Annotated in this window: 82 protein-coding genes, 8 tRNA genes, 3 rRNA genes and 8 pseudogenes (2 of these 101 cut by a window edge); 77 read left to right on the top strand and 24 right to left on the bottom strand. The window is 38.8% G+C overall.

The features are described from left to right. The 3 genes and pseudogenes from feoB to AACL31_RS01645 all read right to left on the bottom strand — a co-directional run. A pseudogene (gene feoB, locus AACL31_RS01635) lies at positions 1–1,118 on the bottom strand (Fe(2+) transporter permease subunit FeoB) (it extends 1,196 nt beyond the left edge of the window). A gap of 59 nt (positions 1,119–1,177) precedes the next feature. Then, positions 1,178–1,414 (bottom strand): ferrous iron transporter A, encoded by a 237-nt coding sequence (gene feoA / locus AACL31_RS01640; protein WP_310512054.1) that lies wholly within the window; start codon positions 1,412–1,414, stop codon positions 1,178–1,180. Between the two features lie 317 nt (positions 1,415–1,731). Next, positions 1,732–4,059: a Tex family protein gene (locus tag AACL31_RS01645; RefSeq protein WP_339053708.1), complete on the bottom strand. Its 2,328-nt coding sequence runs from the start codon at positions 4,057–4,059 to the stop codon at positions 1,732–1,734. Between the two features lie 185 nt (positions 4,060–4,244). On the opposite strand from AACL31_RS01645, the gene greB reads away from it, so the two are divergent. The 14 genes from greB (at position 4,245) to hemN (ending at position 18,117) form a co-directional block, all read left to right on the top strand. Then, positions 4,245–4,730 carry a transcription elongation factor GreB gene (gene greB, locus AACL31_RS01650; RefSeq protein ID WP_032115823.1) on the top strand — a complete coding sequence of 162 codons (486 nt, stop codon included), beginning with the start codon at positions 4,245–4,247 and terminating at the stop codon, positions 4,728–4,730. A 140-nt stretch (positions 4,731–4,870) separates the two neighbouring features. Beyond that, entirely contained in the window at positions 4,871–5,590 is a 720-nt protein-coding gene (gene ompR, locus AACL31_RS01655; RefSeq protein WP_310512055.1) for a two-component system response regulator OmpR, read from the top strand. Further along, positions 5,587–6,942 carry a two-component system sensor histidine kinase EnvZ gene (gene envZ, locus AACL31_RS01660; protein ID WP_310512056.1) on the top strand — a complete coding sequence of 452 codons (1,356 nt, stop codon included), beginning with the start codon at positions 5,587–5,589 and terminating at the stop codon, positions 6,940–6,942. Before ompR ends, envZ begins: the two co-directional genes overlap by 4 nt. A gap of 234 nt (positions 6,943–7,176) precedes the next feature. Beyond that, the gene (gene pstS, locus AACL31_RS01665; protein ID WP_339053709.1) at positions 7,177–8,214 is read left to right on the top strand and encodes a phosphate ABC transporter substrate-binding protein PstS; all 1,038 of its coding nucleotides are present in this window, start codon (positions 7,177–7,179) and stop codon (positions 8,212–8,214) included. Positions 8,215–8,310: 96 nt separating this feature from the next. Continuing rightward, complete coding sequence (gene pstC / locus AACL31_RS01670) at positions 8,311–9,267, top strand: phosphate ABC transporter permease PstC (RefSeq protein WP_310512058.1); 957 nt, start codon at positions 8,311–8,313, stop codon at positions 9,265–9,267. A 1-nt stretch (position 9,268) separates the two neighbouring features. After that, the gene (gene pstA, locus AACL31_RS01675; RefSeq protein ID WP_310512059.1) at positions 9,269–10,153 is read left to right on the top strand and encodes a phosphate ABC transporter permease PstA; all 885 of its coding nucleotides are present in this window, start codon (positions 9,269–9,271) and stop codon (positions 10,151–10,153) included. A 38-nt stretch (positions 10,154–10,191) separates the two neighbouring features. Further along, positions 10,192–10,968: a phosphate ABC transporter ATP-binding protein PstB gene (pstB, locus tag AACL31_RS01680; RefSeq protein WP_310512060.1), complete on the top strand. Its 777-nt coding sequence runs from the start codon at positions 10,192–10,194 to the stop codon at positions 10,966–10,968. A gap of 14 nt (positions 10,969–10,982) precedes the next feature. Next, positions 10,983–11,702 carry a phosphate signaling complex protein PhoU gene (gene phoU / locus AACL31_RS01685; RefSeq protein WP_310512061.1) on the top strand — a complete coding sequence of 240 codons (720 nt, stop codon included), beginning with the start codon at positions 10,983–10,985 and terminating at the stop codon, positions 11,700–11,702. A gap of 164 nt (positions 11,703–11,866) precedes the next feature. Next, positions 11,867–12,691 carry an ABC transporter substrate-binding protein gene (locus AACL31_RS01690; RefSeq protein ID WP_310512062.1) on the top strand — a complete coding sequence of 275 codons (825 nt, stop codon included), beginning with the start codon at positions 11,867–11,869 and terminating at the stop codon, positions 12,689–12,691. A 61-nt stretch (positions 12,692–12,752) separates the two neighbouring features. Continuing rightward, positions 12,753–13,490 carry an amino acid ABC transporter permease gene (locus tag AACL31_RS01695; protein WP_310512063.1) on the top strand — a complete coding sequence of 246 codons (738 nt, stop codon included), beginning with the start codon at positions 12,753–12,755 and terminating at the stop codon, positions 13,488–13,490. A gap of 1 nt (position 13,491) precedes the next feature. Further along, positions 13,492–14,283: an amino acid ABC transporter permease gene (locus tag AACL31_RS01700; protein ID WP_310512064.1), complete on the top strand. Its 792-nt coding sequence runs from the start codon at positions 13,492–13,494 to the stop codon at positions 14,281–14,283. A gap of 194 nt (positions 14,284–14,477) precedes the next feature. Further along, positions 14,478–15,806 carry an NCS2 family permease gene (locus tag AACL31_RS01705; protein ID WP_310512065.1) on the top strand — a complete coding sequence of 443 codons (1,329 nt, stop codon included), beginning with the start codon at positions 14,478–14,480 and terminating at the stop codon, positions 15,804–15,806. 196 nt (positions 15,807–16,002) lie between these two features. Then, the gene (gene yihI, locus AACL31_RS01710) at positions 16,003–16,473 is read left to right on the top strand and encodes a Der GTPase-activating protein YihI (protein ID WP_339053711.1); all 471 of its coding nucleotides are present in this window, start codon (positions 16,003–16,005) and stop codon (positions 16,471–16,473) included. A 270-nt stretch (positions 16,474–16,743) separates the two neighbouring features. Then, entirely contained in the window at positions 16,744–18,117 is a 1,374-nt protein-coding gene (gene hemN / locus AACL31_RS01715; RefSeq protein ID WP_310512067.1) for an oxygen-independent coproporphyrinogen III oxidase, read from the top strand. Positions 18,118–18,162: 45 nt separating this feature from the next. Here hemN and glnG read toward each other — a convergent pair whose 3' ends face one another. The 4 genes and pseudogenes from glnG to argE form a co-directional block, all read right to left on the bottom strand. Further along, complete coding sequence (gene glnG, locus AACL31_RS01720) at positions 18,163–19,590, bottom strand: nitrogen regulation protein NR(I) (RefSeq protein ID WP_310512068.1); 1,428 nt, start codon at positions 19,588–19,590, stop codon at positions 18,163–18,165. 9 nt (positions 19,591–19,599) lie between these two features. Beyond that, a pseudogene (glnL, locus tag AACL31_RS01725) lies at positions 19,600–20,630 on the bottom strand (nitrogen regulation protein NR(II)). Positions 20,631–20,779: 149 nt separating this feature from the next. Next, complete coding sequence (gene glnA / locus AACL31_RS01730; protein ID WP_310512069.1) at positions 20,780–22,189, bottom strand: glutamate--ammonia ligase; 1,410 nt, start codon at positions 22,187–22,189, stop codon at positions 20,780–20,782. Between the two features lie 259 nt (positions 22,190–22,448). Then, entirely contained in the window at positions 22,449–23,603 is a 1,155-nt protein-coding gene (gene argE / locus AACL31_RS01735) for an acetylornithine deacetylase (protein ID WP_310512070.1), read from the bottom strand. 625 nt (positions 23,604–24,228) lie between these two features. Between argE and oxyR the strand changes: the two genes are divergently transcribed. Further along, complete coding sequence (oxyR, locus tag AACL31_RS01740) at positions 24,229–25,131, top strand: DNA-binding transcriptional regulator OxyR (protein WP_032115839.1); 903 nt, start codon at positions 24,229–24,231, stop codon at positions 25,129–25,131. Positions 25,132–25,166: 35 nt separating this feature from the next. On the opposite strand, the pseudogene sthA reads toward oxyR, so the two are convergent. Next, a pseudogene (gene sthA, locus AACL31_RS01745) lies at positions 25,167–26,564 on the bottom strand (Si-specific NAD(P)(+) transhydrogenase). Positions 26,565–26,775: 211 nt separating this feature from the next. On the opposite strand from sthA, the gene fabR reads away from it, so the two are divergent. Continuing rightward, complete coding sequence (gene fabR / locus AACL31_RS01750; protein ID WP_180816194.1) at positions 26,776–27,417, top strand: HTH-type transcriptional repressor FabR; 642 nt, start codon at positions 26,776–26,778, stop codon at positions 27,415–27,417. 226 nt (positions 27,418–27,643) lie between these two features. On the opposite strand, the gene trmA is transcribed toward fabR, so the two are convergent. Then, on the bottom strand, positions 27,644–28,747 hold the full coding sequence (gene trmA / locus AACL31_RS01755) for a tRNA (uridine(54)-C5)-methyltransferase TrmA (RefSeq protein WP_310512071.1): 1,104 nt from the start codon (positions 28,745–28,747) through the stop codon (positions 27,644–27,646). A gap of 339 nt (positions 28,748–29,086) precedes the next feature. Between trmA and murI the strand changes: the two genes are divergently transcribed. The 7 genes from murI (at position 29,087) to AACL31_RS01790 (ending at position 35,818) form a co-directional block, all read left to right on the top strand. Further along, positions 29,087–29,926, top strand: a complete 840-nt coding sequence (gene murI / locus AACL31_RS01760; RefSeq protein WP_339053712.1) for a glutamate racemase — start codon at positions 29,087–29,089, stop codon at positions 29,924–29,926. A gap of 432 nt (positions 29,927–30,358) precedes the next feature. Then, a 16S ribosomal RNA gene (locus AACL31_RS01765) occupies positions 30,359–31,902 on the top strand. Positions 31,903–31,989: 87 nt separating this feature from the next. Then, positions 31,990–32,065, top strand: a tRNA-Glu gene (locus AACL31_RS01770). A 373-nt stretch (positions 32,066–32,438) separates the two neighbouring features. Beyond that, positions 32,439–35,342 (top strand): 23S ribosomal RNA (locus AACL31_RS01775). Between the two features lie 154 nt (positions 35,343–35,496). Next, a 5S ribosomal RNA gene (rrf, locus tag AACL31_RS01780) occupies positions 35,497–35,612 on the top strand. The 16S, 23S and 5S rRNA genes sit together here with 3 tRNA genes alongside, the layout of an rRNA operon. A gap of 47 nt (positions 35,613–35,659) precedes the next feature. Continuing rightward, positions 35,660–35,736, top strand: a tRNA-Asp gene (locus tag AACL31_RS01785). 6 nt (positions 35,737–35,742) lie between these two features. Beyond that, a tRNA-Trp gene (locus AACL31_RS01790) sits at positions 35,743–35,818 on the top strand. Positions 35,819–36,069: 251 nt separating this feature from the next. On the opposite strand, the gene hdfR is transcribed toward AACL31_RS01790, so the two are convergent. Beyond that, positions 36,070–36,888, bottom strand: coding sequence for an HTH-type transcriptional regulator HdfR (hdfR, locus tag AACL31_RS01795; protein ID WP_310510055.1), 819 nt, complete (start codon positions 36,886–36,888; stop codon positions 36,070–36,072). Between the two features lie 118 nt (positions 36,889–37,006). Here hdfR and AACL31_RS01800 point away from each other — a divergent pair, with 118 nt between their 5' ends. Continuing rightward, positions 37,007–37,345 carry a DUF413 domain-containing protein gene (locus AACL31_RS01800; protein WP_032114311.1) on the top strand — a complete coding sequence of 113 codons (339 nt, stop codon included), beginning with the start codon at positions 37,007–37,009 and terminating at the stop codon, positions 37,343–37,345. Positions 37,346–37,387: 42 nt separating this feature from the next. Here the strand turns inward: AACL31_RS01800 and AACL31_RS01805 are convergent, their stop codons facing one another. Continuing rightward, the gene (locus AACL31_RS01805) at positions 37,388–38,914 is read right to left on the bottom strand and encodes a YifB family Mg chelatase-like AAA ATPase (protein WP_310511564.1); all 1,527 of its coding nucleotides are present in this window, start codon (positions 38,912–38,914) and stop codon (positions 37,388–37,390) included. Between the two features lie 443 nt (positions 38,915–39,357). On the opposite strand from AACL31_RS01805, the gene AACL31_RS01810 reads away from it, so the two are divergent. The 6 genes and pseudogenes from AACL31_RS01810 to ilvA all read left to right on the top strand — a co-directional run bounded on the left by AACL31_RS01810 (position 39,358) and on the right by ilvA (position 45,938). Next, a complete protein-coding gene (locus tag AACL31_RS01810) occupies positions 39,358–39,459 on the top strand; it encodes an IlvGEDA operon leader peptide (RefSeq protein ID WP_310511563.1) in 102 nt (33 codons plus the stop codon). Between the two features lie 121 nt (positions 39,460–39,580). Continuing rightward, a pseudogene (gene ilvG / locus AACL31_RS01815) lies at positions 39,581–41,223 on the top strand (acetolactate synthase 2 catalytic subunit). Next, a complete protein-coding gene (ilvM, locus tag AACL31_RS01820) occupies positions 41,223–41,483 on the top strand; it encodes an acetolactate synthase 2 small subunit (protein ID WP_310511562.1) in 261 nt (86 codons plus the stop codon). Before ilvG ends, ilvM begins: the two are co-directional and overlap by 1 nt. Before the next feature lie 9 nt (positions 41,484–41,492). Continuing rightward, a complete protein-coding gene (locus tag AACL31_RS01825) occupies positions 41,493–42,419 on the top strand; it encodes a branched-chain amino acid transaminase (protein ID WP_310511561.1) in 927 nt (308 codons plus the stop codon). 63 nt (positions 42,420–42,482) lie between these two features. Continuing rightward, positions 42,483–44,331 (top strand): annotated as a pseudogene (ilvD, locus tag AACL31_RS01830) (dihydroxy-acid dehydratase). A gap of 1 nt (position 44,332) precedes the next feature. Continuing rightward, a pseudogene (ilvA, locus tag AACL31_RS01835) lies at positions 44,333–45,938 on the top strand (threonine ammonia-lyase, biosynthetic). Here ilvA and ilvY read toward each other — a convergent pair. Continuing rightward, positions 45,885–46,790: pseudogene (gene ilvY / locus AACL31_RS01840) on the bottom strand (HTH-type transcriptional activator IlvY). The pseudogenes ilvA and ilvY sit on opposite strands and share 54 nt — an antisense overlap. A gap of 191 nt (positions 46,791–46,981) precedes the next feature. Here ilvY and ilvC point away from each other — a divergent pair. Further along, positions 46,982–48,456: pseudogene (gene ilvC / locus AACL31_RS01845) on the top strand (ketol-acid reductoisomerase). A gap of 422 nt (positions 48,457–48,878) precedes the next feature. Here the strand turns inward: ilvC and AACL31_RS01850 are convergent. Beyond that, positions 48,879–49,466 carry a M10 family metallopeptidase C-terminal domain-containing protein gene (locus AACL31_RS01850; protein WP_310511560.1) on the bottom strand — a complete coding sequence of 196 codons (588 nt, stop codon included), beginning with the start codon at positions 49,464–49,466 and terminating at the stop codon, positions 48,879–48,881. A 470-nt stretch (positions 49,467–49,936) separates the two neighbouring features. On the opposite strand from AACL31_RS01850, the gene rep reads away from it, so the two are divergent. Beyond that, complete coding sequence (gene rep / locus AACL31_RS01855) at positions 49,937–51,955, top strand: DNA helicase Rep (protein WP_310511559.1); 2,019 nt, start codon at positions 49,937–49,939, stop codon at positions 51,953–51,955. A gap of 26 nt (positions 51,956–51,981) precedes the next feature. On the opposite strand, the gene gppA is transcribed toward rep, so the two are convergent. Next, positions 51,982–53,487, bottom strand: coding sequence for a guanosine-5'-triphosphate,3'-diphosphate diphosphatase (gppA, locus tag AACL31_RS01860; protein WP_310511558.1), 1,506 nt, complete (start codon positions 53,485–53,487; stop codon positions 51,982–51,984). Positions 53,488–53,495: 8 nt separating this feature from the next. After that, positions 53,496–54,782 carry an ATP-dependent RNA helicase RhlB gene (gene rhlB / locus AACL31_RS01865; RefSeq protein ID WP_310511557.1) on the bottom strand — a complete coding sequence of 429 codons (1,287 nt, stop codon included), beginning with the start codon at positions 54,780–54,782 and terminating at the stop codon, positions 53,496–53,498. A gap of 121 nt (positions 54,783–54,903) precedes the next feature. On the opposite strand from rhlB, the gene trxA reads away from it, so the two are divergent. From trxA to AACL31_RS01960, 19 genes are all read left to right on the top strand, one after another. Then, positions 54,904–55,230, top strand: coding sequence for a thioredoxin TrxA (gene trxA, locus AACL31_RS01870; protein ID WP_310511556.1), 327 nt, complete (start codon positions 54,904–54,906; stop codon positions 55,228–55,230). Between the two features lie 580 nt (positions 55,231–55,810). Further along, the gene (gene rho, locus AACL31_RS01875; protein WP_026822640.1) at positions 55,811–57,070 is read left to right on the top strand and encodes a transcription termination factor Rho; all 1,260 of its coding nucleotides are present in this window, start codon (positions 55,811–55,813) and stop codon (positions 57,068–57,070) included. Between the two features lie 241 nt (positions 57,071–57,311). After that, entirely contained in the window at positions 57,312–58,394 is a 1,083-nt protein-coding gene (gene wecA / locus AACL31_RS01880) for a UDP-N-acetylglucosamine--undecaprenyl-phosphate N-acetylglucosaminephosphotransferase (RefSeq protein WP_339053713.1), read from the top strand. A 31-nt stretch (positions 58,395–58,425) separates the two neighbouring features. Further along, entirely contained in the window at positions 58,426–59,484 is a 1,059-nt protein-coding gene (gene wzzE / locus AACL31_RS01885; RefSeq protein WP_310511554.1) for an ECA polysaccharide chain length modulation protein, read from the top strand. A 119-nt stretch (positions 59,485–59,603) separates the two neighbouring features. Then, on the top strand, positions 59,604–60,734 hold the full coding sequence (wecB, locus tag AACL31_RS01890; RefSeq protein WP_310511553.1) for a non-hydrolyzing UDP-N-acetylglucosamine 2-epimerase: 1,131 nt from the start codon (positions 59,604–59,606) through the stop codon (positions 60,732–60,734). Further along, positions 60,731–61,993 carry a UDP-N-acetyl-D-mannosamine dehydrogenase gene (gene wecC, locus AACL31_RS01895; RefSeq protein WP_310511552.1) on the top strand — a complete coding sequence of 421 codons (1,263 nt, stop codon included), beginning with the start codon at positions 60,731–60,733 and terminating at the stop codon, positions 61,991–61,993. Before wecB ends, wecC begins: the two co-directional genes overlap by 4 nt. Further along, complete coding sequence (gene rfbB, locus AACL31_RS01900) at positions 61,990–63,060, top strand: dTDP-glucose 4,6-dehydratase (protein ID WP_310511551.1); 1,071 nt, start codon at positions 61,990–61,992, stop codon at positions 63,058–63,060. The genes wecC and rfbB overlap by 4 nt, the downstream gene beginning before the upstream one ends. A gap of 16 nt (positions 63,061–63,076) precedes the next feature. Then, positions 63,077–63,958: a glucose-1-phosphate thymidylyltransferase RfbA gene (gene rfbA, locus AACL31_RS01905; RefSeq protein WP_310511550.1), complete on the top strand. Its 882-nt coding sequence runs from the start codon at positions 63,077–63,079 to the stop codon at positions 63,956–63,958. Next, positions 63,936–64,658: a dTDP-4-amino-4,6-dideoxy-D-galactose acyltransferase gene (rffC, locus tag AACL31_RS01910; RefSeq protein ID WP_310511549.1), complete on the top strand. Its 723-nt coding sequence runs from the start codon at positions 63,936–63,938 to the stop codon at positions 64,656–64,658. Before rfbA ends, rffC begins: the two co-directional genes overlap by 23 nt. Beyond that, the gene (rffA, locus tag AACL31_RS01915; RefSeq protein ID WP_310511566.1) at positions 64,645–65,775 is read left to right on the top strand and encodes a dTDP-4-amino-4,6-dideoxygalactose transaminase; all 1,131 of its coding nucleotides are present in this window, start codon (positions 64,645–64,647) and stop codon (positions 65,773–65,775) included. Before rffC ends, rffA begins: the two co-directional genes overlap by 14 nt. Before the next feature lies 1 nt (position 65,776). After that, positions 65,777–67,027: a lipid III flippase WzxE gene (gene wzxE / locus AACL31_RS01920; protein WP_310511548.1), complete on the top strand. Its 1,251-nt coding sequence runs from the start codon at positions 65,777–65,779 to the stop codon at positions 67,025–67,027. Then, positions 67,024–68,106, top strand: coding sequence for a TDP-N-acetylfucosamine:lipid II N-acetylfucosaminyltransferase (locus AACL31_RS01925; RefSeq protein ID WP_310511547.1), 1,083 nt, complete (start codon positions 67,024–67,026; stop codon positions 68,104–68,106). Before wzxE ends, AACL31_RS01925 begins: the two co-directional genes overlap by 4 nt. Then, a complete protein-coding gene (gene wzyE, locus AACL31_RS01930; RefSeq protein WP_310511546.1) occupies positions 68,106–69,443 on the top strand; it encodes an ECA oligosaccharide polymerase in 1,338 nt (445 codons plus the stop codon). Before AACL31_RS01925 ends, wzyE begins: the two co-directional genes overlap by 1 nt. 28 nt (positions 69,444–69,471) lie before the next feature. After that, positions 69,472–70,209: a lipopolysaccharide N-acetylmannosaminouronosyltransferase gene (gene wecG, locus AACL31_RS01935; RefSeq protein ID WP_310511545.1), complete on the top strand. Its 738-nt coding sequence runs from the start codon at positions 69,472–69,474 to the stop codon at positions 70,207–70,209. A 266-nt stretch (positions 70,210–70,475) separates the two neighbouring features. Further along, positions 70,476–71,852 carry a bifunctional threonine/serine APC transporter ThrP gene (gene thrP / locus AACL31_RS01940; RefSeq protein ID WP_310511544.1) on the top strand — a complete coding sequence of 459 codons (1,377 nt, stop codon included), beginning with the start codon at positions 70,476–70,478 and terminating at the stop codon, positions 71,850–71,852. A gap of 154 nt (positions 71,853–72,006) precedes the next feature. Beyond that, positions 72,007–72,083, top strand: a tRNA-Arg gene (locus AACL31_RS01945). A 73-nt stretch (positions 72,084–72,156) separates the two neighbouring features. Further along, positions 72,157–72,232: transfer RNA gene (locus AACL31_RS01950), tRNA-His, on the top strand. 19 nt (positions 72,233–72,251) lie between these two features. Beyond that, a tRNA-Leu gene (locus AACL31_RS01955) sits at positions 72,252–72,338 on the top strand. A 57-nt stretch (positions 72,339–72,395) separates the two neighbouring features. Beyond that, positions 72,396–72,472: transfer RNA gene (locus AACL31_RS01960), tRNA-Pro, on the top strand. 1,188 nt (positions 72,473–73,660) lie between these two features. Here the strand turns inward: AACL31_RS01960 and hemY are convergent. Genes hemY through hemC form a run of 4 tightly spaced genes read right to left on the bottom strand, consistent with a single transcriptional unit; the run spans position 73,661 to position 77,792 of the window. Beyond that, the gene (gene hemY, locus AACL31_RS01965; RefSeq protein WP_310511543.1) at positions 73,661–74,854 is read right to left on the bottom strand and encodes a protoheme IX biogenesis protein HemY; all 1,194 of its coding nucleotides are present in this window, start codon (positions 74,852–74,854) and stop codon (positions 73,661–73,663) included. Beyond that, positions 74,851–76,095, bottom strand: coding sequence for a uroporphyrinogen-III C-methyltransferase (gene hemX, locus AACL31_RS01970; protein ID WP_339053714.1), 1,245 nt, complete (start codon positions 76,093–76,095; stop codon positions 74,851–74,853). Before hemX ends, hemY begins: the two co-directional genes overlap by 4 nt. A 21-nt stretch (positions 76,096–76,116) precedes the next feature. Beyond that, the gene (gene hemD / locus AACL31_RS01975) at positions 76,117–76,854 is read right to left on the bottom strand and encodes a uroporphyrinogen-III synthase (protein WP_310511541.1); all 738 of its coding nucleotides are present in this window, start codon (positions 76,852–76,854) and stop codon (positions 76,117–76,119) included. Then, on the bottom strand, positions 76,851–77,792 hold the full coding sequence (gene hemC, locus AACL31_RS01980; protein ID WP_310510030.1) for a hydroxymethylbilane synthase: 942 nt from the start codon (positions 77,790–77,792) through the stop codon (positions 76,851–76,853). Before hemC ends, hemD begins: the two co-directional genes overlap by 4 nt. A 554-nt stretch (positions 77,793–78,346) precedes the next feature. Between hemC and AACL31_RS01985 the strand changes: the two genes are divergently transcribed. Beyond that, complete coding sequence (locus tag AACL31_RS01985; protein ID WP_310511540.1) at positions 78,347–80,914, top strand: class I adenylate cyclase; 2,568 nt, start codon at positions 78,347–78,349, stop codon at positions 80,912–80,914. 30 nt (positions 80,915–80,944) lie between these two features. On the opposite strand, the gene cyaY is transcribed toward AACL31_RS01985, so the two are convergent. Then, on the bottom strand, positions 80,945–81,268 hold the full coding sequence (gene cyaY / locus AACL31_RS01990; RefSeq protein ID WP_032114339.1) for an iron donor protein CyaY: 324 nt from the start codon (positions 81,266–81,268) through the stop codon (positions 80,945–80,947). 85 nt (positions 81,269–81,353) lie between these two features. Between cyaY and lptM the strand changes: the two genes are divergently transcribed. The 7 genes from lptM to corA all read left to right on the top strand — a co-directional run bounded on the left by lptM (position 81,354) and on the right by corA (position 87,983). Further along, on the top strand, positions 81,354–81,557 hold the full coding sequence (gene lptM, locus AACL31_RS01995) for an LPS translocon maturation chaperone LptM (RefSeq protein WP_180817215.1): 204 nt from the start codon (positions 81,354–81,356) through the stop codon (positions 81,555–81,557). A gap of 17 nt (positions 81,558–81,574) precedes the next feature. Next, a complete protein-coding gene (gene dapF / locus AACL31_RS02000; RefSeq protein WP_032114341.1) occupies positions 81,575–82,399 on the top strand; it encodes a diaminopimelate epimerase in 825 nt (274 codons plus the stop codon). A 28-nt stretch (positions 82,400–82,427) separates the two neighbouring features. Beyond that, complete coding sequence (locus AACL31_RS02005; RefSeq protein ID WP_310511539.1) at positions 82,428–83,132, top strand: DUF484 domain-containing protein; 705 nt, start codon at positions 82,428–82,430, stop codon at positions 83,130–83,132. Continuing rightward, positions 83,129–84,004: a tyrosine recombinase XerC gene (locus tag AACL31_RS02010; RefSeq protein ID WP_310511538.1), complete on the top strand. Its 876-nt coding sequence runs from the start codon at positions 83,129–83,131 to the stop codon at positions 84,002–84,004. Before AACL31_RS02005 ends, AACL31_RS02010 begins: the two co-directional genes overlap by 4 nt. After that, positions 84,005–84,721 (top strand): 5-amino-6-(5-phospho-D-ribitylamino)uracil phosphatase YigB, encoded by a 717-nt coding sequence (yigB, locus tag AACL31_RS02015; protein ID WP_310511537.1) that lies wholly within the window; start codon positions 84,005–84,007, stop codon positions 84,719–84,721. 55 nt (positions 84,722–84,776) lie between these two features. After that, positions 84,777–86,948 carry a DNA helicase II gene (gene uvrD / locus AACL31_RS02020; protein ID WP_310511536.1) on the top strand — a complete coding sequence of 724 codons (2,172 nt, stop codon included), beginning with the start codon at positions 84,777–84,779 and terminating at the stop codon, positions 86,946–86,948. Positions 86,949–87,032: 84 nt separating this feature from the next. Next, positions 87,033–87,983, top strand: a complete 951-nt coding sequence (gene corA / locus AACL31_RS02025; RefSeq protein ID WP_180558550.1) for a magnesium/cobalt transporter CorA — start codon at positions 87,033–87,035, stop codon at positions 87,981–87,983. A 120-nt stretch (positions 87,984–88,103) separates the two neighbouring features. On the opposite strand, the gene AACL31_RS02030 is transcribed toward corA, so the two are convergent. Next, a complete protein-coding gene (locus tag AACL31_RS02030; protein ID WP_310510024.1) occupies positions 88,104–88,571 on the bottom strand; it encodes a thioesterase family protein in 468 nt (155 codons plus the stop codon). A gap of 262 nt (positions 88,572–88,833) precedes the next feature. On the opposite strand from AACL31_RS02030, the gene recQ reads away from it, so the two are divergent. The 4 genes from recQ (at position 88,834) to AACL31_RS02050 (ending at position 93,561) form a co-directional block, all read left to right on the top strand. Further along, positions 88,834–90,660 carry an ATP-dependent DNA helicase RecQ gene (gene recQ / locus AACL31_RS02035; RefSeq protein WP_339053715.1) on the top strand — a complete coding sequence of 609 codons (1,827 nt, stop codon included), beginning with the start codon at positions 88,834–88,836 and terminating at the stop codon, positions 90,658–90,660. Positions 90,661–90,674: 14 nt separating this feature from the next. Beyond that, complete coding sequence (gene pldB / locus AACL31_RS02040) at positions 90,675–91,670, top strand: lysophospholipase L2 (RefSeq protein ID WP_310511534.1); 996 nt, start codon at positions 90,675–90,677, stop codon at positions 91,668–91,670. 17 nt (positions 91,671–91,687) lie between these two features. Further along, a complete protein-coding gene (yigL, locus tag AACL31_RS02045) occupies positions 91,688–92,494 on the top strand; it encodes a sugar/pyridoxal phosphate phosphatase YigL (protein WP_310511533.1) in 807 nt (268 codons plus the stop codon). A gap of 284 nt (positions 92,495–92,778) precedes the next feature. After that, on the top strand, positions 92,779–93,561 hold the full coding sequence (locus tag AACL31_RS02050; RefSeq protein ID WP_032114351.1) for a tetratricopeptide repeat protein: 783 nt from the start codon (positions 92,779–92,781) through the stop codon (positions 93,559–93,561). 140 nt (positions 93,562–93,701) lie between these two features. Here the strand turns inward: AACL31_RS02050 and mscM are convergent, their stop codons facing one another. The 3 genes from mscM to rsgA all read right to left on the bottom strand — a co-directional run bounded on the left by mscM (position 93,702) and on the right by rsgA (position 99,134). Then, positions 93,702–97,046 (bottom strand): miniconductance mechanosensitive channel MscM, encoded by a 3,345-nt coding sequence (mscM, locus tag AACL31_RS02055; protein WP_310511532.1) that lies wholly within the window; start codon positions 97,044–97,046, stop codon positions 93,702–93,704. A 22-nt stretch (positions 97,047–97,068) separates the two neighbouring features. Continuing rightward, on the bottom strand, positions 97,069–97,986 hold the full coding sequence (gene asd, locus AACL31_RS02060) for an archaetidylserine decarboxylase (RefSeq protein ID WP_310511531.1): 918 nt from the start codon (positions 97,984–97,986) through the stop codon (positions 97,069–97,071). 98 nt (positions 97,987–98,084) lie between these two features. Next, positions 98,085–99,134, bottom strand: a complete 1,050-nt coding sequence (gene rsgA, locus AACL31_RS02065; protein ID WP_339053716.1) for a small ribosomal subunit biogenesis GTPase RsgA — start codon at positions 99,132–99,134, stop codon at positions 98,085–98,087. Between the two features lie 130 nt (positions 99,135–99,264). Between rsgA and orn the strand changes: the two genes are divergently transcribed. The 14 genes from orn to rlmB all read left to right on the top strand — a co-directional run. Further along, a complete protein-coding gene (gene orn / locus AACL31_RS02070) occupies positions 99,265–99,810 on the top strand; it encodes an oligoribonuclease (RefSeq protein ID WP_032114354.1) in 546 nt (181 codons plus the stop codon). 156 nt (positions 99,811–99,966) lie between these two features. After that, positions 99,967–100,042 (top strand) — tRNA-Gly (locus AACL31_RS02075). Positions 100,043–101,346: 1,304 nt separating this feature from the next. Next, on the top strand, positions 101,347–101,805 hold the full coding sequence (gene tsaE / locus AACL31_RS02080; protein WP_310511530.1) for a tRNA (adenosine(37)-N6)-threonylcarbamoyltransferase complex ATPase subunit type 1 TsaE: 459 nt from the start codon (positions 101,347–101,349) through the stop codon (positions 101,803–101,805). A gap of 29 nt (positions 101,806–101,834) precedes the next feature. Beyond that, the gene (amiB, locus tag AACL31_RS02085; protein ID WP_339053717.1) at positions 101,835–103,109 is read left to right on the top strand and encodes an N-acetylmuramoyl-L-alanine amidase AmiB; all 1,275 of its coding nucleotides are present in this window, start codon (positions 101,835–101,837) and stop codon (positions 103,107–103,109) included. Between the two features lie 6 nt (positions 103,110–103,115). Next, a complete protein-coding gene (mutL, locus tag AACL31_RS02090) occupies positions 103,116–105,071 on the top strand; it encodes a DNA mismatch repair endonuclease MutL (protein ID WP_310511528.1) in 1,956 nt (651 codons plus the stop codon). Then, positions 105,064–106,005 (top strand): tRNA (adenosine(37)-N6)-dimethylallyltransferase MiaA, encoded by a 942-nt coding sequence (gene miaA, locus AACL31_RS02095; RefSeq protein WP_310511527.1) that lies wholly within the window; start codon positions 105,064–105,066, stop codon positions 106,003–106,005. Before mutL ends, miaA begins: the two co-directional genes overlap by 8 nt. A gap of 110 nt (positions 106,006–106,115) precedes the next feature. Next, positions 106,116–106,412 carry an RNA chaperone Hfq gene (hfq, locus tag AACL31_RS02100; RefSeq protein WP_026821863.1) on the top strand — a complete coding sequence of 99 codons (297 nt, stop codon included), beginning with the start codon at positions 106,116–106,118 and terminating at the stop codon, positions 106,410–106,412. 94 nt (positions 106,413–106,506) lie between these two features. After that, positions 106,507–107,799, top strand: a complete 1,293-nt coding sequence (gene hflX / locus AACL31_RS02105) for a ribosome rescue GTPase HflX (protein ID WP_310511526.1) — start codon at positions 106,507–106,509, stop codon at positions 107,797–107,799. 85 nt (positions 107,800–107,884) lie between these two features. Next, positions 107,885–109,102: an FtsH protease activity modulator HflK gene (hflK, locus tag AACL31_RS02110; protein ID WP_339053718.1), complete on the top strand. Its 1,218-nt coding sequence runs from the start codon at positions 107,885–107,887 to the stop codon at positions 109,100–109,102. Between the two features lie 2 nt (positions 109,103–109,104). Continuing rightward, positions 109,105–110,112 carry a protease modulator HflC gene (gene hflC, locus AACL31_RS02115; RefSeq protein WP_310511524.1) on the top strand — a complete coding sequence of 336 codons (1,008 nt, stop codon included), beginning with the start codon at positions 109,105–109,107 and terminating at the stop codon, positions 110,110–110,112. A gap of 171 nt (positions 110,113–110,283) precedes the next feature. After that, a complete protein-coding gene (locus AACL31_RS02120) occupies positions 110,284–111,582 on the top strand; it encodes an adenylosuccinate synthase (RefSeq protein WP_310511523.1) in 1,299 nt (432 codons plus the stop codon). A 194-nt stretch (positions 111,583–111,776) separates the two neighbouring features. Next, the gene (gene nsrR, locus AACL31_RS02125; RefSeq protein WP_310511522.1) at positions 111,777–112,199 is read left to right on the top strand and encodes a nitric oxide-sensing transcriptional repressor NsrR; all 423 of its coding nucleotides are present in this window, start codon (positions 111,777–111,779) and stop codon (positions 112,197–112,199) included. A gap of 58 nt (positions 112,200–112,257) precedes the next feature. After that, complete coding sequence (gene rnr, locus AACL31_RS02130) at positions 112,258–114,702, top strand: ribonuclease R (protein ID WP_310511521.1); 2,445 nt, start codon at positions 112,258–112,260, stop codon at positions 114,700–114,702. Positions 114,703–114,779: 77 nt separating this feature from the next. Then, positions 114,780–115,343, top strand: partial view of a 23S rRNA (guanosine(2251)-2'-O)-methyltransferase RlmB gene (gene rlmB / locus AACL31_RS02135; protein ID WP_310511520.1) — the 5' portion only. Its footprint extends 174 nt past the window's final position; only the first 564 of its 738 coding nucleotides appear in the window; its start codon is at positions 114,780–114,782; its stop codon lies beyond the right edge, outside the window.

The following is a 115,343-nucleotide window of genomic DNA, read 5'->3' on the forward strand; positions in this document are numbered from 1 at the left end:
CCTGAGTCTTCCAATACAGAAAGGAATAAATACATTAAACCAATTTGGGGAACTAATGGCAAAACAGTGTTGATACCACCACCTACCCCTTGGGCAAGGAAAACCGTCAACCATTGTGGAAAGTTAAAAGTATGGCCAATCCATTGAATTCCATGGATGAAAATGGCTTCTGAGCCACCTTCAAAGAGCGGTTGTAATGCACCACCAATATTGATAGCAAGTATGAACATCAAATACATGATAAAAAGAAATATCGGCACCCCAAACCAGCGATTAAGTACTATGTTATCAATAAATTGCGTTAAGGCATTCGGTTTTGCCGTTTCAGTATTAATCACTGCTTCGCAAAGGCTGGCAATAGTTTGATAGCGTGCATCAGCGATGATGAGCTCAGGCTCTTCTTGTTGTTGAGATTGTAAATGGGTTCTAATTTTATCTAATTTATCAGTGGAAATAGCGGCACGTTCCAGGCTATATATATCACCTTCTAAGATTTGTAGTGCTAGCCAACGGCGCTGTTGATGATTGAATTTATTATGGTCGATAATTTGAATTAAATTTTCCACTTCGGTGAGCAAAAAATCGGGATAGCGGATGAGGGTTGAAATAAGATTATTACTATGTTTATCAATAGCTTGTTTTAATTTGCTAATACCTTTTGCGCGAGTCGAAACTAGAGGGATAACAGGGCAGCCCAGGCGTGTTTGAAGTTCATCAATATTAATATGAATATTTTGGTTTTCGGCAATATCCAACATATTAAGCGCAACGATACAAGGCACACCTAATTCAATAAGTTGTAATGTTAGATAAAGATTACGCTCGAGGTTAGCGGCATCGATAACATTTATCAACATATCCGCTTCACCACTTAGGATGAAATGACAGGCAATTTGCTCATCGAGTGAGGTCTGTTCTGAAATAGTGGTTAGTGAATAGGTGCCAGGCAGGTCAACTAATTCAATATCATATTCCGAGGTTGCAAAGCGACCAGCCTTTCGCTCAACAGTGACACCAGACCAGTTGCCAACACGTTGGCGAGCGCCTGTTAATTGATTAAAGAGTGTCGTTTTACCGGCGTTAGGGTTGCCAATAAGGCCAATAGTTAATGGTTTCATAGTTTTGGTGTCAGATGAGTAATAAGCAATAGGCTATTTAGTTATCATAAAAAATATTTTTATACCGCTTGGTTGCCGGCATCGTCCAAATTTAATAACGCAAGATCTTTTTTTCTTAAGATCAAATTCATACGGCGAGTTTCGATTTGAATAGGATCACCAAGCGGCGCTATACGAATAACGTTAAAAAAAGATCCAGGTAACATACCTAAAGAAAGTAACTTTTGACGGTAATCTGGATTTATTTCTGCTGAAAATCCGACAATTTTGTATCGATGATTAGGAAGAATTGACATAGACACTTCCACTCTAGAGCCAAAAAAAAAACAAAGATACCGCAAATGGGTACCAGACGAATAGTAAAATTAATGAAAAATATTATCATTCTTACATTAATAATGATAATCATCATTATATGCTACTCGAATTAATTTAGCGCTTTTTTTAAATGACAGCAATTGATATTGATCAATAGTTCTCTAGAGAGTGAAGTATTGGCATCAAAATTAGTGTTAATTCATTAGTTTTTATTAAAAAAACCATTTTCTAAAATTGAATATGCTAATAGTCTGATGTTAGATCAGACTATTAACTATATAATATATATTAACAATTAACGCTTTTTATTGAGTGCCGCCGCCAGTGCATCACCCATTACACTATTAGCGAATAGCGTATTGTTGCGTTGGGATGTTTTAGTTGAACTGGCTGAGGAGGCATTTTTGCCTGTCTGTGGCTTATTACGATGTTGTTGTGGCGTATCTGCTGTTTTCTCATCCAGACGCATGCTTAATGCAATTCGTTTACGGTTTAAATCAATATCGATGACTTTAACGGTGATAATATCCCCTGTTTTGACTAGAGAATGAGGATCTTTAATAAATTTATCGGACAGAGAGGAAATGTGTACCAAACCATCCTGATGAACGCCAATATCGACAAACGCACCAAAATTGGTCACATTGGTCACCGAACCTTCTAATATCATGCCTACTTTAAGATCTTCCATGGTTTCAATGCCATCGATAAAAGTGGCTGTTTTAAATTCTGGCCGCGGATCTCGTCCAGGCTTTTCTAATTGTTTTAGAATATCATTTACCGTCGGAATACCAAATTTGTCTGTAGTAAACAATTCTGGTTTGAGATTATTAAGCACGCTGGTGTTACCCATAATCGTTTTTAAGGGTTGCTTAGTGGTTAATAAAATCTTTTCTACAATCGGATAAGCTTCAGGATGAACTGTTGAGGCATCGAGAGGATTATTCCCTGCCATAATGCGTAAAAAGCCCGCACACTGCTCAAAAGCTTTTGTACCAAGACGTGTAACTTCCAATAGTTGTTTGCGGTCATTAAAGCGCCCGTGTTCGTTACGCCAATTAACGACATTTTGCGCAATCGCTTCACTTAGTCCTGCAATATGTGAAAGAAGAGCAACAGAGGCGGTATTTAGATCAACACCGACTGAGTTTACACAATCTTCAACTACCGCTGTCAATTTTTTAGCTAGTAAAGTTTGGTTAACATCATGTTGGTATTGACCAACACCAATTGATTTGGGATCAATTTTTACTAATTCGGCTAGTGGATCTTGTAAACGGCGGGCAATAGAGACTGCGCCACGTAAAGAGACATCGAGTGCTGGAAATTCTTGAGCCGCTAACTCAGATGCCGAGTAAACTGAAGCACCAGATTCACTAACGATTACTTTCTGGGCGGTAATTTGCGGGTACTGTTTTTTAACTGCGGCAAAAAAGCGTTCAGTTTCACGTGAGGCAGTACCATTACCAATAGCGACCAAGGCAACTTTATATTTCTCACATAAGGATGCTATAGTCGTTGCAGATTTAGTTGCTTGTCCGGTGTGAGGATAAATCGTATCTGTGGTAATGAGTTTGCCTGTCGCATCAACAATAGCAACTTTGACCCCAGTGCGTAAACCAGGATCTAATCCCATGGTGGTATGCATACCAGCAGGCGCCGCCATCAAAAGGTCACGTAGATTACGGGCGAAAACATGAATCGCTTCTTCTTCTGCTTTTTCACGTAAGGTGCCCATCAATTCTGTTTCAAGATGTAACAGAATTTTAACTCGCCATGTCCAACTGATAACGGCTTTTCGCCATTTATCTGCTGGTGCATTATTTAAATGTAAGCCAAAGTGTTGGGTAATAATTTCTTCACAATAACTTTCTTTTGGTGGTGATTCAAATTGTGGATCGGCATTAAGTGATAATTGTAAAATACCCTCGTTACGGCCACGAAACATAGCAAGTGCACGGTGGGATGGGATATGCGAAATAAGCTCATGGTGATCAAAATAGTCGCTAAATTTTGCACCTGTGGTTTCTTTACCTTCAATAACTTTTGCCGTTAAATGGGCATTTTTCCACAAATAATTACGAATTTTGCTAAGTAAATTTGCATCTTCAGCGAAGCGTTCCATTAAAATATAACGAGCACCATCGAGCGCAGCTTTAGTGTCATTAATATTTTTTTGTGGATCAATAAAGGTTTCAGCTATCTGCTCTGGTATATGTTGGGGCTCATTCCATAACCGCTTTGCGAGTGGCTCTAAACCTGCTTCAATCACTACTTGGCCTCGTGTCCTACGTTTTGGTTTATAGGGTAAGTAGAGATCTTCGAGCTCAGTTTTATTAAAAGTGTTATTAATCGCCTGAGCAAGTTCAGCCGTAAGCTTTCCTTGTTCATTAATCGATTTTAGGATAGTTTGGCGGCGCTTGTTTAATTCACGTAAGTAACTTAAACGTGTTTCAAGTTTACGTAGCTGGTTATCATCGAGTCCTCCTGTGACTTCTTTACGATAACGGGCAATAAAAGGAACAGTATTTCCTTCATCGAGTAATGTAATGGCTGAAAGTATTTGCGCTGGCGTTGTATCTAATTCATGTGCAATAATTTTGCTTAAGGATTTATTCATCATTTTAGTTTCTTCAATACTTAAATAGGACGCAATTAACGACTTATGTGCGCATTTATACGTGTTGAAAACAATAATTTCCAGTTAACATTATATTTGGATATTAGAACTTGATGTAGTGAACGAAAACTTTTTTTGAATTATATATAGTAATTAGTTTAAATTAAGGTTAATCATACTGAGTTTTTATTGTGAAAAATAATTATATTACTCGTGAAGGGTGGGACAACCTCAAACAAGAGTTGAAGTTTCTTTGGCGTGAGGAGCGGCCGAAAGTCACTCAAGCTGTATCAGAGGCAGCGGCGCTTGGTGATCGTTCAGAGAATGCGGAGTATATTTATGGTAAAAAGCGATTACGAGAAATTGATCGACGTATTCGATTTTTATCTAAACGTCTTGAAGTATTGAAAATAGTTGATCCCGATCCTCGGCAGGAAGGTAGAGTTTATTTTGGGGCTTGGGTAAAACTACAAGATGAAAATGGTGGTATTAAAGTTTTTCGTTTAGTTGGACCAGATGAATTTAATCCGGCTAAAAAATGGATTTCTATTAATTCACCAGTGGCAAGGGAATTATTAGGTAAACAAATTGATGATGAAGTTACGGTGAATACGCCAAATGGTATTATTACTTATTGGATATTGGAAATTAATTATCAAGGAATTGAGTTGTAAATGATATAAAATTAAAAAAATCAATAAAATGTAAATATTAATCTAAAAAAGCCTAATAGGAATTAGTTATATTATTATTGTCTTATTTGTTATTAAGACACTATATATAGGGATCTTAAAAATATTTGTGGAGTCAAAAAATGCAAGAAAATTATAAAATTCTTGTTGTGGATGATGATATGCGTTTGCGCTCTTTACTGGAGCGTTATTTAACTGAACAGGGTTTTCAAGTTCGTAGTACCGCCAATGCGGAGCAAATGGATCGTATTTTGACGCGTGAATCTATTCATTTGATTGTACTGGATTTGATGTTACCTGGTGAAGATGGCTTATCTATTTGCCGTCGTTTAAGGAGTCAAAATAATCCTATCCCAATTATTATGGTAACAGCAAAAGGTGAAGAAGTAGATCGGATTGTTGGATTAGAAATTGGGGCGGATGATTATATACCTAAACCATTTAATCCTAGAGAGTTATTGGCTCGTATTCGCGCCGTATTACGACGTCAGGTAAATGAGCTGCCGGGTGCGCCGGCACAGGACGAGGCGGTGATTCGGTTTGGTAAATTCAAATTAAACCTAGGAACAAGGGAAATGTTTCAAGATGATGAGTCTATGCCATTAACCAGCGGTGAGTTTGCGGTTTTAAAAGTGCTGGTCTCATATCCACGTGAGCCTCTATCTCGTGATAAATTGATGAGTCTTGCTCGAGGGCGTGAATATAGTGTGATGGAGCGTTCGATAGACGTGCAGATTTCACGTCTTCGTCGAATGATTGAGGATGATCCTACTCATCCACGTTATATTCAAACGGTTTGGGGGTTGGGTTATGTATTTGTACCAGATGGTAGTAAAGCATGAAACGATTGCGTTTTTCCAGACGTAACACGTTTTCTCGTTCATTATTTGTTATTGTTACTTTACTGTTTGCTAGTTTAGTCACCAGCTATTTAGTTGTGCTTAATTTTGTTGTAATGCCGAGTCTTCAGCAGCTTAATAAAGCCTTAGCCTATGAAGTGCATACGTTATTAACAGAGAAAATTGAATTGCAAGATGGAAATGCAATTTTAATGCCGCCATCATTTAAGAAGAAAATCTATAAAGAACTGGGTATTAATTTTTATACCGAGTCGCGTGCTATGGCAAAAGGCTTACGTTGGGCAAGACATTATGAGGAATTAAGCCAGCAGATGGCGGAATATATGGGTGGCAAGGCGGATGTTCGTCTTGAAATTGCCAAAGAGCATCCTTTTTTATGGTTAAACTCTTATCTTGCCCCAAATGTTTGGATACGACTGCCTTTAACTGAAATAGGACAGAATCAGTTCGCCGTTGTATTTCGTTATACATTGGCTATTTTTTTAACCATTTTTGCTGTTACATGGCTTTATATTCGTTATCAGAGTAGACCATTATTTGTATTAGAAAGCTATGCCAAGCAAATGGGAAAAGGTGTCATGGTTCCAGCAATCAAGGAAGAAGGTTCATTAGAAATACGTTATGTCATCCGCGCTTTTAATCGTATGTCGTCAGGAATAAAAATGCTGGAAAATGATAGAACGATATTAATGGCAGGCGTGAGTCATGATTTGAGAACTCCGTTAACCCGGATCCGTTTAGCAACAGAAATGATGAATGAAAAGGATCAATATCTAGCAGAATCAATTAACAAAGATATTGAAGAGTGTAATGCCATCATTGGGCAGTTCATGGACTATATATGTACAGGCAGGGAAATGAACATGGAGTTTTGTGACTTGAACAAAGTCCTACTTGAAGCTGTTAATGCTGAGAGTAGTTTCCTGTCTAATATTGAGACGCAGATTAGTTCATCACCTATCATTATTAATGCTAATGTAATTGCCATAAAACGAGCAGTAACCAATATGCTGGTTAACGCCCTCCGCTATGGAAATGGTTGGGTAAAAGTCAGTAGTGGTGTGATAAAAGATCATGCCTGGTTTCAGGTTGAGGATGATGGAGCAGGAATTAAAAAAGAAAGTATTCAACATCTTTTTCAACCTTTTGTGCAAGGTGAAAGGGCAAGAAGTAATGGTGGTACAGGACTAGGATTAGCAATTATTCGCCGAATTATTGATGCTCATGATGGTGAAATTATTATAGATAAAAGTAAACGGGGAGGGTTATCTATACGGGCAACTTTACCATTATGGAAAAATAAAAATCTATATTTTTATTTAGCCGTAATTTAACGGAAATTTTATTATATTTTATGAAATCATATAATTCTTTGATTTTGAAAATTTATTATATCGATATATAAGGCTCTATTTTTAAATAAATTGATTATTTATTTAACAGTCATAAAACTGTCATAAATAATACATCTTTCTGTCATCTAACTAACCTATTTTTTCCTCGTATTTTTTAACTCGCTACAATTAACAGAGTAATTTGTTTCTCTTTCATCTCAAATAGGAGAGATTATGAAATTGATGCGTTCTATCATCGTTAATATCATAGCCATGTTTTCTTTGACCGCCATGTCAGCTTTTGCGGCAACAAGCCTTACTGGCGCTGGTGCCACATTTCCCGCGCCAGTTTATGCAAAATGGGCAGATAGTTACCAAAAACAGACCGGCGATCAGATTAACTACCAGGGGATTGGTTCATCCGGTGGGGTAAAACAGATTATAGCTAAAACGGTCGATTTCGGTGCTTCAGATGCGCCTTTAAGTGATGAAAAACTCAATCGAGAAGGACTCATTCAATTTCCAACTGTGATTGGTGGTGTTGTTCCAACAATCAATATTTCAGGTATTCAATCTGGGCAATTGATATTAGATGGCAAAACATTGGCTAACATTTATTTAGGTAACATTAAAAAATGGAATGACCCAAAAATTGTTGAATTAAATCCAGGTTTAGCATTGCCAGCACAAAATATTACCGTTGTTCGCCGTGCTGATGGTTCAGGAACGACTTTTGTTTTTACCAGTTATCTGGCTAAGGTGAATGCTGATTGGAAAAGTAAGATTGGCACGGGTTCTACGGTTAGATGGCCAACTGGCATTGCTGGAAAAGGTAATGAAGGCGTTGCTGCATTTGTTCAGCGTCTGCCTGGTGCTATTGGCTATGTAGAATATGCTTACGCTAAACAGAACAAATTAGCTTATACCAAATTAATTTCTGCCGATGGAGAAGCGGTGTCGCCAACAGCCAGTAGTTTTAGTGCCGCTGCTAAAAAAGCTGATTGGACTAAAACCTTTGCACAAGATCTGACTAATCAGGTAGGCCAAAATGTCTGGCCAATTACTTCTGCTACTTTTATTTTATTACATAAAGAACAAAAAAATATTGAGAAGGCGAAAGCAATATTAACCTTCTTTGACTGGGCATACGATAAAGGCGCTGAACAGGCTAAGGCTTTGGATTATGCTACCTTGCCGAACGAAGTTGTGGCCCATATTAGGGCGGCATGGAAAAGTAATATAAAAGACGCTAATGGTAATTCTGTATATTGAATTGAGCGTGGCATCAGCTGATAGCAAAAATCGCGCTCTATTATAAATGAACGATTATCCCCTTGTTATATAAGGGGATTAAAATGAGAAAAAACAATGGCTGAGAAGTTAACGACATATAAAGCACCGGGAAAAAAAGGTGATATTATTTTTGGTGCTCTCGTTAAACTAGCTGCACTAATTACACTGTTAATGTTAAGTGGAATTATTATTTCTTTGATTATTGCATCGTGGCCAAGTATTGAAAAATTTGGCTTTTCTTTTCTTTGGTCAAAGGATTGGGATGTTCCTGCCCAGGAATTTGGTGCGCTAGTGACCATTTATGGCACGGTAGTAACGTCGTTAATTGCATTGATCATTGCAGTGCCTGTCAGTTTTGGCATTGCTTTATTCTTAACAGAATTATCACCAAATTGGTTAAAGCGACCGTTAGGTATTGCGATTGAATTATTGGCGGCCATACCGAGTATTGTTTATGGCATGTGGGGATTGTTTGTTTTTGCGCCACTATTTGCCACTTATTTTCAAGAGCCGATTGGTAACGTTTTGGCAGGTATACCAATTATTGGTGAATTATTTTCAGGCCCGGCTTTAGGTATCGGCATCTTAGCTGCTGGCGTGATCCTGGCAATTATGATTATTCCTTATATTGCTTCAGTGATGCGGGATGTTTTTGAGCAGACCCCAGTTATGATGAAAGAATCTGCTTATGGTATTGGCTGCACGACTTGGGAAGTTATCTGGCATATCGTATTGCCCTATACGCGTAATGGTGTGATCGGCGGTGTGATGTTAGGGTTAGGGCGAGCTTTAGGGGAAACAATGGCAGTCACTTTCATTATTGGTAATACTTATCAGCTAGATAGCTTTTCACTTTTCATGCCAGGAAATAGTATTACCTCTGCGTTGGCAAATGAGTTTGCTGAAGCGGAAAGTGGATTACATACCGCTGCATTAATGGAGTTAGGCTTAATTTTATTTGTTATTATTTTTATCGTGCTTGCGTTTTCTAAATTGATGATTATGCGTTTAGCCAAAAATGAAGGGCGCTAACATGGTGACGGCAGATACAACAAAAACTATTAATATTAAACAACGTCAACGTCGTCAGGCATGGCGGAGACAAAAAAATCGGATTGCACTGTTGCTCTCGATGATCACCATGGCATTTGGTCTGTTTTGGTTAATTTGGATCTTATTTACAACGTTAACCAAAGGGGTTGAAGGCATGTCCTGGAGTTTATTTACTGAAATGACGCCACCACCAAATTCTACCGGTGGTGGATTAGCCAATGCGATTGTAGGTAGTGGTTTGCTGGTTTTGTGGGCTACGGTGTTAGGCACACCCCTTGGCATTATGGCGGGTATTTATTTGGCCGAATATGGACGTCGTTCTTGGCTGGCAGAAATAATTCGTTTTATTAATGATATTTTGCTGTCTGCGCCATCAATTGTGGTTGGATTATTCGTTTATATGATTATCGTTGCCAGAATGCAGCATTTTTCTGGTTGGGCAGGTGTTATTGCTCTGGCCTTGTTACAGATCCCGATTGTTATTCGAACAACGGAAAATATGCTAAAACTGGTGCTAGATAATTTACGTGAGGCAGCTTATGCTTTAGGTGCACCAAAATGGAAAATGATTTTATCAATTACCTTAAAAGCGTCTGTTTCAGGGATTATTACCGGAGTATTACTCGCCATTGCGAGAATTGCTGGTGAGACTGCGCCTTTGTTGTTTACTTCACTTTCCAATCAGTTCTGGAGTACAGATCTCAGTGAACCGATTGCTAATCTTCCAGTAACCATATTTAAATTTGCGATGAGTCCATTCTCAGAATGGCAGCAATTAGCTTGGGCAGGTGTTTTATTGATTACTTTATGTGTTTTGTTAATCAATATCTTAGCGCGTGTATTATTTGCCAAGAAAAAATATTAGTTCTTTAGTAACAGATGACAAACTTAAGAGACAAATTGATGATTAAAGTTAATGACATGGCAGAAGGTAAAATTCAAGTTCGTGACTTGAATTTCTACTATGGCAAATTCCATGCGCTAAAAAACATTTCATTAAATATTGCAGAGAATAAGGTAACGGCTTTTATTGGTCCTTCAGGCTGTGGTAAATCTACCCTGTTACGTACATTTAATAAGATGTTTGAGCTTTATACTGAGCAGTATGCTGAAGGTAAAATTTTGTTGGATGGCACTAATATTTTGACCGATGAACAAGATATTGCGTTATTGCGCGCCAGAGTAGGTATGGTTTTTCAAAAACCAACACCATTTCCGATGTCAATCTATGACAATATTGCTTTTGGGGTGCGTTTATTTGAAAAACTTTCTCGCGCTGAAATGGATGAACGTGTTCAATGGGCGTTAACTAAAGCTGCCCTTTGGGATGAAACGAAAGATAAACTTTTGCATAGTGGCTATAGTTTATCAGGCGGTCAGCAGCAACGGTTGTGCATTGCTCGTGGTATCGCGATCCGGCCAGAAATATTACTATTAGATGAGCCTTGTTCAGCACTTGACCCTATCTCAACAGGACGTATTGAAGAGTTGATAAGTGAACTGAAATTGGAATATACCGTGGTAATGGTCACACATAATATGCAGCAAGCCGCACGTTGCTCCGACTACACAGCATTTATGTATTTAGGTGAGCTGATTGAATTTAATGATACAGATACTTTGTTTACCACACCTACAGTAAAACAGACTGAGGATTATATTACTGGCCGCTACGGTTAATATAGGGTATTACCATGGATAATCTAAATTACAACAAACATATTTCTGGCCAGTTTAATGCTGAGTTGGAGCATATTCGCACTGAATTAATGAAAATGGGTGGGTTGGTAGAAGAACAACTTAAAAATGCCATTGAAGCTTTACATAACCGAGATCAGAATTTGGCAAAAAAAGTGATAGAGGATGATCAAAAAGTCAATATGATGGAAGTGGCGATTGATGAGGCTTGTGCGCGCATTATTGCTAAGCGGCAACCGACTGCAAGTGATTTACGTTTAATTATGGCGATTTCAAAAACCATTGCTGAGCTTGAACGTATTGGTGATGTGGCTGATAAGATTTGTGAGGTTGCGTTGGAAAAGTTTTCTGAGCAACATCAATCGTTACTTGTTAGTCTGGAAGCTTTAGGCGGGCATACTATTCAAATGTTACATAATGTGTTGGATGCATTTGCCCGTATGGATCTGGATGCGGCAATTGGCGTTTATCTGGAAGATAAAAAGGTTGATGAAGAGTATGAAGGTATTGTTCGCCAACTGATGACTTATATGATGGAAGATCCTCGCACTATTCCTAGTGTATTAACAGCGTTGTTTTGTGCGCGCTCTATTGAGCGAATAGGTGATCGTTGCCAAAACATTTGTGAATTTATTTTCTATTATTTAAAAGGGCAAGATTTCCGTCATTTAGGTGGGGATTTTGTAGAAAAAATGCTAACTAAGGGTGGTCATTAACACGCTTTTCAGCGATCATCGAATGTTTATTTTTTAGCTCATGGTTATTCCTTTTTGGAATAACCATAGATTTTTATATTATTTCATGTTCTAACTGTGAATTGATAATTTGACTCGAATAAACATAAATATACAAAAAATTGACAGTAAAAGGTAATAGTGAAATGAAATTCAATCTTATTGCAACTGTATTATCTGTCACATTAGCCTTGGTTACTGGGTTGGCAAAAGCAGATAAATTGGAAAGTATCAAAAAAGCCGGTGTGATCCGTATTGCTGTTTTTGATAGTAATCCTCCTTTTGGTTTTATTGATGCTAAAACTAAAAAATTGGTGGGTTATGATATTGATATTGCAGAAGCGATTGCTAAAGATTTTGGTGTTAAATTAGTATTGCGTCCAACTAATCCAGCGAATCGAATACCGCTATTGACAGCGGGTAAAGTGGATCTGATTGGGGCTAATTTTACCATCACCAACGAACGTGCTAAACAAGTTGAGTTTTCAATTCCTGATTTTGCTACTGGGCAGAAATTTATCGCACGTATTGGGGTATTAAAAACGGCTGATGATATTATTTCTTTGCGTATCGGTGCAGATAAAGGAACCGTGCAGGAAATTACTCTACGTGAACGCTATCCTAATACTAAAGTAATATCTTACGATGACACCCCGCTTGCTTTTGCTGCATTACAAAATGGCAATGTACAAGCTATTACGCAAGATGATGCCAAACTGATTGGTTTATTGGGGAACTTACCGGTAAAAATTAAAGCAGATTATGAGATCTCACCTTTTAGTCTTACACGTGAATATCAGGCATTAGCAGCAGCTAAAGGTGAAACGAATTTGATTAAAGCAGTAAATAATACTTTATTGAAATTAGAAAAAAATGGTCAGGCAGAAATAATTTATAATCGTTGGTTTGGTCCAGAAACTAAAGTAGCACTACCTCGTGGTGATTTTAAATTTGCACCATTAGAAAAGTAAAAAAATATTATTTTTAATAAAAATACCTAAATGAGTGCTTCATCATAAATAGGTTGCATAAATGTTTGAACATTTTTTCTCTAGCCAGCTATTAGCCCCTGAATATCTTGATTGGATTTGGCAGGGCTTACTCATTACTATTTGGATCTCATTTTGTGCCATAGTCGCCTCAACCTTGCTAGGGTTTGTTGTCGTTGCTGCTAGAGATAGCCATACCGTATTTTTGCGTTGGTTAGCAATTAGTTATATTTCACTATTTCGTAATACGCCATTATTAATACAGCTTTTTTTTTGGTACTTTGCTGCTGGAACGATATTACCAGAATCAGTTATGCAATGGCTAAATACACCCCATCAGCTGGCTATTCTCGATATTAAGCTCGCATGGCCATCATTTGAATTTTTGGTAGGTGTGATTGGCTTAACTCTCTACTCTACGCCTTTTATTGCTGAAGAATTAAGAGCCGGTATTTATGGTGTAAAGCAAGGACAAAAATTTGCTGCATTAGCATTAGGTTTATCTGGCTGGCAAGCCATGCGTTATGTGGTTTTACCCCAAGCGCTAAAAATCGCAATGCCGCCTTTATTGGGGCAGTATATGAATATTGTAAAAAATTCTTCCCTAACTATGGCAATTGGTGTTGCTGAGCTTTCTTATGTTGCTCGTCAGATTGAAAGTCAAAGTTTACAAACCTTTACGGCGTTTGGTGTGGCGACAATTCTTTATATTGCCATTATTGCCTTGATGGAAGCTTGGGGACAATGGCGTCAGCAGCGTCTATTAATAAAGGGATATTAACATGGATTTTACAGTGATTGCTGAAAATTGGCGCTATCTGTTATTTGGTACATTTCCTGATGGCCCTTTAGAAGGTGCAGCACTGACTCTGTTAATAAGTTTATTAGCAGGAAGTATCTCTATTTTTCTCGGTATTGCTGGTGGAATTGCATTGGCGATGTTAAATGGTTGGTGGGCAAATTTACTGGCAGCTGTGTTAGGTTTTTTTCGGGCTATACCTGTCATCATGTTAATTTTCTGGAGTTACTTTTTATTACCTGTTTTACTAGGTACGGATATTCCTGAATTGACGACCGTAATTTGTGCTTTAGCTTTGATCACATCAGCTTATTTAGCGCACGGAGTAAAAGCAGGTATTTTGGCTATAGGTCAAGGGCAATGGCAAGCGGGGATGTCGCTAGGTTTTACCCGTTGGGCGGTATTGTGGAATATTATATTGCCGCAAGCGTTACGGATGATGATCCCATCTTTTATTAATCAGTGGATTGCATTAATTAAAGATACTTCATTGGCTTATATTGTGGGAGTGGCAGAATTATCATTTTTAGCCACTCAAATAAATAATCGAGAAATGATTTATCCAATGGAAATTTTTCTATTTGTTGCTTTAATCTATTTCATTATGTGTTTTTCACTTGAGCTGATAGCAAATCAAATCTTACGTCGTTTAGAAAAAAATCGCGGTCGTCACAGGCTCTATTATCAGGCAAGCAACCAAATCAGTTGGTTTGTTTCTAGTGTCCGTTATTCTTTCTTTTGCCTTTTAGAGGTAAGTGAAAGATTGGTAACATGAGTGGTTGATCCGTTGGTATTTATATCACTCTCTTTTTGATTCCACGAAGCCTTATTTCAACGTAATGACTGTGTTGAATATTCATTCGCATCATTATGTCAGATATTGTTTTCCTTTTTCTGTTTTATAATTAACTATTTGAATTAATTTTATTGTAGGATAGAGCAAAAAAACTTTTTTATTAGGCTAAATATATGAACAAAACAGATCCGATCAGACGACAGAGCCTGCTTCAGCGCATGTTTAAATTACATGAACATGGCACGACAGTTCGAACAGAAATCATTGCCGGATTGACGACGTTTTTGACAATGGTTTATATCGTTTTTGTTAACCCACAAATTCTATCAATGGCGGGAATGGATATTAAAGCTGTTTTTGTCACTACCTGCTTGGTTGCAGCGTTAGGTAGTATTATGATGGGGCTCGTCGCCAATTTACCGGTTGCTGTTGCTCCTGCGATGGGATTAAATGCCTTTTTTGCTTTTGTCGTTGTTGGTGCTATGGGCTATTCCTGGCAAGTGGCGATGGGAGCAATTTTCTGGGGAGCAGTTGGTTTATTTCTTTTAACGCTTTTTCATATTCGCTACTGGATCATTGCGCATATCCCTTTAAGCTTACGGGTTGGTATTACCAGTGGTATTGGTTTATTTATTGCCATGATGGGATTGAAAAATGCTGGCATTATTGTTGCTAATCCAGATACCTTGGTGGCGATTGGTAATTTTTCCCAATCGAATGTGTTATTGGGAATCTTGGGATTTTTTATCATTGTCGTGTTAGCGGCGCGCAATATTCATGCTGCGGTGCTTGTTTCTATTGTGATCACCACGCTGATTGGGATGATTATCGGTGATGTCCAATATAATGGTGTTTTTGCGCTACCACCTAGCATCATGACGGTTGTTGGACATGTTGATATGATTGGCTCACTAGATATTGCTTTGTCTGGCATTATTTTCTCTTTTATGCTGATTAACCTGTTTGATTCTTCAGGAACCTTAATTGGTGTTACCGATAAAGCGGGTTTGGCTGATAAGACAGGTAAATTTCCGCAGATGAAACAGGCGCTTTATGTTGATAGTTTAAGTTCGGTCGCAGGCAGCGCAATGGGAACATCTTCAGTAACTGCCTATATTGAAAGTAGTTCTGGGGTTGCGATAGGTGGACGTACTGGATTAACCGCAATTGTGGTTGGCGCGCTATTTTTATTAACAATTTTTATTTCACCGCTAGCTAGTATGGTACCCGCCTATGCAACAGCTGGCGCACTGATCTATGTTGGTGTCTTAATGACATCGAGTCTAACACGTGTTGCGTGGCATGATTTAACCGAGTCAGTACCCGCTTTTATCACAGTGGTTATGATGCCTTTTAGTTTTTCCATCACTGAAGGTATCGCGTTAGGTTTTATTGCTTACTGTGTCATGAAAATAGGAACAGGACGGTGGTGTGAAATTGGTTTGGCAGTCGTTATTGTTTCGCTGTTATTTATTGCAAAAATTATTTTGGTTGATGTGTAATAGCATTAATAAATAACTGAATAATTTATTTACATTACTTCGATAATTATTATATCGAAGTTTTCATTTATTCTAATTTTACCGTATCTAGTATAAGTCATCCACATATCATATTATTGTGTTAAATATAGAATTGAAAATCAGCAATGAGAGAAAACCCGTTATGTCGGAGCATAAGAAAAAAGCAGCTAATAAGATGAAAAAAAATCGTGAATCGCTAAATTTAGCCAGTCGTGAACGAAAAAAACAGAAAAAAAAGCGTGGCCATATAGCAGGTAGCCGTTATCAAGAAAGATCTAATGCACAAAATAACAATTATCCATCAATTGAAAAAGATCCGCGCATTGGTAGTAAGAAACCGATCCCTCTACTCATTGATGCTAAAGAAGAAAAAGCCTTAAATACCAACAAGCAAAAAATAAACAAGGTAGAAAAATCAATATTATCACCCGCAGAAGAGTTGGTATTATTGGAAAATGATGAACGTCTGGCCGCGTTATTAACTGATCTTGAAGAAGGTAAAAAATTGGCCAAAGATGAAATGACTTATGTTGATAGTAAATTGGATCGCATTGATACTTTGCTGAAAATAGTTGGTATTGAGCTTGATGACGAAGAAGATGATGATAAACCAGATGATATTATGCGGCTTTTAAAAGGGAAGTAAGCATTGTTTGTTTCATAACTATTTAATAGTAAAAATGGGTGTTACTGCCTAATAAAATAGTAATATTTATTACTGATTAATCATAAATAATTTATCAATAATTATCTTTGATTATCAATATTACTGATCTTAAATAGTTTGGTTAATTGGATTATTATTCCATTTACATCATCTTATGATAATCTCTCATCAGTTAAGATAGTGGCAGCAAATAAAGTAATGTGAGTCTGGCTATAAGATAGCAGATAGTTATTATTGAAGGATAAAAATATGTCAGAGCAGGGTATTATTTGGGATCTTTCCCTCATTCAAAAATATAACTATGCTGGGCCCAGATATACATCTTATCCTACTGCGTTAGAATTTAATCAACACTACAGTGATAGTGATTTTGCTATTGCTGCCAGTCGCTATACTGACAGACCGCTGTCTCTTTATGTACACATTCCGTTTTGTCATAAGCTGTGTTATTTCTGTGGCTGTAATAAGTTGGTGACTCGTCATAAACATAAAGTAGATAACTATCTGCTGGTTTTAGCAAAAGAGATCATAGAACAAGCGAAATTATTTACTAATCGTACTGTTACCCAAATGCACTGGGGTGGTGGGACACCAACCTATTTGAGTAAATCCCAGATCAGCCAACTATTGGCAATGTTGAAATCACATTTTCATTTTGCCACCGATGCCGAAATATCAATTGAAATTGATCCGCGAGAAATAGAATTGGATGTTATTGATCACTTGCGCTACGAGGGTTTTAACCGCTTGAGTATGGGCGTACAGGATTTTAATAAACAGGTACAGCATTTAGTTAACCGCCAGCAGGATGAAGATTTTATTTTCGCTTTGATTCAACGAGCCAGAGACACGGGGTTTATTTCTACCAGTATCGATTTGATTTATGGTTTACCGAAACAGACAGCGGAAACGTTTGCTTTTACTTTAGAGCGAGTATTAGCCCTTTCGCCTGATCGTTTAAGTGTGTTTAATTATGCCCATTTACCGGCTCTCTTTGCTGCACAACGCAAAATAAAACCGCAAGATTTACCGACAGCGGAACAAAAACTGGCTATTTTGCAGCAAACGATTTTCACCTTAACACAAAATGGTTATCAATTTATTGGTATGGATCATTTTGCTAAACCTAACGACGAACTGGCTATTGCACAACGTAATGGGGTTTTACATCGTAATTTTCAGGGCTATACCACTCAGCAAAACTGTGATCTACTCGGACTTGGCGTGTCAGCAATTAGCATGTTAGGCGATCATTACGCACAAAATCAAAAAGATTTAAGCGCCTACTATCAGGCCATTGAAAATCATCAACATGCATTGTGGAAAGGTTTATCTTTGACACAGGATGACTGTATTCGACGTGATGTCATCAAAACTTTGATCTGCAATTTTCATTTAGATTATGGTCAAATTGAAGATTGCTATCAGATTGATTTTAAAAATTATTTTTCTGCAGATTTACAGTTATTACAACCGATGATAGCAGATGGTTTGGTGATTGTTGGTCAAAGACAGTTACAAATTACCCCTAAAGGCCGATTATTAATTCGTAATATATGTATGTGTTTTGATATTTATTTGCGCAACCAAATGCGTCAACGTCAATTTTCACGTGTGATTTAGTTGGTTACAGAGGATAGTCTAGCTGTACACTTCAGCTCTTTTTTACTACTCGATACCAAATTCTTTCAATTTACGAGTAATAGTATTTCTCCCCCAGCCGAGTAAGCGAGCGGCTTCTTGTTTATGGCCTTTGGTATGGATTAAAGCGCATTCAAGCATTGTACGTTCAATCTGCGGTAAAACTTCCTGTAGTAAATTCTGTTTATTATTTTCGAGTGCGGTTTTTGTCCAATTGGCAAGTGGATCAAGCCATATTTCGTTATTTGCCGAAGGTTTCTTTTTAGGCGAATAGCGAAATTGTTGATTTTGTTGCAAATCGCTAGGCAGATCTTGCGGCAATATCACTAGGCTGGAAGACATCACTGTAAGCCAACGACAGACATTTTCTAACTGGCGTACATTACCCGTCCAAGGTAAAGACATTAAGATAGTTTCTGTCTGTGGCGCCAAAATTTTGCTCTCAACGCCAAGTTCTTGTGCTGTTTGGCGTAAAAAATGGCTGGCCAAATGTGGAATATCTGCAGTCCGTTCACGCAATGGTGGAAGCGGAATGCGGATCACATTGAGGCGATGAAAGAGATCTTCTCTAAATTTTCCTTCTTGTACTAGTTGCTCAAGGCATTGATGGGTTGCGGCGATAATACGGACATCAACTTTAATCGGTGTATAACCACCAACCCGATAAAACTGGCCTTCAGCCAATACGCGTAAAAGGCGAGTTTGAATATCAAGTGGCATGTCACCAATTTCATCGAGGAAAAGTGAACCACCATGCGCTTGCTCGAAGCGCCCTTGCCTGACCTGACTGGCGCCAGTAAAAGCGCCTTTTTCATGACCAAATAACTCAGATTCAATCAGATCTTTAGGGATAGCCGCCATATTTAACGCAATAAAAGGCCCTGCTGCTTTAGGACTATGGCGATGAAGTGCATCCGCAATTAACTCTTTACCAGTGCCTGACTCACCGTTAATAAGTACACTAATCGAGGAGCGGGATAAGCGACCGATAATTCGATAAACTTCCTGCATGGCTGGTGCTTCACCAATAATCTTGGTGACAGGAGCGGTCGGAAAAGAATTTGATCCACTACTCGGTTGTTGATTGCGATAATAATTAAGTGCGCGTTCAACCAACGATATCGTTTCGTCAATATCGAAAGGTTTTGGCAAATAATCAAAAGCACCTTGTTGATAGGCATTAACTGCGGTATTGAGATCTGAATGGGCAGTCATAATAATAATCGGTAATTTAGGATGACTTTGTTTAAGTCTTGTCAGTAATGATAATCCATCGTTTTCTGGCATATGGATATCAGAGATTAAAACATCCGGACAGGTTTTCTCTAATGCAGCCAGTACACTTTGAATATCTTCAAAACTGCGACATTCCATGCTGGCATTATTTAACGCTCGTTCTAAAACCCAACGAATGGCATTATCATCATCAACGATCCACACCGTACCTTTTTGCATATCAGTTACCTAATTCTTAATAGGAAGATAAATCGAAAATTGTGTCTGGCCAGGCCAACTGGAAAATTCGATCCTGCCAGCATGCTGGTCAATAATATTTTGTGCAATTGAGAGTCCTAAACCATTGCCACCTTTACGATGACTGACCCTTGGATAGAACAGCGTATCTTGTATCTGTGACGGGATGCCTGGACCATTATCTTCAATATCGATCCGGGCAGCAAGTCGATACGTTTTTCCATGTAATGTCACTTGAAATGCGGTGCGAGTCCGTATAGTCAAGGTTCCGCCGTTTTCTTCCATTGCTTGTATCGCGTTTTGGCTTAAATTGAGTAATACCTGTTCAATTTGTTCCGGATAGTGTGGAAACTCAGGTAAACTGGGATCATAGTCTTTTATTAGTTTAATATTTTCCGGTAGTGTCAGTGATATTAAATGGTAAGTACGCTCAACAACTTGATGAATATTCTGTTTTGTTTTTGCGCCAGGATGTTGGGGGCCAAGTAGACGATCAACTAAATTACGCAAGCGATCGGCTTGCTCAATAATTACTTGGGTATATTCCAACTGATTAGAATTATAAAGGGTTTTGGCTAACAGCTGAGCTGCTCCACGTAAACCACCTAATGGATTTTTTATCTCATGAGCTAAAGTACGGATTAACTCACGTGATGCGCTTTGTAATGATTGTTCTTGATCTAAACGGCGATGGTGATTGACTGGCGAAAATTCTAGCAAAATAAAGCATGGTGAAATGGGCTGCGCACTGATAGTCACGATATAAGAGTGATTATTAATAACCAGAGTAACGTCATTATCGGTAAAGCTTAGATTTTTTTTTGCATTAAATCCATATTAAGCGAACAATAATCAAACAGTACTGGTAGCGGTGTACCTAGTAATTTTCTTGGGCTAGCTAAAAAAAATTGGCGGCTAGCATGATTAGCGTAATGGATAATGAGTTCATTATTGAGTAATAGAATATTATGCAATAAACAATCTAAAATATGATCGCCAATTGGTAAATTATCAATTTTCACTTGGTCTTACTCCTGCACCTTTTTAGTGCATATTAACATATTTGAGTATAAACCAAGAGTTTTTGTTCAATTTTTATGCAGAAAAAACCTCATCAAAAGATGAGGTAAATATTACAATACAACAAAAATACTCAGCGGAGAATGGCTTATCAAACGCTGTAGTATATTTCGAACTCTAATGGGTGAGGTGCCATCCGAATACGTTGAACATCATCTTTTAATAAATTGATATAAGCATCGATCGTTTCATCAGTAAATACTTCACCCCGTTTCAAAAACTCCCGATCAGCATCCAATGCCTGTAGTGCTTCTTCCAGTGAACTGGCAACGGTTGGGATCTCTTGTGCTTCTTCTGCGGGTAAATCATATAAATTTTTGTCCATTGCTTCACCCGGATGAATTTTATTAATAATTCCATCGAGACCTGCCATCAATTGTGCCGCAAAGGCTAAGTACGGATTGGCAGCCGGGTCTGGGAAACGAACCTCAATACGCGATGCTCTAGGATTAGTAACGATTGGAATGCGAATAGAAGCTGAACGATTACGTGCGGAGTAAGCCAACATTACAGGTGTTTCAAAACCTGGCACCAGACGTTTATAAGAGTTGGTGGTTGGATTAGTAAAGGCATTTAAAGCTCGCGCATGTTTAATAATACCGCCAATATAATAAAGTGCCATTTCAGATAACCCGCCATATTTATCACCGGCAAACAAGTTGCTGCCATTTTTTTCCAGTGACATATGACAGTGCATACCAGAGCCATTATCACCCACTAGTGGTTTTGGCATAAATGTTGCTGTTTTACCAAAAGAATGGGCAATATTGTGCACCACGTATTTGTATATTTGTGTTTCATCGGCCTTTTTAGTCATGGTATTAAAACGGGTAGCAACCTCGTTTTGGCCTGCGGTGGCAACTTCATGGTGGTGTGCTTCAACAATTAATCCCATTTTCTCCATGGTGGAACACATAGCGGAGCGCATATTTTGTGAAGAGTCAACGGGAGGGACAGGAAAATAACCACCTTTAACGCTTGGCCGATGGCCTTTATTACCATCTTCATAATGTGCGCCAGAATTCCAGGCTGCTTCAACATCATCGATATGATAATAAGCACCAGAAATATTGTTACCAAAGCGAATATCGTCAAACACAAAGAATTCAGGTTCAGGTCCAAATAATATCGTATCTGCAATACCGCTACTACGTAAGAAATTTTCGGCGCGTTTAGAAATTGAACGTGGATCTCGTTCGTAGCCCTGATGAGTGTGGGGCTCTAGGATATCACAGCGAATAATTAGGGTTGAATCACTAAAAAAAGGATCTAATACTGCCGTCTCAGGATCAGGCATAAGCATCATATCTGACTCATTAATTCCTTTCCAACCGGCAATTGACGAACCGTCAAACATTTTACCTTCTTCAAAGAAATTTTGGTTAATTTGGTGAGCAGGAATAGTGATATGTTGTTCTTTACCTCTGGTATCGGTAAAGCGTAGATCAATATATTTAACATAGTGCTCTTTGATCATGGATAAAACATGCTCAACAGACATAAAGATTCTCCTGATTGGATCCTATTTTGAACATAGCGCCAAAAAGTTTTACTATAGTTAATTATTCACTATGCGAAAATCATGCCAAATTTTTATAACTGATAATAGATGCTTTTTTAATGATTTATTAGTAAATAATCATAAATTGAATAATAAATCGCACCATTCTTGTGCAAATCGGATGCTATTAAAGCACAATCATGGTGCGGTAGTCGAAAAAAAGATAGAGCTGGTCTTATTTTATTCCCAATTTAGTAGTTTATTTTTTCAAGCAAAAATAGGATATCATTTGTGAAAGTAATTCAATTGTCGGTTTTATATATTTAAGTTCAATAAATTCATCAGGTTGGTGAGCCTGCTCTATCGAACCTGGCCCTAATATTAATGTTGGACATCGCGTTTGAATAAAGGGCGCTTCGGTGCAGTAATTAACGGTTTGAGCTTTTTTATCTAATAAATTTTCAATTATTTTCACCATGTTATGATTTATTGGGTATTCAAAACCGGGAATAGGCGGATGAAGTTCCTCGATAGTTAAGCGATCAGGCCAACGATGTTTAATCGGTTTAAGTGCGGCATGTAACAATTCATCCAAATTTTTTAGTGACAGACCGGGTAGTGGACGAATATCGATATGTAATTCACAACACCCACAAATTCGATTTACGGCATCACCCCCATGAATATGTCCAAAATTCATTGTTGGGTAGGGAATATCAAATGCCTTGTTGTGGTAATCGGTTTTTAGTCTATTTCTAAGCAAAATTAACTGACTAATGGTTTCATGCATTAACTCAATCGCATTGATACCCTGTTCCGGATCACTTGAATGGCCAGATTGACCGGTAATACGAATGGCATTGGCAATATGCCCCTTATGAGCGCGAATCGGTCGCAATGAAGTTGGTTCACCAATAATTGCTAATTCAGGCTGAATTTCTGCAGTTGTAGCAAAATAACGTGCTCCGGCCATGGTGGTTTCTTCATCAGCGGTTGCCAGAATATAGATGGGATGCTGTAACTGATCAATATCGACATTGCGTAAAGTATCAATGATAAAAGCGAAAAAACCTTTCATATCCGCGCTACCTAAACCATATAATTTGTCTTTATATTCCGTTAATTGGAAAGGATCTTTTGTCCAGCGCCCGTCATCAAAAGGAACCGTATCAGTATGCCCACAAAGTAGTAATCCAGCCTCTCCTTGGCCAAAAGTAGCCAGTAAATTGAATTTATGGCGGCTATCTGGTACAGGTTGAATGGTTATTTTACCACCTAGTGTCGTAAGCCATTCTGCCAGTAGATTAATTAATGTTTCATTACTTAGATCGCGTCTTGCATCGACAGAACTAATTGATGGTATGGCAACTAATTGACGGTATAACTCAATAAATGTGGGCAGTTTGTTTTTCACTGTTGTCAGCCTTAATGACTAAAATTTCAGTACTCATGCATTTCATTGAATAAAAATACAACAATTAATGTTAGTTCAGTGTACAAGATTTATTAATGAGAGGGTTGATGATACAAATTTTTTCTTTTAATTGATAACAACAATATATACAGGATAAAGGAAAATTAATGGCGTATAGGATCGTCGATTAATATATTTCGATATAAAGATTTTATTTAAGAATTAAAAAAATATTTGCTTTAACATAATAATATTATTGATAAAATAATTATTTCAATATATCGATTTAAATTCAGCAATGACCATTAATTTGTTCATAAAAGTTTAGTGAAGTCTTTATTGGTGATGTGTTCAATCGATGCTTAGTGAATCTGAATTTCAATAAATAGGGTGTTGAAGCATTGATTTATGGTCGCAACTTAGTTGTGAAATATTAGCTGCTTAGTAGAATCAGTTATTGGCGCTAAACAACTCACCGCGAAAGCGTTTAATTTATTCGTTTTTGTCTATAAATTATGAAGATAAATTTTTTTTGCCGAATTTTTTCGTTGATAGGAAAACTGGATCCATTATGATGAATAGATAGGTTGATTCTATCAAATTTGTATTTAGGGAAGGAGTAGGCATGAATATTCGTGATTTGGAGTACCTTGTTGCATTAGCTGAGCATAAACATTTTCGGCGTGCTGCAGATGCCTGCCATGTTAGTCAACCGACCCTCAGCGGTCAAATTCGTAAATTGGAAGACGATTTAGGTGTTATGTTATTAGAGCGGACAAGCCGAAAGGTTCTGTTTACTCAGCAGGGGTTATTATTAGTTGAACAAGCCAGAACAGTATTGCGAGAAGTTAAAATACTGCAGGAAATGGCTTCCTTACAAGGTGAAAGCATGTCAGGCCCGTTACACATAGGATTAATTCCTACTATCGGTCCTTATCTTTTACCTCACATCATTCCAGAATTACACCGTTTATTTCCTAAATTGGAGATGTATTTACATGAAGCACAAACACACCATCTGTTAGCGCAATTAAATAATGGCAAACTAGATTGTGCAATATTAGCGCAAGTGAAGGAGACCGAAGCTTTTATTGAAATACCTCTGTATGAGGAACCTATGCGATTAGCTATTTATGAAGGACATCCATGGTTCAATCGTAAGGAAATTGAAATGCGTGAGCTTGTTGGACAGAAATTACTTATGTTGGAAGATGGACACTGTTTACGTGATCAAGCGATGGGATATTGTTTTCAGGTTGGGGCAAAAGATGATACCCACTTTCGTGCCACCAGTTTAGAGACATTACGTAACATGGTGGCAGCCGGAAGTGGTATAACGCTATTGCCAGATTTATCTGTACCGAAAGAGATAAAACGTGATGGTGTTTATTATCTTGATTGTATTAACCCTGTTCCTTCACGTTCGGTTGTTTTAATTTACCGTCCTGGCTCACCGCTTAGAAGTTGTCATGAGCAGTTTGCTGAGGCAATTCGTAAACAAATGTATCGATACTATAGTAAAAATTAATTGTTTACTTACTACTAATATTGAGCTTTATTGGGTTAAAACAGACGGTTTAACCCATTCAGTGCGGCAACCCGAAATGCTTCTGCCATAGTTGGATAATTGAAGGTAGTATTAACAAAATATTCAATAGTATTACCTTCACCTTTTTGCTCCATAATTGCCTGGCCAATATGAATAATTTCTGCTGCACGCTCACCGAAGCAGTGAATACCTAGAATTTTTAATGTTTCGCGATGAAATAGGATCTTTAAACTGCCTACATTCATCCCTGCAATTTGTGCTCTGGCTAAATGTTTAAATTGAGCACGCCCGACTTCATAAGGAATTTTCATGGCAGTCAATTGTTGTTCTGTTTTACCGACAGAACTGATTTCTGGAATGGTGTAGATCCCGATAGGAATATCCTCAATTAAATGGGTATCGCTGTGGCCCGTTGTTATCGCGCGGGCAGCGAGACGACCTTGATCATAAGCGGCTTAAGCTAAACTGGGATAGCCAATAACATCGCCGACCGCATAGATATTTTTATTATGAGTACGATAGGTAGCATCAACTTTAATCAAACCTCGATTATCAATAGGAATAGCGATATTTTCTAAATTTAGATTATCGGTATTTCCCGTACGGCCATTAGCATATAATAGACAATCGGCTTTAACCTTTTTACCTGACTTCAGATGAATAATTACGCCATCATCTGTTCCTTCGATTTTTTCATATTCTTCATTATGGCGAATGACAACACCACTATTCCAAAAATGGTATGATAAAGCGTCTGACATTTCTTGGTCTAAAAACGACAGAAGGTGATCACGGGTATTAATAAGATCAACTTTTACCCCTAATCCTCTAAATATTGAAGCATATTCACAGCCAATTACCCCTGCACCATAAATAATAACATGGTGGGGTTCATGATTGAGAGTTAAAATTGAATCACTATTGTAAATGCGTGAATGCAGAAAATCGACATCGGGAGGACAGTATGGACGAGAGCCGGTTGCGATAATGATTTTTTCAGCATATAGAGTATCGTAGGTACCATCATTATAAAGAACTTTTAAAGTATGTTGGTCAATGAAAGAGGCTTCACCGGCAAACATTTTGCAACCATTTCGTTCGTAAAATCCTTGCCGCATATGTGTTTGTTGATTAATTACGGTCTCGGCTTGTTTAAGAATGTCGGAGAAAGAAGAGCGTAAAAGCCGGGATTTATCGCTGTATAATGGATTTTGATTAAATTCGATAATTCGGCTGACCGCGTGCCGAAGCGCTTTAGAAGGAATGGTTCCCCAGTGGGTACAACCACCACCAATTTTATTATAACGTTCAATGACTGCGACTTTTTTCCCTTGTTTTACCAACCCCATTGCTGCACCTTCTCCCCCGGGGCCGGAACCAATAACGATAGTATCAAATTGAATCTGTGGCATTCGGTATAACCTATTATTATGTAAATACGAATAGACAACTCAGATTAACATTATCTTCTTTAATCAAGCTTAAATATAAGATTCAGGCTTTACATTTTAATAAATAACAGAAATTCCTTATATACTAGTTAAACTTAAGGACACTGCAAATCTGTTAAAATTTGGTATAGTAGCCTAGTTACATTATTATCGAAGAGGTATATTAATTACTGTGAGTAATATTACAGGCGTCAGAGCAAAGCAGAAAGAAAAAACGCGTCGTTCTCTGATAGAAGCGGCGTTTAGTCAATTGAGTGCTGAGCGTAGCTTTACTAGTCTCAGCTTACGTGAGGTTGCCCGAGAAGCGGGTATTGCACCGACTTCTTTTTATCGACATTTTCGTGATGTTGATGAATTAGGATTGACCATGGTGGATGAAAGCGGTCTTATGCTCCGTCAATTAATGCGTCAAGCACGACAGCGTATTGCAAAAGGTGGCAGTGTTATTCGAACATCTGTTGCTACTTTTATGGAATTTATTGGTAATAATCCGAATGCCTTTCGATTATTGCTGCGTGAACGTTCAGGTACATCGGCTGAATTTCGTGCGGCAGTTGCCAGAGAAATCCAGCATTTTATTGCTGAATTGGCCGACTACTTGCAACAGGAAAGTAATATGCCTCGGTATTTTACTGAAATTGAAGCCGAAGCCATGGTTACTATAGTATTTAGTGCGGGGGCAGAAGCATTAGATATTGATCAGGAAAAAAGGCAGCTTTTGGAAGAACGATTAGTTTTACAGCTTAGAATGATCGCCCGCGGAGCCTATTATTGGTATCGTCGTGAACAGGAAAAACATAATATTAAATTATAAATAATTTTTTGCAGTAAACCAAAAATTGCAATTATTTATTGGTGTTTTCTATATTAGTTTTTTAAATGACTTTTAATATTATGAATGTTAGAGAAATATTGTCTATATCAATATTATTTAATATATTCTTAAAATAAAAATAATATTAGCTATCATTAGATAGATTTTTTGCTGTTATGACTTATAAAATAAAACGCCATATTTTTTAATGGCGTTTTTATTTCATTCAAATATGTTTTTTCTCAAGTAAAACACCGCATTCAATATGGTGGGTATAAGGAAATTGATCGAATAACGCTAATCGATCAATTTTATGAGTTTTATTGAGTATATTTAAATTGTGACAAAGTGTATTAGGATTACAGGATATATAAAGAATACGTGGATATTTTTGTACTAATTCAAGCGTTTTTTCATCTAAACCACAGCGAGGCGGATCGATTAAAATAGTCTCACATTTATAACTTGTTAAATCAACACCTTCAAGGCGTTTAAACTGACGTTCACCTCGTATTGCTTGGGTAAAATCTTCTGCTGACATTCGAATAATTTTTACATTATTAATTTTATTAGCTTCAATATTATATTGAGCCGCTGCTACTGATGGTTTTGCAATCTCGGTTGCCAGAACACGATTAAAATTTTGTGCTAGTGCGATAGAAAAATTACCGTTTCCACAATAAAGCTCCAGTAAATCACCTTTTGTGTTTTTAGTAATATTAATCGCCCATTCTAACATTTTGATATTTATTCCGGCATTGGGCTGGGTAAAACTATTTTCAATTTGGCGATAGATAATTGACTTACCTGAAATAGGTAATACCTCATCAATATGATCCTGTTCTAATATAATTTTTGTTTTTGCTGCGCGGCCAATAAGTTGTATATCAAAACCTTGATTAATTAGAGCGCTACGTAATTGTTTAGCTTGTTCAATCCATTCTTGTTCCAATTTTTTATGATAAATTAATGAAACAATAATCTTATTACTTAATGTTGATAAATAATCTACTTGGAAGAGTTTATACCGTAAAAGCGGTTTAGTTTTAATTAATGGAATTAAAGCAAGCATCATTTGATTAATTAATTTACTAGCGCTAGGTAATTGATCAACTCTTATACGTTGTTTAGTCGTTTGATCAAACATTATATGAAATAAATCTGGTCCTTCATGCCAGAGGCGAAATTCAGCGCGCATTCTATAATGGGAAAAATCAGAACGAAAAATTTCTGGCTCAGGTGCATTAAAAGGCAGCATAATACTGTTTAAATATTTGATTTTTTCAGCTAACTGCAAGTTGTATTGTGTAATTGACAAATTATTTAGCATGTATTCAGATTCATCTTGATAAAAAATTTTCTATCGTGAGATTGTAGGGAAAGAGAAAGAGAAGTCTAGCTTTGGTGCACGATTTATAGATAGTAATTACAAAGGTTTTTCTAAAGCTTATTTTTTGAATATTGATAGTAAGAGTCGTAAAGTTTTAGTTCTTCGATATTGGACGGTAATGCAAAAATAAAAATAGGTTATAATATTGTCTTAAAACCAGCGGACAATTATTACAACAGCACAGGATTCATTCAATCTATTATTACTGTATAATTACTCATGACTATTTTTACTAACAATTCTCTTATCAGCATATTGTTCATTATTGTGATGAAATGAATGAAAAATGAAATAAAAAAAGTAACCTCTGCTCAGTCGAAAACGGCTCGGCCAACTATTCTAATTTTTGATTCTGGTGTTGGTGGGTTATCTGTTTATCGTGAAGTCAGACAGCTATTGCCAGATTTACACTATATTTATGCTTTTGATAATGATGCTTTTCCTTATGGAGAGAAAAGTGCAGAATTTATTATTGAACGTATTATTCGCTTCATCGATCAAATTCAACAAAAACATGCGTTAGCAATAGCAATTATTGCTTGTAATACGGCAAGTACGGTCAGTTTGCCTGTTTTAAGAGCGCATTTCCAATTTCCAATTATTGGGGTTGTTCCCGCAATAAAACCAGCAACTAAATTAACACGTAATGGTGTTATTGGATTATTAGCAACTAAGGTAACGGTTAGTGGAAACTATACTAGAGAACTGATCGATCGATTTGCCGTTGATTGTAAAGTTGAGATGATCGCTTCATCAGAATTAGTCGAATTAGCAGAAAAAAAACTTCATGGTCAGGTAATCTCAAAAGAAGCGTTAGTGCGCATTGTAAAACCGTGGTTAAAAATGAAAGAACCCCCTGACACCATTGTGCTCGGTTGTACACACTTTCCGTTATTATCGGCAGAACTAAAAGAAGTGCTGCTTGACGGAACCAGACTCATTGATTCAGGCGCTGCAATTGCCAGACGAGCGGTTTGGTTAATCAATAACCATCAAAATTTGATTTTGACAAAAAGTAAAAATATCGCCTATTGCACTAAAATGGATGTTGAAGCTGAAAAGCTTATTCCTGTACTGATAAATGAAAGTTTTAATCGGTTAAAAAAAATTTCTATTTAAGCCGATTTGTTGAAATATAAACCAATTAGACAAATTTTTTTTAAATAACGGTTGCCAGCGGCTTAAAAGCGCCTATAATGCGCTCCCACTGGTTGAGAATAAATAATTGGATTTTTAGTCAGTGAAGTGAAAAGAAAAGTAGAAATAACTACTTGACTTTATAGGTGAAAAGCGTAATATACGCCACCTCGCGGCCTGGGTCGCACGCTCTTTAACAATTAATCAGACAATCTGTGTGGGCACTCGCAAGACATCATCAAAAAATATTTGATTTTAAAGTCTTGAAGAGTGACAAAACAGTTAATTCATATATGAACTAATATGCAGTAACGTTATTTTGGTCGGCAGCGGCGAAGGTGGTCAAACATCGGCAAAGCGAGTTGAACAAAAGGGCGTTACGGTCAGTAAAACATTCTTTGAGCATCAAGCTTTTAATTGAAGAGTTTGATCATGGCTCAGATTGAACGCTGGTGGCAGGCCTAACACATGCAAGTCGAGCGGCAGCGGAAGGAAGCTTGCTTCCTTGCCGGCGAGCGGCGGACGGGTGAGTAAGGTATGGGGATCTGGCCGAAGGCGGGGGATAACCACTGGAAACGGTGGCTAATACCGCATAATCTCTAAGGAGCAAAGTGGGGGACCGTTCTGGCCTCACACCTTCGGATGAACCCATATGAGATTAGCTAGTAGGTGGGGTAAGGGCTCACCTAGGCGACGATCTCTAGCTGGTCTGAGAGGATGATCAGCCACACTGGGACTGAGACACGGCCCAGACTCCTACGGGAGGCAGCAGTGGGGAATATTGCACAATGGGCGCATGCCTGATGCAGCCATGCCGCGTGTATGAAGAAGGCCTTCGGGTTGTAAAGTACTTTCAGTCGTGAGGAAGGTGTTAGGGTTAATAACCTTAGCAATTGACGTTAGCGACAGAAGAAGCACCGGCTAACTCCGTGCCAGCAGCCGCGGTAATACGGAGGGTGCGAGCGTTAATCGGAATTACTGGGCGTAAAGGGCACGCAGGCGGTTAATTAAGTTGGATGTGAAATCCCCGGGCTTAACCTGGGAATGGCATTCAAGACTGGTTAGCTAGAGTCTTGTAGAGGGGGGTAGAATTCCATGTGTAGCGGTGAAATGCGTAGAGATGTGGAGGAATACCGGTGGCGAAGGCGGCCCCCTGGACAAAGACTGACGCTCATGTGCGAAAGCGTGGGGAGCAAACAGGATTAGATACCCTGGTAGTCCACGCTGTAAACGATGTCGATTTGGAGGTTGTGGTCATGAACTGTGGCCTCCGGAGCTAACGCGTTAAATCGACCGCCTGGGGAGTACGGCCGCAAGGTTAAAACTCAAATGAATTGACGGGGGCCCGCACAAGCGGTGGAGCATGTGGTTTAATTCGATGCAACGCGAAGAACCTTACCTACTCTTGACATCCAGCGAATCCTTTAGAGATAGAGGAGTGCCTTCGGGAGCGCTGAGACAGGTGCTGCATGGCTGTCGTCAGCTCGTGTTGTGAAATGTTGGGTTAAGTCCCGCAACGAGCGCAACCCTTATCCTTTGTTGCCAGCGAGTAGAGTCGGGAACTCAAAGGAGACTGCCGGTGATAAACCGGAGGAAGGTGGGGATGACGTCAAGTCATCATGGCCCTTACGAGTAGGGCTACACACGTGCTACAATGGCGTATACAGAGAGAGGCGAGCCAGCGATGGGAAGCGGAACTCAGAAAGTACGTCGAAGTCCGGATTGGAGTCTGCAACTCGACTCCATGAAGTCGGAATCGCTAGTAATCGCGGATCAGCATGTCGCGGTGAATACGTTCCCGGGCCTTGTACACACCGCCCGTCACACCATGGGAGTGGGTTGCAAAAGAAGTAGGTAGCTTAACCTTTTGGATGGCGCTTACCACTTTGTGATTCATGACTGGGGTGAAGTCGTAACAAGGTAACCGTAGGGGAACCTGCGGTTGGATCACCTCCTTACCTAGATAGATGGAATGTGAGTGTTCACACAGATTGTCTGATGAAATAGCGCGTAAAGCCAATCTAAGATTGACTAAAGAGCTTGAAGTCCCCTTCGTCTAGAGGCCTAGGACATCGCCCTTTCACGGCGGTAACAGGGGTTCAAATCCCCTAGGGGACGCCACTTTAGTGATTTAGAAAGGCGGTGCATCACGCTTTTAGTGTTGTGCACTGTTTGTGCTTTACGCAATAATGATTAAACCAATTTAGTGAGTTGGTTTACCAATTATGCTCTTTAACAATCTGGAACAAGCTGAAAATTGAAACACACATTATTGAAAAAATAGTGTGGAGAACTCTCAAAACTCCAATCAGTTGGGTTTTTGTTGTCATGATGAAGCGTTATGAGCGAGCAGTCAGCAATTCGAGGCGGCCAGCGCACAGCAAGCGCAGCGTACTAAAGTACGTGAGCATTGCGCGCACTGCCCAACAAAGAATTGGTGGACGCGCAGCCATAACCCAACAAAAAGACAGTAGAAGACACCTTCGGGTTGTGAGGTTAAGCGAATGAAGCGTACACGGTGGATGCCTAGGCAGTCAGAGGCGATGAAGGACGTGCTAATCTGCGAAAAGCGTCGGTAAGCTGATATGAAGCGTACTAGCCGGCGATGTCCGAATGGGGAAACCCAGTGCATTAATGCACTATCGTTTGATGAATTCATAGTCAAACGAGGCGAACCGGGGGAACTGAAACATCTCAGTACCCCGAGGAAAAGAAATCAACCGAGATTCCCCCAGTAGCGGCGAGCGAACGGGGAGCAGCCCAGAGTCAACATCAATATTTACCGCAGGAGAAGGGTCTGGAAAGGCCGGCAATAAAGGGTGATAGCCCCGTATCTGAAACGGTAAGTGTTGTGAACTCGAAGAGTAGGGCGGGACACGTGTTATCCTGTCTGAATATGGGGGGACCATCCTCCAAGGCTAAATACTCCTGACTGACCGATAGTGAACCAGTACCGTGAGGGAAAGGCGAAAAGAACCCCGGCGAGGGGAGTGAAATAGAACCTGAAATCGTGTACGTACAAGCAGTGGGAGCACCCGAAAGGGTGTGACTGCGTACCTTTTGTATAATGGGTCAGCGACTTATATTCTGTAGCAAGGTTAACCGCATAGGGGAGCCGTAGGGAAACCGAGTCTTAACTAGGCGTTAAGTTGCAGGGTATAGACCCGAAACCCGGTGATCTAGCCATGGGCAGGTTGAAGGTTGGGTAACACTAACTGGAGGACCGAACCGACTAATGTTGAAAAATTAGCGGATGACTTGTGGCTGGGGGTGAAAGGCCAATCAAACCGGGAGATAGCTGGTTCTCCCCGAAAGCTATTTAGGTAGCGCCTCGTGAATTCATCTTCGGGGGTAGAGCACTGTTTCGGCTAGGGGGTCATCCCGACTTACCAACCCGATGCAAACTACGAATACCGAAGAATGTTATCACGGGAGACACACGGCGGGTGCTAACGTCCGTCGTGAAGAGGGAAACAACCCAGACCGCCAGCTAAGGTCCCCAAGTCATGGTTAAGTGGGAAACGAAGTGGGAAGGCTTAGACAGCCAGGATGTTGGCTTAGAAGCAGCCATCATTTAAAGAAAGCGTAATAGCTCACTGGTCGAGTCGGCCTGCGCGGAAGATGTAACGGGGCTAAACCATGCACCGAAGCTGCGGCAGCGACATTTAGATGTTGTTGGGTAGGGGAGCGTTCTGTAAGCCGTAGAAGGTGGACTGAGAGGTCTGCTGGAGGTATCAGAAGTGCGAATGCTGACATAAGTAACGATAAAGCGGGTGAAAAACCCGCTCGCCGAAAGACCAAGGTTTCCTGTCCAACGTTAATCGGGGCAGGGTAAGTCGACCCCTAAGGCGAGGCTGAAAAGCGTAGTCGATGGGAAACGGGTTAATATTCCCGTACTAAGGGTTACTGCGAAGGGGGGACGGAGAAGGCTAGGCTATCCGGGCGACGGTTGTCCCGGTTTAAGCGAGTAGGTGGGTAGTGCAGGCAAATCCGCACTGCTACAACACTGAGACGTGATGACGAGCCACCAAGGTGGTGAAGTAGTTGATGCCCAGCTTCCAGGAAAAGCCTCTAAGCGATAGGTAATCATTAATCGTACCCCAAACCGACACAGGTGGTTAGGTAGAGAATACTCAGGCGCTTGAGAGAACTCGGGTGAAGGAACTAGGCAAAATGGTGCCGTAACTTCGGGAGAAGGCACGCTGGCATTAGGTGAAGGGTCTTGCATCCGGAGCTGAAGCCAGTCGAAGATACCAGCTGGCTGCAACTGTTTATTAAAAACACAGCACTGTGCAAACACGAAAGTGGACGTATACGGTGTGACGCCTGCCCGGTGCTGGAAGGTTAATTGATGGGGTAAGCCGTAAGGCGAAGCTCTTGATCGAAGCCCCAGTAAACGGCGGCCGTAACTATAACGGTCCTAAGGTAGCGAAATTCCTTGTCGGGTAAGTTCCGACCTGCACGAATGGCGTAATGATGGCCAGGCTGTCTCCACCCGAGACTCAGTGAAATTGAACTCGCTGTGAAGATGCAGTGTACCCGCGGCAAGACGGAAAGACCCCGTGAACCTTTACTATAGCTTGACACTGAACATTGAGCCTTGATGTGTAGGATAGGTGGGAGGCTTTGAAGTGTGGACGCCAGTCTGCATGGAGCCAACGTTGAAATACCACCCTTTAATGTTTGATGTTCTAACTTAGGCCCGTAATCCGGGCTGAGGACAGTGTCTGGTGGGTAGTTTGACTGGGGCGGTCTCCTCCCAAAGCGTAACGGAGGAGCACGAAGGTTGGCTAATCACGGTCGGACATCGTGAGGTTAGTGCAAAGGCATAAGCCAGCTTGACTGCGAGCGTGACGGCGCGAGCAGGTACGAAAGTAGGTCTTAGTGATCCGGTGGTTCTGAATGGAAGGGCCATCGCTCAACGGATAAAAGGTACTCCGGGGATAACAGGCTGATACCGCCCAAGAGTTCATATCGACGGCGGTGTTTGGCACCTCGATGTCGGCTCATCACATCCTGGGGCTGAAGTAGGTCCCAAGGGTATGGCTGTTCGCCATTTAAAGTGGTACGCGAGCTGGGTTTAGAACGTCGTGAGACAGTTCGGTCCCTATCTGTCGTGGGCGAAGGAAGATTGAGGGGGGCTGCTCCTAGTACGAGAGGACCGGAGTGGACGCACCACTGGTGTACAGGTTGTCATGCCAATGGCATCGCCTGGTAGCTAAGTGCGGAAGAGATAACCGCTGAAAGCATCTAAGCGGGAAACTTGCCTCAAGATGAGTCTTCCCTGACAGTAATGTCCTATAAGGGGTGTTCGAGACGAGGACGTAGATAGGCTGGGTGTGTAAGCGTAGCGATACGTTGAGCTAACCAGTACTAATGACCCGAGAGGCTTAACCTGACAACACCGAAGGTGTTTTGAGAGAGAGAATTTTAGCTTGTTTTGAGATTGAATCTGGTCGAATTTTACTGAAGGCCGAGGTGTGTTCGCTACTGAGGTAGGTGAGCAGACTGTAAGGCAGCGAAATAAGACGGGATAAATAGAAAAGAATTTGTTTGGCGGTAATAGCGCGGTGGTCCCACCTGACCCCATGCCGAACTCAGAAGTGAAATGCCGTAGCGCCGATGGTAGTGTGGGGTCTCCCCATGTGAGAGTAGGGAGCTGCCAGACTTTAATTTAAGGCTAATGGGAAAGACCATTAGTGAAATAAATCGGGTGGTGCGGTAGTTCAGTTGGTTAGAATACCGGCCTGTCACGCCGGGGCTCGCGGGTTCGAGCCCCGTCCGCACCGCCACCTATTAGGGGCGTAGTTCAATTGGTAGAGCACCGGTCTCCAAAACCGGGTGTTGGGAGTTCGAGTCTCTCCGCCCCTGCCATTTACGGCTTTATAGATAATGTTATTAAATATTAAAAACCCAGTTTAACAGACTGGGTTTTTTTATGAGCCACCCAAAGCCATTTTAATTTCTAGTTATTAAAATTGATGTATTTCTGTCCTATCATATTATTTTTGGTAAATATTAGATACAAAAAGACTAGGATCGTTTTTTGTACTTTTAGCCATAATAGATATTTTTTGTTAATGATAGGTCATGTAACTAAAAGTTTATATTTTACTTATTCATAATTAGTTATTCTTAATAGGTATTTTTGCTAATTTATCAATAAACGTCTCTTGTCCATTATTTTGTAACCAAATAGCATAAATTGGTTTGCTATAGACAACTTTCGATAGTGTTTTTAATTCATGATATTGATTAAGCCAATGAATTGGTAAAACAGAGGCAGATTTTGTGGGATATAATAGCTCCCGCGCAAGATTAGCCGATGTTGTAAGTAGTGTCGGCGAATTTTCAACTAAAGATGATTTTTCAGTGGTATTGAAATCAGGACTCCATTCAAGTTTGATGTAATTGAATCTCGACAGAGTTAAATTTTTTTTATTTGTCATTAATTGTAATTTTATTTCACCAATAATGGCGCTTTCAAATTCATCCATTTTTGGCGGTTCGATTGCAATAAGTAAATCAAGTTCGCGTGAATGAAGCTGTTTTACTAAAGATTGTCGCGTGGATATTCTGCATTCAAGATGAAGCTCTTTGTGTTTTTGATAGATAAGTTGTATCCAATTTGTTAAGCATCCTTCCCATAGTGATATTGTTGAGCCTATTGAAAATTCTGTGTGTAATGATTGATGAGAAATTTCTTTTTTAGCTTGTAGCCAGGTATTTATTAACGATTCAGCGTAGGGAATCAAACGTTCGCCTGCGGCAGTTAAACGAATATTATTGCGATGACGGGCAAATAAAATAGTACCTAATTGCGTTTCTAATTGACGTATTCGAAAACTTACCGCTGATTGTGTTAGGTATAATGATTCGGCTGCTCGACCAAAATGTCGGGTTTTACTAACTTCTAAAAAAGTTTTTAATAATTCAGTATCCACAGCAATCTCCAAAATTTTTAATCTTAACGATTTAAATGTTTTGTTTTACAGAATGCAATTGCTAACTAATACTCCGCGCCATAATGAGTGTGACATTAGAGAGGTAGGAGTGTGTTAGATGGCAGAAAGCTTTATCACGACTAATCGTTTTTTTGATAATAAAAATTATCCTCGAGGTTTTTCTCGTCATGGTGATTTCACCATTAAAGAAGCTCAGTTGTTAGAATGTTGCGGTCAAGCTTTCAATGAACTTGATTTAGGTAAGCGTCAACCTCAGACAGAAGAAGAAAAACTTTTTGTTGCTATGTGTCGCGGTGAACGCGAACCTGTGACACCAGAAGAAAAAGTATGGTCTAAGTATATGACTCGTATTAGCCGACCTAAGCGTTTTCATACCTTATCTGGAGGTAAACCACAACTGGATCCCTCAGAAGACTATACCGATACTGATGATTAATATCATCATAGTTCTAAAAAAAGGGGTTTTAATACCCCTTAATTATTCAATTTGTTTTTGTAATTGAATAAGTAGCTTATCCATACTGCGATAGCTAATTGCTTCAATAATATCAATTTTTTCAATTTGTTGTTGCTGTTTTAAATCGGCAATGGTCCGTGAGACTTTCAGTATACGATTCCAAGCTCTGATTGAGAGGCCAAGTTTATTTAATGTTGTTTCTAAAAAAAGGGCGTCATTTGGTTTTAGTTTACAAAAAAGTGCGGCTTCTTTGCTATTTAGTTTTGCATTAATTTTACCTGAACGTTCAATTTGTTGCTTTCTTGCCTGTATTACACGTTTTTTTATATCGAAACTGCTTTCATTTGTAGGTGTAGAGTGGCTTAAAGTACCTAGCGGTAACAGAGGTACCTCTATAGAGAGATCAAAACGATCTAAGAATGGTCCAGATATCTTTGCTAAATAACGGAGGATCTGTTTTGGGCTGGCTCGGTTATATATGCCTTTATAGTGGCCCATAGCGCTGGGATTTAAAGCGGCAATAAGTTGAATATTGGCTGGGAAATTAACTTTAGCTTTTGCACGTGAAATTATTATTTCTCCAGACTCTAGCGGTTCCCTAAGTGCGTCGAGTACTTTTCGTTCAAATTCGGCGAGTTCATCAAGAAATAAAATGCCATTATGGGCTAAGGATATTTCTCCCGGTTTGGGTAAGCTTCCTCCACCAATTAATGCTGCCATAGAAGCACTGTGATGAGGTGCTCTAAATGGCCGTGTAAGCCATTTTTCGTTATCAAATGAGATATCACATAAACTTTTTATTGACGCTACCTCTAGCGCTTCTTGATTGGTTAGATCAGGCAGGATAGTAATAAGGCGGTTGGCAAGCATGGTTTTACCTGTGCCTGGTGGGCCAAGTAGTAAAAGGTTATGTTCTCCTGCGGCGGTTATCTCTAATGCGCGCTTGGCATGTTGTTGGCCAATAATATCATTGATATCTGTTATATTAGAGTGCTTATGGTTGGTGATAGGTGTTTCTTGATTGTGAGATAAAGTATTTTGATCATGTAAGAAATGACAAACAGCTAATAGATGTTCACAAAAATAGACACTTTCTGTTGGTAACAAATTTAATTCATTTGTGTTTTCTAGGGAAGTGATCAATTTACGCTGATTTTTTAATGCTGCTTGTGCCGCTGTTATTACCCCTGTTATTCGACGAATTTGACCAGAAAGAGCTAATTCGCCAAGGAATTCGAATTGATTTAATTTTATTGATGTAATTTGTTCCGATGCCGCTAAGATGGCGAGTGCGATAGCTAGATCATAACGTCCGCCTTCTTTTGGCAAATCGGCAGGCGCTAAATTAATAGTTATTCTTTTAGATGGATACTGAAAACCACTATTAATTAAAGCACTTCTGACACGATCACGAGCTTCTTTGACGGCTGTTTCTGGTAACCCTACTAGGGTGAGTCCAGGTAGCCCATTACTAATATGTGCCTCAACTGTTACCCGTGGGGCATTCATACCGATTGAAGCTCTGGTGTAAATAACCGCTAGTGCCATATTTCCTCCCTAAAATGTCATGTCACTATTTTCTTAGTTAGTAAATTAGGTACAACTAGCTTTTGGTGAATATGGGAAGGTTGTTAGAGAAGTGGCCGAAATTTTTACTTTTGTGGTAATTTTTTAGGACAGCGCTGCCATTTTTGATGATGAAAATTGGCCATTAATTGTCTGTATTACAATTTCTGACATTAATTAATAAGCTGTGGTTTATCATTTTATAATCAAATGGCTTTTTGGTTAAATTTTTTTGCATTAACTGCATTTAATAGTTTTTTATTTCAATTATTTTCTGTTTTTAATAGAATTATTTTATGCTGAGATTTACTTATTGATTTTAGTCGTAATTTTTTATTTTTCGATAAAAAAATAAAATAAGTATTGTCAAATAAGTGTCAACGTGTTAACTCTAAATAAATTATCAAGATCAAAGAACGGATATTATGACGAAGGTGTTTGCCCTAATAATTAACCTAATTATTGTGAGCGTGGTGGTGATTATCCCACCGCGCGGGGCAGCACTTGGAAGAAGAAAGGCAGAATAACTAGCCAGATTTCACAAGAACCCCGCACCGAAAGGCGCGGGGTTTTTTTTAGCTTTAAATTTTAGTTGTCGGTGAGAGTTTAGAAAAATAAACTAATAAATTAGGTTGCTGGAGTAGAACAATGAATGGAGCACAATGGTTAGTTCAGGCATTAATTACCCAAGGGGTTGAACAGATTTTTGGTTATCCAGGGGGGCCATTATGCCTGTTTATGACGCTTTGTATGATAGTGATTTAGAACATCTCTTATGTCGCCATGAGCAAGGTGCTGTTATGGCTGCTATTGGTTATGCAAGAGCAACGAATAAACCAGGAGTTTGTATTGCAACATCAGGGCCAGGAGCAACCAATTTGATCACTGGTTTAGCCGATGCATTATTAGATTCAGTGCCTATCGTTGCCATAACAGGACAGGTTGCTTTGGAGCTTATTGGCACAGATGCCTTTCAGGAAGTTGATGTTTTAAGTCTTTCTTTAGCTTGTACAAAACACAGTTTCTTAGTGGATTCTGTTGATATGTTGCCACAGGTTATTACTGAGGCTTTCAGTATTGCAACAACGGGTCGTCCAGGCCCAGTTTTAATTGATATTCCCAAAGATATACAGTTGCAGACAACTCATTCGCTGCCCTATTTGATGCCAGTTGAACAAAAACCATTTTATTCTGCCTATCAATTAGCTACTGCATGTGAAATTATGGAGCAGGCGAAACAACCTATTTTGTATGTGGGTGGCGGTGTTGGTATGTCAGGGGCGGTCGCTGAGTTGAGGGATTTTATTGCTATCTCAGGATTACCTACAGTTTCTACATTAAAGGGGCTCGGTGCTGTCACAGCAGATGATCCGCATTATTTGGGAATGTTGAGTATGCATGGCAGTAAAGCGGCAAATTTTGCTGTGCAGGAATGTGATCTATTGTTGGCGGTTGGCGCCAGGTTTGATGATCGTGTGACCGGTAAATTGAATACATTTGCCCCTAATGCCAAAGTCATCCATTTAGATATAGATCATGCTGAATTGAATAAATTGAGTCAGGCGCATGTTTGCTTGCTCGGTGATGCAAAACTATTATTACCACGATTAGCTAGACCATTAAATATTGCTTCATGGCAAGCCAAAGTCAGCGCGTTGAAAAAAGAGTATGAATGGAATTATAACCATACAGGGGATGCTATCGATGCCCCTGCTATGTTAAAACAAATCTCAGAACGTATGCATGTTGACACCATTGTTACAACAGATGTTGGGCAACATCAGATGTGGACGGCACAGCATATGGCATTTCGAGCTCCAGAGAATTTTATTACCTCAAGTGGATTAGGTTCAATGGGATTTGGTATTCCAGCTGCAATCGGCGCTCAGTTAGCCCGCCCTAATGCAGCGGTTATTTGTATTTCAGGTGATGGTTCTTTTATGATGAATATTCAGGAATTAGCCACCATAAAACGCAAACAATTACCGATCAAAATTGTGCTTATCGATAACCAACGTTTGGGCATGGTACGTTAGTGGCAAGAGTTATTTTTTCAACAACGCTACAGTGAAACTCAGTTAACGGATAATCCAGATTTTATCGCATTAGCCGCATCATTCGATATTGCCGGTCAGCGTATTACGCATACTTTAGAAATTAATGACGCACTTGATAGATTATTCAGTCATGCAGGCCCCTATTTGCTACAGGTATCTGTTGATGAATTAGAAAATGTTTGGCCATTGGTTCCTCCTGGTGCCAGCAATGAAAAAATGATGGAGAAACCCTGATGAGAGAATATCAATTAAATATTGAAACGCGCTTTCGGCCAGAGGTCTTAGAGCGCATTTTGCGGGTGACCCGTCATCGCGGTTTTCAGGTTAACGCAATAAGCATGAGTCAGGTATTAGGTGGAAATAACGTTAGCATTGAAATAACGGTTAATAGTCAGCGTCCACTAAACCTACTTTGTTCCCAGTTAATTAAATTGGCAGATGTTTTTGATATTGAAATCAAGCAACAAGCTGCCAAACAATCAATCGTAATGTAAGGTAAAAAAATGACAAAAAAAGCAGATTATATTTGGTTTAATGGAGAAATGGTGCCCTGGGCGGAGGCAAAGATACATGTTATGTCTCACTCTTTACATTATGGTACTTCGGTTTTTGAAGGTATTCGCTGTTATCACTCTCATCAAGGGCCAGTAATTTTTCGCCATCGTGAGCATATGCAGCGTTTACATGATTCAGCCAAAATTTATCGCATGCCTTTAAGCCAAAGTGTTGATGAGTTGATGACAGCTTGTCGCGAAACGATTGGTAAAAATAAGTTGGTTAGTGCCTATATTAGACCACTTGTTTTTATTGGTGATGTTGGTATGGGAGTTAATCCGCCACCAGGTTACAAAACGGATGTCATTATTGCGGCTTTTCCTTGGGGAACTTATCTCGGTGAAAAAGCACTCGAACAAGGTATTGATGCGATGGTTTCGTCCTGGCATCGCGCCGCACCCAATACCATCCCGACTGCGGCTAAAGCCGGTGGTAATTATCTATCCTCTTTACTGGTAGGTAGTGAAGCTCGACGCCATGGTTATCAGGAAGGAATAGAGTTAGATGTTAGTGGTTATATTTCCGAAGGGGCGGGTGAGAACCTATTTGAAGTTAAAGATAACGTACTTTTTACACCGCCATTTACCTCATCGGCACTACCCGGCATCACACGTGATGCGATTATTAAGTTGGCCACTGAATTGGGATTTGAAGTCCGTGAACAGATGTTATCACGTGAATCGTTGTATCTGGCTGATGAAATTTTTATGACCGGCACAGCGGCTGAGATTACGCCAGTTCGTAGCGTTGATGAAATACAAGTCGGAGCCGGTCATTGTGGCCCAGTAACCAAGCGTATCCAGCAGGCTTTTTTCGGTTTATTTGATGGTTCGACAAAAGACAAATGGGATTGGTTAGATCCTGTCAATAGTTAGTTCAAATTAATAGATGTTTATTGGCGACTAGTTATCGTCAATTTTTATACCAAGGGAGCAAAAATTCCAGAATATCGTTCTGCTACAACGGTCAATGGTCGTAATATGGCTGGTGCAAGGGCACTTTGGCGGGCAACAGGAATGACTGACGCTGATTTTGGTAAGCCAATTATTGCTGTTGTCAATTCATTTACTCAATTTGTCCCTGGTCATGTGCATCTGCGTGATCTTGGTCAGTTAGTGGCTAAACAAATAGAAGCCGTTGGTGGTGTGGCAAAAGAGTTTAATACCATTGCTGTTGATGATGGTATTGCTATGGGGCATGGCGGTATGTTGTATTCGTTGCCCTCCCGCGAGCTTATTGCTGATTCCGTTGAATATATGGTTAATGCTCATTGTGCCGATGCGATGGTTTGTATTTCTAATTGTGACAAAATCACACCAGGAATGCTGATGGCCGCGTTGCGTTTAAATATTCCGGTTGTTTTTGTATCGGGTGGTCCGATGGAGGCAGGCAAAACCAAACTTTCTGATCAAATTATTAAACTAGATTTGGTCGATGCTATGATCAAAAGTGCAGATCCGGCTGTCAGTGATAAAGAAAGCGAACAAATTGAACGTTCAGCCTGCCCGACTTGCGGTTCATGTTCAGGCATGTTTACCGCTAATTCAATGAACTGTTTGACGGAGGTATTAGGATTATCTTTGCCTGGCAATGGTTCTTTACTGACAACGCATCGCGATCGTAAACAGTTATTCTTGGCCGCGGGTAAACGTATTGTTGAGATCACGAAAAAATATTATGAACAGGATGATGACAGTGTTTTACCACGCAATATTGCCAGCAAAGCTGCATTTGAAAATGCGATGACCCTCGATATTGCCATGGGCGGATCGACTAATACGGTATTACATCTATTAGCAGCAGCGCAGGAAGCCGAGGTTGATTTTACTATGGCAGACATTGATCGGTTATCACGTAAAGTACCGCATTTGTGTAAAGTAGCACCGAGCATTGCCAAATATCATATGGAAGATGTTCATCGAGCCGGTGGGGTGATCGCTATTTTAGGTGAATTAGATCGCGCAATTACTTAATCGTCAGGTAAAAAATATTCTTGGTTTGAACGTCACTCAAATGTTAGCGCAGTATGATGTCATATTGACGCAAGATGATGCGGTGAAACAGATGTATGCCGCAGGGCCGGCTGGTATTCGCACTACTCAAGCATTTTCACAAACATGTCGTTGGCCATCTTTAGATCTCGATCGTCAAACAGGCTGCATTCGCAATTTAGCCCATGCATATAGTCAGGATGGAGGTCTGGCGGTTTTATTTGGCAACCTGGCTGAAGATGGCTGTATTGTCAAAACTGCAGGTGTTGATGAAAATTGTCTGACATTTCGTGGTCTGGCCAAGGTATTTGATAGTCAAGAAGAGGCGGTAGCAGCAATATTGAGTGGTAAGATCGTGGCTGGTGACATAGTGGTAATTCGTTATGAAGGACCAAGAGGAGGGCCAGGCATGCAGGAAATGCTTTATCCAACTTCTTATCTTAAATCAATGGGATTAGCGAGTAGCTGTGCATTAATTACTGATGGGCGCTTTTCTGGTGGTAGCTCTGGATTATTAGTTGGCCATATTTCTCCAGAAGCGGCAAGTGGCGGTTTGATTGCCTTGATTGAAGATGGCGATCTTATTGATATTGATATTCCTGCTCGCAAGATTGCCTTAAATATCGATAGGGAAATATTGCATCAACGTAAGCAATCTGAATTACAGCGTGGTGAAAAAGCATGGACGCCACGCAAGCGTGAACGTAAAGTTTCTTTTGTTCTACGCGCTTATGCTGCATTAGCAACAAGTGCAGATAAGGGGGCGGTGCGTGATAAAGCGAAGCTGGAGGAATAAAATGGCGCTTTCTTCTTTGCAAAGTTCACCATCGGCAGAGGATTATTTAACCGCGGCGTTAAAAGCGCCAGTTTATCAAGTAGCACAAATCACCCCATTACAGGAGATGAAAAAAATCTCCGAACGGTTTGATAATGTCATTTTGGTTAAGCGTGAAGATCTTCAATTAATGCATAGTTTTAAGCTACGTGGTGCTTATAACATGATTGCTGGTTTGTCAGCACAGCAGCGAGCTAATGGTGTCATTACCGCTTCGGCCGATAATCATGCGCAAGGTGTTGCGTTATCGGCTAGTCGGATAGGGATCCCGGCATTGATTGTGATGCCATTAGCCACTGCTGATATTAAAGTTGATGCTGTTCGGCGGTTGCAGGCTGAAGTGCTTTTATATGGGGTAAATTTTGATGAGGCGAAAGCTAAAGCGATTGAAATTGCTCATCAGGAGGGATACACCTATGTGCCACCTTTTGATCATCCGGCAGTGATCGCGGGTCAAGCAACAATAGCGATGGAATTGCTACAACAAGCTCCTCACCTTGATCGTATTTTTGTGCCGGTTGGTGGTGGAGGATTGATTGCCGGTGTAGCGATCTTGATCAAACAATTAATGCCTGAAATTAAAATTATTGCTGTTGAGGCAGAAGATGCCGCTTGTCTTAAGGCCGCTTTAGCCGCCGGGTATCCGGTAGATTTACCCAGTGTTGTTATTTGCTGAGGGGGTGGCCGTTAAGCGTATTGGCGATGAAAGTTTTCGGCTGTGTCAAAAATATGTCGATGATATTATTACGGTCAATAGTGATAATATTTGTGCTGCGATTAAAGATTTATTCGAAGAGGTTCGTGCTATCGCCGAGCCAGCAGGGGCAGTGGCATTAGCCGGTTTAAAGAAATATGTTCAGCAGCATGACATAAAAGGTGAACGTTTAGCGCATATTTTAACGGGTGCTAATATCAATTTTCATGGTTTACGTTATGTTTCAGAGCGTTGTGAATTAGGCGAACAACGAGAAGCATTATTCGCTGTCACCATCCCTGAGCAACAAGGGAGTTTTTTGCGTTTCTGCCAAGTATTGGGTAAGCGTAGTGTTACTGAATTTAATTATCGCTATAGCGACATAAATTCAGAGCAAGCGCGTATTTTTGTTGGTGTCCGGTTGAGCTATGGGGTTGACGAATCTGCTGATATTGTTGCTGACTTACAACAAGCGGATTATGACGTTACCGATCTTTCCCATGATGAAATGGCTAGGCTCCATGTGCGTTATATGGTGGGTGGACGTCCGTCAAAGCCACTGAATGAACGGCTATTAAGTTTTGTCTTTCCAGAGTCACCTGGCGCGCTACTTAAGTTTTTGCAAACATTAGGTAGCTATTGGAATATTACCCTTTTCCATTATCGCAGTCATGGCACTGATTATGGGCGTGTTTTAGCGGCATTTGAACTATCCGGTTCTGAAGCCCTTTTTGAGCAACATCTCGCTGCATTGGGTTATGAATATTATGATGAAACCAATAATACTTCATTCCAATTCTTTTTAGCGCCGCATAGTCAGTTATTGACTGCGCATATTGGCAACAGTCAGCAACTGCCAGAATGCTCGAATTAATGGTTCATTAAGACGTTTATTTAAAACACAAACGCCAAGATCAAAAGGTTCAACGGGCGAAATAGGGTCAAGTTGTAGAATACGATGGCGGATCGATTCTGGGCTATTATCGACCACAACCTTTGGTATTAATGCAATACCACAACCGAGCGCAACCATTGATACAATAGCTTCATGGCCTGACACGGTAGCATAAATTAACGGATTATTAATAGCTTGGTGTTGAAACCAAAGTGCAATTCTTTGGCGGGCAGGTCCGTGCTCTGGCAGGATAAAGGGAATTTGTTGCCAGTTCGGTTGTGGTTGTGTAATTTGTTGACGGATCGTTCCAGCTAATGATGGGGCAATCAAAACCAACGGAATTTCACCTAATTTGTTAAATAAAATATTATCAGGTAGTTTTTTAGGTTTACCGGCAATCGCCAAATCGGCAGCTTGGCTGGCAACTTTATTGACCGCATCCGCTGCGTCGCCAGTGGTTAATTTAATTTCGATTAAAGGATTTTCTAATCTAAAGTTATCCAGGAGCTTAGGTAAGTGACTATAGGCGGCAGTGACTGAGCAAAATAGGCGTAATTCACCGGTCAATAAGGCACTCTGTTGGTTAAGTGAGTGACGAAGTTACTTATATTCAAACAGTGTTTGCTGGGCAAATTGTTTAAATTGTTTTCTTGCTTCGGTGAGGCGTACGGTTCTATTATCACGCATAAATAAAATGTGACCAAAACTTTCTTCCAGACGTTGTATTTGGCGAGATAATGTAGATGGACTGATATGCATTGCATTAGCAGTACGTCCGAAGTGACAGCTATCAGCTAGATGTAAAAATAACTTTAGATCGCGAATATTCATCACGCCTCCTGTGATAAAAAGTGACAAACTAATGTTGCAATTTTTGCAATATAATATTTTAAATATATCAATTTACGCAATATTTTTGATCGCATATAGTGATCATATAAACGCTTCTTTGTTAAATAATCTGAGAATAAAACAATAGAAAATGTACAATAAATTACTGAAATTATGAAGGAAATTAATCGATGGCTAATTATTTTAATACCTTAGATCTGCGCCAACAATTATTACAATTAAGTAAATGTCGTTTTATGGCCCGTGATGAATTTGTTGATGGAGCCAGTTATTTAAAAGATAAAAAAATTGTGATTGTTGGCTGTGGTGCGCAAGGTCTAAACCAGGGATTGAATATGCGTGATTCAGGTCTGGATATTGCCTATGCATTGCGCAAAGAAGCGATTGAAGAAAAGCGCCCTTCATGGTGTCAGGCGGTAGAAAATGGTTTTACTGTTGGTAGTTACGAAACATTAATTCCACAAGCGGATTTAGTCATTAATTTAACCCCAGATAAACAACATTCTGCTGTGATACAAGCCATTCAGCCATTAATGAAACCAGGTGCAGCATTAGGTTACTCACATGGTTTCAATATCGTTGAGGTAGGTGAACAGATCCGCCAGGATATTACCGTTATTATGGTTGCGCCGAAATGCCCGGGAACCGAAGTACGTGAAGAGTATCTGCGTGGTTTTGGCGTACCAACGTTGATTGCCGTTCATCCGGAAAATGATCCGCAAGGTGAAGGAATAGCCATTGCGAAAGCATGGGCTGCTGCTACAGGAGGTCATCGCGCGGGTGTGCTTGAATCCTCTTTTGTTGCCGAAGTAAAATCAGATCTGATGGGTGAACAAACCATCTTGTGTGGCATGCTTCAAGCTGGCTCCTTGCTTTGTTATGACAAAATGGTTGCAGACGGTATGAGCCGGGTTATGCAGGAAAATTATTACAATATGGTTGGGAAACGATCACCGAAGCCTTAAAGCACGGCGGTATTACACTGATGATGGATCGTTTATCTAATTCAGCTAAATTGCGGGCATTTGCATTATCTGAACAGCTAAAAGAAATCATGGCGCCATTATTTCAACTACATATGGACGACATTATGTCCGGCAAATTTTCATCTACGATGATGGCAGATTGGAATAATAATGATAAAAATTTACTGTCTTGGCGGGCAGAAACCAGGCAAACAGCGTTTGAAAATTATCCAGAATATAATGGGAAAATTTTAGAGCAGGATTATTTTGACCATGGTCTTTTATTAGTTGCGATGACCAAAGCCGGGGTTGAATTAGCCTATGAAACTATGCTGCAAGCCGGTATTATTGCGGAGTCTGCTTATTATGAATCATTACATGAATTACCATTGATTGCGAATACCATTGCGCGGAAACGTTTATATGAGATGAATGTCGTTATTTCCGATACTGCAGAATATGGTAATTATCTATTCTCTTTTGCTGCAATACCTTTACTCAAGGATTTTATGGCGACTTTACAGCCAGGTGACTTAGCGAAAAATATGGCCGCTAGCCACATTGATAATAGGCAATTGCGGGATATCAATGCAGCGATCCGTAGTCATCCCATTGAGGTCATAGGTAATAAACTGCGTAATTATATGACTGATATGAAAGGTATTGCTTCTGTTGCATAATGTAAACGGTAGATTTTATCTACCGCGCTATTGATAGGCTAAAAATATAGCTACGCAATTTTTAAGTTTCTCCATTATACGATTGAAGTTAGAGAGCACATACTAAGTTAGAGTGTAATTCAAACGGACACAGATTTTTCGCTTGCCATAATAATGCAAACCACTATCGGGTATTGCTATATACCCGTATTTGGTGGGAGTTTCAAACCGAAATATCTGCCGATAGAGTCAGTACTCGAGTGGAAAGGGAATATAAAGCGATATGATACAACATTCACTGCCTATGATTCATGCATTAATCATTAACACAATGAACAGTAAAAAAATAACGACATTAGCATTAACGATGGAGCAATAAATAGTAGAAAGTAAAAAAGAGAAGAACAAGATAGACAAACTTTTAGCTAGTGCCGGTAAATTATTTACATAAGTAATTTAATGTTAGTTATATCATTCATCTTTCCTATGATGTTGATTTGGAATTCACCGACTCCATCACCATCATGATCCAACATTAATTTTGTTAGATTTTTTTGTTCACTGTAACTAAATAACATTTCATTTTTTCTATGAGTAAAATGATCGACTAATTGAATAGCAACAAAATTATCATCAGAGTTTATGTTAAGTGTGGAAATATCAATTTTGTCTTTACCCATCTCAAAATCAGTAATGGTATCTGGCGATTCAGACAAAGAATCATCTAGTGACAAGTAGTTAAAAGTATCATTACCCTCACCACCAGTTAATCTATCAGCGCCTTTATCGCCGTATAAATTATCATTACCACTATCTCCAAATAGGTGATCGTTACCACTACCACCAAATAATTTGTCATCACCACTACCTCCGGATAGGTGATCATTGCCACAACCGCCGAATAAAATATCGTTCCCCTTACCACCGGATAATTTATCATCGCCGTTATTACCAAATAACGTATCGTTACTATCACTACCGTATAGATCATCGTTTTTGTCAGTACCATAGCGCATTGAATTATTTGTCATATAAGAATTTCCTTTATTTAGTTGTATCTGATTAGATTAGAAAATTAGGCTAAAAGTACTCATAGCTTTTACTGCATTTGTGCAGATTTTTTAAATTTTTGATTTTTTAAAAGAGGGTTAGTGGGTAGTTGTCATAAATACTCCCACTTTTAAGTAGTAACTACAATGATAGTTTTGCACTCATAGTTAGTTCAAATATACTAGAGAGTTTAGCCTAGAGTAAATCAACGACAATAAAACCCTAACTAATTGTTTTAAAGTTTTTTTATTAGCGGTATGAAATAGCTTTGGAAAAGTTGCCCTAATTCGTCATGATTCGAAGGTAGAACAACTTTATCTCTGATATGGGTTTTCAGCGATTATATTTTCATTACTCAATAGCGGGTTTTTTTATGACATTTTTTACTGATTTTCTTTCTGATACAATTTTAACTTATGATCAATAATGACAAATACTCAGTTAATACGCTATGCGATTAAATTACAATCAACAACAAGCGGTTGAATATGTTGACGGTCCCTGTTTAGTGCTGGCTGGGGCGGGCTCAGGAAAAACTCGCGTTATTACCAATAAAATAGCCTACTTAATTCGTCATCATGGATATTTACCACGTCAGGTGGTGGCAGTCACTTTTACCAATAAAGCCGCCAGAGAGATGAAAGAACGGGTAGGACAAACGCTAGGAAAAAAAGAAACCAGAGGATTAATTGTTTCAACTTTTCATACCCTAGGATTGGAAATTATTAAACGGGAACATAGTGCATTAGGCATAAAAGCCAATTTTTCATTGTTTGATGAACACGATCAAATGGCTTTGCTAAAAGAGCTAACCTTTGATTTATTGGCAGATGATAAAGATCTGTCACGCCAATTAGCGTCAACAATTTCTAACTGGAAAAGTGATTTATTAACTGCCAGACAAGTTATGGCGCAGGTAAAATCGGAAAAAGATCAGCTGTTTGCTGAATGTTATCGGCGCTATGAATTACATTTATCGAGCTGCAATGTGCTGGATTTTGATGATTTAATTACTAAACCAACTCGCTTGCTCGATGAGAATGAAGAGGTGTGTTCGCGTTGGCAGCAAAAGATCCGTTATCTGCTGGTGGATGAATATCAAGATACCAATACTAGCCAATATCAACTGGTTAAATTGTTAGTGGGTAAACGTGGACGTTTTACCGTTGTTGGTGATGATGATCAATCTATTTATTCCTGGCGTGGTGCTCAACCACAAAATTTAGCGTTACTAAAAAACGACTTCCCTCAGCTTAATGTGATCAAATTGGAGCAAAATTATCGTTCTTCTGGCCGGATTTTGAAAGCCGCTAATATATTGATTGCTAATAATCCACATGTTTTTGATAAAAAGTTATTTTCTGAATTGGGTTATGGTGAAGCGCTAAAAGTTATCACGGCTAACAATGAAGATCATGAAGCAGGACGTGTGATCGGCGAATTGGTTGCCCACCATTTTATCAATAAAACCCAATATAAAGATTATGCTATTTTATATCGTGGTAACCACCAATCACGACTATTTGAAAAATTATTGTTACAAAATCGTATTCCTTACCGTATTTCGGGTGGTACTTCATTTTTTTCACGGGCAGAAATTAAAGATATATTGGCTTATTTGCGGATCCTCACTAATCCAGATGATGATAGTGCATTTCTCCGTATTGTTAATACACCGAAACGTGAAATTGGGCCAAAAACCATCCAAAAATTAGGTGAATGGGCGATTTTGCGCCAAAAAAGCCTGTTTAATGCTAGCTTTGATGTCGGCCTTGAACAAACTTTAACCGGCCGTGGTTTGACAGCATTGCAACATTTCACCCATTGGTTAGCCAATATTGCCAAACGTGCTGAACGCGAGCCACTACTTGCCGTCAGAGATCTACTGCATGACATTGATTATGAAAGCTGGTTATACGAGACATCAACTAGTAGCAAAGCGGCTGAGATGCGGATGAAAAATGTTAATCAACTGTTTGGTTGGATGGATGAAATGGTTAATGGCAACGATATCGATGAGGCGATGACCTTATCGCAGGTTGTCTCGCGCTTTACATTGCGGGATATGATGGAGCGTGGAGAAACGACAGAAGATTTAGATCAGGTACAATTAATGACTCTGCATGCCTCAAAAGGACTAGAGTTTCCTTACGTTTTTTTAGTTGGTATGGAAGAGGGGTTGTTACCCCATCAAACCAGTATTGATGAAGATAATATCGATGAAGAACGCCGTCTTGCTTATGTAGGGATAACCCGTGCTCAACGAGCGTTATTTTTTACTCATTGTCGGGAGCGACGTCAATATGGTGAACTTATTCGACCAGAAATTAGTCGTTTTTTACATGAGTTACCTCAAGATGATTTGCTCTGGGAACAAAATAAAAAGATAGTTACTGCAGAACAGCGAATGGAAAAAGGACAGTCTGCGATTGCTGATATCAGAGCGAGATTGGGGTTAAATAAAAAATAAATTTTGCTAACTAAAAAAGATTGAGTTTACTGAGTTAATTCAGTTTGTCCTTCTAGTATCAAAGGCCAATTGATATTACTTTGCCATTGAATTTCTTGCTGTAAATTTTCATAACAAAGTGGATGTTCCAATAACCATTGATGAGGTAATGTTAGGATCAAGGTTTCTTTATTTGCTCTAAGCCGTAATAACGGTATGGTATTGTCACGACGAGGGAGAGTAAAAATAATCGCCAGTCTTAAAAGGCGACAAAGAAGAATAGCATGTTGGAGGGGGATCGCGTTTTGTTGAGTCAATTCCGCTAACTCAATTGGGCCAGTTTGATTTTTTAGCAAAGCCGCTAACAAGCCTTTTTGCGTAAGGGTATAACCTGGCATATCAAGATGGCTGATCAGATAATGGGCATGGTTAGTAGCATGACGAGCGTCAATACTTAAGCCAATTTCATGTAGAGCGCTGGCACCTTTTAATAGCTCATCAACTTGGTGATTATCACGATAAAAGCTTTTCTTTAATTGTGAATAAAAATATTCGGTTAGCCTTTTTACCCGATTAGCCTGCTCAATATCAACTTGAAAACGATGTTGAATATTAGCGAGTGTAACTGCGCGTATATTCTGTTTTGCAGGCAGATCAAGCATGTTATAGATTAATCCTTCACGCAATGCTCCACCTGCTAATATCATATGATCGATTTTTAATTCTACAAATATGGCGATTAGAATAGCTAAACCACTGGGAAAAACTAGCGCACTTTCTAGTGTTAACCCCTTGATTTCCAACTCTTCTAATTTTCCTGAGGTGATTGCCACTTTTTTTAATAATTGTAATTTATCTAGCGTAATACGTTCATCCATGCCAGCGGCCAGCATAATTTCTTGAATCGCCTGTATTGTACCTGAAGCGCCGACACAAATTTGCCAACTTTGCTCAATAAGTTGGTTCGCGATAGGTTTAATGATCTTATGCGCGGCAGTTTCAGCTTGCGCAAAATTTTCTTCGGTTAGATTACGATCTTTAAAATAGTGTTCAAGCCAGGTAACGCAACCCATATTAAGGCTAACAAGTTGATTATGTTTAACATTGGTACCGGTAATGATTTCAGTACTACCACCCCCAATATCTATCACTAGTCGTCTATCTGAACCGCCAGTGGTATATGCTACTCCCTGATAAATGAGTTGAGCTTCTTCTTCTCCAGTAATGATTCTGATGGGATGCCCTAGAATATTTTCTCCTTGCTTAATAAAGAGGTCGGCATTCTTAGCGAGACGAAGTGTTGCTGTAGCAACAATTTGTACTTGTTCAGTAGGAATATCTTGTAAATACTCGGAAAAAAGATGCAGACATTGCCAGCCACGATCCATGGCTTGTTGAGATAAATAGTTATTTTCATCGAGACCCGCGGCCAGTCTGACTTTACGCTTGATGCGAGCAAGGGTCTGTACATAACCAGAAATTTCTCGTACTACTAACATATGAAAGCTGTTAGAACCAAGATCGATTGCTGCATAAAGCGATGATTTTAACATAATATTTATTAGCTCGGACGTTTACGATTGTTGCGTGAATTATTCTGTCGGCTTTGGCTATTATTGTTACGACGTGTTCCATTAGTACGTGGACGACGACGTGGTTTTGGTGTAGGTAAATCTTGTAATAATGCTTCACTGTTGTATTTGTTGACAGGGATTTGATGCTGAATATACTCCTCAATAGCAGGTAAATTTAAAGAATACTCTTCACAAGCCAGACTAATTGAATGACCACTCTCACCGGCGCGGCCGGTACGACCAATACGATGAACATAATCTTCACAATCATCAGGTAGATCATAATTAAATACATGAGTGACAGATGGGATATGTAAACCTCTGGCGGCAACATCTGTTGCAACTAAGATATCTAAATGGCCTTGAGTAAACTGTTCAAGAATGCGTAGCCGTTTTTTTTGTGCTACATCGCCAGTTAATAAGCCAACGCGGTGACCATCAGCAGCAAGATGAGCCCAGATATCTTCACAGCGATGTTTGGTATTAGCAAAAATTATACATCTTTCAGGCCACTCTTCCTCGATTAACGTTTGTAACAGACGCATTTTTTCTTCGTTAGAAGGATAGAAAAGTTCTTCTTTAATGTGATGACCTGTTTTTTGTTGAGGTTCTAACTCAATATATTCGGGTTGATTCATTTGTTCAAATGCCAGTTCTTGAACACGATAAGAAAGTGTTGCGGAAAAGAGTAAATTCAAGCGTTGAGTGGCGAGTGGCATTCGACGAAATAGCCAGCGAATATCTTTAATAAAACCAAGATCATACATACGGTCAGCTTCATCAAGTACAACCACTTGAATGAGACCTAAATGAACGTGGCCTTGTTTGGTATAATCGATTAAACGCCCGGTCGTACCGATAAGAATATCTACACCCGACTGGAGCACATGCAGTTGTTCGTCGTAGCCATCACCACCATAAGCTAAACCCATTTTTAAGCCCGTTATAGCGGCTAATTCTTTTGCATCAGTATATATCTGAACCGCTAATTCTCGTGTAGGAGCCATAATTAGCGCTCTGGGTTGGTTAACTTGTCGTTCTGAATTTGTTGGATGTGTTAGTAAATAATGAAATGTTGAGATAAGAAAAACCAATGTCTTACCCGTTCCTGTTTGTGCCTGCCCCGCAACATCACGGCCTTCGACAGTAAAAGGCAATGTTGACGCTTGTATCGGCGTACAGTTATGAAAGCCATTTTTATTAAGGGCTTCAATAACTTTAGGGTGTAAGGCGAAGTCTATAAACTTCTTGTCTGTCAAATGTGTTTTACTCATAGTGTGTTAGAATATCAGTTAACGGTTGCTTTATGAAAGAAGATTGTTTGAAATAAAGCAAACATGGTTAAATTAATGTTAGACTGAAACGGCATAAAAATTTTATCCTTGGAGTATCGCAATGAGCGACAAAGTTATTCATCTATCTGATGGAGATTTTAATACAAAAGCCCTAGGGGCAGCAAAGCCAATATTAGTTGATTTTTGGGCAGAATGGTGTGGCCCTTGTAAAATGATTGCTCCCATTTTAGACGAAATTGCTGATGAATATGCAGCTAAATTGATTATTGGAAAATTGAATGTTGACGATAATCCTGAAACAGCGACTAAATATGGTATTCGTAGCATTCCTACTTTAGCACTTTTTAAAGACGGTGAGCTGATTAATAAGCAAGTTGGTCTTTTGTCTAAAACTCAATTAAAAGAATTTTTAGACAAAAACATCTAATTTCCCGTAAAATATTAACAAACAGACGTTTAGTAGGCTAATATTTTTCTCAATTTGCTATTAGACGTCTGCTTTTTATACAATTCATAGCTAGACGTCTGCTTTGAAGCATGGTAATTTAGCGTCACTACTTAATATGATACGCGTTTTTATCTTAATGTGTACATATTGAATATGTTATTGTATAGATATATTTGTTATCTCTGGATAATCTATATCCTACAATGGTTTGAATTCCATTGACTCTCATAGAAATAATTCTTTTAGACAGACATGTTCCATTTGTTATTTGCTTGGTGCTGTTGTGTAGGGCCTAAGAAGTAAAAAGTGAGATTTTCTCATCAACTTTGAGATGAATTCTTATAGTCTTATTCTGTCTTTGCTGTATAAAGAGTGTTATCTAAGGTAGTAAATTAACAAATTACTGCGACTACATGAATTTATATCCTAATGAAATTGATATATTCATCAAGAATCGTTAAGGTTTTTGTATTTTTATTTAAATAGGCACTTAGAGATTGCTATACTATTTATTGTTCATAGTTCAAAAAATATACCCCGAGTTTAAGAACCCACCATTATGAATCTTACCGAATTAAAAAATACGCCGGTATCTGAATTGATTACTCTTGGCGAAAGTATGGGGCTAGAGAACCTAGCCCGCATGAGAAAACAGGATATTATTTTCTCGATTTTGAAGCAGCATGCGAAAAGTGGAGAGGATATTTTTGGTGATGGCGTGCTAGAAATTTTGCAGGATGGATTTGGATTCCTTCGTTCTGCTGACAGCTCTTATCTAGCAGGTCCTGATGATATTTATGTTTCTCCTAGTCAGATTCGTCGCTTTAATCTACGAACAGGAGATACCATATCAGGAAAAATTCGTCCTCCTAAGGAAGGCGAACGCTATTTTGCCCTACTAAAAGTTAATGAAGTCAATTTTGATAAACCTGAAAACGCCCGTAGTAAAATCCTGTTTGAAAACCTGACACCGCTGCATGCTAATAACCGTCTACGTATGGAGCGTGGCAATGGTTCAACAGAAGATTTGACTGCTCGTGTTCTGGATTTGGCTGCACCGATTGGGCGTGGGCAGCGTGGTTTAATTGTTGCTCCACCAAAAGCAGGTAAAACCATGTTATTGCAGAATATTGCAGCTAATATTGCCAATAACTATCCAGACTGTGTTTTGATGGTGTTGCTAATTGATGAGCGACCAGAAGAAGTGACCGAAATGCAACGCCTGGTTAAAGGTGAGGTCATTGCATCAACCTTTGATGAACCTGCATCTCGTCATGTTCAGGTTGCTGAAATGGTAATAGAAAAAGCTAAGCGTTTAGTTGAACACAAAAAAGATGTCATCATTCTTTTAGATTCGATTACGCGTCTTGCTCGTGCTTACAACACAGTGGTTCCTTCCTCTGGAAAAGTATTGACTGGTGGGGTGGATGCAAATGCTTTGCACCGACCGAAACGTTTTTTTGGTGCTGCACGTAATGTAGAAGAAGGTGGAAGCCTAACGATAATTGCTACAGCATTAGTTGATACCGGTTCCAAAATGGATGAAGTAATCTACGAGGAGTTTAAAGGCACCGGCAATATGGAGCTACATTTGTCGCGGAAAATAGCGGAAAAACGTGTTTTCCCGGCGATTGATTATAATCGTTCTGGTACTCGTAAGGAAGAATTATTGACCTTACCGGATGAGTTACAGAAGATGTGGATATTGCGTAAAATTATTCATCCTATGGGTGAAATTGATGCAATGGAGTTTTTAATTAATAAATTGGCAATGACGAAAACGAACGATGAATTTTTCGATTTTATGAAGCGTTCTTAAATTGCTGTTTGTTTAATGAGTTATTGAAAAGCGCCACTTTTATGTGGCGTTTTATTTTGTTCGTTTTTGTTATCCAATAGCATCTGTTTTGGTATAGATTTTGCTTACTAATAAGCAGTGCAAGATGATAGAAATGTTTCGTTATTGTTACATATACGCTAACTTAAAGTACACTTATAGTCTATACATGGAAATGGGTGCAGTGGATGATTTCTAAAAAAATTATAAGAGAGTAAATATTGTGCACACACTAAATTTACTAATCGACGTTTTTTGGGTTTTCTTGTTTTCTCTGATTTTCATATTTATTGCGAGAAAAGTGGCAAAAAGATTTGGTCTAGTAGATGAACCTAATCATCGAAAAAAACACCAAGGAGAAATTCCTTTGGTTGGTGGTATTGCGGTTTTTTTTGGTATCGGTTTGGCATTCATGATTACGCCCGAATATATTCCTCATAAATGGTTGTATTTGATTTGTGCTGGGGTTTTGGTATTTGTTGGAGTATTGGATGATCGCTTTGATATTAGTGTTAAAATTCGAGCAACTATTCAAGCTATTGTTGCGTTGTTCATGATTTATTTTGCTGGTCTAACGTTAGATAACTTAGGTTATGCTTTTGGGCCATGGCATGTAACGTTGGGGCCTTTAAGCTATTTAATGACGTTATTTGCTGTTTGGGGTGCAGTCAATGCTTTTAACATGGTTGATGGTATTGATGGTCTGCTTGGTGGGCTTTCTTGTGTCTCCTTTGCTGCATTAGGCATTTTGCTTTATCAAAATGGCAATATGGCATTAGCTTTTTGGTGTTTTGCTGTTATTGCTGCCATTCTCCCTTATATATTCCTGAATTTAGGTTTATTAGGAAAGCGTTATAAAGTGTTTATGGGGGATGCGGGTAGTACATTAATTGGTTTTACTATTCTTTGGTTGCTGTTGATGTCGACACAAGGTGAGCAACCTTCGATTAAACCAGTGACTGCCCTTTGGATTATTGCTATTCCTCTGATGGATATGATTGCCATTATGTATCGGCGTCTACGTAAAAGAATGAGTCCTTTTTCACCAGATAGACAACATATTCATCATTTAATTATGCGTTCAGGTTTTACCTCAAGTCAGGCTTTTATCTTGATTACAGTGTCGGCAGCTATTTTAGCAGCGGTAGGTATGTTCGGTGAACGTTCAAATTTTATTCCTGAATGGGTGATGTTGGCATTATTTTTGCCTATATTTGCTATCTATGGCTACTGTATTAAACGTGCTTGGAAAGTGGCGCGTTTTGTGAAACGTGTTAAACGTCGGATGCAACGTATAGCAAAATAAATAAACAAATATTTAAAGGAGTTTCATACCAGTGACAAAATCAGAAACACAACCCAAACCTAATTCTCACTCACAGTCTCTTGAATATGAGTTAGATATTAGAAGTTTATTTTGTGCGCTATGGCAGGGAAAAATATGGATCATCTCTTTAGCATTTATTTTTGCAGCTGTTGCATTGATCGTTTCTTACATGATGCAACAAAAATGGAGTGCTAATGCTGTCACTGATTTACCTACAGTTAATAATTTAGGTGCATATTATTCCCAGCAGCAATTTTTGCGAAATTTGGATTCGCATATTAATGAAACACAGGATAATCAGTTGCCAACAATTTCGAATCAGGTTTATCAAGAATTTACTACTCAAGTAGGTTCTTATGATACCCGGCGAGAGTTTTGGTTAAATAGTGATTACTATAAAACCCGCATGGAAGGAAATGCTAAGGCTGATGCTGCATTACTTGATGAATTAATTGATGATATTCAATTCACTCCCCAAGATGATAATAAGATACTTCATGATAATGTAAAATTAGTTGCTGAAACGGCTACTGATGCAAACCGATTACTACGTGAATATATTTCTTTTGCCAACAAACGAGCTAGTTTTAATCTTAATGAACAGATTAAAGGCGCGTGGGCAGCAAAGGCACAGTCTTTAAAAGCATTAATTAAACGCCAGGAAATGGTCGCAAAGGCAAATTATGAACGGCGTTTAAATAACGTACAGCAATCGTTCAAAGTTGCGCAAAAGCAAGGTATTTCACGTAACAAAGTTGATGTCCCCATCGATCAGTTGCCTGATTCAGAAATGTTTCTATTAGGTACTTCATTATTACAAGCACAAATTGAGACATTACAGGCAACAGGGCCTAATTATGATGAAAGCTATGATCAAAATATAGCGATGTTAACGACATTAAATGTAGAACCCGCTCTCGAGAATAATTTTCAAACTTATCGCTATTTAAGAACACCAGAAGATCCCGTTAAACGTGATAGCCCTCGTCGAGCATTAATGATGGTCATTTGGGGAATGATTGGTGCCTTAAGTGGAATGGGTATTGTGTTGTTAAGGCGTAATACCTAATTATTTGCTAAACATATAGCAATAGAGGACTTCAACAAACTATTAATATGTTGAAGGTAAAATCATTATTGATGATACATCTCATTAGTAGATGAGGTTAAAATAAAAAGAGAGTCACTGTGAAAGTGTTGACTGTGTTTGGTACTCGTCCTGAAGCCATAAAAATGGCTCCACTGGTACATGCTTTGACAAACGATAAGGCTTTTGAGTCGAAAGTTTGCGTAACTGCTCAACATAGAGAAATGTTGGATCAGGTATTGCATCTTTTTGAGATAACACCTGATTATGATTTAGATATTATGACACCGGGACAAGATTTAACTGATATTACCTGTCGTATTCTTGAAGGAATGAAACCCGTATTGTTATCTTTTAAACCCGATGTGGTATTGGTTCATGGTGATACTGCTACCACGATGGCAACCAGCCTGGCTGCTTTTTATCAGCGTATTCTGGTTGGTCATGTTGAAGCAGGATTGCGTACTGGTAACTTATATTCTCCCTGGCCGGAAGAAGCCAATCGTAAAATTGCCAGCCATCTGGCAACGTATCACTTTGCGCCTACCGAGTATTCACGAAAAAATTTACAGCATGAATCGATCCCTGCTAATCGTATTTTTGTTACTGGTAACACTGTAATCGATGCGTTGTTTTGGGTGCGTGATAAGGTTATCAATGATGCCACAATACGAGCAAGCCTTGCCGCGCAATACCCTTTTCTTGACCAAAATAAAAAGATGCTACTGGTTACAGGGCATAGGCGGGAAAGTTTTGGTAGCGGATTTGAACGTATTTGTCATGCATTAGCTGAAATTGCCAAAAATCATGCTGATGTTCAAGTTGTCTATCCGGTTCATCTTAATCCTAATGTCAGTGAACCAGTGCAACGCATTTTGCAGGGTATTAATAATATAAACCTGATTGATCCACAGGATTATTTCCCTTTTATTTATTTAATGAATAACGCTTATTTGATCCTGACAGATTCAGGGGGTATTCAAGAAGAAGGGCCAGCTTTAGGTAAGCCAGTATTAGTGATGCGTGATACTACTGAGCGACCTGAAGCGGTTGAAGCTGGTACGGTACGTTTAGTGGGTACGCAAACAGAAAATATTGTTCAAGCGGTAACACAATTACTTACGGATGACCATGCATACCAGAAAATGAGCCGGGCGCATAATCCTTATGGTGATGGTAAAGCTTGCCAGCGAATTCTTGAAGCGTTGAAGACAAATCAGGTGACATTATGAGTTTTGAAACTATTTCTGTTATTGGTTTAGGTTATATCGGTTTACCGACTGCTGCCGCTTTCGCTGCTCGGCAGAAAAAAGTGATTGGGGTTGATGTTAATCAACATGCGGTTGATACGATTAATCAAGGTAAAATTCATATTGTTGAACCAGATTTAGATAAAACGGTAAAAACAGCCGTAGAAGCTGGCTATTTAAAAGCGTTTACTACACCGCAAAGGGCTGATGCGTTTTTAATTGCGGTTCCTACACCGTTTAAAGATGATCATCAGCCTGATCTCTCTTATGTCATGGCAGCGGCAGAATCAATAGCGCCATTATTGAAAAAAGGCGATTTGATTATTCTAGAGTCTACCTCGCCAACTGGAGCGACTGAGCAAATGGCACAGCGGCTAGCAGCTATGCGAGCTGATCTGACATTTCCACAGCAACAGGGTGAAAACTCAGATATTGATATTGCTTATTGCCCTGAGCGGGTTTTACCTGGCAAAGTCATGGTTGAGCTGATCAAAAATGATCGGGTAATTGGTGGTATGACGATGAAATCATCCCAGCGAGCCAGTGAGTTATATCGTATTTTCCTTACCGGTGAATGTGTGATCACCAATGCCAAAACGGCAGAAATGTGTAAATTGACAGAAAATAGTTTTCGCGATGTAAATATTGCTTTTGCCAATGAACTCTCTTTTATTTGCGCAGAACAAGGGATTAATGTTTGGGAGTTGATTAATTTGGCCAATCGTCACCCGCGGGTCAATATTTTACAGCCGGGTCCAGGTGTTGGAGGCCATTGTATTGCAGTCGATCCTTGGTTCATTGTTGCTCAGAATCCAAAGCAATCTCGTTTGATCCAGACAGCCCGTTTGGTTAATGACAGCAAGCCAATTTGGGTGGTCGATCAGGTCAAGACAGTATTAGCTGATTGTTTAACCGAAACAGGCAAACGGGCAAATGAAATTAAAATTGCCTGCTTCGGTTTAGCCTTTAAACCGGATATTGATGATTTACGAGAAAGCCCCGCTATGCAAATCACTAAAATGATTGCAGATTGGCATACTGGTACCACTTATGTAGTAGAACCTAATATTAATGAATTGCCAAATGCACTGAAAGGTCTTTGTCAATTGGTCTCTACTGAAGTTGCCGTTGCTAATGCAGATATTATTTTGTTACTGGTTGATCATAAACAATTTAAGGCGATTAAGGGTGAACAAATCCGACAAAAATGGGTAGTTGATACCAAAGGAGTTTGGCGTTGAAACGTATTTTAATTACTGGTGGGGCTGGATTTATTGGTTCGGCAGTTGTTCGTTATATCATTGAGCATACTAACGATAGTGTGCTAGTGGTTGATAATTTGACTTATGCTGGTAATCTGGAATCGTTAGCGTCAGTGAGAGAAAGTCCTCGCTATGCTTTTGCCCAAATAAATATTTGTGATCGACCGGCAATTGATGAAATTTTTCAGCGATATCAACCTGATGCTATTATGCATTTAGCGGCAGAAAGTCATGTTGATCGCTCGATCGATGGGCCAGCCGCCTTTATCGAAACCAATATTGTCGGTACTTATCTTTTATTGGAGGCTGCTCGCAATTATTGGAATCATTTGAACCCGCAGAAAAAACAGTCATTTCGTTTCCATCATATTTCTACCGATGAAGTTTATGGCGATCTGCATACCACTGAGGGGCTATTTACCGAAACAACCCCTTATGCACCGAGTAGCCCTTACTCAGCTTCGAAGGCTTCCAGTGACCATTTAATTAGAGCCTGGCAGCGTACTTATGGCTTACCGACCTTGGTGACCAATTGCTCAAATAATTATGGCCCTTATCACTTTCCTGAAAAATTAATTCCTTTGATGATCTTGAACGCCATAGCTGGTAAATCATTGCCTGTTTATGGTCAAGGTGAACAGATACGTGGTTGGCTGTATGTTGAAGATCATGCCCGTGCATTACACTTAGTCATTAGTCAAGCCGATGCAGGTAAAACTTATAATATTGGTGGCCATAATGAACGTAAAAATATTGATGTAGTAAAGACAATTTGCTGCTTGCTGGAAGAGTTACGTCCGCTTAAGCCTGAAGGCGTGGCTCACTATTGTGATTTAATTACCTATGTCGCGGATCGTCCAGGCCATGATGTCCGTTATGCCATTGATGCTAGCAAGATAGAACAAGAGTTAGGATGGAAGCCACAAGAGACCTTTGAATCGGGTATTCGTAAAACCGTTGAATGGTATTTGAACAATGAAACCTGGTGGCGCCATGTGCAAGACGGTTCATATGCAGGTGAACGTCTAGGCATCGCGACAAAATAGGAAACGAGGAGAGGTGATGAAAGGCATTGTTTTGGCTGGTGGCTCTGGAACCCGTTTGTACCCTATTACACGAGGAGTTTCTAAACAACTGTTACCTATTTATGATAAGCCGATGATTTACTATCCGCTTTCGGTACTGATGTTGGCAGGTATCCGAGAAATATTGATTATTTCCACGCCTGAAGATCTGCCTAATTATCAACGGTTACTTGGCGATGGTGATGCCTTCGGTGTTCATTTCAGTTATGCCGCACAACCTTCACCGGACGGATTAGCGCAGGCGTTTTTGATCGGTGAAAGTTTTATAGGTGATGATGCTTGCTGTTTGATATTAGGTGACAATATTTATTTTGGGCAGGCTTTTAGCGATAAATTGAAATCTGTGGTGGCTCGTCAGTCGGGAGCAACAATTTTTGCGTATCAGGTGATGGATCCTGAACGTTTTGGCGTAGTTGAATTTGATGAAAAGTTCAAAGTACTGTCTATTGAAGAAAAACCTCAGCAACCTAAATCTAACTGGGCGGTTACTGGCCTCTATTTTTATGATAATCAATTAATTGACTTTGCTAAAAAAATTAAACCTTCGCTACGTGGAGAACTTGAGATCACCTGTCTGAATCAAATGTATCTTGAGCGTGGAGAGCTAAATGTTGAGCTGTTAGGCCGCGGATTTGCCTGGTTAGATACCGGCACCCATGACAGTTTGATTGAAGCGAGTATGTTTGTGCAAACCGTTGAGAAAAGGCAGGGATTTAAAATCGCTTGTCTGGAAGAAATAGCATGGCGTAACGGTTGGTTGACGGATGAACAGGTTCGAAAATCAGCGGGAAAACTGGCGAAAACCGGTTATGGGCAATATTTACAGGATTTGCTGCATGTCTATCCACGCCAATATTGAAATACTCAGTTGGGAAAGTGATTTCTTTAAGCGTAAAACGGCCAAGTTACATTTTGCACCCGATGCGCCAATTGTCTCATTAGATCAACTAGCTGACTACGATATTGTGCAAGCTAAAATTGCTACCGCTGATACTAAACTGATTGATGCAATATTGGCGATGGGTTTTTGGCTGGTAGAAAGTGAAATCGATTTTTGTCTAAATATTGCAAGTAGGGCAAAAAATCATAGTTTAGATCTAGCTGTGGCGACGGAACAGGATATTGAAATATTGAAAAGTATTGCGGCTAAGGCTTTTTCATATAGTCGTTTTCGCCCGCCCTGGTATCGATTAACAGATAATGCCCGTTTTTATTCTGTTTGGCTTGAAAAAGCAGTTAAGGGTACTTTTGATGATCTTTGTTTATTAGTTAACGATAAGCAAGGAAATATTCAAGGCTTTGTCACCATAAGGAAACTGCCAACTGAAAAAGAGGCGCGTATTGGTTTATTAGCCACCGCTCCAGCCCATCAGGGCAAAGGGGTTGGTAAACAATTACTAGCAGCCGCCTGTCAATGGTGTGAGCAGCAAGGGGTAGAGCGATTAAGGATAGCGACTCAAATCAGCAATATTTTTGCTATACGTCTCTATTCACAAATGGGTGCACAAATTGAAAGCACAGCTTATTGGTTATATCGAGGACGACATGATCCCATTTAATAAACCACCGGTTATTGGTACTGAATTAAGTTACATGCAAGAAGCCATGCAGAGTGGCAAATTATGTGGTGATGGGCACTTTACTCAGCGTTGTGAAGAGTGGATGGAAAAGCATTTCCAGTGTCCGAAAGTGCTGTTGACACCTTCTTGTACCGCCTCTTTGGAAATGGCGGCGATTTTGCTTGATATTAAACCTGGCGATGAAGTCATTATGCCAAGTTTTACCTTTGTTTCTACTGCTAATGCTTTTGTGCTAAGGGGCGCAACGATTGTCTTTATCGATATACGTCCTGATACCATGAATATGGATGAGACTAAAATTGAAGCGGCGATCACGGCCAAAACTCGCGCTATTGTCCCTGTTCACTATGCTGGTGTGGCTTGTGAGATGGATACCATTATGGCATTGGCAGAAAAACACCATCTTTATGTTGTTGAAGACGCGGCTCAAGGTGTTATGTCCACTTATAAGGGGAAAGCGCTTGGAACGATAGGGCATATTGGTTGTTATAGTTTTCATGAAACAAAAAATTACTCTTCCGGTGGTGAAGGGGGAGCGATACTGATTAATGAACCGTCATTTATCGAGCGAGCAGAAATTGTGCGGGAAAAAGGCACGGATCGCAGTCAATTTTTCCGTGGCCAAGTTGATAAATATACTTGGCGAGACATTGGTTCTAGTTACTTAATGTCAGATCTACAAGCGGCTTATTTATGGGCGCAATTGGAGCAGGCGAATAAAATTAATCAGCGTAGGCTAGCGTTATGGAAAAACTATTATCAGGCGCTTAAACCTTTCGCTGAAGTAGGTAAATTAGATTTGGCGGTTATACCGGCAGATCTAGAACATAATGCCCATATGTTCTATATCAAATTAAAAGATATTGAACAAAGAACCGCGTTTAATAAGCATATGCAAGCAGCAAATATTTTGTCAGTATTTCATTATGTTGCTTTACACTCTAGTCCAGCAGGTCATAAATTTGGCCGTTTTCATGGTGATGATTGTTATACGACGAAGGAAAGTGATCGTTTAGTTCGTTTACCGATGTTTTATAATCTTACCGATGAAGAGCAGCAACAAGTGATCAATCAAATCCAATGTTTTTTTGCTTAATATGTCATTAGCTAAAGCGTCTGTTTGGACAGCTATTTCAACCTTAATAAAAATTGGGGCAGGGTTAGTTGTTATCAAATTATTGGCAGTCACTTTTGGTCCGAGCGGTGTTGGTCAGGCGGGAAATTTCCGTCAACTAATTACTGTACTTGGTGTTTTATCTGGTGCAGGGATCTTCAATGGCGTAACTAAATATGTCGCTGAATATCATCAGACACCAACAAAACTAGGTGCTGTATTAGGTACCTCATCATTAATTATTTTGGGTTTTTCAACCTTATTAGCGCTTATTTTTTTACTATTTAGCTCATTTATCAGTCTGGCGCTATTTGGTCATACCCATTATCAAATGGTTATTTGTGCCTTAGGATTGATACAAATGGGCATCGCTTATGCGAATTACTTTTTGGCGATACTAAAAGGTTACCGTGATGCGAAAGGTAATGCGCTATCGATTATCGTTGGTAGCTTAGCAGGCGTGATTGCTTACTATTTTTGTTTTAGATTAAGTGGTTATCAAGGGGCGCTAATAGGATTGGCTTTAGTTCCTGCATTAATTGTTGTACCAGCCGCGATCATGATCCTACGTCATAAACAGCTGAATTGGTCATATTTTAAACCAAGGTGGAATAGTACCATTGGTCATCACATAGCTAAATTCACCTTAATGGCGTTAATAACCTCAGTCACGTTGCCGGTTGCTTATATTATGATGAGAAATTTATTGGCTGAGCGTTATAGTTGGGATGAAGTGGGTATTTGGCAGGCAGTGAGTAGTATTTCAGATGCCTATTTACAGTTTATTACCGCATCTTTTACCGTTTATTTATTGCCAACTTTAGCTAAATTGCAGCATAGAGATGAGATTAGTGCAGAAATTTTTAAAGCTTTGAAGTTTGTTTTACCGGCGGTTGCGTTAGCCAGTTTTACCGTATGGCTATTACGAGATCTGGCAATTTGGCTGCTTTTTTCCGATAAGTTTATTGCAATGCGCGATCTCTTTGCTTGGCAGTTGATTGGTGATGTATTGAAAGTAGGCGCTTATGTATTTGGTTATTTAGTTATTGCTAAGGCCGCATTACGGTTTTACATTTTAACGGAGGTGACTCAATTTGCGCTGTTAACAGGGTTTGCTTATTGGTTAATACCAGCTTACGGCGCGTTAGGTGCTGCCCAGGCTTATATGGCAACTTATATTGTTTATTTTATGCTTTGTAGTGGCATATTCCATCTTTACCGCAGGCGCACATGAAAACCTTAATCCATGTATTAGGCTCTGATATCCCACACCATAACCAGACAGTGTTAGCATTTTTTAATGATGTATTATTTTCGTCAATACCATCACCAGAAAAAAGACAGTTTATGGTTGTTAGCCGTGACCTCACTCTAGCATCACGCTATCCACGACTACACATTAACCAATTTGATAATAAAAAAGCGATTGCTAAAGTTATCGCTATGCAAGCAAAAGCAGATAGAAATTGCCAATTCTTTTTTCATGGTCAATTTAATGTATCAATTTGGTTGGCATTATTGTTTGGCAAGATCCGTCGACAACAATTTTTATGGCATATTTGGGGAGCTGATCTCTATGAAGACTCAGCTGCATTGAAATTTAAATTATTTTATTATTTTCGGCGTCTGGCATTTAAACGGGTAGGGCATGTTTTTGCTACCCGAGGGGATTTAAATTATTTTTCTCAGTTAAATCCAGCTATACCAACATCACTACTCTATTTTCCAACCAAAATGGATCCAGCCTTAACCGTCTATGAAAAATCGATTAATCAAACGGATAAAGTGACAATTTTGGTTGGTAACTCAGGTGATAAATCCAATCGACATATTGAAGCGTTGCAGGCTATCAAAAAGCAGTTTGCTTTTCAGCCGGTCGAAATTTTTGTTCCTATGGGATATCCCGCTAATAATCAAGTATATATTGCCGAAGTTGCCCAAGCGGCCGAAAATTATTTTCCTAATGGAGAAGTGACAATTATTAAGGAAAAAATGGCTTTTGATGATTATCTCACTTTACTGCGTTGTTGTGATTTAGGTTACTTTATTTTCAAACGACAGCAAGGTATAGGCACATTGTGCTTATTAATTCAGTTTGGCATTCCTTTTATTATTAGCCGGCAAAATTACTTTTGGCAGGATCTTATTGAGCAGTCTGTACCTTTTCTATTTTATGATGATCAATTAGATGAACGGCAACTGGATACCCTGCGACAGAAAATGATGTTAACGGATAGAAGCCAAATAGCTTTTTTTAACCCTAATTTTATTAAAGGATGGCAAGCTGCATTAACATCGATAGGAGAGCAGTAATGACTATGATGGAATTTGGTGGCCTATCGATTGTCTATTTTATCTCTCTGATATTAATTTTGGCACTAACATATCGTGAATTTCGACGAGTACGCTTCAATTTTAATATCTTTTTCTCTCTACTTTATTTATTAACGTTCTACTTTGGTTTTCCATTAACGGGATTACTTGTTTTTCAATTTGATGTTAATGTGGTATCAACCAATGCATTATTGAATGCGCTGCTATCATCCATCAGTTTTTATATTGTTTATTATATCGCTTACAAAACCCGCTTGCGAACGGGTGTCCAACAATCTGAACAGTCGTTATTCACTATGAATGGGGTAGAAACGCGGCTAACTTGTCTCTTGTTGATGCTCATTGCTATAGTGACAGTAGCAATATTTTTCTTACAAAATGGCTTTTTACTGTTTCGTTTACAGTCTTATAGTCAGATTTTTTCTAGTGAAGTTTCAAGTGTAGCATTAAAACGTTTTTTTTATTTTTTCATTCCGGCAATGTTAATTGTCTATTTTTTAAAGCCGACCCAGTATCGCTGGTTATTTTTTCTCTTTAGCACAGTTGCTTTTGGGGTACTCACTTATCTGGTTGTCGGTGGAACACGGGCTAATATTATTATCGCCTTTGCGCTTTTCCTATTTATCGGTATCGTCCGTGGCTGGATTAATTTATGGATGCTAATTATCGCTGGTGTTATTAGCATTATTGGTATGTTTTGGTTAGCATTAAAGCGTTATGGATTAGATGTTAGTGGTGCGGAAGCTTTTTATACTTTTCTCTATTTAACGCGTGATACCTTTTCGCCATGGGAAAATTTGGCTCTGTTACTTGATAACTATGACAAAATCGAATTCCAAGGATTAGCTCCTATTGTACGTGATTTTTATGTTTTTATTCCCACTTGGTTATGGCCTGAACGACCTGATACGGTATTGAATTCAGCCAATTATTTTACCTGGCAAGTGCTTGATAATCACTCTGGTTTAGCTATATCGCCCACATTAATTGGTTCTTTAGTGGTTATGGGTGGGGTTATTTTTATTCCTATCGGTGCAATTGGCGTTGGCTTGATTATTAAATGGTTTGATTGGCTTTATGAAAAAAGTAAGATTGAAATTAATCATTATAAAGCCGTTATTCTGCAAGTTTTCTGTTTTGGCGCTATTTTTAATATTATTGTCCTGGTTCGTGAAGGGGTAGACTCTTTCGTATCGCGGGTGGTGTTTTTTGGCTTGGTATTTGTGCTTTTTTTGTTTGTTGCCAAACTGGTTTATTGGTTATTTGCCAAAGCCGGTTTAATTCGCATATATACCACGAATGATTGTAAAAAATAAGCTAAATAATAGCTTACTGGAGTAATGTATGAAGCAACAAGTGATCCCGAAATATGATATTCGAGGTCATCTTATTTGGGGTTTTCATGATATAACCCATTTCCTCAATTATCTAATTTCAGATCAAGAAGTTAAGCATGGAACATTGGTGGCTATCAATGCGGAAAAAGTCCTAACTGCAGAGCAAGACCGTGATTTAAATGCGTTGCTAGCTGAAGCAGAATATCTCTATGCTGATGGAATCAGTATTGTCAGAGCGATTCGTCGTAAATACCCACAAGCAAAGGTTTCACGTATTGCGGGTGCTGATTTGTGGGAAGCATTGATGGCAATTGCAGGTCAAAAAGCTGTACCTGTGTTTCTGCTTGGTGGAAAAGCGGAAATTCTTAAACAGACTGAAAATAAGCTTCGTACTCAGTGGCAGGTGAATATTGTCGGTAGCCAGGACGGTTACTTTAAGCCGGAACAACGTGAAATATTATTTGAGCGCATCAAGGCTAGTGGAGCAAAAATTGTTACGGTAGCAATGGGTTCACCAAGGCAAGAAATTTTTATCCGGGATTGCCGGCAAGTATATCCAGATGCACTTTATATGGGAATAGGTGGTACTTACGATGTTTTTACCGGACATGTAAAACGAGCACCTAAATTATGGCAACAATTAGGATTGGAATGGTTATATAGATTGCTTTCTCAACCGAGTCGTATCAAACGACAGATAAAATTATTACGTTTTCTGGGTTACTATTATAGTGGCAAACTGTAGTTTTTTATTTGTGTATTATTTCTATCGTAAAGGTTCGTTTTGACAGTAGTAAATTTCAATTCCATCTGCTATGTCTTCTTTTAAATAGGGTTTTTGGCTGACAACTGTTTTTTCATTGTTGAGCAATTAACACTATTTTGATTACATTTATAAATTTTTATTTCGTTATTATTAAAAACATGTTTTCATTACGGCACTATTATCTGTCATTTTGACCATGAAGGTCATATGGTATTAAGTGATTATTGAAAGGGCAGGAAATTGCTATGGGGAAACCGGAACAAGGTCTCAGTCGTGGCCTTGAAGCGAGGCATATTGAACTTATTGCATTAGGTGGAACAATTGGTGTTGGTTTATTTATGGGTTCTGCCAGTACGTTAAAGTGGGCAGGACCTTCTGTATTACTGGCTTATATTGTTGCTGGATTATTTGTTTTTTTTATTATGCGTTCAATGGGAGAAATGCTGTTTCTTGAACCTGTTACTGGCGCTTTTGCCTCGTTTGGTTATAAATATTTGAGCCCTTATTGGGGATGTTTAACAGCATGGGGTTATTGGTTCATGTGGGTCGCTGTTGGTATATCAGAGATCACAGCGATTGGTGTCTACGCGGAATTCTGGTTTCCTGAGGTTCCACAATGGTTTTTTGCGTTGATTGCAGTTGTACTTGTTGCATTAGCTAATCTGGCCGCAGTACGTTTGTACGGTGAATTGGAATTCTGGTTTGCTATGATTAAGGTTACCACGATTATTGTGATGATCTTGATTGGATTAGGGTTGATTTTTGTTGGTATTGGCAATAATTTTGAACCGATTGGTTTAGCCAATTTGACTGAGCATGGTGGTTTTTTTGCCGGTGGCTGGCAAGGCTTTTTATTTGCGCTTTGTATTGTAGTTGCCTCTTATCAAGGCGTTGAATTAGTTGGTATTACTGCGGGAGAAGCAAAAAATCCGCAGGTCACATTAAAGAAAGCTATTAATAATATTTTATGGCGAATTTTGGTTTTTTATGTCGGTGCTATTTTTATTGTTGTAACGTTATTTCCTTGGACAGAGATTGGTCAAAATGGTAGTCCATTTGTGCTAATGTTTGCCAAAGTAGGTATTGTATCGGCAGCTGCGGTAATTAATTTTGTGGTACTTACAGCGGCATTATCAGGCTGTAATAGTGGCATGTATAGTGGCGGGCGTATGATTTATGCTTTAGCACAGAATGGTCAACTGCCAAAATCTTTATTGAAAGTGACCGCAAATGGTGTGCCTGCACGGTGTATTATGCTAACAATTTTGTGCCTTATTGTTGGCTCAGGTCTCAACTATATTATCCCTGATCCACAAGCGGTTTTTGTATATGTTTATAGTGCAAGTGTATTGCCTGGAATGATACCCTGGTTTGTTATTTTAATGAGTCAATTGCGTTTTCGGCAAGTGCATCAACAGCAATTAGCCCAACATACTTTCAAATCAGTATTATTTCCTTACGTGAATTATTTGACCCTGCTTTTTTTGGCATGTGTACTTGTTGGCATGGCAATTAATCCAGATACGCGTTTATCATTAATTGTTGGCGGCGTGTTTTTATTGATTGTTTCTGTGATCTATTTTTTGAATCGTCTTTTCCGTCATAAAACAATGAAAAAATGATTAGCAATAACCTGTTTTACTGATTGAAAAATGATGGTAAGGTTAATTTTATGATTGAAATGGATAAAGCATAAGCAAATAATCTTTTTATTTAAAAAAATCACTGGACAGCATGCTATTAAATCCGTACTATCCTCACCCGCAACGGCGTTAAGCGCCCGTAGCTCAGCTGGATAGAGCGCTGCCCTCCGGAGGCAGAGGTCTCAGGTTCGAATCCTGTCGGGCGCGCCATTTAATGCGTGCTCTGCTACGGTGTAGTAGATTAATGTTGTATACAATGAATTGAATTTTTAAAGATTTTATGGTGGCTATAGCTCAGTTGGTAGAGCCCCGGATTGTGATTCCGGTTGTCGTGGGTTCGAATCCCATTAGTCACCCCATATTTGTTTTATGCAGTTTGCGAGGGTGGCGGAATTGGTAGACGCGCTAGCTTCAGGTGTTAGTATCCTTACGGATGTGGGGGTTCAAGTCCCCCCTTTCGCACCATAATATAAATAAGTTTTAAAAATTACATAAAAAACATCGTTAAATAGAGATTTTTTTCGGCGAGTAGCGCAGCCTGGTAGCGCAACTGGTTTGGGACCAGTGGGTCGGAGGTTCGAATCCTTTCTCGCCGACCAAATTTTAAAAAAACCCTGCAATTTATTGCAGGGTTTTTTCTTTTGTGTGCCCAGTATGGGCGCATTCCTGCGAGTGAAAGTTTTGTCATAAGCGTATCATAGCAAATTAAGTGAAGTGCAATTGCATGCCAGCGACCAAATATGGGAGTAAGCGTGTAGCGTAAGTCATGAGCTTATGCATAGCAGGCGCAGCCAAGCAAGCGGAATGGACTAAAAACTACAAGACTTTCATTATCAAGGCGAAATAGCATAAATGCGGTGATTGTGTGATGAAGAATAATGCGTTTTTACTTGGTAGAGATTTCACCTAACGCCTCAAAGGGTGGCGGTAAAAGTCGGAGTGAGAAGCCAGTAGAGAGCGTAATAAGCGGCTAATAAAGAGCTATGCTAATTATACCATTATATTTAGTTAAACAAATAAGTGTGAATAAGTTAGTTTATGCGCGTTATCTGTCAACATCGACTTCCCCATTTTTATAGCGAAAAAATTGCATAATTGTATTTAAAATGTTGTTTTTTATCTATTTTTAAAAGTTTGTCGTGTTTTAACAACAAAGCTAGTAATTGATGTCTCAATATAGAGACATTTTATTTCATGAAAAATAAAGAAAAAATATAAATATTGCTATAACGTCTCTAATAAGAGACAGTTTGATAATGTGTATCGTGAATTGTGGCAATTAAAGTAAATAAAATTATTTTGTTAAAAGGCAAACAATAGTTAATTGGTGAATATTTATTCAATAGTGGGCGCAAAAAGATTATCTTTGAGTAAAAAGTAATATTTGGCATGAATTATGCTCTAAGATAGAGTGTAGATGCTCATCCTGCTTCTTGTGATAGCTTTCAGCTTCATAAACTATTGGATGACGCAGAGCCAATTTGATGTGCCTATTGTCCACGTTATCGATGCATAATATCCATCACCAACCGGACGCAACGTTGAGTGAGGCACAATCCGTCTGTAGACCTGATTGTATTTTGACACCTATCTTTTGATAGGTGTTTTTTTATTTTGTTAATTATTTAGCAAAGCTAAAATTTTATTCAACAGGTAATTATTAAATAGTATTATTGATGCTATTTGATCCAAATGTTTTACGTTAAAAATGTCAAATCAATCGATAAAGGTAAAAAAAGCCTCCATAAGTTAGAGGCGGGATCAAAACAATAGAGAATAGGGAGTCATCAATTTTCATGCTTTAATGAAAAAAGTAAGCCATGTTGGCGAATTTGTGCTGCTTCTTCCACTTTATGTTGTTTATCTAAAGCATCAGCAAGCCAAGCAAAGTCGTGAGCATCAGGACGTTGTGCTAAAGCAGACTTAAAATATTTTTCCGCTTCTTGCCATTCGCCATGCTGTAATGCAAGTTGACCTAATGTACTATTTAGTAAGGGAGTGGCACCACCTGACTGTTTTATTAGATTGGTCAGGATTTTATTCATTGCTTTGCTGTCGCTAATTTGTAAACGAGGAACCAGCAATAAAAGATGCTCATCATATTGCTGTTTTAAACCTGTAATAATAATTTTTTCTGCTGCTTCGCTATCGTCGCATTCAATAAGGCGAGCAGCAACGATCGATTGTAGTACCGGATCATGACGTATTTTACGTCCTTGAGACTGCCACCAATCTTTTAAATTTTCGCTGCCACCTTCAGCCATATATTGATTAATCAAACCTTTATAGGCGTCTTTACGTAATTTATCGATCTCTTCTGCACTATATAACTTTTCTTTTTGCATAATAGGCAAAAGTTCAATAAGCGCTTGATAAGCTCCTGAACGTTGATAGGCTTGTTCTGCCATTCTTAAGACTTCAGGGTGCCGCGGTGCCTGATCCAGTAATTTATCAACACCGTGGCGTGCTGCATGAATTTTACCTTCAGCAAGTTGTATACGCACGCGTGTAATATCAACAGGAAGTTGATGGTTACCCGCGACTTCTGCTGCGCGCTCAAGATATTGATTGGTACGATACTCATCACCGCGTTGTTGAGCGGCTTCTGCTGCCAGCAGATAGTTAACAACCGGTTGTTCTGCATAGTCAGCATGACCTGTCAGTAGTTTTTCGACTTGTGAAAAATCACCTTCCGCTAATTTTAGTAATGCTTTTTGTGTTTGACTGTGCGCTTTATGATATTTACGGCCTTTTAGCCAATTATGGGTAAATGATGAGGTACCGCGAATACGACGATAGCACCAGCCAAGCAAATAAAAAATAAATTGTAAAATAATAAAACAGATGACTAAACCGGTTACACTGGTTTCAATATCGTAGTTGTTGGTTTGGATCAGTACATAACCTTGGTGTCCGGCGACAATGGGACCAATAATGATGCCAGCAATCAGTACAATAAAAAGGATCAGTACTTTTATCATGCAGTTCCCTCCTGGGCGGTTTTATTGCTAGGTTTTACCGCTTCTTCTGTTGGAGCAGGGGGAACTATTTTTATGTCATGATTTGTTCTCTTTTCGTTGGTTGGTTGCGTTTTTTGCGGTTTCGGTGTTGGAGAAGAAGGGATTTGCCCTTGAATACGTTTTTGCAACGCTTTATCGAGTAGTAATAAACTTTTTAACTCGCTGGGAATATCCATTGTAATCGGTTGTTCAATCAATTTATCGACTTCGGTAAGGAAGGCTTTTGTTGCCGCGTCATTGGTATTAAAGTAAATTCGAATCCAGGTTGAAACTTGCTCTAAAGATTGTTTATAAATTTGCTCTTGATGACGAGGTACGGCTTGGGCGGCAATAAGTAGTTGTGCTCGAATATTGGCGCGTAGGTAAATGTCCTGATTTGGTGCAAGTAAAGGAGTTTCATGAGAATCCCTACGACGAATAGTAATAAAATTTTTACTAAAACTTTTCCAACTTTGGCTAATATTTTGTTTCCAATCAGCAATATTATTGGAAAGTTCCGTGCTATCCTCATCCATGGGGTTACCATCTGGAGCACTATCATTTATGCGTAAATTATCGATATCACTGCTCAGTTGATTAAGCTTTAAAATAATTCCGTCATAATCAATTTGGGTAATGGCTGATAGCCCACTGATATCATTATTAAGCGTTTTTCGGATCTCAATTAAATTAGGATCATTCATTTCTGCTAGACTTTCATCAGCACTTTTTAATAAGGCAATCGCAGTAACGGGATCATAGTCATTCCAAAGTTTTCGGCCAGCCATTTTGGCTAAGAAATCAGCTTGGGCAAGTAACCAGCGTTTCACATCTGTACTTGAAAGTGTTGTGATTTGTGCTTGTAATTCTTCGACGCGTTGTTCAAGTTGTTGCTCATATTCTTTCTTATCTAACTGGCTAATACGCTGGGATTCAACCAATTGGTTAATTTGCTGTTTTTCTGTTTCTTGTTGACGTAGTAATTCATTTATTTGTTGTTGTAATTCACTGCTTTCATTGACTATTTGTTGATGTTTTAGATGAAGATAATAATAGAAGCCACCACCGAGTATGATAATAAGAACGATAGTAATTATACTACCAAACAGACCAGAACGCTTTTGCCTATGGGGGTTACCATTTTTGGCGGTAGATTGCGTTGCTGTTTTTGAGGCATTTGATGGGTTTTCACTTGCCTCATTAGGTTTATTCTGTTCCGTCATAATTAATATCTCAATATCGGTTTACATTAATGCCTGAATTAAAGCATCATTATTAGCACTTTTGGCTACTTTGACTGATTGCCATCCTAATTGGTAAGCAGTACTGGTCAAACGTTCACTGACAATAATCAAGTGGCGAGAAAGCAACCAAGGTTTAACATCATCTGTAATTAAGTTAAATAATAAATGTAACATTTCGCCACTGGTAACAATAATTGTTTTAATATTTGCCTGCCGCCATTGCAACTGGAAAGTTTGTCGATCATATTTTATTGGTTGACGTTGATAACACTCACAATAATCAATATGACTTCCGCGCGATTTTAACGTTGCGGCGAGTAGTTCACGTCCACCGTTACCCCGCAATAACAAAGATTTTTTGCCTAATATTGATTGTAAATCAGGTAATTCAATTAATGTCTCACTAGTTTCACCAGCTTGAGATAGTTGAATAGGCAAATTAGTTAATCGGTGAAAAGTCGATGCTGTTGAGTGCCCTATACCATAATAGGATAGCGTATCAGGCCATTTTCGTCCTGCTAAATAAAGTGCTGAATTAGCATGCCATACCGCATTTGGCGATAAGAAAAAAACCTGATCACCATTAGTTAGCCTGGCTAATTTAGTCGGCAGAAGGGCTAGTTCATTACCTGGCATAATTTCAATCAGTGGAGCATGAAATGCCATTTTTCCTAATGACCTAATACGTTGAACAAGTTTTTCACCGCTGGGGTTTGGTCTGGTGACCAATATACTCATCGAGAAAATGCTCCTGGCGAAATTTTGTTAAGAATTTGTTTGGCACCGTTATTGAGTAACTCCTCCGCAAGTTCAATACTCGCTTGTTGAGCGTCTTCAGGCTTAAAATATCTTTCTGCACGAATAATTTGACTACCATCGGGCGCACCAACTAGCGCTCTAAGCCAAATTTGTTTATTTTGCCAAATAGCATAACTACCTATTGGGACTTGGCAGCCACCTTCCAATCGATTGTTGACGGCTCGTTCTGCTTGAATACAGATAGCAGTATCATGATGATGTAATGACGCTAGAAAATGTTGTGTGTGATAGTCATCTAGACGGCATTCAATACCAATTGCGCCTTGCCCAACTGCTGGTAATGACTGCTCTGGTGGCAGTGGCATACGTATGCGTGTTTCTAAACTTAGACGTTTTAAGCCAGCTGCAGCAAGAATAATACCATCGTATTCACCATTATCTAATTTACTCAACCGTGTTCCGACATTACCACGCAGATCTCGAATAACCAAGTGGGGATAAGTATGACGTAGTTGGCATTGGCGGCGTAGGCTTGATGTTCCTATAATACTCCCAGCTGGAAGCGCATCAAGGGAATCGTACTGATTGGATACAAAAGCATCACGAGGATCTCCTCTCTGGCAAATAGCCATTAATCCTAAGTTATTAGGAAAAGTTGCGGGAATATCTTTTATAGAATGAACAGCAATATCAGCTCGGTTTTCTAGTAGTGCATTTTCTAATTCTTTGACAAAAAGTCCTTTGCCACCAATTTTAGCCAAGGGAGTATCAAGTAGGATATCACCTTGAGTACTCATGGGAATAAGTTCAATCGTTAGTGTTGGATGATGCTTTTCTAATTGTGTTTTTATGAAAATCGCTTGCCACATTGCTAATGGACTTTTCCTTGTTGCGATACGCAGTGTTTGTGTTGACATATTTTTATTTTTCTTAGGTAATTAGATTATGAGTGAATTATAAAGGAAAGGTAGACAGTTTTAACATTTTGGTAAGTTTTTTTCCAGTTGTAGCTGAACACTTAATAAATATAGCTAATGCATAGTTCAATTTGTAAACAGGAAAAAGTGGTTTACAACAGTTGCAACGTGATTTTTTGTTATTGGATTAAAGCAAATAAATACATATTCAATTAATTTTTTTATATTTATCTGAATATTTATTAATGGAGGTAATTATAAAAGTTTGATAAGAAAATTTAACCAATCGTTTCCTTTTTTTATACAGATCATCTATTTGAAATTCTTAGAAACGAAAAAGATTTTTTAGTAAAAGAACGGAAAGCATTTAGTGTGAAAAATAAACAGTTAATGTAGGTGTAATGTACTTTACCCTTTTGGTACAAAATGTTAAATTGATCACGTTTCTAGCAACCTATTCAAAAAGCTTATCGCTGTTATCGTTCCCCAATACCCAAGGAACCAATGGCTGAGTTAAGGTTATTTATTTTTTAAAGTTAATTCAGGCAAAACTTTTGTATCTTTATATTGAGACACTAAAGCAAAGATTGGATGCGATCAATCAATTACGACTGGAACGAGCATCATCTTCTATGAATGAAGCGTTCAAGCATGTATATGGATTGCTGCCAGTTTTATTAAATTATCATCATCCCATGTTACCTGGTTATATAGAAGGTAATGTACCTGCTGGTGTCTGTTTTTTTGCGCCTGATGCTCAGCAAATTAATTGGTTAAAGCAGTTTGAGGCATATCTTTTTTGTGAACTATCTTCACAACAAACCAATGGTGAATTACCTATTACAGGTATTTATTCCATGGGAAGTACATCATCAATCGGGCAAAGTGATGTTTCTGATTTAGATATTTGGGTATGTCATCAATCATGGTTAGATCAAGAAGAAAGACAACTGCTACAAAAAAAATGTACATTAATTGAGCAATGGGCGTCCTCGCTTGGTATAGATGTTACTTTCTTTTTAATTGATGAAAATCGTTTTCGCCATCATACGAGTGGTAGTTTGAGCGATGAAGATTGCGGAACAACACAACATATATTGCTATTGGATGAATTTTATCGTACAGCGGTTCGTATGGCTGGGAAATGTTTGCTATGGATGATGGTACCCGCAGAAGAAGAAGCCAATTATGATGAATATGTTTTATTTTTGTACGCGCGGGGAGTATTAACGCCAAATGAGTGGTTGGATTTAGGCGGCTTAGGTGAATTATCGGCTGAAGAGTATTTTGGTGCTAGCTTGTGGCAATTGTATAAAAGTGTTGATTCTCCTTATAAAGCGGTGCTGAAAAGTATTTTACTGGAAGCTTATTCCTGGAATTATCCGCATGGTATGTTGCTGGCAATGGAATTTAAGAAACGTTTGCATGCCGGGGAAATTGTTTCCTATGGTCTGGATGCCTATTGTTTAATGTTAGAACGCGTTACCCGTTATTTAATGGAAATCGGTGATTTTAAACGCCTTGATTTGATTCGTCGCTGTTTTTACCTCAAAGTTTGTGAAAAATTGTCTGATGAAAATAGTACCTTGGTGAGTGGTAGTTGGCGCAGGCAGGTGTTATCACAGCTTGTTACTTCATGGGAGTGGAATACAGAGCGATTAAGCGTCCTCGACAAACGAAATTATTGGAAAATAGCGCAGGTTCGAGATGCACATAATGAATTACTTGACACCATGATGCAAAGTTATCGTAATCTTATTCTCTTTGCCCGTCGTAATAATTTACGGATTAGTGCAAGCCCACAAGATATTGGTGTGTTGACGCGGAAATTGTATGCCGCCTTTGAAGTATTACCTGGCAAAGTCACTTTAGTTAATCCGCAAATTTCACCAGATCTATCTGAAAGTCATCTCACTTTTATTTATGTTCCTGCTGGGCGCGCCAATCGCAGTGGTTGGTATTTATATAATAAGGCGCCAACTATTGATTCTATCATTGGACACCAACCTTTAGAATATAACCGTTATCTTAGTAAATTAGTGGCATGGACTTACTTCAATGGTTTATTGACAGAACAATCCCATATTTATATTCATAATGGTGGTTCACAATGTGATGAGAATAAATTACATCAATTTATTAATGATATAACCACAAATTTTCCTATTCGATTACTAGCACCCACACCAAAAGCTTTATATAGTCCCTGTGAAATTCGCCATTTAGCCATTATTGTTAATTTAGAGAAAGATCCGACAGCGGTGTTTTCTGATCAAATTATTCATTTTGATTTACGTAAATTAGACATATTGAGTTTTGGTGATCCACCGCAATGCTTAGTGAGTAGTATTGATCTACTGTATCGTAATTCTTGGAATGAGGTAAGAACACTGCATTTCTCTGGTGAGCAATCTATGTTGGAAGCATTAAAAACGATCCTGGGCAAAATGCATCAAGATGCTGAACTGCCAGATGTAGTTGAAGTTTTCTGCTATAGCCAACATATGAGAGGGTTGATCGGTACACGTGTTCAACAGCTGGTTTCAGAATGTATTGAATTACGTCTATCAAGCAGTTGTAATGACTCAGGACGTTTTAAGGCACTACGTATTGCAGGTCAGACCTGGGGATTATTTTTTGAGCGTTTGAATGTTTCAGTGCAGAAATTGGAAAATGCAGTCGAATTTTATGGTGCAATCTCTAATAATAAATTACATGGTTTGCCGATAAAACTGGATATCAAAGAAACTTATCATTTACCTTTAGTTGTTGATGGTTATGCCAGTGAAGGGATTGTACAATTCTTCTTTGAGGATACAGAAGAGAATCATGGTTTTAATATCTATATTTTAGATGAAAAAAACCGGGTGGAAATTTATTCACACTGTGAAGGAAACAAAGAAGAACTTGTTAGGGATGTTAGCCGTTTTTACTCATCCTCACATTATCGTTCTACCTACCGTGCAAGTTTAGTCAATTTCAATTTACCGCAATTTTATCAGATAATAAAAGTAGAAGATAAAAATCAAGTCATTCCTTATTTGTCTGGCTCATTTTCAAACTCACCGTTCAATGAGAATGTCTGTCGAGAAGAATCAGGTATTAGTTTTTATATACATTAATAATAAAGAATGATATTTGTTTTTTCGCAGTTAGAGATCAAATGAAAATGGTTCACCACTTTGTTCACTTATAGCATAGGCTAATATTTGGATAAAATTTTTATTACTGCGAGTACAATACCAATTGTCTATTTTATAGTTAAAGTGGTAACCACCTGACCGTGTAGCTAGCCATATTTGATGGAGTGGTTCTTGGCGGTTGATAATAATTTTACTATCATTTTCGAAGGTTAGTGTCATAATACCGCCATGGGTTTCGCAATCGATATCATTATTACCATCATACTGATCAAGTTGTTCTTCTATTTTATTCATCACTTTATCAACCAGTTGATGAAATTCTGTGTCTGTCATCGTCAATTTCCTATTTGCTTTTCTACGCCTAACTGCGATTATAGATTATAAAGGATAATGATTTAAACATGCAGGCGTTAACATAATGAAAAAATTACTTTGGCTATTTATGACATCGATATTTTTAACCTTACTTTCTGCTTGTGGTTTGAAAGGGCCACTCTATTTCCCAGCAAAAGCAACAGCGGAGCAAAAGACTGAAAGTACGATATCGTCTAAAGAGACAGAACATCAATCGATACAGACCGAAACATTGCAAAAATCGAGTAATGACAAAATAGCCAATTGATTAAGATGGAATAGAAAATGCAATTCTCCAAAATGCATGGTTTGGGTAACGATTTTATGGTGGTAGATGCCGTTACTCAGAATGTTTATTTTTCTCCTGAACTTATTTGTCGTTTATCAGATCGACATAAGGGAATTGGATTTGATCAGCTTTTAGTTGTTGAAGCACCTTATGATCCCGATCTTGATTTTCATTATCGTATTTTTAATGCCGATGGTAGTGAAGTGGCTCAATGTGGTAATGGTGCCCGTTGTTTTGCTCGTTTTGTTCGCCTTAAAAAACTGACCAATAAACGCGATATCAAGGTAAGTACTCAATCTGGCAGGTTGACATTATCAGTAGCAGAAAATGAAGATGTTTGTGTCAATATGGGAGTTCCTGAGTTTGAGCCAAATAAAGTACCATTTAAAGCGCAAAAAGCTGAGAAAACTTATATAATTAGAACTCAGCAACAAACAATATTATGTGGCGTGGTTTCTATCGGCAACCCTCATTGTGTATTACAGGTTGAAAATATTGACACGGCTGAAGTTGCTTTATTAGGGTCGATGCTTGAAAAGCATGAACGTTTTCCTGAGCGAGCTAATATAGGATTTATGCAGGTTATTGATCATGAACACATTCGATTACGTGTACATGAACGTGGTGTAGGAGAAACACAGGCTTGTGGAAGCGGTGCCTGTGCTGCTGTTGCTATCGGTATTCAGCAAGGTTTATTAAAAAAAAATGTCCGTGTTGATTTACCTGGTGGCATGCTAAAAATTCGTTGGAATGGACTGGGTCATCCACTGTTTATGACAGGCCCTGCGACACATGTTTATGATGGTGTTATTCATTTCTAAGTTTTGTTTGGTTAAGAGGTCTTTTATTATGGATAAAAAAGAAGCAGCATTTGATCCTCAACCTCTGTTAGATGATCAGACAGTCGTAAAATATCTAAAAAGCAATCCTCATTTTTTTATTCGCAATGCAGCTGCTGTTGAACAGATACGGGTTCCTCATCCGGTTCATCATGCGGTTTCATTAGTTGAATGGTCAATGAAACGTCAACGAGTTTATATCCAAAATCTGGAACAGGATATGCAACTATTGGTTGAGCAGGCGCGCAATAATGAAATACTATTTAATCGACTGTTAAAATTGGTTATTCAGCTATCAACGGCAGATGATTTTGCCGATTTTCAGCGACGTTTATATGCCTGGTCAAGAAGTTTTGGTTTGAGCGGTGCTTATATTCGCTTGTTTAGTGATTGTTGGCAGCTAGGCATACCAATGGATGCGCAAAAAGTTATGATTTCTCGTCAGGCATTTGAGCCTGTTCGTATTCAGCGATTTGGTGAAAAAAATCATTATCTTGGTACGTTAAATAATCCAGAAATATTATTACTAATGCCAGACGCAAATCATGTCGGTTCGGTGGCTATTTCTTTATTAGGTCTTTATGGTAATTTAGGGATGGTGATCTTTAGTAGCCGCGATACTCAGCATTATCAAAAAGGGATGGGAACGACAATGCTTGACCACTTAGCCAAATTATTGCCCGATTTGCTGTTACGCTGGGTAACTCGTGCATGAATTCAACACGGCAAAGCTTGCAGCAGCGAATTGACGACTTTTTGCGTTACTTACGTGTAGAACGGCAGCTAAGCCCCGTGACGATTATTAATTATCAACGCCAATTAGTCATGTTAATGGACATGGCTATAAATATGAACATCAATGATTGGACGCAATTAGAAACATCACATGTTCGTATGATGGTTGCAAAATGTCGCCGACAAGGATCACAGGCAGCGACTCTCGCTTTGCGTCTTTCGTCATTAAGAAGTTTTTTAAATTGGTTAGTTGAGCAGGGCATATTAACCGCTAATCCAGCTAAAACCGTTAGAACGCCGAAAAATAAACGCCATTTACCAAAAAATATCGATGTAGATGAAGTCAATCAGTTGTTAAATATTGATTTAGCAGATCCGCTATCTGTACGTGATAGAACCATGTTGGAAGTGATGTATGGCGCAGGATTACGTTTATCGGAACTGGTTAATTTGAATTGCCAACATCTGGATTTACCTAATGGTGAAGTTTGGGTTATGGGAAAAGGTAGTAAAGAACGGAAGATACCATTAGGACGTATTGCGGTAGAATGGTTAATCCGTTGGCTTGAGATGCGCCAGCAATATGTTAAGCAAGACGAAGCTGTTTTTATCTCAATCCAAAGAGGAAAACGTATTTCCGCTCGGAATGTACAAAAGCGTTTTGCATTATGGGGAATTCGTCACTCTTTTGCCACTCATATCCTGGAATCAAGTGGCGATTTAAGGGCAGTTCAAGAGTTACTAGGACATGCTAATCTTTCTACCACTCAAGTTTATACTCACCTAGATTTTCAGCATTTAGCCAAGGTTTATGATGTGGCTCATCCAAGGGCAAAAAGGGAGAAACCTTGAATGCATGTTTATCGGCAATTAACTTCTATTGCAGCGATTACCTTTGATTTGGATGATACACTGTATGATAATCGCCCTGTTATTGCTAAAACTGAACAGGAATTATTAAATTTTATTCGTTGCTATGATGATCGCTTTAATAAACTTCAATTTGCCGATTTGAAAAACTATCAAATGTTAATTGTTAATCAATATCCTGAAATTTATCATGATGTTACACAGTGGCGTTGGTTAGCAGTCAAGGCGTTACTTTGTCAGTATGGTTACGATCGAGAAGGATCTGCTGGTGGTGCTGACGATATAATGGCATACTTTTCTTATTGGCGTAGTCAAATCGTAGTCCCAGACGTGACCCATAAAATCTTATCTACCTTAGCCGAAAAATTCCCACTAGCGGTTATTACTAATGGCAATGCAGAACCGTATGCTTGTGGATTAGGCGATTATTTTCAATTTGTTTTAAAAGCGGGGCCAGATGGACGCGCTAAACCGTTTAGTGATATGTATTATCTTGCTGCGCAGAAATTTAATATTGTAGTGGATAAAATTTTACATGTCGGTGATGATTTAACAACCGATATTCAAGGTGCTTTACACAGTGGCATGCAAGCTTGTTGGATCAATACTAACAGTAGCAACTTACTAGCCACCAATGAGAATGACATATTACCTCATATTGAGATCACCGGTTTAGCTTCACTCATTGCGCTGATATAATCTTCTCATCTGGTTAAAAACACAGTAGTGATTTATTGACTGCTCTCTTAATTTAATGGTAACCATGAACGCCTCATATTTACTTGAAAACTTAAATAATAAGCAACGCGAAGCTGTTGCTGCTCCTCGAACGAATATGTTAATACTTGCTGGCGCAGGTAGTGGTAAAACACGGGTACTGGTTCATCGAATTGCCTGGTTACTGACGGTTGATAAGGTTTCGCCTTTCTCGATTATGGCGGTGACATTTACCAATAAAGCAGCGGCTGAAATGCGTCATCGTATTAATGCGTTATTAGGTAGCGATCAAGGCGGTATGTGGGTAGGAACTTTTCATGGCCTGGCGCATCGTCTATTGCGGGCTCACTATTTGGATGCCAATTTACCGCAAGATTTCCAAATCTTAGATAGTGATGATCAATATCGTTTATTGCGTAGAATTATCAAGGCCATCAATCTGGATGAGAGTAAGTGGCCACCACGTCAGGCTATGTGGTACATCAATGCAAAAAAAGATGAAGGCTTGCGGCCACAGCATATTGAAAGTTATGGCAATCCAACAGAGGCGACGTGGCTGCGAGTTTATCAGGCTTATCAGGAAGCGTGTGATCGGGCCGGATTAGTTGATTTTGCTGAACTTTTATTGCGTGCCCATGAAATGTGGCTGAAGAAACCGCATATACTACAACATTATCGTGAACGTTTTACCAATATTCTGGTTGATGAATTTCAAGATACCAACAGTATCCAGTATGCCTGGATACGTATTTTGGCCGGTGATACTGGCAAGGTGATGATTGTTGGTGATGACGATCAGTCAATTTATGGTTGGCGTGGCGCACAGGTAGAAAATATTCAACGTTTCTTGCAAGATTTTCCGGCGGCGGAAACTATTCGGCTAGAACAAAATTATCGTTCGACTAACAATATCTTGAAGTCGGCTAATGCACTGATTGCCAATAATAATAACCGGTTAGGAAAAAATCTCTGGACAGAAGGGGCTGATGGTGAACCTATTTCGCTTTATTGTGGCTTCAACGAGTTAGATGAAGCGCGTTATGTTGTTAGTCGCATTAAACAATGGCATGAGAAAGGTGGCGCTTTAAAGCAGTGCGCAATTCTTTATCGCAGCAATGCACAATCACGAGTGCTTGAAGAGGCCTTGTTGCAGTCTTCAATGCCTTATCGTATTTATGGTGGTCAACGCTTTTTTGAGCGGCAGGAAATTAAAGATGCGCTCTCTTATTTACGTTTGGTTGCTAACCGTAATGATGATGCATCATTTGAGCGAGTTGTTAATACACCAACTCGAGGTATCGGCGAACGAACTTTAGACACTGTTCGTCAGGCCGCGCGTGAAAAACAACTCACGCTTTGGGAAAGTTGTGAATATTTATTAGCTGAAAAAGTCCTTGGAGGTCGGGCGGCCGGGGCGATTGAACGGTTTCTTGAGCTAATTGATGCATTAGCTAAAGAAACGACGGATATGCCGTTACATGTTCAAACTGATCGCGTGATCCGCGACTCAGGTCTGCGGTCGATGTACCAGCAAGAAAAAGGCGAAAAAGCGCAAGCGCGGATTGAAAACCTTGAGGAGTTAGTCACTGCTACTCGTCAATTTAGTTATCAAGAAGAAGATCAAGATTTAATGCCACTGCAAGCATTTTTGTCTCATGCTGCGTTGGAATCCGGTGAAGGGCAGGCGGAGTTACATCAAGATGCCGTTCAGTTAATGACGCTACATTCGGCAAAAGGTTTAGAATTTCCATTGGTTTTTATTGTTGGTATGGAAGAAGGTATGTTTCCAAGCCAAAGGAGTGCTGAAAAGAGCGGAGGGCTGGCAGAAGAAAGGCGATTGGCTTATGTTGGATTGACACGAGCGATGGAGAAATTGACGCTGACTTATGCGGAAAGCCGTCGATTATATGGTAAAGAAGTCTACCATCGTCCTTCGCGTTTTATTGCCGAATTACCGACTGAATGTATTGAAGAAGTCCGTTTGCGTGCAACGGTTTCTCGCCCTATTAGTCATCAGCGACTTGGTACCCCAATTAATCGAAATGATAGTGGCTATGCATTAGGCCAACGGGTTCGTCATCCTAAGTTTGGTGAAGGAACTATTATTAATTTGGAAGGGGATGGTGAGCGTTGCCGCTTGCAGATAGCTTTTCAGGGCGAAGGGATCAAATGGTTGGTTGCAGCTTATGCTAAATTAGAGTTGCAATAAAGAATGCTTGAAGTATGGGAATTTTTGTTACTAATTAACTGGCTATTATTTTGCTATTTGGGGTTCTGAAGGAGGCGCCATAATATGCTGCTGGCATTTAAATTAGACAACCACCGTTTGTCTCGCCTTGAGCTTGATGAAGGTGAAAAGCTAACCGATGCGGTATGGGTTGATTTAATGGAGCCTGATGAAAAAGAACGGCAAACAGTGCAAACTGAATTGAAACAATTATTAGTAACCCCATCTGAATTAACCGATATTGAAGCATCGGCTCGTTTTTTTGAGGATGAGGATGGTTTACATATTCATTCATTTTTTTATTATCAAGATAGTGATGAACATGTTAGTAATTCGACGGTTGCTTTCACTTTTCGTGATGGCCGTTTATATACCTTACGGGAGCGTGATCTGCCGGCTTTTCGTTTGTATCGTATGCGTTCAAGAAGTCAAAAGCTGATCGATGCTAATGCTTATGAATTATTTTTAGATTTATTTGAAACCAAAATTGAACAACTTGCTGATGTAATAGAAAATATTTATAGCGTATTGGAATCGTTAAGCCGGATTATTTTGGAAGGCAAACAAGGTGATGAACTCGATAGCGCACTTTCTAATTTAGCGGAACAAGAAGATATTGGCTGGAAAGTGCGGTTGTGTTTGATGGACAGTCAACGAGCATTAAATTTTTTGATCCGCCGAGCAAGATTGCCGGCAGGTCAATTAGAGCAAGCGAGAGATATTTTACGTGATATTGAATCACTGCTACCTCATAATGAATCACTATTTCAAAAAGTAAATTTTCTTATGCAAGCGGCAATGGGTTTTATTAATATTGAGCAGAGTCGAATTATTAAAATTTTCTCCGTTGTTTCTGTGGTCTTTTTACCGCCGACGCTGGTGGCGTCCAGTTACGGTATGAATTTTGAATTTATGCCTGAATTAGGCTGGCGTTTTGGCTATCCGGCAGCAATTATATTGATGATTATTGCCGGGCTGGCACCTTATCTTTATTTTAAACGTAAGAATTGGCTTTGAATTTATCAGATAAATAAAGATAACTTGAGTAAAGTAGAAAGGCCAGCTTAATAACATAAGCTTCATATAACGTTTATTTAAAATAGATTTTTATTATGGTCTTAGCTTGGTTATTTATATTTAACCCACGAAACAAGTGGCTATGCCTGTTGCGATATGTTTATTTTCGTTATTATGCAATTCGGCCCGGGCAACAGAAATCTTATTACCAGTGCGAATGATTTTTCCACTTGCAATAAATTTTTTACCACGACCTGGACGCAAGTAATTAATATTTAAATCGATGGTCGCAAAGGCTGATAAACGGTCTTTGAGCGCTTCTTTTGACAATGAAGTTATTCGACTTAATGCATTACAAAAGCAAATTACACTGCTAGCAACATCTAACACTGCAGCAATTACACCACCATGTAGGATTTGTTGTTCAAAGTTTCCTATCAATTGTGATTTGTTGTTAAAAATTAACTTGATCTGGGTGTTATCAAAGGATAACAACTCAAGACCTAATAATTGGTTGAATTGCATTTGAAGATATTTTCCAATTATAAGTTTCTGTGCATCGTCCAATGTAAGGGCAGGCGTATTCATAAATATTCTCTTAATTATTAGATATTATGTTAATCAACGATTGTTATTATGCAAAGGTTGGCAATTTTTCTATGATTATGCTTTATGAATAGGTAAAAATAAATGGTTATTTGGCATAATAAAGAGTGACTTTTTTTCTTCTAACCTCTTTATTTTATAGCGGAAATTAATAGGATGCTGTAATTCTTATCAGAGTCAGGTAGCATATATTTATTTACCGCTTTTTATCAAAATTGATTAGTCACGTTTATTAAGGATACCAGTGTCTACTGCGGAAATTATCAATATTACATCCCCGGCTCGGCAAGTGTTACAGCCGATTTTTGGTTATCAGCAATTTCGGCCAGGCCAAGAACAAATTATTAATACTATACTTACAAATCAAGATTGTTTGGTCGTCATGCCAACCGGCGGAGGAAAATCTCTCTGTTATCAAATACCCGCTTTAATTTTACCTGGCTTAACCATAGTAGTTTCTCCACTGATTTCATTAATGAAAGATCAAGTTGATCAGCTTTCTCAGTATGGTATTGAAGCCAGTTATCTTAATTCAAGCCAAACCGGGCAACAGCAAAAGCAGGTAATTGAGCATTGTCGGCAAGGCAACATAAAATTACTTTATATTGCCCCAGAGCGGTTGGTTATGGATAATTTTCTTGATCAATTGCCGAAATTAAATCCGGTTTTATTGGCTGTCGATGAAGCTCATTGTATTTCACAGTGGGGACATGATTTTCGCCCTGAATATCGAGCATTAGGGCAATTGCGGCGTCGTTTTCCACAGTTACCAGTTATTGCCTTAACGGCTACTGCCGATCAAACAACGCGTAATAATATTATTGACGGGCTTGAACTGTGTGAACCACTTGTCCATATCAGTAGCTTCGATCGACCTAATATTCGTTATACTTTAGTAGAAAAATACAAGCCTCTTGATCAGCTTTGGTTTTTTATTAAAGGACAAAAGGGTAACAGCGGTATTGTTTATTGCAATAACCGTAGTAAAGCTGAAGAGACAGCTGAACGATTGTATAAACGGGGTTTGAGTGCGGCGGCCTATCATGCAGGTCTTGATAGTACACAACGCGCAAAAGTACAGGATGCTTTTCAAAAAGATGACTTGCAAGTGGTGGTTGCAACGGTGGCATTTGGTATGGGAATTAATAAATCTAATGTCCGTTTTGTCGTCCATTTTGATATTGCCCGTAATATAGAATCTTATTATCAAGAAACCGGTAGAGCTGGACGCGATGGCTTAGCTGCAGAAGCTATTTTATTTTATGATCCCGCTGATTTATCTTGGTTGCGTCGTTGTTTGGCGGAAAAGCCTGCCGGACAATTACAAGAGATTGAGCGCCATAAACTAAATGCCATGAGTGCTTTTGCCGAGACACAAACCTGTCGCCGTCTAGTATTGTTAAATTATTTTGGTGAAAATCGGCCGCAACCTTGTGGTAACTGCGATATCTGTTTAGATCCACCGAAACGGTATGATGGCCTAATTGATGCTCAGAAAGTACTTTCTTGTATTTATCGGACAGGGCAGCGTTTTGGTATCGGCTATATTGTTGACATTTTGCGCGGCGCAAATCATCAACGTATACGTGAATTTGATCATAATAAGTTGCCAGTTTATGGCTTGGGTAAAGAACAGAGTCATGAGCATTGGGTGAGTGTGTGTCGGCAACTTATTCATATGGGTTTAGTGAACCAAAATATTGCTCATTTTTCAGCATTACAATTGACAGAAGCAGCTAGGCCGATATTGCGCGGCGAGGTACCATTACAATTGGCTGTTGCTAGAGTTTTATCGAAAAAAAGCCGTAATCAGCAAAATAAAAACTACCAAGGCCATTATGATAAAAAATTATTTGCTAAATTACGTCAATTAAGAAAAGTGATTGCTAATGAAGAAAATATTCCACCTTTTGTGGTTTTTAACGATGCCACTTTAATAGAGATGGCGGAGCGATGCCCTGTCGGACCGAATGAACTACTGTTGATTAATGGTGTAGGTCAAAGAAAATTAGCACGATTTGGTGAGGCATTTATGACATTGATTCGCGATCATCTGGCAGATTTTGAATGAGTTTAGGAGTAATTATGACGCCTGACATGCTAAAAGCGAGTTGGCTGACACGTGAATCTCAGTTTTTAGCGTTTGCTAATGGTCCGCTTTTAGATTTTTGGAAGATGCATGATGAAGCAGAATTTATTGGCGTTGATAATATTCCTATTCGTTATGTAAAAATTTGTTCTGCTCAGCATGATAAAGCGATTGTTGTTTTGCCCGGGCGTAGTGAAAGCTATGTAAAATATCCTGAAGTCGCTTATGATCTTTATCATCTTGGTTATGATATTTTTATCATAGATCATCGTGGACAAGGCCTTTCGGGAAGAATGTTGGCCGATCCGCAAAAGGGGCACGTCGAAAAATTTACTGATTATATTGATGATTTTGAATCTTTTATTTCTCTTGAGATCAAGTCACGACACTATTCACGTTGTTATGCACTCTCCCATTCAATGGGAGGGGCTATTCTTGCGGGTTATTTGCTGAGAGATAGTCTGACTTTTAATGCTGCGGTTTTATGTGCTCCAATGATAGGCATTAATTTACCGGTTTCACGTTGGTTGGCAAATTTTATCATTCAATGTGCTGAGGCGAGATCCAATACCCGTGATGATTATGCAGTATCAACCGGTAGATGGCAGCCATTACCCTTTATTATTAATGTGTTGACCCATAGTTATGAACGTTATCGGCGTTATTTACGTTATTATGCCGATTATCCTGAATTACGTCTTGGTGGTCCAACTTATCATTGGATTGGGGAGAGTCTGCAGTTTGGTGCTAGCTTAATTGAAAAAGCGGCAGAGATTGCGGTTCCGCTGATGGTATTAGAAGCGAGTGAAGATAAGGTCGTTAGTAATCGGGACATCCAGAGATTTTGTGTCGCTCGGCAAACAATGCAGATGGGAAGAGAGGAAAAGCTACCTTTAATTATTGAAGGGGCAGACCATGAAATATTATTTGAAAACGATGCATTACGTGCTATGGCACTTAATGCAATTTGTGATTTTTTTGATCAACATTGATTAACCAAGGAAAAACAATGACGTATTCTGTTGTTGCTTCAGATTTAGATGGTACTTTACTGTCTCCTGACCACACTTTACCCCTTTATACAAAAGAAACGTTAAAATTATTAGCAGAAAAAAATATTCATTTCATTTTTGCTACGGGTCGCCACTATATTGATGTTGATCAGATCCGTAATGGGTTAGGGATTAATGCTTATATGATCACATCTAATGGCGCTAGGGTACATAACACCAATGGAGAGCTGATTTTAACGCATAATCTTGATCCTGATATTGTTCATGAGCTCTGTTTAATGGAGTTTGATAATCCAAATATTCTGACCAACTACTATTCTAGCGATAATTGGTTAATTAATCGGGAGAGCCCGGAGCAAAAAGCATATTTTCAAGAGTCTGTTTTTCACTATCAACTTTTTGAGCGTGATAATTTTTCGACGACGGATGTGAGCAAAGTTTATTTTACTTGCGAAGATCACCAGCAGTTACTGCTATTGCAGGAACAAATAAGAAATCGTTGGAGTGATCGTGTCAACGTTAGTTTTTCATTACCATGTTGTCTAGAGGTTATGAATGGTAGTGTTTCCAAAGGAAATGCACTAAAGCAGGTAGCGGATTTATTAGGTTATATTTTGCAGGATTGTATCGCTTTTGGTGACGGAATGAATGATTATGAAATGTTAACCATGGCGGGAAAAGGCTGCATTATGAAAAACTCACATCAATTATTACGAGATAATTTACCCGATATGGAAATTATTGGTTCTAATGAAGAAGAAGCCGTTTCCTATTATTTACGTCGGCTTTATAGTGGTATTTAAATATTTGGCGTAGATAAAAACCATGTAAATTGAGGTTACGGAAGTTCACTTTAGAAAATAACAGGATAATTTATTATTAATTTGTTGCAGTGCTTTCGTTTTTAATTATATCAACAGGTTAATTAATAATGAATTTTCAAGATTTATTATGATTTATATTATGGAAAATAAATTGCTTAAATCTATTTTTGAGTTGTGATTTGTATAGTGTGAAATAAAGGGATACTAAGATTAGTATCTTAGTATAATTTTTGAAGCGTTAGTTATAAAAAGGAGCTGGCGATATGAGAAAATTAATTCTGGTATTTACGCTAGGAATAATAAGTTATGGTTCTTTAGTATCTGCTAATATAACAACTACAAAATCTAATGGAATAACGCAATTACAGCAATTAGCTGAACAAGGTAATGACAAAGCTCAGTATGAACTGGGGGAAAAATATTTCCGTGGACAAGGAATTTCTCAGGACTTCAAACAGGCTGTCGTTTGGTATTTGAAATCAGCTGAATTAGGTAATGCAGATGCGCAATTTAGACTCGCGACTATGTATGTTAATGGTTTTGGTGTTAGGCGTGATTATGATCGGGCAATAGAATGGTACCAAAGGGCAGCAATCCAGCAGCATGTTCGTGCGCAAAGCAATATGGCTACCATGTATGCTCATGGATTAGGTGTGAAACGAAATTTACCGGAAGCAGCATATTGGTATGAGCAAGCATCAAAAGGGGGCTATGCATTGGCACAGTTTAATTTGGGATTAATGTATAGTATTGGCAACGGTGTGATAAAAGATTATAAAAAAGCCGTCTATTGGTTTAAACACGCTGCAAAACAGGGATATGCTAAAGCTCAGGATCGTTTAGGTGTCATGTATGCAGAGGGACATGGTGTTAATAAAGATAATAAAATGGCCTATGCATGGTTAGCTACCGCAGCTTGTAATGGTAATAAAGAAAGTCAAAAATTTCATGATAGGATCGGTAAATTGTTTTCTGATAAAGAAATGAAGGCAGCGCAGGCGTTAGCTGAACGTTATATTAAAAAGTACCCCACCCAAATTGATTAAAAATAAATTAACTGATAACTAGATTAAATCCGTTATATATTAAAATAATATTATATTTATGTTAAAAATAAATATGATATATTTTGTTTGATTTTTATACAATTTTATCTGTTATTTAAACGGCCAAAGTTGATTGTAATTTATAATTCTCCGGCTTTTCTTGCCGGCTTTCGCCCAGATGTATTTTTTGTTGCACTTCGTAATAGATTATTACTGGCAATATCAACTCGGGCTTGAAAGGGCGGAAATGGTAGCGTGATCCCATGTTGTGCAAAACCGATTAATATATTTTGATGAACTTCATGGCGGGCAGGCATTCTGTGCCCCATTTCTGCCGCATAAATACGTAATTCAAAGATTTGAATACCTTGTTGTAAATCAACTAGATATACTTCAGGTGCCGGGTTAGTTAAAATCATCGGCGTTTTCTCGGCGGCATTTAATAATATCTGACTGATCTCGGTACTATCTACATCAGCGGGCGCTGGAATGGTTAAAACAATACGAGTGATAGTATCGGATAACGACCAGTTAATAAATTGCTCGGTAATAAAGGCTTTATTAGGAACAATAATTTCTTTGCGATCCCGATCTGTTAAGGTTGTTGCTCTAGTATTGATTTTGGTAATACTGCCTGTTAAATCACGAATAGTGACGGTATCGCCTATACGAATTGGTTTCTCAAATAAGATCATTAAACCAGAAATGATATTGGCAAAGATTTCTTGTAGCCCAAAGCCAAGTCCAACACCCATCGCGGCAATTAACCATTGTAGTTTTGACCACTCAATACCAAGCATGGAAAACCCGACTAAGCTACCTATAAGCGCAATAGTATATTTAGTCAAGGTGGTGATTGCATAGCCAGTTCCTGGAGTTAAATCAAGGTGTTGTAACAGGGCGAGTTCCAACAATGCCGGCAAATTTCTAATTAGTTGTGCTGTAATTATAATAATAAGAATAGTAATAAATAGTGAGCTGAGGGTGATCGGTTGAATGGTATCTACACCATTTACCGTAGTAGTGACATTCCAAAGCCGGATATTTTCCAGAAAAGAGAATGCTGAGTGTAGCTCAGACCAAATTAAAATCAGTGAGACTAACGCTACCATAGTGAGAATAGAGCGCACAAGTCCCAGAGATTGCGCACTGATTGTATCTAAGTCAATCGCACTTTCTTCGATATCGACTAAGCCTTCGCCACTACTATTATTGTCACCTTCATCTTTTGCTCGTTGAGCGAGAATGTCAGCACGACGCTGTTTTGCTCTTTCAAAAGCAATTTTACGCCGTTGGATAGACATCCAGCGGCGGATAATGTGATAAATGATCAGTAAGAAAAACCAGATTGCAACAGAGGTTTCCAGCCTGGCTAAAAGTTCTTGAGATGTTGAAAGGTAACCCAACAATGCGGCAACCGCAGAAAAAATTGGCGCTATAATCAATAATAACCACAATATATTGCTAATTGCATTCTCACCCGAGCCGTGGCGATCTAGATAAAGTGGTACGCCTACTCGTTTGAGGTTATGGGTAATCAAACTTAGCGCAATACACAGTAATAAGAAGCATAGTCTGCCTAAGCTTGGGGCAAATTCACGGTCGTTATAATATTCAAACGTAATCAAGGCCATCATCAATGGTACTATGACAAAAATTGATAATTTGTAGTAACGCATTGCCCTTTTTACGTTTTCTTCTGACCAGCCAAAATGAGAAATAAACAATCCGTTTGGTAGTGCAAAAGTAGCACTAATCATAAAAACCCATAAAACCGGTGTTGTTGCTCTCACCCCAGAGCCAATAGCAGTGGCCATAGGGAATTGCCAGGCGCTTTGAAGGCCGTAACCAATCGCTGACCATAAAATAGGTAAAGGGAGTGCTATCAGAATAGACCAAAATACGGTTCGTAAGGTTAGAGCAAAGCGATCCTGGGTTACTTTACCAATACGGGTACTAGCGCGAAGAAGAAAATTATTATAATGCTGATGGGTACTAATGCTAAAAATGACGATAGCAACAGCAGCGAGCAGGTATAACAAACTATCCTGACTGGCGAAGATAACTCTAATTGCGCCACTGAGTTGAGATAATGTATCTAATGATAGTAAGCGAGTCAGATTTTTTACTATGGTAATTGGATAGTTGAGACTTATAGGATCGGTATCCGCAATCCAGAACATATAGCGATGGGTCGCATCTTTGATATCTGTCAATGCATCGGTTAACTGGGTTGCCGCAACGTAAAGCTTGGTTAATTCCAATATTTCACTGTCATAACCAGAAATTATTGAGCTTAATAATTCTTTCCGGGTTTGGATGAGTGAATCATAAATTTGCGTTTGTTCTGGCGTCAAATTTTTTATTTCGGCTTGCTTTTCCTCGTTCTCTTTATTGTTGGAATCGAGATTTTCCAACATATCTTGATACTGAAGGCGATCAACTCGTTTGTTGATGATTTCCCTGTCAATTTGCTGATTTTTGGGAATTTCTGGCAAATGGTATAACTGCGCGCGTAATGCTTCACCTAAAGTAGTTGAACCGCTTAACCATTGGGCCTGTTCACGAATTGTCCCAAGCGCTTGACGAACGGTTAGTATATCACTGGAAGTCTGGCGTTGCCTTTGTTCAATATCATTTATTCTGTATGCTTGTTCATTAAGTCGTTGTGATAATTTACGATTTAGTTGCAATTGGGCTGTTAAAAATTTGGGAAGCTCTCCCCCTTGAGCAGCTAACATTTCAGTGTGTTTAAGTGCCAGTTGTGCTTTTTGTTGGCGCTGAAAGTTTAGATGATTTCGCAGTTGTTGAAGCTCTTGGTCGATTTGCTGATAACGTTTTTTAAAAAGCTCAATGCGTAAACGAGCAATTTCTTGGCGATTATTGGCTGAAAGCTGTGCTATTTCTAGTTCATTGGTTTTTGACTTTCTTGCCGTGACTTCTGTTTGTGCTAAGTTATATTGTGCTTCAGCTAAAGGGGAAACCGGAACATGCAGCGACTGTAGTCTTACGGTAGAGTCAGAAAGCAGCCGGCGAGCTTCTAATAATTGTTGAGGCAATGTTACAAGAGAATCGCTAATTTCACGATTTCTATCTTGTTCTTGCTGAATTTGTCTGCCTTGCTCAAGTAATTGACTACTAGCCTGAACAATACGTTGCTCAAGTTCGAGGATAGTTATATTGGTTGGGATAGTAATTGTTTTATTGCTTTCAATAAGAAATTGTTGCTGTAATTCTTTTATGATTTTGGGGAAATCATCAATTGCCTCTTGATAAGCGCGGGTTTTTTTCTCTGACTCTTGTGCCTCTGATAACCAATTTAGGGCAACTTGTAATGCCTGAATAATCTCTGCATTTTTTGAATTTTTATTTGCTTCAAGTTGCTTAATCTCTTTTTTAATTTGTATTTCATCAAGATTAATTGCTGCAAATGCAGGTATCGTGATGAAAAAGAGACTAAATAGAATGCCGACTATCAGGCGCACAATATGATTTCCTCAGATAAAATTATTCAGATCCATCAATTAAATTTTGTCGATGGGCCTGTTCCTCAGTATTTGGATAAATTGATTCTGCTAATAATTCACCTACTCGAGTGACGGATCCTTGCTCTAGAGCAGAATTAAGTTTGATATGGTTAGATTCAAACAAATTGATAACAGTTGAACCCAGTTTGAATTTTCCCATTTCTTCACCTTTTTTCAGATAAACTGCACCTGTTTTATCTTTTTCTGGGTAAGTCCAACGTTTGATAATTCCTTCCCGTTGATTATTGACGCAGCCACACCAGCTAGTATCTATGCTGCCAACAATTGTTGCGCCTATTAGAATTTGAGCCATTTTTCCAAATGTTGTTTCAAAAATACAGATGAGACGTTCATTACGGGCGAAAAGATTAGGGACGTTTGTTGCAGTCAGTTGATTAACAGAAAAGAGATCACCAGGGACATAAATCATTTCAGTTAGTAAGCCATCACAAGGCATATGGACACGATGATAGTCACGTGGAGATAAGTAAGTAGTTACAAACAAACCATTTCGAAACTGCTCGGCCAGTATATAATTACCTGCTAATAATGCCGCTAAACTGTAAGAATGACCTTTAGCTTGTAGGATCTGATCATCCATAATTAATCCTAATTGGCTTATTACACCATCGGCTGGTAGAGCAAGTTGATTACTACCTGCAACAATAGGACGAATATTTTGTTTTAATGGGCGAGTAAAAAATTCATTAAAGGTAGAATAAGCGGAAAACTCACTTTCTTTGGCTTCTGCCATATCAACTTTATAAAACTTGGCAAAAAGCTTGATCATTAATTGGGTAAACCCAGCCACTTTTTGATCCGCAAGCCAACCTGCTAATTGCGTTAGCCCTTGTTTTGGTAATAGATATTGTAATTTGATCTTTATTTTTTCCAGCACATTAACCTCTAATCTGATCCTAATGTTATTGGGTTGTAATCAAAAAAAGATAGTTATTGTACCTATGCTTTTTATGAATTCCAGAATTATGTTTATAACTATTTATTATCTGTAAAAGATCCACGTGGTTTTATTTGTTCCATGCTTGCTAAAATTCGATGGTAATTTTCGAAACGTGATTTTGCTATTTTTCTAGCGATTACCGCTTGTTGTAATGCACATCCAGGATCGTCTAAATGCTTGCAATCACGAAATTTGCAGTATCCCAAATATTGCCTGAATTCGACAAATCCTTTAGTTATTTGTTCCTTTGTCAGATGCCATAAGCCAAACTCACGGATGCCTGGTGAATCGATAAGATCACCTCCTTTGGCGAAGTGGTAAAGACGTGCCGTTGTTGTTGTATGTTGACCTAATCCTGAATTATCAGATACTTGGTTGATTAAGATTTTTTCTTCATTATCAGGTAATAAGTTATTAATCAAACTGGACTTACCGACACCAGATTGCCCGACAAAAATAGATATTTTTCCTATAAGGTTTTCAATAAGCGTATCTATTCCTTCATTAGTATGACTGGATACCTCTAAAACTACATAGCCAATGTTATGATAAAGTTTTATTGCTTTACTTATTTCTTTTCTGTTCTCTTTATTGAGTAGGTCAATTTTATTTAAAATAATCATTGGTGCAATATTAAGTGTTTCGCAGGCAACTAAATAACGATCAATAATATTTAATGATAATTGGGGTAAAATTGCTGAGACAATAATCGCTTGGTTGATATTAGCCGCGATAGGCTTGAGCCCGTCATAGTAATCGGGGCGAGTCAAGACCGATGTTCGTTCATAGACTGCTTCTATGACACCATTAACTTTTATATTAGATTGCTGATGTAGCGCAGGACGCCAAATAACACGATCACCGGTGACTAATGAGTGAATTGTTCGGCGAATATTACAGCGTTGAATGTCACCTTCATTTGTCTCGATATCTGCATGCTGACCAAAACGGCTAATAACTAACCCATCTTGGGGAATACCAAGCTGATTATCATCAATATCTTGCTGAGATTGTTTTTTTAGCTTAGTTTGATGGTTTGCATGTATTCGGCGTTGTTGGCCTTTGGTAAATTTCTTTTTAGCCACCTGACCTCACTAATTTTATTGGTTTGTTGATTGAATTCATTATCAAGAGTTATCGCAGTTGTGCTTTTAAGAAGCTATCATACACTAAGTATTGCATGCTATCAGTTTAGAATGGAACCTAGGATATAACATGGTAAATAGTGAGAACAATTTGATATGGATAGATTTGGAAATGACGGGATTGGATCCGGAACAGGATCGTATCATTGAGATCGCAACAATTGTCACTGATTCCAATCTAACTATTTTATCCGAAGGGCCAGTGATTGCCATTCATCAATCAGAGCAACAGTTGTCACTTATGGATGAGTGGAATGTTAAAACTCATACTGAAAGTGGATTGATTGATAGAGTTAAATCTAGTCAATATGATGAAAAAAAAGCAGAATTAGCCACAATTGCATTTTTAGAAAAGTGGTTACCTGCGGGGGTTTCACCTATTTGTGGTAATAGTGTTGCTCAAGACCGTCGTTTTTTATTCAAATATATGCCTGAGTTGGAAAAATACTTTCATTACCGTTACTTAGATGTGAGTAGCTTAAAAGAGCTGGCGCGCCGTTGGAAGCCTGATATATTGGCCGGTTTTACGAAAAAAAATACCCATCAGGCTTTAGAAGATATAAAGGAATCTATTGCAGAATTAGCTTATTATCGTCAACACTTTATCAACCTTTAAATCGTGTTATGATCATGCTGATTATGAGCGATTTGCTGTTTTAATCAGCATTTAGATTGAAAATAGATTTTTTATGGTTAAAAGTACTTGTCTGTTTGATAATTTTTCGTATAATTCGCAACCCATAGTGATTGGTAATATTGTTGTTATAGATATGCGGGAATAGCTCAGTTGGTAGAGCACGACCTTGCCAAGGTCGGGGTCGCGAGTTCGAGTCTCGTTTCCCGCTCCAAATTCTTCTTTTATCATTATTAGCATAAAATTCTGTGATATAATTTATTGTTTCTTCTTATATTTTTTGTTCTTTCAGCTTATTAATTACTCAAAGTTTAGTGGCCAATTTATACCTATTTTGTTGATGAATTTTATTTTTCTGTTTTGGGTTTTATTTAATAATAAGAATAAAATTTTTTGTTGCACTATGATAAAAACCGTCTATTTTTAAATAGGAGATTAGCTACTAAAAGAAGTCACAGTCTTGATTAATAGTCAACAATTATATAGCTAATCGAGATAGAATTTATTTGAAAAATCGGGCACATAGGACTTGCAAATCGTATCTGCTAGGCATAGAATTCCACTCCCCCAATTTTGAAGTAGATGTGATATTACAGCATATACTTTATCAGTGAAGTGAAGAATGTGGTGTCATTCTTGGCAGGGAAATTATTTTAGTATTTAAAATGTATTGTAGGTGAATTGATGTTGTTATTTACATTAATCTTAGAAATTTTATGGCTAAAACTGCTACATTTTCTCAGTTAAAATGTTTTAATAACTTATTCATTTACAATTGAATTTTGGTTATGGCACACAGTGTATATTTTGCTTTGTTGCACAGAGTTATCCACAGGCAAATGCGTTTTTCTATCGCTATCGCTATTGATGCTTTTCTTTATCAATATCATTTAACTTATTGAAAATATTTAAAAAAATATTTATATTTTTTGATGATTGATTATATGGTTATTTTTTTATGATCAATGCATTTTTATTTTATGCACAAGTAAAATTGAAGTATCTATTCTAGAAAATACTGATGTTAATAACCAGATATTGCGCGCAAGGCGCTATTATTATTTTGATGAGGTTTTTATTTATAATAAAAGTATCATTTTAACGATATATTTCAAGGTGTAACTACCTAAGGCAATATAATATTTTAATAGCGGATATTTACCTATGTCTCGATATATTGTAGCGCCTTCTTAGTGATGTAAAAAAGCTTCTCTCAACCAAATAATTTTAATCGTTTAAGACAATAATATTGCATAATAAACGTTAATTTTTTGATATTAATAGAAATTTTTATATGTTTGTTTTTTATATAAATATGTACAAATCAAATGATAGAATATTGATAAAAGCAAGTAACTGAAAAAGATTAAATAGCTGAATAATAAGCATATGATGTAAGTTTTATTGATAAATATAACATTAAATATCGCTATAATATTCGGTAAGTAATAGTATTTTGTGATATATTTTATGAATTAAATTATTAGATAAAAAATTATAAAAAGTGGCAATATTTTCATGAAAGAACTTATATTATTGCTTGCTAATGAAAAGGCAACAATAACCTTAGGGCAGCGTTTAGCTCAGCTTTGTAAGCAGGGTTTTATTCTTTATTTATATGGAGACTTAGGTGCGGGGAAAACGACTTTTTGTCGTGGTTTTTTGCAAGGTTTAGGTTATCAAGGACATGTAAAAAGTCCAACTTACACGTTAGTTGAACCCTATTTGCTGACTCCTAATCCTGTTTACCATTTTGATTTATATCGTTTAACTGATCCTGAAGAGCTTGAATTTATGGGTATCCGTGACTATTTTGATTGGCAGGCTATATGTTTGGTGGAGTGGCCAAAAAAAGGTGAAGGGATGCTACCATGCGCTGATCTTGAACTCTACCTATTATATGACAATAATGGAAGACAAGCACGATTTGTCGCGTTATCAACATATGGGGAAATGTTATTAGAAAAATTGTCATAATAGGAATACTAATCATGATGAAGACTTAGATGATTAATATAATAAAAAGATGGCAAACTCATGTATTTCTTTTATTAATGACAATGATATTACTTAGCAACTTATTATTATCTAATGCACAGGCTGCAACTTTATCCAATATTCGCGTCAATGATAATTTATCCGAGGCAAAAGTCACTTTACACTTTGCTGGCGGTAATCCAGAGTACCGCTTCTTTCCCCTTCATGAGCCTGAGCGTTTGGTTGTCGATTTTCGTCAATCTGATCAGGTATCTGGATTACCAATGAAGTTTATAAATAATAATTTGGTTAAAGGGATCCGTACTAGTCAGCCACCGAATAGTCAGTATCAACGTATTGTTATCGAATTGGCAAATGCAGTGAAAGCAAGTGCGGTGGCTGAACAAATAAATCATCGCTATCAAATAGTTTTTACCTTAAAGAATAATCGTGCTGGGGCATCGCAGCCTCAGACATCTCAGTCCGCAACTGAAGCAACCAATAAATTGCTATCAATTGATTCACAAGCTGAGAAAAAGTTAGCCAATAACTCACCAACTCCCTCAATATATAAAAATTTACCTAAAGGTACTCGGCAAGTTGTCGTGGCAATTGATGCTGGACATGGCGGTAAAGATCCAGGCGCAATTGGGCAAAATGGTCATCGTGAAAAAAATATAACAATGATAATTGCGCGTAAATTAGAGAACCATTTAAAGACAGATCCAATGTTTAAGCCAGTGATGACACGTAATGGCGATTATTTTATTTCTGTAGCGGGTCGTTCAGAAGTGGCACGACAAAAAGCGGCTGATATGCTCGTTTCAATTCATGCTGATGCAGCACCTAATAATCGTGCCCGAGGTGCTTCTGTCTGGGTGCTTTCCAATCGAAGAGCGAATAGTGAATTGGGTAATTGGCTTGAACAACATGAAAAGCAATCTGAATTATTAGGTGGTGCAGGTGATGCGTTAGCAAATGGTGCAGATCCTTATCTTAGCCAAGCTGTTTTAGATTTACAATTTGGCAATTCCCAACGTGTAGGTTATGCTGTCGCGGTAAAAGTACTGAGAGAATTAAGTAAAATTGGTAATATCCATAAATATGATCCAGAACATGCCAGTCTTGGTGTACTTCGTTCTCCCGACATTCCATCTATTCTGGTGGAAACAGGTTTTATTAGTAATATTTCTGAAGAGCGCCTTTTAGTTTCTGACGATTATCAGGAAAGTTTGGCAGTAGCTATTCATCAAGGATTACGCAATTATTTTACCCAACACCCCTTACAAGCAGCGCCAAAATGATGGAATATGGCAGAGGTCATTATGTCAGCGATACAAATTCTTTCTCCTCAGTTAGCTAATCAAATTGCTGCGGGTGAAGTTGTTGAACGTCCATCATCGGTTGTGAAAGAGTTAGTCGAAAATAGTCTTGATGCTGGCGCCAGCCGTATTGATATTGAAATTGAGCGTGGTGGGGCAAAACTTATCCGTATCCATGACAATGGTAGTGGTATCGCCAAAGAAGATTTAACACTAGCGTTGGAGCGACACGCTACCAGCAAAATAGCCACGCTAGAAGATCTGGCCGCTATTATGAGTATGGGATTTAGAGGAGAAGCGCTGGCCAGTATTAGTTCGGTTTCTCGTTTAATACTAACTTCACGCGTCGAGACTCAGACAGAAGCTTGGCAAGCTTATGCTGAAGGGCGTGAGATGAATGTTTCGTTAAAACCTGCTGCTCACCCAATAGGAACAACAGTTGAAGTTCTTGATCTGTTTTATAATACGCCGGCTCGACGTAAATTTTTACGTACAGAAAAAACCGAATTTAGCCATATTGATGAGATTGTACGTAGAATAGCTTTAGCGCGTTTCGATGTTGCAATCAATTTGCATCATAATGGTAAATTAGTTCGCCAGTATCGTGCGACAAATAGTGAAGAGCAATATGAACGACGCTTAGCTGCTATTTGTGGCACTTCTTTTATACAAAATGCGCTGAAATTATGTTGGCAACATGGTGATTTAGCCATTAAAGGCTGGATAACTAATCCCTATTTAGGTAAGGCCGCTGAAATTCAATATTGTTATGTTAATGGGCGCATAATGCGTGATCGATTAATCAATCATGCAATTCGTCAAGCCTATGCTAATCGTCTGCAAGAAGAACAGCAAGCGGCTTATGTGCTTTATTTAACCATTGATCCTCATCAGGTTGATGTTAATGTTCATCCAGCCAAACAGGAAGTCCGTTTTCACCAAGCGAGATTGGTTCATGATTTTATCTATCAGGGTGTGAACACGGTACTAAGCCAACAACACCAAAAACAATTTAATCAAGTCTCTGTTAGTTCAAATCAGGAAACTCATCTTGCTTCAGGATTACAAAATCGGTTAGCTGCGGGTGAAAATTTTTTTGCCTCAGATGATTCAAAGCAGCATTTAGTTATTAAAGAGCAAGAAGCACAAGTAATAACAGAATTAAGTGCCAGTAGCCAAATTTCGCCGTCTAAAACAGCATCATTTCCTTGTTACAATAATGGAAAAATAGCTAAAAAAATCTATAACAAAAAACAGGGTGAGCTTTATCAGCAATTGATGCAAAATGAACCAGCTAAACAAGAAAAAATCCCACTTTTTCCAGAGCGAGAATCGATAAAAACTGAAAAAATAGCAGTAAAATCGGTTGATATAGAAAAAAATGATAAAAATTATACATTTGGTAAAATACTAACAATTTATTCTAAAAATTTCGCATTTATTGAATCATCATTTGGAATAGGTTTGTTATCATTAGCGGAAGCTGAGCGATATTTAAAGCGAAGTCAATTAATTCCTACTGATAAAGAATTAAAATCTCAGCCCTTACTGATACCAATAAAGCTCGCATTAACAGAAAAGGAAATTGAAACTTTTTATCGAGTAAAGGTATTATTAAGTACCTTAGGTTTTGACATCAATATTTCTCATAACAAAGCAACAATTAGTGGTGTATCTTGTCCCTTGAGATCACAAAATTTAGCTGAACTATTTCCAAAACTATTGAAATATCTTGCTCAAAATACTTCTTGTCAGTTGATGGAATTAGTTGTTTGGTTAGCAGATCATTTAGTAAATGAAAAACAAGTGTGGACGATTGCACAAGGGGTACAGTTATTAGCGGATCTGGAGCGGGCTTACCCTGAATTAGTTAAAGAACCACCGAAAACATTACTACAACTAATTGATTTTGAATCGGTGATAACGGCTTTAACTCATGAGTAAACAAATTTTTCAACATAAACCGCAAGCGATTTTTATCATGGGGCCAACGGCGTCAGGAAAGACAGCATTGGCAATGGCATTGCGTCAACAATTACCCGTTGAAATAATTAGTGTAGATTCTGCTTTAATTTATCGCGGTATGGATATAGGAACAGCGAAACCAACACGGGAAGAGCAACAAATTGCTCCACACCGATTAATTGACATATTGGATCCTGCACAGTCTTATTCAGCCGCAGATTTTCGCCGTGATGCTTTATTAGAAATGGAAAAAATTGTCGCATCGGGCCGTATTCCCTTACTCGTTGGGGGGACTATGCTATATTTTAAAGCATTACTGGATGGGTTGTCACCCTTACCTTCTGCCGATGTCACAATTCGGGCAGAAATTGAAATGCAAGCGAAACAATTTGGTTGGGGTGCAATTCATAAACGTTTGCAAGCGGTTGATCCAATATCGGCAGCTAGAATCCATCCTAATGATCCTCAACGATTGTCTCGTGCCTTGGAGGTTTTCTTAGTTTCCGGGAAGAGTCTGACAGAATTAACTGAAATTGTAGAGGCAGAATTACCTTATAATGTGTTACAGTTTGCGATTTCACCGCAAGATCGTAAAATTCTCCACCAACGTATTGAGATGCGCTTCCTGCAAATGTTGAAGACGGGTTTTGAGGATGAAGTTAGCGCTCTTTATGCTAGAGGGGATCTCCATGGGGATCTACCCGCTATACGTTCTGTTGGTTATCGTCAGATGTGGTCATATTTGTCTGGTGAAATCAGCTATGATGAAATGGTTTATCGTGGTATATGTGCAACACGTCAATTGGCTAAACGTCAAATTACATGGTTAAGAGGATGGAAAAACGTGCATAGACTCGATAGCGATGATATTAAGGGAATTCTTAACACAATATTGCATGTTATTAGTGCATAGGTTTGCTATTTATGTACAATTGGTGGTAAAGGCACAATTTTTTTGAGTAGTTAATTTTTTCGAACCATAAAGGTTCTTAGTTAAAAACAACAAAATAAGGAAAATAGAGAATGGCTAAGGGGCAATCTTTGCAAGATCCGTTCCTAAACGCGTTACGTCGTGAAAGGGTTCCGGTTTCCATTTATTTGGTCAATGGCATCAAATTACAAGGTCAAATCGAATCATTTGATCAATTTGTTATTTTACTGAAAAACACAGTAAGCCAAATGGTATATAAGCATGCTATTTCTACTGTAGTACCTTCTCGTCCTGTATCTCACCATAGTAATCAAGGGGGTAATACAGGCTTAGGTAATTACAATACAGGTAATGTGGCAGTTCCACAGGATAGTGATGCGACTGAATAATTCAGTTAATTATCTGAACAAAAAAGTACAGGTAAAGTTCCTTTTACCTGTACTTTGCCTGTTTGATATTTTTTAAGTCTAAGGAGTTGTGCTTTTGTTTGATAGACATGAAGGTGGGGAATTAGCTGTTCTTGTGCATGTTTTTTTCTCTAATGAAAAAGATACTGAAAACCTGATTGAATTTGAATCATTAGTCATCTCTGCGGGCATTAAGCCAGTACAGATAATCACAGGAAATCGCAAATCACCGCAGGCTAAATATTTTGTTGGTGAGGGTAAAGCGGAAGAAATTGCGGCAGCTGTTAAAGACAGTAATGCCGATGTGGTTCTTTTTGATCATACGTTAAGCCCTGCACAGGAAAGAAATCTTGAACGATTATGTCAGTGCCGAGTTATTGATCGTACGGGTTTAATTTTAGATATATTTGCACAGCGCGCACGTACACATGAAGGTAAACTACAAGTTGAATTAGCTCAGTTAAGGCATATTTCTACCCGTTTGGTACGTGGCTGGACTCACCTTGAACGACAGAAAGGAGGGATCGGCTTACGTGGACCTGGTGAAACGCAACTTGAAACGGATCGTCGATTGATCCGCGGTAAAATTCGACAAATTCTTTCTCGGTTGGCTAAGGTAGAAAAGCAGAGAGAGCAGGGTAGACAAGCTAGAAGTAAAGCGGGTATTCCCACCATATCATTGGTAGGTTACACTAATGCAGGTAAGTCTAGTCTGTTTAATCAAATGACAGAGTCTGAAGTATATGCAGCAGATCAATTATTTGCGACGTTAGATCCTACATTACGGCGTATTGATATTGATGATGTTGGAGTGACAGTGTTGGCTGATACTGTAGGTTTTATTCGCCATCTACCTCACGATCTGGTCGCTGCATTTAAAGCAACATTGCAGGAAACACGCGAAGCCAGTTTATTATTACATGTTGTCGATGCTGCGGATAACCGTATGGAAGAAAATATCCGCGCAGTTGAAAGTGTACTAGAAGAAATTGAGGCTAATGAAATTCCAGCGCTGTTAGTCATGAATAAAATTGACATGTTGAATGGATTTACTCCCCGTATTGATCGCGATGAGAATAATGTCCCTATTCGGGTCTGGCTCTCTGCTCAAACTGGTGAAGGGATTCCATTATTATTACAGGCGCTGACAGAACGCCTTTCTGGTGAAATTGCACACTATGAATTGCGTTTACCGCCAGAAGCGGGTCGTTTGCGCAGTCGGTTCTATCAACTTCAGGCAATCGAATATGAAGAAATGGATAAAGATGGCAGTATCATGCTTGAAGTGAAGCTGCCCATTGTTGACTGGCAAAGACTTTGCAAGCAAGAACAACCTTTACTTGAGTACATTGTTAAGTCAACACATTAAATGTGGTCAATAAATTGAACAAATTAAGAGTAAAATATTTTGCTCTTAGCCCTGAAAAACCAATCATAACGAATGGAGCTATAACATGGCGTGGAATCAGCCCGGTAATAACGGACAGGACCGCGACCCGTGGGGAAGCAGCAATAGCGGCAACTCCAGTGGTAATAAAGGTAATCGGAAAAAGGGAACAACTGATCTTGACGATCTGTTCCGCAAGTTGAGTCGCAAACTTGGTGGTTTAGGTGGGAATAATAAAGGTAAAAATGGTTCGAGTAATCAAAATGGCGTCAATATAAACGGCCGTTTTATCGTATTTATTATCGCAGCAGTTGTTATTATTTGGGCTGCAAGTGGTTTTTATACGATAAAAGAGAGTGATCGTGGCGTCGTTTTCCGTTTTGGTAAATATAGCCATACTGCTGAACCGGGTTTAAATTGGAAACCAAATTTTATTGAAAAAGTGATTCCGATTAATGTTGAAACCATTCGTGAACAAGCGACTAATGGTATGATGTTAACTTCGGATGAAAATGTTATTCAAGTAGAAATGAACGTCCAGTATCGCGTAACAGATCCGGCTCAATATTTATTTAATGTTACTAACCCGGATAACAGTTTACGTCAGGCAATAGATAGCGCAGTACGTGGAATTATTGGCCAATCAGCAATGGAACAGGTGTTAACGACGAAACGTGCCTTTATCCGTGATGAAACACAAAAAGAGTTAGAAAATACGATAAGACCTTATAATATGGGTATAACGATATTAGATGTTAACTTCCAGGCTGCTCGTCCACCGGAAGCGGTTAAAGCCGCATTTGATGATGTTATTGCAGCGCGAGAAGAAGAACAGAAGACCATTCGTGAAGCGCAAGCTTATCGTAATGAAGTTTTGCCATTAGCGAAAGGTAATGCGCAGAAATTGATTGAAGAAGCAACAGCTTATAAATCAAGTGTGGTTTTCAAGGCGGAAGGTGAAGTAGCTAGCTTTGCCAAAATGTTGCCAGAATATCGAGCTGCTCCTCAAATCACTCGAGAACGTTTATATATTGAGACAATGGAACGAGTACTAAGTAATACGCGTAAGGTTATTGTTAACGACAAGAGCAATAGTATGTTAGTGTTGCCGTTAGAGCAGATTTTACGCAGTGGAACCAAAGATAAAGCAGCAGATATACAAAAAATAACACCACTAAAAGTTATTCAGCAATCAGATATTTCTACTGAATCGCCTTATTCATATAGCTATGGTACGCGGGATAATGCTCGGGGCAGTAATTCAACTCGTGTAGGGAGACAATAATCATGCGTAAATCAGTGATTGTTATTATTGTTGCTGCATTAGTTGTGTTGTATATGTCAATTTTCACCGTTCAACAAACAGAAAGAGGCATTATTCTACGCTTTGGTAAGGTTGTGCGTGATAGTGACAATAAACCTATTATTTATGAGCCAGGTTTGCACCTCAAAATACCATTTATTGAAACGGTAAAAATGCTGGATGCTCGTATTCAGACATTGGATGTTCAGGCAGATCGCTATCTGACTCGAGAAAATAAAGATTTAATGGTTGATTCCTATTTAAAATGGCGAATTACTGATTTTAGTCGTTACTATGTGGCGACCGGTGGCGGTAATCCTTATCAAGCTGAAACTTTACTGAAACGTAAATTTAGTGATCGTCTGCGTTCAGAATTTGGCCGTTTAAATGTGAAAGATATTATTACCGATTCTCGCGGGCGCTTGACCGTCGATGTGCGTGATGCACTTAATAAAGGTTCTGGTTCAGATACAGAAGCGACAAAAGATGCAGATCAGGTTATTGCCTCGGCAGCAGCCCGTTTTGATCAAGAGATCAAAGGTAATTCGCCAGTTGTTAATCCAAACAGCATGGCGGCGTTAGGGATCCAAGTTGTCGATGTTCGTATCAAACGTATTGAATTGCCAAGTGAAGTTTCGGAAGCGATATATCAACGTATGCGCGCTGAACGAGAGGCTGTAGCACGCCAACATCGTTCACAAGGTCAAGAAGAGGCCGTGAAGATCCGTGCAGCAGCAGATAAAACAGTGACCGAGACATTGGCAGAAGCGGAGCGCACGGCACTGAAATTACATGGTGAAGGAGATGCGATGGCAACTAAGCTATTTGCTGATGCATTTAACCAAGATCCTGATTTCTATGCTTTCATTCGTAGTTTACGGGCATACGAAAAGAGCTTTAGTAAAAATGGTGATGATGTGATGGTATTAAGCCCAGATACCGATTTTTTCCGCTATATGCGAGCACCAACTAAACAAAGAGCGGTACAGTGATCATTTAAAGATAAATGAAATGATTGCCAATTGACTCTAGGTAAGCCCGCATTAGGCGGGCTTTAATCTGTTAAGATTGTCATGAAAAGAGGTATTGGTGTTATAAAAATTGCTGGCAGCTAATGATTGAAATGATAGAATTCTTTTTTAAGCAATCGAGTGAATTTTGAAATGGGTAAAAACGTTGTCGTATTAGGTACTCAGTGGGGTGACGAAGGTAAAGGCAAAATAGTCGATTTACTAACTGAACGCGCTAAGTATGTTGTTCGTTACCAAGGTGGGCATAATGCTGGTCATACGCTAGTGGTAAATGGTGAGAAAACTGTTCTCCATCTTATCCCATCGGGTATTCTGCGTGAAAATGTCATAAGCGTCATTGGCAATGGTGTGGTATTAGCGCCTGATGCATTAATGGATGAAATGAAAAAATTGGAAGCGCGTGGCGTGCCAGTGCGTGAACGCCTCAAAATTTCGGCTGCTTGTCCATTAATCTTGCCCTATCATGTTGCTTTAGATAATGAGCGTGAAAAAGCGCGAGGCGCAAAAGCGATAGGAACGACCGGCCGGGGCATTGGACCTGCTTATGAAGATAAAGTTGCCCGCCGTGGATTACGTGTTGGCGATCTGTTTAATAAAAAAACCTTTCCAGTCAAACTTAAAGAAATTGTTGATTACCATAATTTTCAATTAGTGAATTATTATAAAGCGCCTGCAATCGATTACCAAAAAACATTAGATGATATTATGGTTATTGCCGATATTTTGACGGCTATGACCGTTGATGTTGCTGATTTATTATACAAAGCGCATCAAAAAGGCGAATTAGTGATGTATGAAGGTGCTCAGGGAACATTGCTGGACATTGATCATGGTACTTATCCCTATGTGACTTCATCAAATACAACGGCGGGTGGTGTTGCCACTGGTTCAGGATTAGGTCCGCGTTATATTGATTATGTTTTAGGAATATTGAAAGCTTATTCTACCCGTGTAGGTGGCGGTCCTTTTCCAACGGAGTTATCTGATGAAACCGGCGAATACCTGCGTGAAAAAGGGCAAGAATTTGGTGCAACAACAGGCCGTTGCCGTCGTACAGGTTGGTTAGATATTGTTGCTATTAACCGGGCAGTTCAAATCAATTCTCTTTCCGGTTTCTGTTTAACTAAATTAGATGTATTAGACGGTTTGGATGAAGTGAAACTTTGTGTTGCTTATAGCAAACCAGATGGGACTGAATTGACTATCACGCCGTTAGCGGCAGAGGAATGGGAAGATTTAGCGCCGATATATGAAACGTTACCAGGCTGGAGTGAAAGTACTTTTGGGGTAAAAGAATATAATCAATTACCTAAAGCAGCCATTGATTATATTAAACGGATTGAGGAATTAACCGGGATCCCGATAGATATTATTTCGACTGGACCTGATCGTGCTGAAACAATGATATTACGAGATTCTTTTGATGCATAATTTTACCACTCAATAATATTGCTCAAAGAGTGACGCCTGAACATTCAGGCGTTATTTTTATATCTAGTAATTCATATTACCTGATTACTGATCAATTTTGCTTAATATGATAAAAATTTACATAATAGATATAACTAGATGAATTAATGTCAAGAAGATGTCTTTCCATTTTTGTTTTATAACCAGAGGTTAATGTGCAGTTAACAAGTTTTACTGATTATGGCTTAAGAGCATTAATTTATATGGCTTCATTACCTAAGGATAAAAGAACTAATATTACTGAAGTTGCTAATGTATACGGTGTCTCGCGTAACCATATGGTAAAAATTATTAATCAATTAAGCCGATGTGGACTTGTTGTTGCGGTGAGAGGGAAAAATGGAGGGATTTACTTAGGCAAGCCAGCTGAGCAGATCCGGATAGGTGATGTTGTTCGTCTATTAGAGCCTCTAGCATTAGTTAATTGCTGCAGCGATTTTTGCCATATTACTTCTGCTTGTCGATTAAAAAAAATATTAAATCAAGCAATTGAACTTTTTTTAAATGAATTAGATAAATATACACTGGCAGATCTAATAGAAAATAATAAGCTACTTTATAAGTTACTATTAAAATAAATAACAGGCCTGGTGTATTAGTGGATTATATTAATCAAAGTGGTAGCGGAGGTGAGTGATGGCAAAAGATCCTTATAAAGACCGGGAAGCTGAGAAATATCATTCACCAATTGCAAGTCGTGAATATATTTTAGAGGTATTAGCAAAATTTACTAAGCCTGTAAGTCGACAAGAAATCGCCCGAATATTAAAGTTAACTAAAGAAGAAGAGTTAGAGGCTTTGCGGCGCCGCTTACGTGCTATGGAACGTGATGGGCAATTGGTATTTACTCGTCGTCAATGTTATGCCTTACCTGAACGCCTTGATTTACTCAAAGGCACAGTTATTGGCCATCGTGATGGTTTTGGTTTTTTACGGGTAGAAGGCCAGAAAGACGATTTTTACCTTTCTTTAGAAGAAATGAAAAAAGCGCTGCATGGTGATGTTGTACTTATCCAGCCATTGGGCAAAGATCGGCGAGGACGTACAGAAGTTCGCATTGTTCGAGTGCTTGTCCCACTAAATAATCATATTGTAGGACGTTATTTTATAGAATCGGGGATGGGGTATGTAGTCCCTGATGATAGTCGACTGTCCTTTGACATATTGATCCCTAAAGAGCAGGTTAACGGTGCCAGGATGGGAAATGTGGTTGTCGTTGAGATGACAACCCGACCAGCGCGCCATACCCAGGCAGTAGGAAATATTGTCGAAGTATTGGGCGAAAGCATGGGGACTAACATTGCGGTAGAGATTGCATTAAGAACCTATGAAATTCCGTATAGTTGGCCGCCACAAGTTGAGAAGCAAGTTGCTGATTTGTCCGAACAGATCCCTGCGTCAGCAAAAAAAGGCAGAGTAGACTTATGTCATCTACCTTTAGTCACCATTGATGGCGAAGATGCCCGAGATTTTGATGATGCAGTTTATTGTATGCCGAAAGAAGACGGTGGCTGGTGCTTATGGGTCGCGATTGCTGATGTTAGTTATTATGTGCGGCCACAAACGGCTTTGGATAGTGAAGCGGTTAGTCGGGGAAATTCAGTCTATTTTCCATCACGAGTGATCCCTATGTTGCCTGAAATTCTTTCTAATGGGTTATGTTCATTAAACCCTGAAGTTGAGAGGCTTTGCATGGTATGTGAAATGCAGCTATCGGCGGAAGGGAAAATTACTTCATCTAAATTCTATGAAGCCGTAATGCGTTCTCATGCCAGATTGACTTATACCAAAGTCTGGAAAATTTTACAGGGTGACGAAGAATTACGTCAACATTATCAAGACCTGGTGCCGCATTTAGAACAACTTCATCGATTATATAAAGCGTTAGATAATGCGCGCATAAAACGCGGGGCTATCTCCTTTGAATCTGAAGAAGCTAAATTTATTTTTAATGCAGAAAAACGCATTGAGCGGATAGAGCCGGTTGAACGTAATGATGCGCATAAATTAATTGAAGAGTGTATGATTTTAGCGAATATCGCTGCCGCACGTTTTGTTGAGCGGAATAAAGAACCTAGCTTGTACCGTGTCCATGATAGGCCCAAACAAGAGAGTATTGTAAATTTGCGGACGGTATTTAGTGAGCTGGGTTTGACATTGCCAGGTGGCATGAAACCACAGTCAGCTGATTATGCTAAAGTTATGGATGAAGTGGCTGAACGTCCGGATCATGAATTGCTGCAAACAATGATTTTGCGTTCAATGAAACAAGCTATTTATGATCCTGAAAATAGAGGGCATTTTGGCTTAGCACTGAAATCTTATGCCCATTTCACTTCACCGATCCGTCGATATCCTGATTTAGCGTTACATCGTTCGATTAAATATCTTTTATCTGGCCAACATGGAAACAATCAACATCGCTCGACGCCGACCGGTGGTTGGCATTCTGATACTCATGAAATGCTGCAATTGGGTGAACATTGTTCAATGACCGAACGGCGAGCTGATGAAGCAACGAGAGATGTTGCTGATTGGTTGAAATGTGATTTTATGCAGGATCAAGTTGGCAATGTATTTACTGGCATTATCACCAGTGTCACGGGTTTTGGCTTTTTTGTCCGCTTAAAAGATCTTTTTATTGATGGTCTGGTGCATGTCTCATCACTTAATAATGATTACTATCGCTACGATAATGTAGGACAGAGACTTATTGGTGAGTCTCCGGGGATGGTATATCGTCTTGGTGATGAAGTTGAAATTAGCGTTGAAGCTGTACATATGGATGAACGCAAGATCGATTTTGCATTGATATCAACCTTACGTAAGGCAAAAAATCCAGGTAAGACAGCAAAAGAAAAAGCAAAAAAGCAATTTAAAAAAACAATTTCAACTCATAGCAAGCAAGATCACAGCCAGGACAAAAATTTTGAGCCCAGTAGTGCATTTATTAAAGCGAATAAAAAAGGCAGCGGCAACGCTAAAAAAGTAGATAAGAAAGGGAAAAAGGTTTCTGATAAAAGTAAAAAAATTGCCGCAAAATTGAGAGCAAAAAAGGCTATCAAAAAAGCACAAAAATAATCTTAGTTATTTTTATTACTGATCTTCATCGGCAATGATTAACTATCTTTGAGAGTTATAAAGTAATCGATAAATTTATGAGTGAAATTATTTATGGTATTCATGCAGTGCAAGCACTGCTGGAGCGCGATCCATCGCGTTTAAAACAAGTTTATGTACTCAAAGGGCGTGAAGATAAACGTTTATTGCCGATTATTCACCAGCTTGAAAAATTGGGTATTATTATCCAGTTAGCTAATCGTCAATGGATGGATAAGCAGACAGAGAACGCTGTTCATCAGGGTATTATTGCCCAGGTAAAACCCGGGCGGCAATATCAAGAGAGTGATTTAGATATTATTATTTCTCAGACAAAATCACCCTTTTTGCTTATATTAGATGGTATTACCGATCCACATAACTTAGGTGCTTGTTTACGTAGTGCAGAGGCTGCGGGTATTGATGCGGTTATTGTACCAAAGGATAAATCTGCTCAACTTAATGCCATCGCTAAGAAAGTTGCCTGTGGTGCAGCTGAGAGTATGCCATTAATTCGGGTTACCAATCTTGCGCGGACACTACGTCAATTGCAGCAGCATCATATCTGGATTGTTGGCACTGCAGGTGACGCCAATCATACATTATATGAGAGTAAGTTAACC

This window comes from Arsenophonus endosymbiont of Crataerina pallida (genome assembly GCF_964020125.1).
Classification (GTDB): Bacteria; Pseudomonadota; Gammaproteobacteria; order Enterobacterales; family Enterobacteriaceae; genus Arsenophonus; species Arsenophonus nilaparvatae.

Coding starts and splice junctions, on each gene's coding strand:
- feoA (WP_310512054.1), bottom strand. CDS start 1,414: ATGTCAATTCTTCCTAATCATCGATACAAAATTGTCGGATTTTCAGCA.
- AACL31_RS01645 (WP_339053708.1), bottom strand. CDS start 4,059: ATGATGAATAAATCCTTAAGCAAAATTATTGCACATGAATTAGATACA.
- ompR (WP_310512055.1), top strand. CDS start 4,871: ATGCAAGAAAATTATAAAATTCTTGTTGTGGATGATGATATGCGTTTG.
- envZ (WP_310512056.1), top strand. CDS start 5,587: ATGAAACGATTGCGTTTTTCCAGACGTAACACGTTTTCTCGTTCATTA.
- pstS (WP_339053709.1), top strand. CDS start 7,177: ATGAAATTGATGCGTTCTATCATCGTTAATATCATAGCCATGTTTTCT.
- pstC (WP_310512058.1), top strand. CDS start 8,311: ATGGCTGAGAAGTTAACGACATATAAAGCACCGGGAAAAAAAGGTGAT.
- pstA (WP_310512059.1), top strand. CDS start 9,269: ATGGTGACGGCAGATACAACAAAAACTATTAATATTAAACAACGTCAA.
- pstB (WP_310512060.1), top strand. CDS start 10,192: ATGATTAAAGTTAATGACATGGCAGAAGGTAAAATTCAAGTTCGTGAC.
- phoU (WP_310512061.1), top strand. CDS start 10,983: ATGGATAATCTAAATTACAACAAACATATTTCTGGCCAGTTTAATGCT.
- AACL31_RS01690 (WP_310512062.1), top strand. CDS start 11,867: ATGAAATTCAATCTTATTGCAACTGTATTATCTGTCACATTAGCCTTG.
- AACL31_RS01695 (WP_310512063.1), top strand. CDS start 12,753: ATGTTTGAACATTTTTTCTCTAGCCAGCTATTAGCCCCTGAATATCTT.
- AACL31_RS01700 (WP_310512064.1), top strand. CDS start 13,492: ATGGATTTTACAGTGATTGCTGAAAATTGGCGCTATCTGTTATTTGGT.
- AACL31_RS01705 (WP_310512065.1), top strand. CDS start 14,478: ATGAACAAAACAGATCCGATCAGACGACAGAGCCTGCTTCAGCGCATG.
- yihI (WP_339053711.1), top strand. CDS start 16,003: ATGAAAAAAAATCGTGAATCGCTAAATTTAGCCAGTCGTGAACGAAAA.
- hemN (WP_310512067.1), top strand. CDS start 16,744: ATGTCAGAGCAGGGTATTATTTGGGATCTTTCCCTCATTCAAAAATAT.
- glnG (WP_310512068.1), bottom strand. CDS start 19,590: ATGCAAAAAGGTACGGTGTGGATCGTTGATGATGATAATGCCATTCGT.
- glnA (WP_310512069.1), bottom strand. CDS start 22,189: ATGTCTGTTGAGCATGTTTTATCCATGATCAAAGAGCACTATGTTAAA.
- oxyR (WP_032115839.1), top strand. CDS start 24,229: ATGAATATTCGTGATTTGGAGTACCTTGTTGCATTAGCTGAGCATAAA.
- trmA (WP_310512071.1), bottom strand. CDS start 28,747: ATGCTAAATAATTTGTCAATTACACAATACAACTTGCAGTTAGCTGAA.
- murI (WP_339053712.1), top strand. CDS start 29,087: ATGAAAAATGAAATAAAAAAAGTAACCTCTGCTCAGTCGAAAACGGCT.
- AACL31_RS01800 (WP_032114311.1), top strand. CDS start 37,007: ATGGCAGAAAGCTTTATCACGACTAATCGTTTTTTTGATAATAAAAAT.
- AACL31_RS01805 (WP_310511564.1), bottom strand. CDS start 38,914: ATGGCACTAGCGGTTATTTACACCAGAGCTTCAATCGGTATGAATGCC.
- AACL31_RS01810 (WP_310511563.1), top strand. CDS start 39,358: ATGACGAAGGTGTTTGCCCTAATAATTAACCTAATTATTGTGAGCGTG.
- ilvM (WP_310511562.1), top strand. CDS start 41,223: ATGAGAGAATATCAATTAAATATTGAAACGCGCTTTCGGCCAGAGGTC.
- AACL31_RS01825 (WP_310511561.1), top strand. CDS start 41,493: ATGACAAAAAAAGCAGATTATATTTGGTTTAATGGAGAAATGGTGCCC.
- AACL31_RS01850 (WP_310511560.1), bottom strand. CDS start 49,466: ATGACAAATAATTCAATGCGCTATGGTACTGACAAAAACGATGATCTA.
- rep (WP_310511559.1), top strand. CDS start 49,937: ATGCGATTAAATTACAATCAACAACAAGCGGTTGAATATGTTGACGGT.
- gppA (WP_310511558.1), bottom strand. CDS start 53,487: ATGTTAAAATCATCGCTTTATGCAGCAATCGATCTTGGTTCTAACAGC.
- rhlB (WP_310511557.1), bottom strand. CDS start 54,782: ATGAGTAAAACACATTTGACAGACAAGAAGTTTATAGACTTCGCCTTA.
- trxA (WP_310511556.1), top strand. CDS start 54,904: ATGAGCGACAAAGTTATTCATCTATCTGATGGAGATTTTAATACAAAA.
- rho (WP_026822640.1), top strand. CDS start 55,811: ATGAATCTTACCGAATTAAAAAATACGCCGGTATCTGAATTGATTACT.
- wecC (WP_310511552.1), top strand. CDS start 60,731: ATGAGTTTTGAAACTATTTCTGTTATTGGTTTAGGTTATATCGGTTTA.
- rfbA (WP_310511550.1), top strand. CDS start 63,077: ATGAAAGGCATTGTTTTGGCTGGTGGCTCTGGAACCCGTTTGTACCCT.
- rffC (WP_310511549.1), top strand. CDS start 63,936: ATGTCTATCCACGCCAATATTGAAATACTCAGTTGGGAAAGTGATTTC.
- rffA (WP_310511566.1), top strand. CDS start 64,645: ATGATCCCATTTAATAAACCACCGGTTATTGGTACTGAATTAAGTTAC.
- wzxE (WP_310511548.1), top strand. CDS start 65,777: ATGTCATTAGCTAAAGCGTCTGTTTGGACAGCTATTTCAACCTTAATA.
- AACL31_RS01925 (WP_310511547.1), top strand. CDS start 67,024: ATGAAAACCTTAATCCATGTATTAGGCTCTGATATCCCACACCATAAC.
- wzyE (WP_310511546.1), top strand. CDS start 68,106: ATGACTATGATGGAATTTGGTGGCCTATCGATTGTCTATTTTATCTCT.
- wecG (WP_310511545.1), top strand. CDS start 69,472: ATGAAGCAACAAGTGATCCCGAAATATGATATTCGAGGTCATCTTATT.
- thrP (WP_310511544.1), top strand. CDS start 70,476: ATGGGGAAACCGGAACAAGGTCTCAGTCGTGGCCTTGAAGCGAGGCAT.
- hemY (WP_310511543.1), bottom strand. CDS start 74,854: ATGATAAAAGTACTGATCCTTTTTATTGTACTGATTGCTGGCATCATT.
- hemX (WP_339053714.1), bottom strand. CDS start 76,095: ATGACGGAACAGAATAAACCTAATGAGGCAAGTGAAAACCCATCAAAT.
- hemD (WP_310511541.1), bottom strand. CDS start 76,854: ATGAGTATATTGGTCACCAGACCAAACCCCAGCGGTGAAAAACTTGTT.
- hemC (WP_310510030.1), bottom strand. CDS start 77,792: ATGTCAACACAAACACTGCGTATCGCAACAAGGAAAAGTCCATTAGCA.
- cyaY (WP_032114339.1), bottom strand. CDS start 81,268: ATGACAGACACAGAATTTCATCAACTGGTTGATAAAGTGATGAATAAA.
- lptM (WP_180817215.1), top strand. CDS start 81,354: ATGAAAAAATTACTTTGGCTATTTATGACATCGATATTTTTAACCTTA.
- dapF (WP_032114341.1), top strand. CDS start 81,575: ATGCAATTCTCCAAAATGCATGGTTTGGGTAACGATTTTATGGTGGTA.
- AACL31_RS02005 (WP_310511539.1), top strand. CDS start 82,428: ATGGATAAAAAAGAAGCAGCATTTGATCCTCAACCTCTGTTAGATGAT.
- AACL31_RS02010 (WP_310511538.1), top strand. CDS start 83,129: ATGAATTCAACACGGCAAAGCTTGCAGCAGCGAATTGACGACTTTTTG.
- yigB (WP_310511537.1), top strand. CDS start 84,005: ATGCATGTTTATCGGCAATTAACTTCTATTGCAGCGATTACCTTTGAT.
- uvrD (WP_310511536.1), top strand. CDS start 84,777: ATGGTAACCATGAACGCCTCATATTTACTTGAAAACTTAAATAATAAG.
- corA (WP_180558550.1), top strand. CDS start 87,033: ATGCTGCTGGCATTTAAATTAGACAACCACCGTTTGTCTCGCCTTGAG.
- AACL31_RS02030 (WP_310510024.1), bottom strand. CDS start 88,571: ATGAATACGCCTGCCCTTACATTGGACGATGCACAGAAACTTATAATT.
- pldB (WP_310511534.1), top strand. CDS start 90,675: ATGACGCCTGACATGCTAAAAGCGAGTTGGCTGACACGTGAATCTCAG.
- yigL (WP_310511533.1), top strand. CDS start 91,688: ATGACGTATTCTGTTGTTGCTTCAGATTTAGATGGTACTTTACTGTCT.
- AACL31_RS02050 (WP_032114351.1), top strand. CDS start 92,779: ATGAGAAAATTAATTCTGGTATTTACGCTAGGAATAATAAGTTATGGT.
- orn (WP_032114354.1), top strand. CDS start 99,265: ATGGTAAATAGTGAGAACAATTTGATATGGATAGATTTGGAAATGACG.
- tsaE (WP_310511530.1), top strand. CDS start 101,347: ATGAAAGAACTTATATTATTGCTTGCTAATGAAAAGGCAACAATAACC.
- amiB (WP_339053717.1), top strand. CDS start 101,835: ATGATTAATATAATAAAAAGATGGCAAACTCATGTATTTCTTTTATTA.
- mutL (WP_310511528.1), top strand. CDS start 103,116: ATGGCAGAGGTCATTATGTCAGCGATACAAATTCTTTCTCCTCAGTTA.
- miaA (WP_310511527.1), top strand. CDS start 105,064: ATGAGTAAACAAATTTTTCAACATAAACCGCAAGCGATTTTTATCATG.
- hfq (WP_026821863.1), top strand. CDS start 106,116: ATGGCTAAGGGGCAATCTTTGCAAGATCCGTTCCTAAACGCGTTACGT.
- hflK (WP_339053718.1), top strand. CDS start 107,885: ATGGCGTGGAATCAGCCCGGTAATAACGGACAGGACCGCGACCCGTGG.
- hflC (WP_310511524.1), top strand. CDS start 109,105: ATGCGTAAATCAGTGATTGTTATTATTGTTGCTGCATTAGTTGTGTTG.
- AACL31_RS02120 (WP_310511523.1), top strand. CDS start 110,284: ATGGGTAAAAACGTTGTCGTATTAGGTACTCAGTGGGGTGACGAAGGT.
- rnr (WP_310511521.1), top strand. CDS start 112,258: ATGGCAAAAGATCCTTATAAAGACCGGGAAGCTGAGAAATATCATTCA.